The sequence below is a fragment of the Variovorax gracilis genome, from assembly GCF_030317115.1.
GTDB classification, from domain to species: domain Bacteria; phylum Pseudomonadota; class Gammaproteobacteria; order Burkholderiales; family Burkholderiaceae_C; genus Variovorax; species Variovorax gracilis.
Window position 1 is genome coordinate 1 of record NZ_JASZYF010000017.1, and the last position, 112392, is coordinate 112392.

At 65.3% G+C, this 112392-nt stretch carries 101 protein-coding genes and 1 other RNA gene; 48 read left to right on the top strand and 54 right to left on the bottom strand.

The features are described 5' to 3' along the window. Nucleotides 1–209: 209 nt before the first annotated feature. Nucleotides 210–926, bottom strand: a complete 717-nt coding sequence (locus QTH97_RS25030) for a Crp/Fnr family transcriptional regulator (protein WP_286571206.1) — start codon at nucleotides 924–926, stop codon at nucleotides 210–212. A gap of 306 nt (nucleotides 927–1232) precedes the next feature. On the opposite strand from QTH97_RS25030, the gene QTH97_RS25035 reads away from it, so the two are divergent. From QTH97_RS25035 to QTH97_RS25065, 7 genes are all read left to right on the top strand, one after another. Further along, nucleotides 1233–2153 carry a hydroxymethylglutaryl-CoA lyase gene (locus QTH97_RS25035; protein ID WP_286571207.1) on the top strand — a complete coding sequence of 307 codons (921 nt, stop codon included), beginning with the start codon at nucleotides 1233–1235 and terminating at the stop codon, nucleotides 2151–2153. A gap of 81 nt (nucleotides 2154–2234) precedes the next feature. Next, on the top strand, nucleotides 2235–2723 hold the full coding sequence (locus QTH97_RS25040; RefSeq protein ID WP_286571208.1) for a YbaK/EbsC family protein: 489 nt from the start codon (nucleotides 2235–2237) through the stop codon (nucleotides 2721–2723). Beyond that, nucleotides 2720–2974: a DUF1289 domain-containing protein gene (locus QTH97_RS25045; RefSeq protein ID WP_286571209.1), complete on the top strand. Its 255-nt coding sequence runs from the start codon at nucleotides 2720–2722 to the stop codon at nucleotides 2972–2974. The genes QTH97_RS25040 and QTH97_RS25045 overlap by 4 nt, the downstream gene beginning before the upstream one ends. Beyond that, nucleotides 2971–3603 (top strand): 2-hydroxychromene-2-carboxylate isomerase, encoded by a 633-nt coding sequence (locus QTH97_RS25050; RefSeq protein WP_286571210.1) that lies wholly within the window; start codon nucleotides 2971–2973, stop codon nucleotides 3601–3603. The genes QTH97_RS25045 and QTH97_RS25050 overlap by 4 nt, the downstream gene beginning before the upstream one ends. A 244-nt stretch (nucleotides 3604–3847) precedes the next feature. Continuing rightward, nucleotides 3848–5542, top strand: a complete 1695-nt coding sequence (locus QTH97_RS25055; protein WP_286571211.1) for an MFS transporter — start codon at nucleotides 3848–3850, stop codon at nucleotides 5540–5542. A 170-nt stretch (nucleotides 5543–5712) separates the two neighbouring features. After that, nucleotides 5713–5871 carry a hypothetical protein gene (locus QTH97_RS25060; protein ID WP_286571212.1) on the top strand — a complete coding sequence of 53 codons (159 nt, stop codon included), beginning with the start codon at nucleotides 5713–5715 and terminating at the stop codon, nucleotides 5869–5871. Nucleotides 5872–5992: 121 nt separating this feature from the next. After that, entirely contained in the window at nucleotides 5993–7063 is a 1071-nt protein-coding gene (locus tag QTH97_RS25065) for a DnaJ C-terminal domain-containing protein (protein WP_286571213.1), read from the top strand. Here the strand turns inward: QTH97_RS25065 and QTH97_RS25070 are convergent. Together QTH97_RS25070 and QTH97_RS25075 are read right to left on the bottom strand one after the other, a co-directional pair. Then, nucleotides 7050–8345 carry an acetyl-CoA hydrolase/transferase family protein gene (locus QTH97_RS25070; RefSeq protein WP_286571214.1) on the bottom strand — a complete coding sequence of 432 codons (1296 nt, stop codon included), beginning with the start codon at nucleotides 8343–8345 and terminating at the stop codon, nucleotides 7050–7052. The two genes, QTH97_RS25065 and QTH97_RS25070, sit on opposite strands and share 14 nt — an antisense overlap. 67 nt (nucleotides 8346–8412) lie before the next feature. Next, the gene (locus tag QTH97_RS25075) at nucleotides 8413–8970 is read right to left on the bottom strand and encodes a nucleotidyltransferase family protein (protein WP_286571215.1); all 558 of its coding nucleotides are present in this window, start codon (nucleotides 8968–8970) and stop codon (nucleotides 8413–8415) included. Between the two features lie 252 nt (nucleotides 8971–9222). Between QTH97_RS25075 and uvrA the strand changes: the two genes are divergently transcribed. The 3 genes from uvrA (at nucleotide 9223) to QTH97_RS25090 (ending at nucleotide 17174) form a co-directional block, all read left to right on the top strand. Then, entirely contained in the window at nucleotides 9223–15039 is a 5817-nt protein-coding gene (gene uvrA / locus QTH97_RS25080) for an excinuclease ABC subunit UvrA (protein ID WP_286571308.1), read from the top strand. Nucleotides 15040–15051: 12 nt separating this feature from the next. Further along, nucleotides 15052–16098, top strand: coding sequence for a histone deacetylase family protein (locus QTH97_RS25085; RefSeq protein ID WP_286571216.1), 1047 nt, complete (start codon nucleotides 15052–15054; stop codon nucleotides 16096–16098). A 119-nt stretch (nucleotides 16099–16217) separates the two neighbouring features. After that, nucleotides 16218–17174 carry a Bug family tripartite tricarboxylate transporter substrate binding protein gene (locus QTH97_RS25090; RefSeq protein ID WP_286571217.1) on the top strand — a complete coding sequence of 319 codons (957 nt, stop codon included), beginning with the start codon at nucleotides 16218–16220 and terminating at the stop codon, nucleotides 17172–17174. 73 nt (nucleotides 17175–17247) lie between these two features. Here the strand turns inward: QTH97_RS25090 and QTH97_RS25095 are convergent, their stop codons facing one another. From QTH97_RS25095 to QTH97_RS25160, 14 genes are all read right to left on the bottom strand, one after another. Continuing rightward, nucleotides 17248–18282, bottom strand: a complete 1035-nt coding sequence (locus QTH97_RS25095; RefSeq protein ID WP_286571218.1) for a DctP family TRAP transporter solute-binding subunit — start codon at nucleotides 18280–18282, stop codon at nucleotides 17248–17250. Between the two features lie 357 nt (nucleotides 18283–18639). Continuing rightward, nucleotides 18640–19938 (bottom strand): TRAP transporter large permease, encoded by a 1299-nt coding sequence (locus tag QTH97_RS25100; protein WP_286571219.1) that lies wholly within the window; start codon nucleotides 19936–19938, stop codon nucleotides 18640–18642. Continuing rightward, entirely contained in the window at nucleotides 19935–20495 is a 561-nt protein-coding gene (locus tag QTH97_RS25105; RefSeq protein ID WP_286571220.1) for a TRAP transporter small permease, read from the bottom strand. The genes QTH97_RS25100 and QTH97_RS25105 overlap by 4 nt, the downstream gene beginning before the upstream one ends. A gap of 153 nt (nucleotides 20496–20648) precedes the next feature. Continuing rightward, a complete protein-coding gene (locus QTH97_RS25110) occupies nucleotides 20649–21620 on the bottom strand; it encodes an NAD(P)H-dependent flavin oxidoreductase (RefSeq protein WP_286571221.1) in 972 nt (323 codons plus the stop codon). Between the two features lie 154 nt (nucleotides 21621–21774). Beyond that, nucleotides 21775–22713 (bottom strand): electron transfer flavoprotein subunit alpha/FixB family protein, encoded by a 939-nt coding sequence (locus QTH97_RS25115; RefSeq protein WP_286571222.1) that lies wholly within the window; start codon nucleotides 22711–22713, stop codon nucleotides 21775–21777. A 142-nt stretch (nucleotides 22714–22855) separates the two neighbouring features. Continuing rightward, nucleotides 22856–23605 (bottom strand): electron transfer flavoprotein subunit beta/FixA family protein, encoded by a 750-nt coding sequence (locus QTH97_RS25120; RefSeq protein ID WP_286571223.1) that lies wholly within the window; start codon nucleotides 23603–23605, stop codon nucleotides 22856–22858. Nucleotides 23606–23638: 33 nt separating this feature from the next. Further along, nucleotides 23639–24637, bottom strand: a complete 999-nt coding sequence (locus tag QTH97_RS25125) for a Bug family tripartite tricarboxylate transporter substrate binding protein (RefSeq protein WP_286571224.1) — start codon at nucleotides 24635–24637, stop codon at nucleotides 23639–23641. A 38-nt stretch (nucleotides 24638–24675) separates the two neighbouring features. Beyond that, nucleotides 24676–26616 (bottom strand): acyl-CoA synthetase, encoded by a 1941-nt coding sequence (locus tag QTH97_RS25130; RefSeq protein WP_286571225.1) that lies wholly within the window; start codon nucleotides 26614–26616, stop codon nucleotides 24676–24678. A gap of 70 nt (nucleotides 26617–26686) precedes the next feature. Beyond that, nucleotides 26687–27691, bottom strand: a complete 1005-nt coding sequence (locus QTH97_RS25135) for a Bug family tripartite tricarboxylate transporter substrate binding protein (RefSeq protein ID WP_286571226.1) — start codon at nucleotides 27689–27691, stop codon at nucleotides 26687–26689. Between the two features lie 20 nt (nucleotides 27692–27711). Next, complete coding sequence (locus QTH97_RS25140; protein WP_286571227.1) at nucleotides 27712–28911, bottom strand: CaiB/BaiF CoA transferase family protein; 1200 nt, start codon at nucleotides 28909–28911, stop codon at nucleotides 27712–27714. Beyond that, complete coding sequence (locus tag QTH97_RS25145) at nucleotides 28911–30047, bottom strand: acyl-CoA dehydrogenase family protein (RefSeq protein ID WP_286571228.1); 1137 nt, start codon at nucleotides 30045–30047, stop codon at nucleotides 28911–28913. Before QTH97_RS25145 ends, QTH97_RS25140 begins: the two co-directional genes overlap by 1 nt. A gap of 82 nt (nucleotides 30048–30129) precedes the next feature. Beyond that, a complete protein-coding gene (locus QTH97_RS25150; protein ID WP_286571229.1) occupies nucleotides 30130–31332 on the bottom strand; it encodes an acyl-CoA dehydrogenase family protein in 1203 nt (400 codons plus the stop codon). Between the two features lie 127 nt (nucleotides 31333–31459). Next, nucleotides 31460–32650, bottom strand: a complete 1191-nt coding sequence (locus QTH97_RS25155) for an acetyl-CoA C-acyltransferase (RefSeq protein WP_286571230.1) — start codon at nucleotides 32648–32650, stop codon at nucleotides 31460–31462. A 12-nt stretch (nucleotides 32651–32662) separates the two neighbouring features. Then, nucleotides 32663–34792, bottom strand: a complete 2130-nt coding sequence (locus QTH97_RS25160; RefSeq protein WP_286571231.1) for a 3-hydroxyacyl-CoA dehydrogenase NAD-binding domain-containing protein — start codon at nucleotides 34790–34792, stop codon at nucleotides 32663–32665. Between the two features lie 133 nt (nucleotides 34793–34925). On the opposite strand from QTH97_RS25160, the gene QTH97_RS25165 reads away from it, so the two are divergent. The 3 genes from QTH97_RS25165 to QTH97_RS25175 all read left to right on the top strand — a co-directional run bounded on the left by QTH97_RS25165 (nucleotide 34926) and on the right by QTH97_RS25175 (nucleotide 39846). Further along, nucleotides 34926–35840, top strand: coding sequence for a LysR family transcriptional regulator (locus tag QTH97_RS25165; protein ID WP_286571232.1), 915 nt, complete (start codon nucleotides 34926–34928; stop codon nucleotides 35838–35840). Nucleotides 35841–35906: 66 nt separating this feature from the next. Then, the gene (locus tag QTH97_RS25170; RefSeq protein WP_286571233.1) at nucleotides 35907–39170 is read left to right on the top strand and encodes an adenylate/guanylate cyclase domain-containing protein; all 3264 of its coding nucleotides are present in this window, start codon (nucleotides 35907–35909) and stop codon (nucleotides 39168–39170) included. 22 nt (nucleotides 39171–39192) lie between these two features. After that, a complete protein-coding gene (locus tag QTH97_RS25175) occupies nucleotides 39193–39846 on the top strand; it encodes a redoxin domain-containing protein (protein ID WP_286571234.1) in 654 nt (217 codons plus the stop codon). A 17-nt stretch (nucleotides 39847–39863) separates the two neighbouring features. On the opposite strand, the gene QTH97_RS25180 is transcribed toward QTH97_RS25175, so the two are convergent. Next, the gene (locus tag QTH97_RS25180; RefSeq protein WP_286571235.1) at nucleotides 39864–40346 is read right to left on the bottom strand and encodes a JAB domain-containing protein; all 483 of its coding nucleotides are present in this window, start codon (nucleotides 40344–40346) and stop codon (nucleotides 39864–39866) included. 53 nt (nucleotides 40347–40399) lie between these two features. Here QTH97_RS25180 and pyrC point away from each other — a divergent pair, with 53 nt between their 5' ends. Genes pyrC through QTH97_RS25195 form a run of 3 tightly spaced genes read left to right on the top strand, consistent with a single transcriptional unit; the run spans nucleotide 40400 to nucleotide 42953 of the window. Then, the gene (gene pyrC, locus QTH97_RS25185) at nucleotides 40400–41440 is read left to right on the top strand and encodes a dihydroorotase (RefSeq protein WP_286571236.1); all 1041 of its coding nucleotides are present in this window, start codon (nucleotides 40400–40402) and stop codon (nucleotides 41438–41440) included. After that, nucleotides 41437–42180 carry an NYN domain-containing protein gene (locus QTH97_RS25190; protein WP_286571237.1) on the top strand — a complete coding sequence of 248 codons (744 nt, stop codon included), beginning with the start codon at nucleotides 41437–41439 and terminating at the stop codon, nucleotides 42178–42180. The genes pyrC and QTH97_RS25190 overlap by 4 nt, the downstream gene beginning before the upstream one ends. Then, on the top strand, nucleotides 42177–42953 hold the full coding sequence (locus QTH97_RS25195; RefSeq protein ID WP_286571238.1) for a DUF3025 domain-containing protein: 777 nt from the start codon (nucleotides 42177–42179) through the stop codon (nucleotides 42951–42953). The genes QTH97_RS25190 and QTH97_RS25195 overlap by 4 nt, the downstream gene beginning before the upstream one ends. A gap of 15 nt (nucleotides 42954–42968) precedes the next feature. On the opposite strand, the gene QTH97_RS25200 is transcribed toward QTH97_RS25195, so the two are convergent. Beyond that, complete coding sequence (locus QTH97_RS25200) at nucleotides 42969–43544, bottom strand: OmpA family protein (RefSeq protein ID WP_286571239.1); 576 nt, start codon at nucleotides 43542–43544, stop codon at nucleotides 42969–42971. A 362-nt stretch (nucleotides 43545–43906) separates the two neighbouring features. Here QTH97_RS25200 and htpX point away from each other — a divergent pair, with 362 nt between their 5' ends. Next, on the top strand, nucleotides 43907–44782 hold the full coding sequence (gene htpX / locus QTH97_RS25205; protein WP_286571240.1) for a protease HtpX: 876 nt from the start codon (nucleotides 43907–43909) through the stop codon (nucleotides 44780–44782). Between the two features lie 62 nt (nucleotides 44783–44844). Here htpX and QTH97_RS25210 read toward each other — a convergent pair whose 3' ends face one another. Beyond that, nucleotides 44845–46503: an NAD(P)/FAD-dependent oxidoreductase gene (locus QTH97_RS25210; protein ID WP_286571241.1), complete on the bottom strand. Its 1659-nt coding sequence runs from the start codon at nucleotides 46501–46503 to the stop codon at nucleotides 44845–44847. Between the two features lie 71 nt (nucleotides 46504–46574). Then, nucleotides 46575–47495, bottom strand: coding sequence for a cysteine synthase A (cysK, locus tag QTH97_RS25215; RefSeq protein ID WP_286571242.1), 921 nt, complete (start codon nucleotides 47493–47495; stop codon nucleotides 46575–46577). 68 nt (nucleotides 47496–47563) lie between these two features. Here cysK and rnpB point away from each other — a divergent pair. Then, nucleotides 47564–47900: RNase P RNA component class A (rnpB, locus tag QTH97_RS25220), an RNA gene on the top strand. A gap of 132 nt (nucleotides 47901–48032) precedes the next feature. Here rnpB and QTH97_RS25225 read toward each other — a convergent pair. Next, nucleotides 48033–48740: an RNA pseudouridine synthase gene (locus tag QTH97_RS25225; RefSeq protein WP_286571243.1), complete on the bottom strand. Its 708-nt coding sequence runs from the start codon at nucleotides 48738–48740 to the stop codon at nucleotides 48033–48035. 10 nt (nucleotides 48741–48750) lie between these two features. Next, a complete protein-coding gene (locus QTH97_RS25230; RefSeq protein ID WP_286571244.1) occupies nucleotides 48751–50436 on the bottom strand; it encodes an MBL fold metallo-hydrolase in 1686 nt (561 codons plus the stop codon). Between the two features lie 126 nt (nucleotides 50437–50562). Here QTH97_RS25230 and QTH97_RS25235 point away from each other — a divergent pair, with 126 nt between their 5' ends. Then, on the top strand, nucleotides 50563–51567 hold the full coding sequence (locus QTH97_RS25235) for a Bug family tripartite tricarboxylate transporter substrate binding protein (RefSeq protein WP_286571245.1): 1005 nt from the start codon (nucleotides 50563–50565) through the stop codon (nucleotides 51565–51567). Nucleotides 51568–51651: 84 nt separating this feature from the next. Here the strand turns inward: QTH97_RS25235 and QTH97_RS25240 are convergent, their stop codons facing one another. Beyond that, nucleotides 51652–52149 (bottom strand): tetratricopeptide repeat protein, encoded by a 498-nt coding sequence (locus QTH97_RS25240; RefSeq protein WP_286571246.1) that lies wholly within the window; start codon nucleotides 52147–52149, stop codon nucleotides 51652–51654. 166 nt (nucleotides 52150–52315) lie between these two features. Here QTH97_RS25240 and QTH97_RS25245 point away from each other — a divergent pair, with 166 nt between their 5' ends. Beyond that, a complete protein-coding gene (locus tag QTH97_RS25245) occupies nucleotides 52316–53680 on the top strand; it encodes an NfeD family protein (protein ID WP_286571247.1) in 1365 nt (454 codons plus the stop codon). A 3-nt stretch (nucleotides 53681–53683) separates the two neighbouring features. After that, nucleotides 53684–54469 carry a slipin family protein gene (locus QTH97_RS25250; RefSeq protein ID WP_286571248.1) on the top strand — a complete coding sequence of 262 codons (786 nt, stop codon included), beginning with the start codon at nucleotides 53684–53686 and terminating at the stop codon, nucleotides 54467–54469. A 132-nt stretch (nucleotides 54470–54601) separates the two neighbouring features. Here the strand turns inward: QTH97_RS25250 and QTH97_RS25255 are convergent, their stop codons facing one another. Continuing rightward, complete coding sequence (locus QTH97_RS25255; protein WP_286571249.1) at nucleotides 54602–55522, bottom strand: LysR family transcriptional regulator; 921 nt, start codon at nucleotides 55520–55522, stop codon at nucleotides 54602–54604. A gap of 157 nt (nucleotides 55523–55679) precedes the next feature. On the opposite strand from QTH97_RS25255, the gene QTH97_RS25260 reads away from it, so the two are divergent. Continuing rightward, nucleotides 55680–56429, top strand: coding sequence for an SDR family oxidoreductase (locus QTH97_RS25260; RefSeq protein ID WP_286571251.1), 750 nt, complete (start codon nucleotides 55680–55682; stop codon nucleotides 56427–56429). 73 nt (nucleotides 56430–56502) lie between these two features. Then, on the top strand, nucleotides 56503–57477 hold the full coding sequence (locus tag QTH97_RS25265) for a magnesium and cobalt transport protein CorA (RefSeq protein ID WP_286571252.1): 975 nt from the start codon (nucleotides 56503–56505) through the stop codon (nucleotides 57475–57477). 18 nt (nucleotides 57478–57495) lie between these two features. Here the strand turns inward: QTH97_RS25265 and QTH97_RS25270 are convergent, their stop codons facing one another. The 5 genes from QTH97_RS25270 to QTH97_RS25290 form a co-directional block, all read right to left on the bottom strand. Next, nucleotides 57496–57750 carry a hypothetical protein gene (locus QTH97_RS25270; RefSeq protein WP_286571253.1) on the bottom strand — a complete coding sequence of 85 codons (255 nt, stop codon included), beginning with the start codon at nucleotides 57748–57750 and terminating at the stop codon, nucleotides 57496–57498. Between the two features lie 55 nt (nucleotides 57751–57805). Further along, on the bottom strand, nucleotides 57806–58486 hold the full coding sequence (locus tag QTH97_RS25275; RefSeq protein WP_286571254.1) for a response regulator: 681 nt from the start codon (nucleotides 58484–58486) through the stop codon (nucleotides 57806–57808). Then, on the bottom strand, nucleotides 58483–60012 hold the full coding sequence (locus QTH97_RS25280; RefSeq protein WP_286571255.1) for an ATP-binding protein: 1530 nt from the start codon (nucleotides 60010–60012) through the stop codon (nucleotides 58483–58485). The genes QTH97_RS25275 and QTH97_RS25280 overlap by 4 nt, the downstream gene beginning before the upstream one ends. 54 nt (nucleotides 60013–60066) lie before the next feature. Further along, the gene (locus tag QTH97_RS25285; protein WP_286571256.1) at nucleotides 60067–60930 is read right to left on the bottom strand and encodes a dioxygenase family protein; all 864 of its coding nucleotides are present in this window, start codon (nucleotides 60928–60930) and stop codon (nucleotides 60067–60069) included. A gap of 84 nt (nucleotides 60931–61014) precedes the next feature. After that, entirely contained in the window at nucleotides 61015–61638 is a 624-nt protein-coding gene (locus QTH97_RS25290; RefSeq protein ID WP_286571257.1) for a sensor histidine kinase, read from the bottom strand. A 169-nt stretch (nucleotides 61639–61807) separates the two neighbouring features. Between QTH97_RS25290 and QTH97_RS25295 the strand changes: the two genes are divergently transcribed. Continuing rightward, on the top strand, nucleotides 61808–62299 hold the full coding sequence (locus tag QTH97_RS25295; RefSeq protein ID WP_286571258.1) for a nucleoside deaminase: 492 nt from the start codon (nucleotides 61808–61810) through the stop codon (nucleotides 62297–62299). A 34-nt stretch (nucleotides 62300–62333) separates the two neighbouring features. Here the strand turns inward: QTH97_RS25295 and aqpZ are convergent, their stop codons facing one another. Continuing rightward, nucleotides 62334–63053, bottom strand: a complete 720-nt coding sequence (gene aqpZ, locus QTH97_RS25300) for an aquaporin Z (RefSeq protein WP_286571259.1) — start codon at nucleotides 63051–63053, stop codon at nucleotides 62334–62336. A 9-nt stretch (nucleotides 63054–63062) separates the two neighbouring features. Further along, nucleotides 63063–63857 (bottom strand): hypothetical protein, encoded by a 795-nt coding sequence (locus QTH97_RS25305; protein WP_286571260.1) that lies wholly within the window; start codon nucleotides 63855–63857, stop codon nucleotides 63063–63065. A gap of 440 nt (nucleotides 63858–64297) precedes the next feature. Between QTH97_RS25305 and QTH97_RS25310 the strand changes: the two genes are divergently transcribed. Beyond that, nucleotides 64298–65206 (top strand): ketopantoate reductase family protein, encoded by a 909-nt coding sequence (locus tag QTH97_RS25310; RefSeq protein ID WP_286571309.1) that lies wholly within the window; start codon nucleotides 64298–64300, stop codon nucleotides 65204–65206. Between the two features lie 19 nt (nucleotides 65207–65225). Here QTH97_RS25310 and QTH97_RS25315 read toward each other — a convergent pair whose 3' ends face one another. Beyond that, nucleotides 65226–66791, bottom strand: coding sequence for a SidA/IucD/PvdA family monooxygenase (locus tag QTH97_RS25315; RefSeq protein ID WP_286571261.1), 1566 nt, complete (start codon nucleotides 66789–66791; stop codon nucleotides 65226–65228). Nucleotides 66792–66812: 21 nt separating this feature from the next. Here QTH97_RS25315 and QTH97_RS25320 point away from each other — a divergent pair, with 21 nt between their 5' ends. Then, nucleotides 66813–67448, top strand: a complete 636-nt coding sequence (locus QTH97_RS25320) for a 2-hydroxychromene-2-carboxylate isomerase (RefSeq protein WP_286571262.1) — start codon at nucleotides 66813–66815, stop codon at nucleotides 67446–67448. Here QTH97_RS25320 and QTH97_RS25325 read toward each other — a convergent pair whose 3' ends face one another. Beyond that, nucleotides 67449–68576 (bottom strand): ABC transporter substrate-binding protein, encoded by a 1128-nt coding sequence (locus QTH97_RS25325; RefSeq protein ID WP_286571263.1) that lies wholly within the window; start codon nucleotides 68574–68576, stop codon nucleotides 67449–67451. A 73-nt stretch (nucleotides 68577–68649) separates the two neighbouring features. Between QTH97_RS25325 and QTH97_RS25330 the strand changes: the two genes are divergently transcribed. From QTH97_RS25330 to QTH97_RS25340, 3 genes are read left to right on the top strand one after another with little or no spacing between them, the layout of a single operon-like run. Continuing rightward, complete coding sequence (locus tag QTH97_RS25330) at nucleotides 68650–70695, top strand: molybdopterin-containing oxidoreductase family protein (RefSeq protein WP_286571264.1); 2046 nt, start codon at nucleotides 68650–68652, stop codon at nucleotides 70693–70695. Continuing rightward, entirely contained in the window at nucleotides 70692–71852 is a 1161-nt protein-coding gene (locus QTH97_RS25335; RefSeq protein ID WP_286571265.1) for an aminopeptidase, read from the top strand. The genes QTH97_RS25330 and QTH97_RS25335 overlap by 4 nt, the downstream gene beginning before the upstream one ends. Then, nucleotides 71845–72180, top strand: a complete 336-nt coding sequence (locus QTH97_RS25340) for a polyhydroxyalkanoic acid system family protein (RefSeq protein WP_286571266.1) — start codon at nucleotides 71845–71847, stop codon at nucleotides 72178–72180. The genes QTH97_RS25335 and QTH97_RS25340 overlap by 8 nt, the downstream gene beginning before the upstream one ends. A 34-nt stretch (nucleotides 72181–72214) precedes the next feature. On the opposite strand, the gene QTH97_RS25345 is transcribed toward QTH97_RS25340, so the two are convergent. The 4 genes from QTH97_RS25345 to QTH97_RS25360 all read right to left on the bottom strand — a co-directional run bounded on the left by QTH97_RS25345 (nucleotide 72215) and on the right by QTH97_RS25360 (nucleotide 74645). After that, a complete protein-coding gene (locus QTH97_RS25345; protein ID WP_286571267.1) occupies nucleotides 72215–72469 on the bottom strand; it encodes an acyl-CoA-binding protein in 255 nt (84 codons plus the stop codon). Nucleotides 72470–72525: 56 nt separating this feature from the next. Further along, the gene (locus tag QTH97_RS25350; RefSeq protein WP_286571268.1) at nucleotides 72526–73356 is read right to left on the bottom strand and encodes a tetratricopeptide repeat protein; all 831 of its coding nucleotides are present in this window, start codon (nucleotides 73354–73356) and stop codon (nucleotides 72526–72528) included. Between the two features lie 11 nt (nucleotides 73357–73367). After that, complete coding sequence (locus tag QTH97_RS25355; RefSeq protein WP_286571269.1) at nucleotides 73368–74042, bottom strand: TetR/AcrR family transcriptional regulator; 675 nt, start codon at nucleotides 74040–74042, stop codon at nucleotides 73368–73370. A 117-nt stretch (nucleotides 74043–74159) separates the two neighbouring features. Next, the gene (locus QTH97_RS25360; RefSeq protein WP_286571271.1) at nucleotides 74160–74645 is read right to left on the bottom strand and encodes a phasin family protein; all 486 of its coding nucleotides are present in this window, start codon (nucleotides 74643–74645) and stop codon (nucleotides 74160–74162) included. A 156-nt stretch (nucleotides 74646–74801) separates the two neighbouring features. Between QTH97_RS25360 and rfbB the strand changes: the two genes are divergently transcribed. The 10 genes from rfbB (at nucleotide 74802) to QTH97_RS25410 (ending at nucleotide 87061) form a co-directional block, all read left to right on the top strand. After that, on the top strand, nucleotides 74802–75881 hold the full coding sequence (gene rfbB / locus QTH97_RS25365; protein ID WP_286571272.1) for a dTDP-glucose 4,6-dehydratase: 1080 nt from the start codon (nucleotides 74802–74804) through the stop codon (nucleotides 75879–75881). Continuing rightward, the gene (gene rfbD, locus QTH97_RS25370; protein ID WP_286571273.1) at nucleotides 75878–76768 is read left to right on the top strand and encodes a dTDP-4-dehydrorhamnose reductase; all 891 of its coding nucleotides are present in this window, start codon (nucleotides 75878–75880) and stop codon (nucleotides 76766–76768) included. Before rfbB ends, rfbD begins: the two co-directional genes overlap by 4 nt. Before the next feature lie 17 nt (nucleotides 76769–76785). Continuing rightward, nucleotides 76786–77673, top strand: a complete 888-nt coding sequence (rfbA, locus tag QTH97_RS25375) for a glucose-1-phosphate thymidylyltransferase RfbA (protein WP_286571274.1) — start codon at nucleotides 76786–76788, stop codon at nucleotides 77671–77673. Further along, entirely contained in the window at nucleotides 77670–78215 is a 546-nt protein-coding gene (gene rfbC, locus QTH97_RS25380; protein ID WP_286571275.1) for a dTDP-4-dehydrorhamnose 3,5-epimerase, read from the top strand. Before rfbA ends, rfbC begins: the two co-directional genes overlap by 4 nt. 70 nt (nucleotides 78216–78285) lie before the next feature. Further along, nucleotides 78286–78915 carry a D-sedoheptulose-7-phosphate isomerase gene (locus QTH97_RS25385; RefSeq protein ID WP_286571276.1) on the top strand — a complete coding sequence of 210 codons (630 nt, stop codon included), beginning with the start codon at nucleotides 78286–78288 and terminating at the stop codon, nucleotides 78913–78915. Nucleotides 78916–78958: 43 nt separating this feature from the next. Beyond that, a complete protein-coding gene (locus QTH97_RS25390) occupies nucleotides 78959–79918 on the top strand; it encodes an SDR family NAD(P)-dependent oxidoreductase (RefSeq protein WP_286571277.1) in 960 nt (319 codons plus the stop codon). Further along, on the top strand, nucleotides 79915–81831 hold the full coding sequence (locus tag QTH97_RS25395; RefSeq protein ID WP_286571278.1) for an HAD-IIIA family hydrolase: 1917 nt from the start codon (nucleotides 79915–79917) through the stop codon (nucleotides 81829–81831). The genes QTH97_RS25390 and QTH97_RS25395 overlap by 4 nt, the downstream gene beginning before the upstream one ends. Then, on the top strand, nucleotides 81821–82810 hold the full coding sequence (locus tag QTH97_RS25400; protein ID WP_286571279.1) for a GHMP family kinase ATP-binding protein: 990 nt from the start codon (nucleotides 81821–81823) through the stop codon (nucleotides 82808–82810). The genes QTH97_RS25395 and QTH97_RS25400 overlap by 11 nt, the downstream gene beginning before the upstream one ends. 266 nt (nucleotides 82811–83076) lie before the next feature. Then, the gene (locus QTH97_RS25405) at nucleotides 83077–84975 is read left to right on the top strand and encodes a glycosyltransferase family 2 protein (protein WP_286571280.1); all 1899 of its coding nucleotides are present in this window, start codon (nucleotides 83077–83079) and stop codon (nucleotides 84973–84975) included. Between the two features lie 13 nt (nucleotides 84976–84988). Then, entirely contained in the window at nucleotides 84989–87061 is a 2073-nt protein-coding gene (locus tag QTH97_RS25410; protein ID WP_286571281.1) for a rhamnan synthesis F family protein, read from the top strand. Nucleotides 87062–87369: 308 nt separating this feature from the next. On the opposite strand, the gene gmd is transcribed toward QTH97_RS25410, so the two are convergent. From gmd to QTH97_RS25430, 4 genes are all read right to left on the bottom strand, one after another. Further along, the gene (gene gmd / locus QTH97_RS25415) at nucleotides 87370–88407 is read right to left on the bottom strand and encodes a GDP-mannose 4,6-dehydratase (RefSeq protein WP_286571282.1); all 1038 of its coding nucleotides are present in this window, start codon (nucleotides 88405–88407) and stop codon (nucleotides 87370–87372) included. A 75-nt stretch (nucleotides 88408–88482) separates the two neighbouring features. Further along, nucleotides 88483–89193, bottom strand: a complete 711-nt coding sequence (locus QTH97_RS25420; RefSeq protein ID WP_286571283.1) for an ABC transporter ATP-binding protein — start codon at nucleotides 89191–89193, stop codon at nucleotides 88483–88485. Between the two features lie 6 nt (nucleotides 89194–89199). Beyond that, nucleotides 89200–89982 carry an ABC transporter permease gene (locus QTH97_RS25425; RefSeq protein WP_286571284.1) on the bottom strand — a complete coding sequence of 261 codons (783 nt, stop codon included), beginning with the start codon at nucleotides 89980–89982 and terminating at the stop codon, nucleotides 89200–89202. A gap of 17 nt (nucleotides 89983–89999) precedes the next feature. Beyond that, nucleotides 90000–91421 (bottom strand): mannose-1-phosphate guanylyltransferase/mannose-6-phosphate isomerase, encoded by a 1422-nt coding sequence (locus QTH97_RS25430; protein ID WP_353655652.1) that lies wholly within the window; start codon nucleotides 91419–91421, stop codon nucleotides 90000–90002. Between the two features lie 201 nt (nucleotides 91422–91622). On the opposite strand from QTH97_RS25430, the gene QTH97_RS25435 reads away from it, so the two are divergent. Together QTH97_RS25435 and QTH97_RS25440 are read left to right on the top strand one after the other, a co-directional pair. Continuing rightward, the gene (locus tag QTH97_RS25435; RefSeq protein WP_286571285.1) at nucleotides 91623–93485 is read left to right on the top strand and encodes a glycosyltransferase family 2 protein; all 1863 of its coding nucleotides are present in this window, start codon (nucleotides 91623–91625) and stop codon (nucleotides 93483–93485) included. A gap of 2 nt (nucleotides 93486–93487) precedes the next feature. Further along, complete coding sequence (locus tag QTH97_RS25440) at nucleotides 93488–94489, top strand: glycosyltransferase family 2 protein (protein ID WP_286571286.1); 1002 nt, start codon at nucleotides 93488–93490, stop codon at nucleotides 94487–94489. Between the two features lie 5 nt (nucleotides 94490–94494). Here the strand turns inward: QTH97_RS25440 and QTH97_RS25445 are convergent, their stop codons facing one another. Then, nucleotides 94495–95241: a glycosyltransferase family 2 protein gene (locus QTH97_RS25445; protein WP_286571287.1), complete on the bottom strand. Its 747-nt coding sequence runs from the start codon at nucleotides 95239–95241 to the stop codon at nucleotides 94495–94497. A gap of 50 nt (nucleotides 95242–95291) precedes the next feature. Between QTH97_RS25445 and QTH97_RS25450 the strand changes: the two genes are divergently transcribed. Both QTH97_RS25450 and argB read left to right on the top strand, forming a co-directional pair. Then, complete coding sequence (locus QTH97_RS25450) at nucleotides 95292–96386, top strand: MraY family glycosyltransferase (RefSeq protein WP_286571289.1); 1095 nt, start codon at nucleotides 95292–95294, stop codon at nucleotides 96384–96386. Between the two features lie 140 nt (nucleotides 96387–96526). Next, the gene (gene argB, locus QTH97_RS25455; RefSeq protein WP_286571291.1) at nucleotides 96527–97420 is read left to right on the top strand and encodes an acetylglutamate kinase; all 894 of its coding nucleotides are present in this window, start codon (nucleotides 96527–96529) and stop codon (nucleotides 97418–97420) included. 109 nt (nucleotides 97421–97529) lie between these two features. Here the strand turns inward: argB and galE are convergent, their stop codons facing one another. Further along, on the bottom strand, nucleotides 97530–98546 hold the full coding sequence (gene galE, locus QTH97_RS25460) for a UDP-glucose 4-epimerase GalE (protein ID WP_286571292.1): 1017 nt from the start codon (nucleotides 98544–98546) through the stop codon (nucleotides 97530–97532). A gap of 124 nt (nucleotides 98547–98670) precedes the next feature. Between galE and slmA the strand changes: the two genes are divergently transcribed. Then, nucleotides 98671–99315 (top strand): nucleoid occlusion factor SlmA, encoded by a 645-nt coding sequence (gene slmA / locus QTH97_RS25465; protein WP_286571293.1) that lies wholly within the window; start codon nucleotides 98671–98673, stop codon nucleotides 99313–99315. Between the two features lie 81 nt (nucleotides 99316–99396). Here the strand turns inward: slmA and QTH97_RS25470 are convergent, their stop codons facing one another. Then, nucleotides 99397–99810, bottom strand: a complete 414-nt coding sequence (locus QTH97_RS25470; protein WP_286571294.1) for a YjjA family protein — start codon at nucleotides 99808–99810, stop codon at nucleotides 99397–99399. Nucleotides 99811–99911: 101 nt separating this feature from the next. After that, nucleotides 99912–100823 carry an SDR family oxidoreductase gene (locus QTH97_RS25475; protein WP_286571295.1) on the bottom strand — a complete coding sequence of 304 codons (912 nt, stop codon included), beginning with the start codon at nucleotides 100821–100823 and terminating at the stop codon, nucleotides 99912–99914. A gap of 79 nt (nucleotides 100824–100902) precedes the next feature. Here QTH97_RS25475 and QTH97_RS25480 point away from each other — a divergent pair, with 79 nt between their 5' ends. Next, nucleotides 100903–102285 (top strand): TAXI family TRAP transporter solute-binding subunit, encoded by a 1383-nt coding sequence (locus tag QTH97_RS25480; protein ID WP_286571296.1) that lies wholly within the window; start codon nucleotides 100903–100905, stop codon nucleotides 102283–102285. 55 nt (nucleotides 102286–102340) lie between these two features. Here the strand turns inward: QTH97_RS25480 and QTH97_RS25485 are convergent, their stop codons facing one another. From QTH97_RS25485 to QTH97_RS25515, 7 genes are all read right to left on the bottom strand, one after another. After that, nucleotides 102341–102691 (bottom strand): alpha/beta hydrolase, encoded by a 351-nt coding sequence (locus QTH97_RS25485; RefSeq protein WP_286571297.1) that lies wholly within the window; start codon nucleotides 102689–102691, stop codon nucleotides 102341–102343. Nucleotides 102692–102891: 200 nt separating this feature from the next. Continuing rightward, nucleotides 102892–103950, bottom strand: a complete 1059-nt coding sequence (locus QTH97_RS25490) for a malate/lactate/ureidoglycolate dehydrogenase (RefSeq protein ID WP_286571298.1) — start codon at nucleotides 103948–103950, stop codon at nucleotides 102892–102894. 16 nt (nucleotides 103951–103966) lie between these two features. Then, nucleotides 103967–105493 (bottom strand): UxaA family hydrolase, encoded by a 1527-nt coding sequence (locus tag QTH97_RS25495; protein WP_286571299.1) that lies wholly within the window; start codon nucleotides 105491–105493, stop codon nucleotides 103967–103969. A 34-nt stretch (nucleotides 105494–105527) separates the two neighbouring features. Further along, nucleotides 105528–106922: a TRAP transporter large permease gene (locus tag QTH97_RS25500; protein ID WP_286571300.1), complete on the bottom strand. Its 1395-nt coding sequence runs from the start codon at nucleotides 106920–106922 to the stop codon at nucleotides 105528–105530. 19 nt (nucleotides 106923–106941) lie between these two features. Then, nucleotides 106942–107499, bottom strand: coding sequence for a TRAP transporter small permease (locus QTH97_RS25505; RefSeq protein WP_286571301.1), 558 nt, complete (start codon nucleotides 107497–107499; stop codon nucleotides 106942–106944). 135 nt (nucleotides 107500–107634) lie between these two features. Next, complete coding sequence (locus QTH97_RS25510; RefSeq protein WP_286571302.1) at nucleotides 107635–108630, bottom strand: sialic acid TRAP transporter substrate-binding protein SiaP; 996 nt, start codon at nucleotides 108628–108630, stop codon at nucleotides 107635–107637. A 44-nt stretch (nucleotides 108631–108674) separates the two neighbouring features. Next, nucleotides 108675–109382 carry a FadR/GntR family transcriptional regulator gene (locus tag QTH97_RS25515; protein ID WP_286571303.1) on the bottom strand — a complete coding sequence of 236 codons (708 nt, stop codon included), beginning with the start codon at nucleotides 109380–109382 and terminating at the stop codon, nucleotides 108675–108677. A gap of 161 nt (nucleotides 109383–109543) precedes the next feature. Here QTH97_RS25515 and QTH97_RS25520 point away from each other — a divergent pair, with 161 nt between their 5' ends. Genes QTH97_RS25520 through QTH97_RS25530 form a run of 3 tightly spaced genes read left to right on the top strand, consistent with a single transcriptional unit; the run spans nucleotide 109544 to nucleotide 111889 of the window. Continuing rightward, on the top strand, nucleotides 109544–110278 hold the full coding sequence (locus QTH97_RS25520; RefSeq protein WP_286571304.1) for an SDR family oxidoreductase: 735 nt from the start codon (nucleotides 109544–109546) through the stop codon (nucleotides 110276–110278). Beyond that, entirely contained in the window at nucleotides 110275–111021 is a 747-nt protein-coding gene (locus tag QTH97_RS25525) for an SDR family NAD(P)-dependent oxidoreductase (protein WP_286571305.1), read from the top strand. The genes QTH97_RS25520 and QTH97_RS25525 overlap by 4 nt, the downstream gene beginning before the upstream one ends. 19 nt (nucleotides 111022–111040) lie before the next feature. Further along, nucleotides 111041–111889, top strand: coding sequence for a fumarylacetoacetate hydrolase family protein (locus tag QTH97_RS25530; RefSeq protein WP_286571306.1), 849 nt, complete (start codon nucleotides 111041–111043; stop codon nucleotides 111887–111889). 183 nt (nucleotides 111890–112072) lie between these two features. On the opposite strand, the gene QTH97_RS25535 is transcribed toward QTH97_RS25530, so the two are convergent. After that, nucleotides 112073–112392: hypothetical protein (locus QTH97_RS25535; RefSeq protein ID WP_286571307.1), on the bottom strand; the 320-nt coding region annotated here is incomplete at its 5' end.

Below are 112392 nucleotides of genomic sequence, written 5' to 3' on the forward strand. Positions count from 1 at the left end.
AGTCTTTCCTGGATCCAGGCGTGAATCAGTGCGTAGTAGACGAACTCCATGGTGCTCGGGCAGTATCACCATCGCCTCTTGGCGAATGGCCCGAGCAGGGCTTCAATTCGTGCGGAAACTTCGCCAAATAAGACGTGCTTTCCTATGCCCATTTCCGCGCACCCACGGGGGACGTCACGCTGTCGTCGTGGGCACGGCGGAACAATCGCTCAGGCGGCGGCGCTCGAAATCGGGTCCCGGTGGTTCACGGCGATCTGCTGCTCCAGCCGTTTCCGGTCGGCCAGCAGCCTGCCGGCAACCAGCGTCACCACCTCGAAGCCGAACGCCGGGTTCTGGTAGTACAGCTGCTTGAAGGTCATCTCGTCGATGCGCAGCACGTTGCAGTCCGTCACGCAGCGGGCGGTCAGCGAGCGGCGCTTGTCGGGCGCGAAGAAGGCGATTTCGCCGAACAGGCGGCCTTCCTCCATCACCTCGCCGATCTCCACGAACTCGATTCGGCCCGCTGCCAGGAAGTACAGGTGCGTCGCGGTTTCACCCTTGTGGAACAGCACATGCCCTGCCTTCAGGCGCCTGCTGCGCATGTAGGGCCGCAGCCAGACGCCCGATAGATCGCTCGCCTCCGCCGCCGCGCTCACGCGGCGCGTCAGCCGCACCATCTGGGCCGTGCGCACGATGTTGATCGGCAGCAGCGCCCCGTGCAGCAGCACCATCAGCAGCGAGGGGTGCAAGGCCCCGTAAACCAGGAAGCCGAGATTGCTGCCCACGGCCAGGCAGCGCAGGGGAATCATGGTCTTGACCAGGGAGCTGACGACCACCAGCCCCCCCGCGATGGCCGCCGAGCACAGCGCGATGATCCCCGAGGGCGTGGCGAGCGCCTGCGCAAGACCCGCGTTGGCGGCGTCGATCAGTGCTTGCGTTGACAGCATTTCTGCTCCTGTATTGGCCCGCATGAAGGCCTCGTGCAATGTGCCACAGCCGTGTGTATTGCATGTCGGGGGCCCGTGCGGGGATAAACCCTGAAACCGGCTCGCGACAGGGTTGCGACCCGGCCAGCCGGCTGCTCGCGACGGCGCAGGTGACGCGAGCCTCGCCCGGCGCGTCATGCCGGTCAGTCCGCAGATGATCCTCGACTTCATCCCGGGAAAGCGCTGGCCCTACCTAAGTCTTCCTGAAGGCGGCGAAAATGGCAGATGCGCCACGAGGCACGCTCCCATTCTTCGAACGAGACCCCCATGAAACTTCCCTCCAGAGTCAAGATCGTCGACGTCGGCCCGCGCGACGGCCTGCAGAATGAAAAGCAGCCGGTGTCTGCCGAGATCAAGATAGGCCTCGTGCATCGCTTGCAGGATGCGGGGCTCAAGGAGATCGAGGTCACCAGCTTCGTCTCACCCAAGTGGGTGCCGCAGATGGCGGACAACGCCGAGGTCATGCATGGCATCCAGCGCAAGCCCGGCGTTCGCTACTCGGTGCTGACGCCCAACATGAAAGGCTTCGAAGCCGCCATCGCCGCGCCGCGCGAGGAATGGCCCGACGAGATCGTGGTGTTCGGCGCCGCCAGCGAAGCCTTCAGCCAGCGCAACATCAACTGCTCCATCGTCGAGAGCATCGAGCGCTTCCGGCCGGTGGTCGAGGCGGCGCGCGAGAAGGGGATCTACGTGCGTGGTGCGATGTCGTGCACCGTCGGCTGCCCCTATGAAGGTGACATTGCACCGTCGCGAGTGGACATGCTGGCCGGGCTCATGAAAGAGATCGGCGTGCAGCATGTGGGCGTGGCCGACACCATCGGCGTCGGCACGCCGCTCAAGGTGCAACGCGCGCTGGAGGCCACGCTGAAGCACTACGGCGTCGACGATGTCTCGGGCCACTACCACGACACCTACGGACAGGCGCTGGGCAACACGCTCGCGAGCCTGGAGATGGGGGTGTGGCAGTACGACACCTCGTCGGCCGGGCTCGGCGGCTGTCCCTACGCCAAGGGCGCGACCGGCAACGTCGCGACCGAGGACGTGGTCTACATGCTGCATGGCATGGGCATCGAGACGGGCATCGACCTCGACAAGCTGATCGACGCGGGCGTCTACATCAGCGAGGCCCTGGGCCGCGAGCCGAATTCGCGCGCCTCGAAGGCCATCCGGAACAAGAGGGCTGCATGAGCGTCGCCGGGCAGCCCCAAGACGCGAAGGCCCCCTTGGAGGGCAGCGCAGCACACGAAGTGGCAAGCGTGGGGGCACCAGATGTGCGGCGCTGAACTGACTTCGTTGCCCGACGGCGTGCAGCGCGTCGCGCGCCTCCTTCAAGACAAGGGCCATCCGCACGCACCGCAGATGCTCGACGACGCCGCGCGCACCGCGCAACAGGCGGCCGATGCGCTGGGCATCGACGTGGGCCAGATCGCCAAGAGCATCGTCTTCCGTCGCAAGACGGACGACGCCGCGGTGCTGGTCGTGACCTCGGGCGACAAGCGCGTGGACGAGAAGAAGGTCGCGGACCTGGTCGGCAAGCTCGGCCGTGCCGACGCGGACTTCGTCAAGTCGCGCACCGGTTTCTCGATCGGAGGCGTCTCGCCCTTCGCGCATGCGACACCGCCAGTGATGCTGATCGACCGCGAGCTGTTCCGCTTCGAAGACATCTGGGCGGCTGCGGGCCATCCGCACGCGGTGGTGCGGTTGCGTCCGCAAGACCTCGAATCCCTGACCGGCGCGCCGGTCGCGGACGTGGTGTGACGGCCGACACTGCGCCATCGCTGGCCGAGCGCGCCGTGGCCGCGCGTGCCGCTCAGGGCGATGTTCCATCGCCCTGCATCTCCATCTGCCGCATGGACGCGGCCAGCGGCTTCTGCCTGGGCTGCCTGCGAACCATCCAGGAGATCGCCGCGTGGAGTCGCATGGGCGATGCGGACAAGCGCAGCGTGTGGCGCGCGATCGAGTTGCGCGTCCAGGCAGGGTTGCTCGTTCCCGAGGAGGACAAGCCATGAAGCACATCACCTTCCATCTCGACTTCATCTCGCCCTATGCATACCTCGCCTTCGAGCAATTGCCGCAGGCGCTCGAAGGACTGAGCTACAGCGTGGCCTATCGGCCGGTGCTGCTCGGCGCGCTGCTCAAGCACCATGGCCAGCTCGGGCCGGGCGAGATCCCCGCGAAGCGCACGTGGACCTATCGCCACGTGCTGTGGCTCGGCCACGAGCATGGCATCCCGATCCAGATGCCCGCCACGCATCCCTACAACCCTCTGCCGCACCTGCGCCTGTCACTCGCGACCACCTCGGACGGCGACATCAGCCGGCACGTGGCCGAGAGCATCTTTCGCGATGTGTGGCGTACCGGTGGCGAGGCCGGCGACGCCGCCCGGCTCGCTGCGCTGGCAGCGCAACTCAGGCTGGTGCGTGACAGCGGCAGCGACGAAGCCAAGGCCCAGCTCAAGGCCAACACCGACGACGCCATTGCCCAAGGCGCCTTCGGCGTGCCGGCCTTTGTCGTCGATGGCCGCCTTTTCTGGGGCTTCGACGGCCTCGCGATGCTGCGTTCGTACCTCGAAGGCGATGCATGGTTCAGCGGTCCGGACTGGGCCGGCGCCGACCAGCGGCCGGCGCTGAAGAGGTAGCCGCCCACCCCTACCGGAAACCACACCGACGGCCCGGCCGAGCCGGTTCCCGCATCGCCCTTCAATCGAGCCGCGCGATTTTTGTGCGGTGCACACTGGTTTTTTCTACAGGCTGAAACGCCAGGAGCGGGTTTCACCTTAAGTCGTCAGCAAGCGTTCAGTTTGGCGACAGGCTCGGGTCAGTCGGCACTCCAAGAATGCATCACGTCCCACGCCGTGGGCACGATATTTCTAAGGAGACGACATGGCAGCCACACTAGATTCACGGGGAGCGCCGCACAGCGCCCCCCGGCCCATGAGCGCGGAGGAGAAGAAAGTCATCTTCGCCTCTTCGCTGGGAACCGTGTTCGAGTGGTACGACTTCTACCTCTACGGTTCGCTCGCGGCCATCATCGCCAAGCAGTTCTTCAGCGGCCTCGATGCGGGCGCGGCCTTCATCTTCGCGCTGCTGGCCTTCGCAGCGGGCTTCCTGGTGCGGCCTTTCGGCGCCATCGTGTTCGGCCGCCTCGGCGACATGATCGGACGCAAGTACACCTTCCTGGTCACCATCCTGATCATGGGCCTGTCGACCTTCATCGTCGGCCTGCTGCCCAGCTACGCGACCATCGGCGTCGCGGCGCCGGTCATCCTCATCGCGTTGCGCATGCTGCAGGGCCTGGCCCTCGGCGGCGAGTACGGCGGTGCAGCCACCTACGTGGCCGAGCACTCGCCGCACGGCAAGCGCGGAGCCTACACCTCGTGGATCCAGACCACCGCGACGCTCGGCCTGTTCCTGAGCCTCGTGGTCATTCTCGGCGTGCGTGAGGGCATGGGCGAGGCCGCATTCGCCGAATGGGGCTGGCGCATTCCGTTCCTGGTGTCGATCCTGCTGCTCGGCATCTCGGTGTGGATCCGCCTGTCGCTGTCGGAATCGCCCGCTTTCCAGAAGATGAAGGCCGAGGGCAAGACCTCGAAGGCGCCGCTGTCCGAGTCCTTCGGCCAGTGGAAGAACCTGAAGATCGTGATCCTGGCGCTCATCGGCCTCACGGCCGGCCAGGCCGTGGTCTGGTACTCGGGCCAGTTCTATGCGCTCTTCTTCCTGACGCAGCAGCTCAAGGTCGATGCCACCACCGCCAACCTGATGATCGCGGCCGCGCTGCTGATCGGCACGCCCTTCTTCGTCGTGTTCGGCACGCTCTCCGACAAGATCGGCCGCAAGCCGATCATCATGGCCGGCTGCCTGCTGGCCGTGGTCACGTACTTCCCGGTCTTCAAGATGCTGACCGAAGCCGCGAACCCCGACCTCGCCCGCGCACAGGCCACGGCCGGCGTGACGGTGACGGCCGATCCGCGCTCGTGCTCCTTCCAGGGCAACCCGGTGGCACGCGAGATCGACTTCCGCAGTTCCTGCGACATCGCCAAGCGCTACCTGGTGCAGAACTCGGTGAGCTACGAGCGCGCCGACGGCCCGGCCGGCTCCCCGGCTGTCGTCAAGATCGGCGACGTGACCATCACCGCGCCGAGCGGCAACGTGGTCAACCACAAGTTCGACGAAGCCTCCGCCAAGGAGATCGCCGCGTTCAAGAAGAGCGTCGGCGAACAGCTGAAGACCGCCGGCTACCCGACCAAGGCCGACCCGGCCAAGATCAACAAGGTCTTGACGGTGGTGCTGCTGTTCTGGCTGGTGCTGCTGGTGACGATGGTCTATGGCCCGATCGCCGCGATGCTGGTCGAGCTCTTCCCGACCCGCATCCGCTACACCTCGATGAGCCTGCCGTATCACATCGGCAATGGCTGGTTCGGTGGCCTGCTGCCGACGACGGCCTTCGCGATCGTTGCCAGCACCGGCAACATGTACAACGGCCTCTGGTATCCGATCGTCATCGCCGCGATGACGCTGGTGGTAGGGACGATCTTCATTCGTGAGACGAAGGATGTGGACATCTACGCCAACGACTAGCTAAGCCTCAGGCTTTTTCACTTCGTGTGAACGCCTACCCCCTTGCAGGGGGCAATACCTGCGGCCCGGCGAAGCCGGTTCCGCGGTATTTCCCGGCTGGGGCGGGGGAGTCTTGATGGGCCTCGCGCCTTGCGGTGCGGGGCCTTCTTGTTTCAGTCAGGAGATTGGTCATGTGGAAGATCGGGATCGGGTTTGCCATCTTTGCGGTGGTTGTGTTGTTCGTGCTCATGAAGGCGGGGGACAAGGTGGACATGTCGGGGGAGAAGCATGGCGGGGACGCGATGCACGCGCCGGCGACTGCGCCGGCTGCGGGGGAAGCGTCGAAGTAGGGCCTCTGGGTACTGAAAGGCGTCGATGGCGGTCTCGACGCTCGATTAACATTCGCACCGGCAGGCCGTCGTTTTCATCGGGACATCGTTTCGAACGCCGTGCCTGGACGAGGACACTGATTTGGGCACCGAGAACGCTTTCGCCGAACTGGGCTTGGCACCTGACGCGACCGACAGCGAGGTGAAGGCGGCATGGCGCCGGCTCGTCTCGCAGTGGCATCCGGACCGCAACGACAGTTCCGATGCGGTGGCCAAGATGCAGCGCATCAATCAGGCGTTCGAAGAGATCCGCCGTGCCGGAAGCCGCGTGCGCACGGATGATCCGGCGACGGAGGGCGCAACGCCCGACGAGGCGGACGCAAACGCCCGTGGCAATGACGACGCCGCGCATCGGCACCGCCGGCCCATCTTCCGCAAGGTCAAGTTGAGGCTGGAGGAGGCCGCCGTCGGCTGCATCAAGGTGCTGCGCGGCAAGATCACCAATGTCTGCTCGACCTGCGCGGGCGCCGGGCACCAGGTGCTCGGCGGAAACTGTGCCCAGTGCGGCGGCTCTGGCGCGATGGCGAAGCGTTCCTTCTTCGGATGGCCCAGCGGCTATTTCGAGTGCGATGCCTGCCTGGGCGGCGGCATCGCGAGGCAGCCGTGCCCGACCTGCGACGGTTCCGGGAAGATGGATGCGCGCGCGTACAAGATCAAGGTTCGCATCCCGCATGGCGTGCGCCATGGCGACCTGCTGCATGTCGCTGGAGGGCGCTCGCGCGCGGACAGTCCGCCCGCCGATCTCGAGATCCGCGTCGAGGTGTCGGACCATGCGTTCTTCCAACTCGACGCGGACGGCACGATCCGATGCGAGATTCCGGTCGACGGCTTTGCGTGGATCGCCAACCGGTCGATCCAGGTGCCGACCGTCACCGGCCTGCACGCGCTGCAGTTGGACCGCGAGCAACTGTCCTATCGCCTGAAGGGCCAGGGCTTCCCGGTGACACGCCGTGGTTCGCGCGGCGACCAGGTGATCACGCTCCTGCCGATATTCCCGGATTCGCTCAGCACGGATCAGCAGATCCTGCTCGACCAGCTCCTGGCCACGACCTCGGGCGACGGACGAGGCTCGGACGCCCGCCTTCGCGCATGGAGTCGAGGCTTGCGTGCCTGGGAGCGAGGGATGTCGGGCCTGGGCTCTACAGAAGCTTGATGCGCGCGGCTTGCGCCGCAAGCTCTTCACGGAAGGCGGGATGCGCGATGCCGATGAGTTCCCGGGCCCGCTGCTTCGCCGACTTGCCGCGCAACTGCGCCACCCCGTATTCGGTCACGACATAGTTGACGTCGTTCTTGCTGGTAGTCACGTGCGTGCCCGGCGAGAGCACGGGCACGATGCGCGAGATGGTGTCGCCCTTGGCCGTCGAAGGCAGCACGATGAATGCCTTGCCGCCTTTCGACCGGTTGGCGGCACGCACGAAGTCGGACTGGCCCCCGGTGCCCGAGAACGGCGCCGAGCCGAGGCTCTCCGAGCCGCATTGCCCCAGCAGGTCGATCTGCAGGGTGGCGTTGATCGCGACCAGGTTGTCGTTCATGCCCGCGAGCGCCGGATCGTTGGTGTAGTTCACGGGATGCATCTCCAGCGCGGGGTTGCGGTCCATGTACCGGTAGAGCTTTCCCGAACCCAGCGCGAAGGTGGCGATCATCTTGCCCGGCAGGTAGTTCTTGCGGCGGTTCGTGACGGCGCCGCTTTCGACCAGCGACAGGATGCCGTCGCCGATCATCTCGGTGTGGATGCCGAGATCGCGCTTGTGCGCGAGTTGCATGACCACGGCATCGGGGATGCCGCCATAGCCGATCTGCAGCGTGGAGCCGTCGTCGATCATGTCGGCCACGTATTTGCCGATGGCTTCCTGCACGACGCCGATCTTCGGGAGGCCGACTTCGAGCACCGGCTCTTCGCTCTCGACCAGGGCGGCGACCTTCGACACATGCACACGGCAGTTGCCGTACGCAAAGGGCACGTGGGGATTCACCTCCAGCACCACGGCGCGCGCCTTGGCAACCGCGGCCATGGTGTAGTCGGCGCCGAGGCTGAGCGCGAAGAAGCCCTGGTCGTCCATGGGGGAGGCCATGCTGAACACCACATCCGCAGGCATCAACCCGCGTTCGATCTGGTCGGGAATCTCCGAGAAGTAGTTCGGAATGAAATCGACCCAGCCGGCCTGTCCACCCTCGCGCGTGGCGCCGCCGAAGAAATAGGCGACGTGGCGGACATGGTCCACCGTCGCCTGATCGATGTAGCCGTACTTGCGCAGCGCGAGGATCTGGCCGACCTTGACGTCGCGGAAATCCATGCGTTGCTCCGAGAGTGCCGTCAGGAGTGTCGGCGGTTCGCCGACACCCGTTGGCACGACGATGAAGTCGCCATCGCGCACGTGGCGCATGGCTTCGGCCGGCGTGGTCCGCCGTTGCTGGTACATCTCGCGTGGCGACATTCTTGAGTCTCCCGTGGGAGCGACGGCCCCCGCTGACCTCATTCTGACGCCGATCCCGTCGTGGCCTCTAAGTAGGGCAGTCCGCCTGGATCTGCAGCCAAGACCAGCGTGCGCGATAGGACGTGGACTTCTCGTGGAACAGATCGCGATGCGGAACGAGAGGGTTCATCGTCAGCAGGCCGTCATACAGCATGGCGAGGCCGTTCGGCGCATAGAGTTCGCCTGGCCGGACACCGACGCACGTCGCCGGAACAAGGAAGCGGTCGATTCCGTCACGGGCGCTGCGCAGTTCCTCGTAGGGATGGCCGAAATGCGATTCGTACCAGAGGTGAACGCGCGCCTGGTTCGATGCCTCGACCGTGATGCCGAGGTCGCCGAGCGCTTCATCGATTCGCGCTTGCACCCGGCGCTCGCCGGCTTCGCTCGTGTCGCTGGTGTCGAAGTAGAACAGGTCGTAGTCCTTGATGCCTGCCTCCGGCGCACGGCCGGACCGCAGGTTCCACACTGTCTGAAAGAGGCAGCCGGCGACCAGCCATCCGTCCGGGAGGTTCAAGGCAGGCCATCGCTCGAGGATGGCCCGGTTGTTGCGATTCCTGAGAATGTCGGCGATGAAGCGTTCTTGCATGGCGCTCAATGGATTCCTGGCCGGCGATTGTCACCATCTTTCTTGGGCGCCCTGGATCGCGGATGCCTGTTTTGCAGGCAACCCAGCGGAAAGCCGCGCCGCTTCTGGGTTTCGCGGGGGCCGTCCCGGCGCCACGCACAGCCTTATCCACAGAAATCCGGCGCAACTTTCGGCGCCTGTATCCGGTTGTCCTTTCACAAGCCAAGGTCGAGCCGAGTTCCTAGAATGTCTGCCCCATCCCGCAAGGTAGACATGACACAGGGCTCCATCCGGATACGCGGTGCACGTCAGCACAATCTCCAGAACCTCGACCTCGACATCCGCACCGGCGAGATGACGGTGGTCACCGGGCCGAGCGGTTCGGGCAAGTCGAGCCTGGTGTTCGACACCCTCTACGCCGAAGGCCAGCGCCGCTACGTGGAGACTTTTTCGGCCTACGCACGGCAGTTTCTCGATCGCATGGACAAGCCGGCCGTCGACAAGGTCGAAGGCGTGCCGCCCGCGATCGCCATCGATCAGACGAACCCGGTGCGTTCGTCGCGCTCGACCGTCGGCACGATGACGGAGCTCAACGACCACCTGAAGCTGCTCTTCGCGCGGGCGGCCCAGTTGTTCGACCGCGAGACGGCATTGCCCGTGCGGCACGACTCGCCGGATTCGATCTATGCCGAGCTGGTCTCGCGCGCTGCCGCTGCGGGCGATCCGCGGGTGGTGCTGACCTTCCCGGTCGAGCTGCCCGCCAGCACCAGCGCCGACGAAGTGACGCAATGGCTGTCCGCCAGCGGCTTCACGCGCGTGCAGGCCGAGCGCGAGGTCGCGACGCCGACCGGGCCGCGCAAGGTGCTCGACGTGGTGGCCGATCGCTTCCGCATCGCGGGCGCCGAGAGGGCGCGCGTGGTCGAGGCGATCGAGGTGGCACTCAAGCGCGGCAGCGGGCGCCTCACGGTCTACGCGTTGTCGGCGGAAGAGGGTACGGAGCCGGACATCTGGAAGTTCTCTACCGGCCTGCATTGCCCCGAGAGCGACATCCGCTACACCGACCCGATCCCGTCGATGTTCTCGTTCAACTCGGCGGTGGGCGCCTGCGAGACCTGTCGCGGCTTCGGCCGCGTGATCGGCGTCGATCTCGGCCTCGTGATCCCGAACGACAAGCTCACGCTGCGCGCCGGAGCCATCAAGACCATCCAGACGCCCGCATGGAAGGAAGCGCAGGACGATCTCATGCGGCACGCAGAAGCGGCGGGCATTCCGCGCGACACGCCGTGGAACAAGCTCACCGACGAGCAGAAGCACTGGGTGATCGAGGGCACGGCCAACTACAAGGAAGGCAACTGGAACAAGCAGTGGTACGGCGTGCGCCGCTTCTTCGCCTACCTGGAGAGCAAGGCGTACAAGATGCACATTCGCGTGCTCTTGTCGAAGTACCGCAGCTACACGCCGTGCCCGGTCTGCGCGGGCGCACGACTCAAGCTCGAAAGCCTGTTGTGGCGCATCGGCAGCAAGGAAGACGCCGATGCGGTGCTTCCTCCCGCGAAGCGCTTCATGCCGGTCGGCGCGAAGTGGTCGCGCGAACAGCTCGAAGCCTTGCCCGGCCTGTGCCTGCATGACCTGATGCTGCTGCCCATCGAGCGGCTTCGCCGTTTCTTCGACGGCATCGAGAGCCATGGCAACAGCAGCTCGGCCAGCGAAGGCGACGTGCAGGCGCTCAAGCTCCTGTTCGAGGAAATCACCACGCGCCTGCGCTACCTGCACGACGTCGGCATCGGCTACCTCACGCTCGACCGCCAGAGCCGCACGCTCAGCGGCGGCGAAGTGCAACGCATCAACCTCACGACGGCACTGGGCACCTCGCTGGTCAACACGCTCTTCGTGCTCGACGAGCCCAGCATCGGCCTGCATCCGCGCGACATGAACCGCATCACCGAGGCGATGCTGCGCCTGCGCGACGCGGGCAACACGCTGGTGGTGGTGGAGCACGACCCGGCCGTGATGCTGGCCGCCGACCGCGTGATCGACATGGGGCCTGGTCCAGGCGTGCGCGGCGGGCAGATCGTGTTCGACGGCAGCACCGACGCCTTGCGCGATGCCGAGACGCTGACCGGCCAGTACCTCGGCGGCCGCAAGCAGATCGGCATGGGCTTCCGCCGCATGGTGAGCGACAACACGCCGCGCCTCATCCTCGAAGGCGTGCGCGAGCACAACCTGCAGGACGTGACGGTCGAGTTGCCCCTCGCGCGACTGGTGTGCATCACCGGCGTCAGCGGCTCCGGCAAGTCCACGCTGGTTCAGGACGTGCTGGCGCCCGCGCTGATGCGGCACTTCGGCAAGGCGACCGAAACGCCTGGTGCCCACGACCGGATGCTGGGCGCCGACCACCTGAGCGACGTGGTCTTCGTCGACCAGTCGCCGATCGGAAAGACGGCGCGTTCCAACCCTGCGAGCTACGTGGGTGCGTGGGACGCGATCCGCGAGATCTTCGCCACGGCGGGGCTCGCGCGTCAGCGTGGCTACACGGCGTCGAAGTTCAGCTTCAACAGCGGTGACGGGCGATGCCCGACCTGCGGCGGCTCGGGCTTCGAGCATGTGGAGATGCAGTTCCTCTCCGACGTCTACCTGCGCTGTCCGGATTGCGACGGCAAGCGCTACCGGCCCGAGATTCTTGAAGTGACGATCGAGCGCGCGGGTCGCGTCGTCAACGTAGCCGATGTGCTCGACCTCACGGTGGCCGAGGCGGCCGCGGCCTTCGCCTCCGATCGCGAGGTGCTGCGCATGCTGCAGCCCATCGTCGACGTCGGGCTCGACTACGTGAAGCTCGGCCAGCCGGTGCCCACGCTCAGCGGCGGCGAGGCGCAGCGCCTGAAGCTGGCGGGCTTCCTTGCGGAGGCCGCGAAGAACGGCAGCGCCAGCAAGCAGCCGCTGGCGCGCAAGGGCACGCTGTTCCTCTTCGACGAACCCACCACCGGCCTGCACTTCGACGACATCGCGCGGCTGATGCGCGCGTTGCGCAAGCTGCTCGAAGCGGGGCATTCGCTGGTCGTCATCGAACACAACCTCGATGTGATCCGCGCCAGCGACTGGCTGATCGACCTGGGCCCGGAAGGCGGCGAGGGCGGCGGCCAGATCGTCGCGGTGGGTACGCCCGAGCAGGTGCGCGAGAACCGCGCGTCGCTCACCGGAGCGGCGCTGGCCGACTACGAACTGGCGATCGGCCCCGGCGCCTACAAGGTGGCTGAACGCGCCGCGCGTTCGTATGCGGCGCGCGCGCAGCCGGCGGCGGGACGCGATGCAATCCAGATCGTCAATGCGCGCGAGCACAACCTCAAGAACCTCTCGGTCGACATCCCGCGCGGCAAGTTCAGCGTGGTCACCGGCGTGAGCGGTTCGGGCAAGTCCACGCTGGCTTTCGACATCCTGTTCAACGAAGGGCAGCGCCGCTATCTCGAATCGCTGAACGCGTATGCGCGCAGCATCGTGCAGCCCGCGGGCAGGCCGGAAGTGGACGCGGTGTACGGCATTCCCCCTACCGTTGCGATCGAGCAGCGCCTGTCGCGCGGCGGCCGCAAGAGCACCGTGGGAACGACCACCGAGGTGTGGCACTTCCTGCGGCTGCTCTACGTCAAGCTCGGCATCCAGCACTGCATCCACGACGGCGCGGCCGTGCAGCCGCAGACGCCCGACAGCATCGCGGCGCAACTCCTGAAGAACTTCAAGGGCCAGCATATCGGCTTGCTTGCGCCGCTGGTGAGCAACCGCAAGGGCGTCTACACCGAACTGGCCGACTGGGCACGGCCGCGCGGCTACACGCACCTGAGGGTGGACGGCGAATTCCTGCCGACCACGAACTTCCCGCGCATCGATCGCTTCAAGGAGCACAGCATCGAGCTGCCCGTGGCCAGCCTCGACGTTCTTCCTTCGCAGGAAACCGAACTGCGCCAGGCGCTCACGCGCGCGCTGGAGCACGGCAAGGGCGTGTTGCATGTGCTGAGCAATCTCACGGGGCTGCGCGGCGCCATGATGGCCGGCGCGCCGACCGCCGGCATCGGCCGTGCGCATGTGTTCTCGACGCTGCGTGCCTGCCCGGTGTGCAGCACCAGCTATGCGGAACTTGATCCGCGCCTGTTCTCGTACAACAGCAAGCATGGGTGGTGCCCCGACTGCGTGGGCACCGGCGTCAAGCTCACGAAGGAGCAGCGCAAGGTCTACGACGATTCGGTGATGGCCGATGACCAGAAGGGGCGCGAGCAGACCTTTGCCGAGCCCGAGGCGGAAGACGTCGGCGACGTGGTGTGCCCGACCTGCGAGGGCACGCGGCTCAATGCGACGGCGCGGGCGGTGAGTTTCGGCATATCGGATGCTGACGGCAATGGCGGAATCGGTATCACCGAGCTGGCGCGGATGAGCGTGGGCGACATTCGCGTGTGGTTCGAGGGACTGCGGCTCAGCGGCCGTGAAGCGGAGATCGCGCGTGACCTGGTTCCGGAGATCAAGAGCCGGCTGGAGTTTCTGGAAGAGGTCGGCCTGGGCTACCTCACGCTCGACCGCGGCGCACCGACCCTGAGCGGTGGCGAGGCGCAACGCATTCGCCTCGCTGCGCAGCTCGGCAGCAACCTGCAGGGCGTTTGCTACGTACTCGACGAGCCGACCATCGGCCTGCATGCGCGCGACAACCAGATCCTGCTGGACGCTCTGCACAAGCTGGGCGACAAAGGCAACACGCTGGTGGTGGTGGAGCACGACGAGGACACGATCCGCCGCGCCGATCACATCATCGACATCGGACCGAGCGCCGGCAAGCGTGGTGGGCGGCTGGTGGCGGAAGGCACGGTGGCCGATATCCAGGGTGCGGGCGATTCGCAGACGGGGCGCTATCTGCGCGATGCGATCAAGCATCCGCTCCAGGCGCGTCGCCCCGTGCCGATGCCGGAGCCCGACGCGTCCGATTGGCTCACGGTGCGTGGCGCGGATCTGCACAACCTGCAGGACGTGACGGTGTCGCTGCCGCTGCATCGGCTGGTGGCGGTCACCGGCGTCAGCGGTTCCGGCAAATCGACGTTGGCGCGCGACGTGCTGCTCGCGAACGTCTACGCCGTCGTGGTGCAGCGCATGACCAAGGCCGGGCGCGACGCGGATGCGGCCGGCAAGCATCCTGCGTGGGCAGGATGCAGTTCGGTCGAAGGCTACGAGACCGTCGACCGTGTGCTGGAGGTCGACCAGACCCCGATCGGCAAGACGCCGCGCAGTTGCCCGGCGACCTACATCGGCTTCTGGGACACGATCCGCAAGCTGTTTGCCGACACGCTCGAGGCCAAGGCGCGCGGCTACGGTCCGGCGCGCTTCAGCTTCAATACCGGCGAGGGCCGTTGCCCGGGCTGCGATGGCGCGGGTGTACGCACCATCGAGATGAGCTTCCTGCCCGACGTGAAGGTGCCGTGCGAGGTGTGCCATGGCGCGCGCTTCAATCCGGAGACGCTGGCCGTGAGCTGGCGCGGCAAGAGCATCGGCGACGTGCTGAAGATGGAGGTCGACGAAGCGGTGGAATTCTTCGAGTCGATGCCGAACATCAGCCATCCGCTCCAGTTGCTCAAGGATGTGGGGCTGGGCTATCTCACGCTGGGCCAGCCTTCGCCGACGCTGTCAGGTGGCGAGGCGCAGCGCATCAAGCTCGTGACCGAGCTCAGCAAGGTGCGGGACGACGTCACGCGGCGCGGCAACAAGGCGCCGCACACGCTGTATGTGCTCGACGAGCCGACGGTGGGCTTGCACATGGCGGACGTCGAGAAGCTGATCCACGTGCTGCACCGGCTGGTGAACGGCGGACACAGCGTGGTGGTGATCGAGCATGACCTGGATGTGATCGCCGAAGCCGACTGGCTGATCGACCTCGGGCCCGAGGGCGGCAACGCCGGCGGGCGCGTCGTGGCAGCCGCGCCGCCTGAAGAGGTGGTGCAGCTCGGGACTCACACCGGTGTTGCGCTGGCGCCGGTGCTGGCCCGGTCGCGCGAGAAGCATGTCGTGTTGACCTTGCCTGTGCAGGAAGCGAAGCCGACTCCGATTCGGCGCGAGGCCTGATCGGGAGGGCACATGCTCACGATCTACAACGCTCGGCATTCGGTTCATCACGGCAAGGTCGAAATGTTCCGGGGCGAGCTGGTGCCATGCTTCGAAGTCCCGGCGCGCGCCGACTACGTTCTGCGTGAATTGCAGGAGCGCAATCTCGGTTCCATCGAGTTGCCGGACGCGTTCGACGATGCCGCCATGGCCCGTGTGCACGCGCCGCGCTATCTCGACTTTCTCGCCCATGCGTGGAGCGAATGGGTGGCGCTGGACCCGGGCAACGCAGAGCGTGATGCCTTGCCTTCGTACTGGCCCATACGCACCTTTCGCTCCGATGTGCTGCCGGCGAGCTTCCCCGCGCGCATGGGCCTGTTCTCGTACGACGCGGGCACGCCGCTGACATCGGGCACCTGGGATGCGGCACGCGCGGGCGCTTGTTGCGCATTGACTGCCGCGGCGCGCGTGCTGCAAGGCCAGCGCGCGGCGTTCGCGCTCACGCGGCCGCCGGGGCACCATGCGGGCGCGGATTTCTTCGGCGGCTATTGCTTCCTCAACAATGCGGCGATCGCCGCGCAATCGTTGCGCGATGCCGGTGTGAAGCGCGTCGCCGTGCTCGACATCGACTACCACCACGGCAATGGCACGCAGGCCATCTTCTACGAGCGCGCCGACGTGCAGTTCACGAGCATCCACGGTGATCCGCACACCGAATACCCCTATTACCTGGGCTACGCCGACGAGCGCGGCGCGGGCGCAGGACGGGGCTTCAATCGCAACCTGCCGCTGGCGCGCGGCACCGGTTTTTCGACCTGGCGAGAGGCGCTGAAGGATGCATTGAGCGGCATCGCCAACTACAAGCCCGGTGCGCTGGTCGTGTCTCTGGGCCTCGACACCTTCGAGGGCGATCCGATAGCGGGCTTCACGCTCGCCACCAACGACTATCTACGCATCGGAGAAGACCTCGCACGCGCCGGCTTGCCGACGGTGTTCGTTTTCGAAGGCGGCTATGCGGTGGCGGAGGTCGGTGTCAACGCGGTCAACGTGCTCGACGGATTCATGCAATACGCGGGCTGAGCGAGCGCCCCGCGCGGTGGGCGGGTGACTCGACCGGGACATTCCCCCATTGCCCGCGGAATGTCCCTGCGGCCAAATGGCGGACCGTCGATTTCGACCCGTTTCCCGGAGCCAGTTTCATGTTTCGTCGTACCCTCTTGTGCGCCGCCCTGCTCGGCATCGCCGCCACGGCCGTGCACGCCCAGAGTTTCCCCACCCGCCCCATCAAGCTCGTGATCGCCTTCCCCGCCGGCGGGCCCACCGACATCACGATGCGGCAGCTTGCCGACAATGCCTCGAAGATCCTCGGCCAGCCGATCGTGGTGGACAACAAGCCCGGTGCCGGCGGAACCTTGCCCGCGCAGGCGCTGCAGACCGCCGCACCCGACGGCTACACCATCGGCCAGATCCCGCTCGGCGTGTTCCGCCTGCCGTACACCACCAAGATCAACTGGGACCCGGTCAAGGACATCAGCTATGTGATCAACGTCACCGGCTATGCCTTCGGCATCGCGGTGCCGGCCGACAGCCCGATCAAGAACTGGAGCGAGTTCGTCGCCTACGCGAAGGCCAATCCGGGCAAGCTTACTTACGGCTCGACCGGCACGATGACCAGCCCGCACCTGACGACCGAACTGATTGCGCAGCAGCTGGGCATCCAGTTGCAGCACGTGCCCTACAAGGGCAGCGCCGAGCTGTCGCAGGCGGTGCTCGGCAACCACCTGATGGCAATCGCCGATTCGACCGGCTTCGCGCCGCTGGTGGAGTCGGGCAAGCTGCGCGTGCTCAACACCTGGGGCGAAAAGCGCCTCGCCAAGTTCCCCGACGCTCCGACGCTCAAGGAACTGGGCATCGACATCGTGCAGAACTCGCCCTTCGGCATCGGCGCACCCAAGGGCACGCCGCCGGAGGTGGTGAAGCGGCTGCACGACGCCTTCAAGCAGGCGATGGAAGAACCAAGCTATGTCGCAGCGCTGGGTCGCTATGACATGCTGCCGATCTACATGAGTTCGAGCGACTACGCGAAGTTCGCACAGACGACGTTCACGCGTGAGAAGGCATTGATCGAAAAGCTGGGACTGGCGAAGCCGCAATAAGCAGCGTCGTGCGGCCCTGAAGCAGGAAAGCCCCGCAGTGCGGGGCTTTCTCATGTTCGAGCGGACGGAGCTCTTAATTCTTCCTGGCAGCAATGGCTTGCTCGGCCTTCGCCACCAGGTCGTTGCCCACTGTCGGCTTCCATTTCGCATACACCGGACGCGTCGCCTTGATGAAGGCATCACGTTCCGCCGGCGTCAACGGTGTCACTGTCACGCCCATCGCCGCGATGTCCTTGAGCACCGGCTTGTCGGTTTCGACCAGACCCTTGCGGGCCAGCGCGATGTTCTGCTTGCCGGCGTCGATCGCGGCCTGGCGCACGATGGCCTGGTCGGCCGGCGTCCATGAGGCCCAGATTTCCTTGTTGACGACGAACACCAGCGGGTCGCACACGTAGCCCCAGGTGGTCACGAACTTCTGCCCGACGGTGTGCATCTTGAGCACGGTGAAGAGGAACAGCGGGTTCTCCTGACCGTCGACGGCGCCGCTGGCGAGGGCGGGTTGTGCATCGGCCCAGCTCATCTGGGTGGGGTTGGCGCCGAGGGCGCTGAAGGTGTCGGAGAAGATGGGCGAGCCGACGACGCGGATCTTCATGCCCTTGAGGTCCTCGGGGGACTTGATGGCCTTCTTCGAGTTGGTGATTTCGCGGAAGCCGTTCTCGCCCCAGGCGAGCGGCACGACGCCGGACTTGTCGAGCGTGGCGAAGATCTCCTTGCCGACCTCGCCTCGCGTGAGCGCGTCCACTGCCGCGTAGTCGGGCATCAGGAAGGGCATGGAGAAGAGGTTGAGCTGCTTGACCTGCGGCGACCAGTTGATGGTCGAGCCGACGGCCATGTCGATCACGCCTTGGCGCAGTGCGCTGAATTCGCGCGTCTGGTCGCCCTGGATCAGCGAAACGCCGGGGTAGAGCTTGATGTTGATGCGGCCCTGGGTGCGTTCTTTCACGAGGTCGGCCCAGATGCGGCCGGCTTCACCCCAGGGGGTGGGCGGGCCGAGCACGAGCGACATCTTGTATTCGGCCTTGTAGGTCTGCGCGGGTGCGGCGACCGAGAAGGTGCTCAGGGTGGCAGCCACGGCCAGCAGGCCGAGCAGGGAACGACGGAAATTCATGAGGTCAGTCTCCTTGGGGTAAATCGTTGAAAGGCGTTCTTCTTTGGGGCGTCCGCCCGGCATGCGGTGCGCGCTGGCCGACCCCGCTACGCAGGCCCTTCGGGCTGCCCTGCAGTGCTCGCTTCAGGCGGGGTCCGCGCAAACTCGCTTCGCTCAGACACGCGCGGCCCTTTTTCCGCCTGAAGCTGCGCGCTTCGGCGGCGTAGAGGGGTCGGCCAGCGCGCACCGCATACCGGGCTCCATGGGGGTGCAAAGGTGGCGTGCGCCTCCGACGTTGCAAGCCTGCGCGCCAATCACAATGATTGAGACGGACAGTTTTCCCGCAACGCCCCACGCACTCTTCGAGCAACCACATCCCTAGTAACCCAGCTTCCGCGGCAGCCACAACGCAAGTTCAGGCCACGCAATCACCGCCACCATCACAAGGAACATCGCGAACAGCATCCACCCCACCCAGCGCACCGTCTCTTCCATGCGCACGTTGGCGATGCGGCACGACACCATCAGGTTCACGGCCAGCGGCGGCGTGAATTGCCCGAGCGCGACCTTGAGCGTGAGGATCACCCCGAACCACACCGGGTCCCACTTGTAGTACTGCACGATCGGCCACAGCAGCGGCACGAAGATCAGGAAGATCGACACGCCGTCGAGGAACATGCCGACCGTGATCAACATCAGGATCAGCAGCGACAGCACGCCGTATTCGCCCAGCCCGGAATTCACGATCGCGCGGGTGACCGGATCGATCACGCCCAGCGTCGAGAGCGAGTACGCGAAGATGCCCGCGAGCGACACCACCAGCAGGATCACCGCCGAAAGTTCGCCCGATTCGCGCAGGATCACGAACAGATCCTTCACCTTGATCGTGCGGTGGATCGCCATGCCCACGAACAACCCGTAGAACACCGCCACCACGGCCGCTTCGGTCGGCGTGAACAGCCCCGCGCGCATCCCGCCGAGGATCAGCACCGGCGCCGCCAGACCCCAGGTCGCTTCACGAAAACTCTTCCAGAACGGCGGACGCGGCAGGCTCGATTCGAGCGCGCCCATCTTGTGCTTGCGCGCCAGCCACACCGCCGGAACGATCAGCGCGATGCCGGCCAGGATGCCGGGGACCATGCCGGCGGCGAACAGCGCCGGCACCGAGGCGCCGGGCACCAGCACCGAGTAGACGATGAACGCCACCGAAGGCGGGATCAGGATGTCGGTGGCGGCTGCGGCGCCCACCACGCTGGCCGAGTACGCGTCGGGGTAGCCCGCGCGCGACATCGCCGTGATCATCACGGCGCCGACAGCCGCCGCATTGGCCGGGCCCGAGCCCGAGATGCCGCCGAGGAACATCGCGACCACGATCGCGACCAGCGGCAGCATGCCGGGGCCGCGGCCGACGATCGCGATCGCGAAGTTGACCAGCCGCAGCGCCACGCCCGAGCGGTCGAAGATCGAGCCGACCAGCACGAACATCGGGATCGCGAGCAGCGGGTACTTGCCGAGGCCGGCATAGAAGTTCTGCGGCACGGCCAGCAGGCCGAACCACTGTGCGTCGCTGTTGGCGAGCGCGATGCAGGCTGCGCCCGCAAGGCCGAGCGCTGCGCCGATGGGCACGCCCACCAGCATCATCAGCAGGAAGGCGACGAAGAGAAGCGTGGGGATCACTGGTCCGAGCCCCCGTAGTTCGTCTTGCGGCCGCGGCGCACGAAGAGCCCGATGGCGCGCAGCGCGATCGCGAAGGAGACGATGGGCAGCCAGATCGAATACCACCACTGCGGGACGCCGATGCCGGGCGAGGTTTCCTCGAAACGGTAGTCGTCCCAGACCACGCGCACGCTGAGCGCGCCGATCAGCAGGAACAGGACCGCCACCATCAGCGCGCCGAACTGCGCTAGGCGCTTGCGCCTCGCCATGGTGCCGCTCTCGGCGAAGTACTCGATGCGGATGTGCCGGTCGCGCGCGACGGCGGCGGAGCCGGCGACCAGCGCCAGCAGGATCATCAGGAAAACCGAGAACTCCTCGGTCCACGCAAAGGAGGAGTCGGTGAAGTAGCGCACCAGCACGTTGGCGAAGGTGATGCAGGCCAGCATGCCCATGATGATCACCGTGGCCCAGTCCTCGATGGCGAGTGGAATGCGCGTCGGTTCGTCGGCGGCTTCGATTTCAGGAGGGATGGGACTGGCGGCGTCCAGCACGGGGCCGGACTCGGTGGGAGTGGTCATCGGGGGGAGCAGGAAGGTGGTGCCATCGTCGTCACCGGCCGGACGCCGGGACGCGATCCGTACACCTCGACAGGGAAGCAGCTATGAATCGTAACGATCAATGACCACTTCCTTCATCGGGGGTTTCCTTAGCTGCCGCCCCGTCGGACCCCGTCAATCGAAGTAGGCGCGCGATCGGTCCAGGTGCTCGCGGCACTCCCGGACCATGCGCTCGAGCAGTTCGGCGCAGGTGGGCACGTCGTCGATCAGGCCGATGCACTGGCCTGCCGAGACCACTCCGCCGTTGACCTCGCCGGACGCCAGCGCAGCGCGCCCGCGAACGCCGGCCACCAGGGGACGGATGTCGTCGAACTGGCAGCCGCCCGGCCGGTTCTCGGTCGCGACCACTTCCTCGGAGATCGCGTTCCTGAACACGCGCGCCGTGTTCTTCATGGTGCGGAACATCAGCTTGGTGTCGCGCTCCGAGGCCGCGACCAGGGCCTGCTTGATGTTGTAGTGGATCGGCGCCTCCTGCGTCACGCAGAAGCGCGTGCCCATGTTGACGCCTTCGGCGCCCAGCGCGAGCGCAGCGGCCATGCCGCGCCCGTCGGCGATGCCGCCCGACGCAATGATCGGGATCTTGAGCGCGCGTGCCGCGATCGGCAGCAGCACCAGGCCGGGCACATCGTCCTCGCCCGGATGCCCTGCGCACTCGAAGCCATCGACCGAGACCGCATCGACGCCATTGCGTTCCGCCGACAGCGCATGGCGCACGGAGGTGCACTTGTGCACGACCTTGATGCCGTGTGCCTTGAACTGGTCGATGAAATCGCGCGGGCTGTTGCCTGCCGTCTCGACGATCTTGACGCCGCTGTCGATGATGGCCTGCACGTATTCGGCATAGGGCGGCGGCTTCAACGCGGGCAGGATCGTGAGGTTCACGCCGAAGGGGCGATCGGTCATGCCGCGCGTGCGCTCGATCTCGTGCCGCAGCGCATCCGGTGTCTGCTGCGTGAGCGCGGTCAGGATGCCGAGGCCCCCGGCGTTGGAAACCGCCGAGGCCAGCTCCGCCAGCCCGACCCATTGCATGCCGCCCTGGATGATCGGATAGCGGATGCCGAGCAGTTCAGTGACGCGAGTCTTCATGATGTTCTTCCTCAGTGGTTCCCCGCGCCGAAAGGCACCGGCGCGGCCAAGTCCAGGAACCCCGCGGAACCGGCTCTGCCGGGCCGCTGGGGTTGCCCCCGGTCGGGGGGCGGCGAAGCGACACGAAGTGCGCGAAGCCTGGAGGGGGTGAGCTTCATCCCAGTGTCTTGACCAGTTCCGGCACGGCCGTGAACAGGTCAGCCACGAGGCCGTAGTCGGCCACGCTGAAGATCGGGGCCTCTTCGTCCTTGTTGATCGCCACGATCACCTTGGAGTCCTTCATGCCGGCCAGGTGCTGGATCGCGCCCGAGATGCCCGCTGCGATGTAGAGCTGCGGCGCGACGATCTTGCCCGTCTGCCCCACCTGCCAGTCGTTCGGGGCGTAGCCCGCGTCCACGGCGGCGCGGCTCGCGCCCAGGCCCGCGTTGAGCTTGTCCGCGAGAGGCGCCATCACCTCGGTGAACTTCTCCGCGCTGCCCAGCGCCCGGCCGCCCGAGACGATGATCTTGGCCGCCGTCAGCTCGGGGCGTTCGCTCTTGGTCACCTCGCGGCCCACGAAGCTCGACTTGCCGCTGTCGGCCACGCCGTCCACGGTCTCGATGGCTGCGCTGCCGCCAGTGGCGGCTGCCGCATCGAAGCCCGTCGTGCGCACGGTCGCGACCTTGATGGAGTCGGAACTTTGCACGATGGCAATGGCGTTGCCGGCATAGATCGGGCGCTCGAAGGTGTCCGGGCTGTCCACCTTGGTGATGTCGCTGATCTGGGCGACGTCCAGCTTGGCGGCAACCCGTGGCGCCACGTTCTTGCCGTTGGCCGTGGCCGGGAACAGGATGTGGCTGTAGTTCTTGGCAATGGCGAGAACTTGCGCTGCGACGTTCTCCGCGAGGTTCTCGGCCAGGCTCGGGCTGTCGGCCACGATCACCTTGGCAACGCCGGCCACCTGGGCAGCGGCCTTGCCGGCTTCGGCGGCGTTGGCACCGGCCACCAGCACGTGGACATCGCCGCTGGCACAGGCAATCCCTGCGGTCACGGTGTTCAGGGTCGCCGGCTTGAGCGTGGCGTGGTCGTGTTCGGCAATAACAAGTACGGTCATATCATTTCTCCTGGCCGCAAAACAGTGCGCAGCCTCCAAACGTTTGTTCCAGGGATACCGCGGAACCGGCTTTGCCGGGCCGCCGGTGTCGCCCCCTGAAAGGGGGTGGGCGAAGCGACACGAAGTGCGCGAAGCCTGGGGGTCAGATTACTTTTGCTTCGTTCTTCAGCTTGTCGACGAGGGTGGCCACGTCGGGCACCTTGATGCCGGCGCCGCGCTTCGGAGGTTCCGAGACCTTCAGGGTCTTCAGGCGCGGCTTGACGTCCACGCCGAGGTCCTCGGGCTTCACCGTGTCGAGCTGCTTCTTCTTGGCCTTCATGATGTTGGGCAAGGTCACGTAGCGCGGCTCGTTCAGGCGCAGGTCGGTGGTGATGACAGCGGGCAGCGAGAGGGAGATGGTTTCCAGGCCGCCGTCGACTTCACGCGTCACGCTGACCTTGTCGGCCGAGACTTCGACCTTGGAGGCAAAAGTCGCTTGCGGCAGATCGGCCAGCGCCGCCAGCATCTGGCCGGTCTGGTTGGCGTCGTCATCGATGGCCTGCTTGCCCAGGATGACCAACTGGGGCTGTTCCTTCTCGACCAGCGCCTTCAGCAGCTTGGCAACGGCCAGGGGTTGCAGCTCTTCGGTGGTCTCGACCAGGATGCCGCGGTCGGCACCGATGGCCATGGCGGTGCGCAGTGTTTCCTGGCACTTCGCATCGCCGCACGACACGGCGATGATTTCGGTGGCAACGCCCTTCTCCTTCAGGCGCACCGCCTCTTCGACGGCGATCTCGTCGAAGGGGTTCATGCTCATCTTGACGTTGGCGATGTCCACACCGGTGCCGTCGCTCTTGACGCGCACCTTCACGTTGTAGTCGACGACCCGCTTGACGGGGACCAGGATCTTCATGTGTCTAGCTCCTTCGGTTTTGAGATGTGAGATTCACTCGAGCTTGGCGCCCGATTGCTTGATCAGGCGCTCCCACACCGGGCGCTCCTGCTTGTAGGCGGCGCCAAAGGCGTCCGGCGAGCTGTCCTTCAGCTCGAAGCCCATTCCCGCGACCTTCGCCTGCACGTCCGGTTGCTGTGTCGCCTTGCGCACTTCGTCCGCGATGCGCTGCACGATGGGCTTCGGCGTATTGCCCGGCGCCGCGATGGCGAGCCAGCCGGTCACGCGATAAGCCTCGTCCTTCATGCCTTGCTCTGCCAGCGTGGGCACGTTGGGCAGCGTGCTCATGCGGCGGTCGCCGGTCACGCCGATGGCCTTGACCTTGCCCGCCTCGATCTGCGGCTTCGCGACCAGCGCGCTGGCAAAGGCCATCTGGATCTGGCCGCCGATGAGGTCCTGCAGCATCGGCGCCTCGCCCTTGTAGGCGACGTGGTTCATGTCGGCGTTCTGCGTCAGGCTCATGTGCGCGCCGGCCAGGTGCGGATACGCGCCTACGCCATAGGAGCCATAGGCCACCTTGCCCTTGTTCGCGCTGACGTACTTGAGCAGTTCCGGTCCGGTCTTGACCGGCACGCTCGGATGCACCACCAGCACCAGCGGCGCCATCGCGATCTGATAGACCAGCGTGAGATCGCGTTGCGTGTCGTAGGGCAGCTTCTCGTAGAGAAACTGGTTGGTCAGCAGCGAATTGCTCAGGGACAGCACGATGGTGTAGCCGTCCGGCGCCGCCTTGGCGACCGCATCGGTGCCGATGATGCCGGCCGCGCCGGGCTTGTTGTCGATGATGACGGGCTGGCCGAGGCCGGCCGCCATCTTCTCGGCCAGCACACGGGCCAGCACGTCGGTCGCGCCGCCGGCGGCGAAGGGCACCACCATCTTGATCGGCTTGTTCGGATAGGTTTGTGCCTGCGTGGGTGCGATGGCGCACAGCGCGGCGGCGGAGGTCGCGGCGCAGAGCCACGTACGGCGGCTCAAGGGGTTGAATGAGGTCAAGGTATGTCTCCGGTTTGTGTTCAGCAAAATGCGCGCAGCTACTTCAGGACTACTTGCGCCTTGACGGGCAGGCGTCCCAGCGCCTGTTGCAACTGGCCCTGCAGCGCCTGGGCCTGCGCTCCCACGGCGGTCGAATCGACGACGACCTTCAGCGCGTTCTCGCCGTCTGCCTGTACCTGCGGGCGCGCTGCCGCGTCGATGCCCAACGCGGCGCAGGCCTCGTCCACCAAGGTGGCGGCCACCTTGCGTGAGGCCATCGAGCGCAGTTCGGGCTTGTAGATCTTGCCGACGTTGGTCATCGGCATCGTCTCGATGACGATCACGGACTTGGGCTTGGCCGGCGCCTCGTCGACCCGCCCGGCGGTGAAGGCCAGCAGCTCTTCCTCGCTCGCCGATGCGCCCGGCACGAGCGTCGCGAAGATCACCGGCAGCTCGCCAGCATAGGCATCGGGCGCACCGACGGCAGCGCAGAGTTGCACCGCCGGGTGCGCGCCGAGCGCGTCCTCGATCACCTTGGGATCGATGTTGTGGCCGCTGCGGATGATCAGGTCCTTCGAGCGGCCGCTGAGGTTCAGCCGTCCCTCGTCGTCCATCCAGCCCAGGTCGCCCGTGGCGAGCCAGCCGTCGGCCGTGAAGGCCTTGGTGTTGTCGGCCGGGTCGACGAAGCCCGAGAACAGGTTCGGCGACTTGAACAGCACCATGCCCTGTTCGCCCGCAGGCAGGTCGCGGTCGCTGGCATTGCCGTTCTCGTCGAGCGCGACGATGCGCAATTGCGTGAAGGGAAGCGGAAAGCCGACGCAGCCCGCGGGCCCGATCACGCCCGGAGGCGTGATGGTGGAAATGCCAGCCATCTCCGTCATGCCCAGGCTCTCGTGCACGTGCAGGCCGAAGAGGCGCTCGAAGCGCGCCGCGAGTTCCGGTGCGAGCACGGCGGCGCCGGTGCGGCAGTAGCGGATCGACGAGATGTCCGCGCCGTCCAGCGGCACATTCGCCAGCGCCGCCAGCACGGTCGGCACGGCCGACAGCGAGGTCGGCCGGTACTTCTCGACCAGCCGCCAGTAGTTGGCGAGCACCTCCTTGTTGCGCAGCAGCGAAGTGGTCGGAATGATCACTTCCACGCCCGCCGAGAGCGAGGCCAGCGAGGCCGGCAGCACGCCCGCGACGTGGAACAGCGGATAGCCATTGATGGAGACGTCGCTCGAACCCTGGCCCGCGACATTCACGCTGGCCCAGGCGGTGAACACCTGCGCGCCGTGGCTGTGGCGCGCCAGCTTGGGCGCGCCCGTGGTGCCGCCGGTGTGGAAGTAGGCGGCGATGTCGCTGGCCTGGATGTCGCGTCCGCTCACCAGATGGTCGTCGGGCTCGCGTTCGCGCAGGGCCTTGAAGTCGGCCACGCCTTCGGGCAAGGCACCTGCGCTGCCTGGCGCTTCGTCGTGGGGTGCCACGCGCAGCACCGTGGTGAGCGTGGGCACCTGGCTGCGAAGCCGCATCGCCTTCGACCACATGCCGGACTCGGCGTCGGAGCCATAGGCGATCAGCACCTTGGCCCGGCCGGCCGTCATCAGCGAGACCAGCTTTTCGTCGGTCAGCAGCGGGTTGAGCGGCTGCACGATGCCGGCCGCCGCACCGCCCCACAGCGCGAGGTGGTACTCCAGGCAACCCGGCAGCAGCACGGCGACCGCGTCGTCGGACCCGACGCCGAGCGTGTGCAGTGCGTTGGCGGTCTGGTGGATGCCGGCCAGCAACTCGGCGTAGGACCAGCGGATCGGCTCGTCCGCCGGGTTGCCCGTGCGCAGGAAGGTCAGCGCGGTCTTGTCGCCGAAGGCGGCACCGGCGTTGCGGAAGATCTCGTAGGTGCTGCGAACGGTCAGCGCCTCTTCGAGCGGTGTCTCCTCGAGCCGGCGGATGTCCGCGAGGCTGCGGATGGGAAAGGACGCGCTGAAGGGCGCTGCGATCCGGGGTTCGCTGGTTCGGCTCATGGATGCTGTCTCCTGGTGCGGGTCTTGTCTCGAATGATGCGCCGGGCCGTCCCCCGGCCCGGAGCACGGCCTACTTGTTGGTGATGTTGTTGTCGCGGATCACCTTGCCCCAGCGCTCGTAGTCCTGGCGCATGCGCGTGGCCATCTGCTCGGGGGTCTGGAAGGCCGCGAAGGTGCCGACGCCTTCGAGCTTCTCCTGCACTTCCTTGTCGGCCAGTGCCTTCTTCAGCTCGGCGTTCAGGCGCGCGATCACTTCCTTCGGCGTACCGGCGGGCGCGAGCATTCCGCCCCACGAGGTGGCGTCGAAGCCGGGGAAGCCTTGCTCGGCCACCGTCTTCACGTCGGGCAGCAGGCTCACGCGCTTGGACGAACCGACGGCGATGGCGCGCAGCGTGCCGGACTTGATGTGCGGCAGCACGGCGATGAGGTCCGAGAACATCATCGGCACTTGCCCGCCGATCAGGTCCGTCACGGCCGGCGCGCTGCCGCGGTAGGGCACATGCTGCATGTCGAAGTGGCCGACCGTCTTGAGCGACTCGGTGGTCAGGTGGCCGAAGCTGCCCGTGCCTGCCGTCGTGTAGTTGAACTTGCCGCCTTGCTCCTTGGCCTTGGCGATCAGTTGCTGCAGGCCCGTCACTTCAGGCAGCGCCTTGGGGTTGACCACCATCACGATCGGCAGGTCGTAGGTCGTTCCGACCGGCGTGAAGTTCTTGAAGATGTCGTAGCTGGTGGGGCCGTACAGGTGTCCCGCAAGCAGGGTGGGCGTCGCCAGCATCACCAGCGTGTAGCCGTCCGGCGCGGCCTTGGCGGCTGCGGCGGCGCCGATGATGCCCGATGCGCCGCTGCGGTTGTCGATCAGCACCGGCTGCTTGAGGCCGAGCGACATCTTCTGGCCGATGATGCGCGTCGCCGTGTCGGTCGGGCCGCCGGCGGGGAAGGGCACGATGATCGTGATGGGCTTGGTGGGCCAGGCTTGAGCCTGTGCGAAAGCGGAACCTGCCAGCAGCGGCAGTGCGAGGGCGAGCAATGCGCGGCGTGCGGGGTTGCGGACGGAAGTCGGGAAACGGGAGGCCATGTGTTCTTCAGGATGCGGCGTCAGAGGACGCCATTCGATTTCAGTTGGGAGAGCTTCTCGTCGGAGAGGCCGAGCAGCGACTGCAGCACGTCGCGCGTGCCTTCGCCGAGCTGCGGCGGGGCGCTGCGCACCGGCAGGCGTTCGCCGTCGAAGCGGTAGGGCGGCGCGAGCACGTTGACGCTGCCGGCCACGGGGTGCGGCTGCGTGGTCACGAGCCCGGCATCGGTGGCGCGCTTGGACTGCAGCGCTTCGAGCAGGCCGAGCACTTCGCCGCAGGGGATGCCCGAGCGTGTGAGCTGTTCGAGCAGCGCCTTGCGCTTGCGCCTGCCGAGTTCGCGGTTGATCTCGGGCATCAGCGCCTCGCGGTTGGCGGAGCGCAGGATGTTGGTCTTGAAGCGTTCGTCGTCCGCGAGGTCGGGCCGCTCGATCACATCGGTGCAGAAGCGCGCGAACTGGCTGTTGTTGCCGACGGTGATGACCAGCGGGCCATCCTCGGCATCGAAGACGCCGTAGGGCACGATCGACGGATGGGCGTTGCCGTAGCGCGGCGGGTCCTCGCCCATGAGCAGGGCTTCGAGGCCGTAGTAGGCCGTGATCATGAGGCCGCAGTCGAACAGCGCCATCTCGATGTGGCGGCCCGTGCCGGTCTTCTCGCGCTCGTACAGCGCAGCGAGGACGGCCTGCGCCGAGTACATGCCGGTGAAGAGGTCGACCGCTGCGACGCCGAACTTCAGCGGCGGCTGGTCGGCTTCGCCGTTGAGCGCCATCAGGCCGGCTTCACCCTGCACGACCAGGTCGTAGCCGGGACGTGCTGCTTCGGGGCCGGTACGGTCATAGCCCGAGATCGAGCAGTAGATCAGGCCCGGATTGACCTCGCGCAAGGCCTCGTAGCCGAGACCGAGCTTGTCGATGCCACCGAACTTGAAGTTCTGGATCACGACGTCGCTCTTCTTCGCAAGCTCGCGGGCGATCTCCTGGCCTTCCGGCGTCTGCAGGTCGAGGCCGATCGAGCGCTTGTTGCGGTTGACGCTGTTGAAGTAGGCCGTCTCGGTGTTGCCGACACGCAGGCCCCAGTCGCGCGTGTCGTCGCCGCGCGCGGGATGCTCGACCTTGATCACCTCGGCGCCGAGGTCGGCCAGCACCATGCCGCACCACGGCCCGGCGAGGATGCGCGAGAGGTCGAGAACGCGGACGCCGGCCAGCGGCAGGGTGCCTTTCATCAGTGACGCTCCTTTCCGAGCGCGATGTAGCGCTGGAGGTGGTGGTCTTCGTCGCCGAGCTGGTGGTCGATCATCACCAGGCGCTTGGCGTAGTGGGCCAGCGGCAGTTCCCAGGTCATGCCGATGCCGCCATGCATCTGGATGCTTTCCTCGGCGACCAGCGTGCCGATGCGGCCGATGCTGACCTTGGCCGCCGACAGCGCGCGCTCGCGCGTCACGTGATCGGCGTCGATGGCTGCTGCCGCATTGATCACGGCCGAGCGCGCCTGCTCGATCTCCAGCAGCAGGTCCGCCATGCGGTGCTGCAATGCCTGGAAGCTGCCGATGAGCGTGCCGAACTGCTTGCGCGTGCGCAGGTACTCCAGCGTGGCGGTCTTGGCGGCTTCCATCGCGCCGAGCGCTTCGGCGCACAGCGCGAGCACGCCGCGGCCGACCGCGCGTTCCAGCGTGGCGTAGCCCTGGCCTTCGGTGCCCAGCAGGGCGTCGGCGCCGAGCTTCACGGTGTCGAAGCCGAGTTCGGCCACGCGACCTCCGTCGATGGCGGGGCAGCCGCGCACCGTCAGGCCGGCCGTCTTCGCGGGCACGAGGAAGAGCGAGATGCCGGCTTCGTCGTCCACCGCGCCCGAAGTGCGGGCGGAGACGACGAAGAGGTTCGCTTGTTCGCCTTGCTGCACGACCGCCTTGGTGCCCTTCAGCACCCAGCCGTCGCCGCTGCGCTCGGCGCGCGTCTGCACGCGGCTGAGTTCGTAGTGGGTCTCGGGTTCGTCATGCGCGAGCGTGGCGATCGTGGTGCCGCCGACGATTTCTGCAAGCAGGCCCTTCTGCGTCTCGTTGCCCGCCATCGAGATCGCCTCGCCGGCCATCACCGCGCCCAGCAGCGGCTCGACCACCAGGCCACGGCCCAGTGCCTCGAAGACCACGGCGACATCGAAGCCGCCGCCGCCGAAGCCGCCATCGGCTTCGCTGAACAGCGCGCCGATCACGCCCAGATCGGCGAACTGCTGCCAGATCTCCGTGCTGAATCCCTGGTCGGACTTGGCGATGCGGTCGCGCGTCTCGAAGGCGTATTGCTCCGCGATGAAGCGGTTCAGGCTGTCGGCGAGCATGCGCCGGTCTTCGGTGTGTTCGAAATTCATTTCATATCTCCTGCGCACTGGGCGCGATCAATTCCAGGAACACCGCGGAGCCGGCTTCGCCGGGCCGCAGGTATTGCCCCCTCTACAGTCCAAGAATCATCTTGGAGATGATGTTCTTCTGGATTTCGTTCGAGCCGCCGAAGATCGACAGCTTGCGGTTGTTGAAGTAGCGCGCGGCCGCTGCCGGTGCGGGGCTGAAAGTCTCGCCCGTATAGCCTTCCCCCAGCGCCTCGGCGACGAACGGGCGGGCTTGCGCGCCCATCGCGCGGCGGGTCAGCGACGAGATCTCCTGGCGAATCTCGGTGCCGCGGATCTTCAGCATCGAGCTTTCCGCGCCCGGCACCCCGCCGCCAGCCACTGCCGCGATCACGCGCAGGTTGGTGGTCTTCATGTTCTCCAGGTCGATCTCGACCTTCGCCATGCGCGCCGCAAAGGCGGGGTCTTCGGCGAGCGGGCGGCCGTTCTTCGTCTGCTTGCCAGCGATGACCTTCAACTGCTCCATTGCGGCCACCGAGAAGCCGACGCCGGCGATGTTGGTGCGCTCGTAGGTCAGCAGGTACTTGGCGCAGGTCCAGCCCTTGTCTTCCTCGCCGACGAGGTTCTCGGCCGGCACGCGCACGTCGCTGAAGAACACTTCGTTGACTTCATGCTCGCCGTCGAGCGTGATGATCGGGCGCACTTCGACGCCCGGCGATGTCATGTCGATCAGCAGGAAGCTGATGCCCTCCTGCTTCTTCGCCTCGCGGTTGGTGCGCACGAGGCAGAAGATCATGTTGGCGTGCTGGCCGAGCGTGGTCCAGGTCTTCTGGCCGTTGACGATGTAGTGGTCGCCCTTGGCATCCACGCCGCGCACGGCGGAGGTCTTGACCGAAGCCAGGTCGGAGCCCGCGCCGGGTTCCGAATAGCCCTGGCACCACCAGTCCGAGCCGTCGAGGATGCGCGGCAGCCAGTGGCGCTTCTGCGCCTCGTTGCCGTACTTGATGAGCACCGGGCCGAGCATGTTCACGCCGAAGGGCACGATGCGCGGCGCATGCGCCAGCGCGCATTCGTTCTCGAAGATGAACTTCTCGACGGCGGTCCAGCCGGGGCCGCCGTACTGTTCGGGCCAGTGGTTCGCCAGCCAGCCGCGCTCGTTGAGGATGGCGTGCCATTCCTGCATGTCGGCCTTGGCCAGGTGCTTGCCGGTCGCGACCTTGTCGGAGAGCCGCTTCGGCAGCTTCGCTGCCAGGAAGTCGCGCACTTCGCTGCGGAAGGCTTCTTCTTCGGGGGTGAAGTTCAGGTCCATGGGATGCCTCTCAATTCAATAGTTGGCTCTTGGCGTGGAACACCGCGGAACCGGCTTTGCCGGGCCGCTGGTGTTGTCCCCTGCAAGGGGTTGGGCGAAGCGACACGAAGTGCGCGCAGCCTGGGGGTCAGTAAATCTCGAACAGGCCGGCGGCGCCCATGCCGCCGGCAATGCACATCGTGACCACGGCGTACTTCGCGCCGCGGCGCTTGCCTTCGATCAGCACGTGGCCGGCGAGCCGCGCGCCCGTCATGCCGAACGGATGGCCGATGGAGATCGCGCCGCCGTTGACGTTGAGCCGTTCGGCCGGGATGCCGAGCTTTTCCTGGCAGTAGATGGACTGCGAAGCAAAGGCTTCGTTGAGTTCCCAGAGATCGATATCGTCGACCTTCAGGCCGTGGCGCGCCAGCAGTTTCGGCACCGCGAACACCGGGCCGATGCCCATTTCGTCGGGCTCGCAGCCGGCCACGGCGAGGCCGCGGAAGGCGCCCAGCGGCTTGAGGTTGGCGCGCTCCGCTTCCTTGGCTTCCATCAGCACGCAGGCCGAGGCGCCGTCGGAGAGCTGCGATGCGTTGCCGGCGGTGATGAACTTGTCCTCGCCCATCACCGGCTTGAGCTTGGCGAGCGCGTCGTAGGTCGTGCCGCGGCGGTTGCAGTTGTCTTCCGTCGCTGTGACTTCGCGGTAGGTGACTTCCTTCGTCTCCTTGTCGGTCACCGACATCGTCGTGGAGCAGGCGACGATCTCGTCCTTGTAGCGGCCGGCGATCTGCGCTTCCTCGGTCTTGCGCTGGCTTTCTGCCGAGAAGCGGTCCTGCGCCTCACGGCTGATGCCATAGCGCTGGGCCACGATGTCGGCCGTCTCGATCATCGCCATGTAGAGCGCCGGTTTGTGCTCGACGATCCAGGGGTCCATGCCGCTGTCGCCGCTGTCGGTGGCGCTGCGGGTGCGGATCTGCGAGATGCTTTCCACGCCGCCCGCGATCATGGCCGGGGCGCCGTCGACCACGATGCGGCCCGCCGCCATGGCGATGGCCTGCAGGCCCGATGCGCAGAAGCGGTTGACCGTGGTGCCGGCGATGCCGATCGGCAGGCCTGCGCGGATGATGCTCTGGCGCGCGATGTTGCGGCCGGTGGTGCCTTCGGGGTAGCCGCAGCCGAGGATCGCGTCCTCGATCAGCGCGGGGTCGATGCCCGAGCGCTCCACCGCGGCCTTCACCGCAAAGGCGGCCAGCGTTGCGCCGGACGTGATGTTGAATTCACCGCGGTGCGCCTTGGTGAGCGGCGTGCGGGCGGTTGAGACGATGACGGCTTCGCGCATGGGGAGTTCTCCTTATTCGGATTGATTGAGGCTGGCGAAATCGGCGCCGCGTTCGACCAGTTCGACCAGCAGCGGCGAGGGTTTCCAGAACAGCGGGTCCTGCTTCGCGAATTCGCGGATATCGGCCAGCACATTGGCAAGGCCCACGGTGTCGGCGTACTTCATCGGACCGCCGCGATGGCGCGGGAAGCCGTAGCCGTAGAGGAAGGTCACGTCAACGTCGAGCGGGCGCAGCGCGATGCGCTGGTGCACGACGTTGGCGCCTTCGTTGATCATCGCGGCCATGTAGCGGCGCATGATCTCGTCGTCGGTGAAGCTGCGCGGCGTGATGCCCGCGCGCTGGCGCTCGGCGTCGATGATCGCGAGCACCTCCGGGTCTTCCTTGCCGGCGCGCGCGCCTTCGGGATAGAGGTAGTAGCCGCGCTGCGTCTTCTGGCCGAACCAGCCGCGCTCGCAGATGCGGTCGGCCACTTGCACGTAGCGCGCCTTCGGGTCGCGCGTGGCGGCCTTGCGCTTGCGCGTGGCCCAGCCGATGTCGCCGCCCGCGAGGTCGGACACCTGGAACGGGCCCATCGGGTAGCCGAAGTCGCGCACGGCCTTGTCGATCTGATAGGGCGATGCACCGTCTTCCATCATGTGGTCGGCGGCCTGGCGGTACACCGCGAGGATGCGGTTGCCGATGAAGCCGTCGCACACGCCGGCGCGCACCGGCACCTTCCTGAGCTTCTTCGCGAGTTCGAAGCCGGTGGCGACCACGTCGGCGCTCACCTTGGCGGGCACCACGATCTCCAGCAGCTTCATGATGTTGGCCGGCGAGAAGAAGTGCAGGCCCACCACGTCGGCCGGGCGCGAGATGCTGGCCGCGATCTCGTCGATGTCCAGGTAGGAGGTGTTGGTGGCGAGCACCGCGCCGGGCTTGCAGACGCGGTCGAGCTCGGCGAAGACGGCCTTCTTGACGCCCATCTCCTCGAACACGGCCTCGACCACGATGTCGACCTTCGCCAGCGCATCGTAGGAGGTCGAGCCACTGAAGCGCGCCATCACGGCGGCCTTGGCCTCGGCCGTCATGCGGCCTTTCTGGATCAGGCCGTCGTAGACCTTCTCGACATGGGCACGGCCGCGCGCGAGGCTGGGCTCGTCGCGTTCGATCATGGTGACGGGCATGCCGGCGTCGAGCATCGCGACCGCGATGCCGGCGCCCATGGTGCCGCCGCCGACGATCCCGGCTGCATCCAGCGGGCGAGGCTTGCCGGCCTTGGTTTCGGGCGCCTTCAACACTTCGCGTTCCGCGAAGAAGGCGTGGATCAGGCCGGCGCGCTGCGGGCTGTCGATGCATTGCAGGAAGAGCTTGCGTTCGAGCGCCATGCCTTCGTCGAAGGGCTGCGTGAGCGCGGCTTCGACGGCTTCGATGATCTTCATCGGCGAGAACAGGCCGCGGCTCTTCTTGGCAGTGTCGGCACGGGCGGCTTCGAGCGCGGCGCGGCTCGCTTCGGCGTCGGCCAGCCCTTGCGCATCGCGCGTGCGGCGCACCGGCGCCTTGGCGGCGACGAGTTCCTTCGCGTAGGCGAGCCCTTGCGGCAGCGCTTCGGTTCCTTCGCCGAGGCGGTCGACCAGGCCCAGCGACAGCGCTTCCTTCGCGCCGGCGTGGCGGCCGCTCAGCATGAGTTCGAGCGCGGGCTTCACGCCGATCAGGCGCGGCGCACGCTGCGTGCCGCCGGAACCGGGGAGCAGGCCGAGCTGCACTTCAGGCAGGCCGAGCTTGGCCGAGGCCACTGCCAGGCGGTAGTGTGCCGACAGCGCGATCTCCAGGCCGCCACCGAGAGCGGCACCGTGGATCGCAGCCACCACGGGCTTGCTGCAGTTCTCGATCCGGGCGCAGACTTCCGGCAGCGACGGCGGTTGCGGTGTCTTGCCGAACTCGCGGATGTCCGCGCCGGCGATGAAGTTGCGTCCCGCACCCACGATCAGCACCGCGGCCACGCCGCCGTCGGCTTCGGCCGCGTCGATCGCAGCCGCCAGACCGCGGCGGACATCGACGCCCAACGCATTGACGGGGGGGTTGTCGATAGTCACGACCAGCACATCGGCATCTCGCTGGAACGTGACGGGTTCGGACGTAGAAGAGGTGGGAGTCGTGGCCATGCTGTGTGTCTCCGGATGGCGGAACCGGACGGTTCCTTGAGGGTGAATCCTCGATTCTTGATCCGGCACCCGGCTTTGACAATTGCATTACCCATTGACAGACTGTCAAAGGATTTTTGACACAATAGCTGCCATGGACCTGCAATCGCTGACTCTGCTGGTCGAAATCCTCGACGCCGGCAATCTGAGCGCAGCCGCGCGACGACTGAAGATGAGCCGCGCCAATGTGAGCTATCACCTGAACCAGCTCGAACGCTCGGTCGGGGCGCAACTGGTGCGGCGCACCACGCGGCGCGCCGAGCCGACGGAGATCGGCCTGCGGCTCTACCAGCACGGCCTCGCCATCCAGGGCGAGCTGATGGCGGCGAGAGAATCGGTGACCACGCTGGGCCAGAGCCTGCAAGGCCGCGTGCGGCTGAGCGTCCCCAGCGGCTACGGGCAACTCGTGATGTCCGAGTGGCTCATCGACTTCAAGCGCCAATACCCCGGCATCGTGCTCGACGTGCTGTTCGAGAACCGCATCGAGGATCTGCTGCGCGACGAAGTGGACATCGCGATCCGCGTGATCCCCGAGCCGCCGCAAAACCTCGTGGCGCGCGAACTGGGACCGGTGCGCTACGTGGCCTGTGCATCGACGGCCTATGCGCAGACGCACGCCCTGCCCACGCAGCTCGATCAATTGCAGAGCGCGCCGGTGGTCACCGCGGCGGTGATCGGGCGTCAACTGCGCGTGTCGGCCTATCAAGGCGAAGAGCGCCGCGAAGTGGTGCTGGAGCCCACGCTGATCTCGGAGAACTTTCTGTTCCTGCGGCAGGCCATCCTGGCCGGGCTGGGCATCGGGCTCGTGCCCGACTACGTGGTGAACGATGACGTGCGGCGCGGCGACGTCGTGACCACGCTCGACGACTGGCGGCTCAGCATCTTCGGCACGCAGATGTTCATGCTCTACATGCCGAACCGCCAGCACACGCTGGCGACGCGGACCTTCATCGATTTCATCCTGGAACGGGCGCGAGGCACGACAGCTGACGCCGCGCCGGACGCGTAGCACCCCGGGCCCCCGCCATGGCGCGGGCGGCGGAGTTGGAGCAGCATCGGGGCCACGGAACGCTCGATGACCACGACCTGTGCCGGCTGCGGCGCCGATGTGCTGCCCACGTCTTCCTTCTGCCAGCGCTGCGGGCGACGGCTCGCCTGTTCCTGTGCGTCGTGCGGCTATGAATGCGAGTCCGACTTTGCGTTCTGCCCGCGCTGCGGCACGGCGCGCGGTGCGGCCGGCCCCGCGACCTCTGCCGTGCCGCCGCCACTGGCCGCAAGCGAACCCAGCCATGAAGCCGATCGCCGGCAGGTCACGGTGGTGTTCGCCGACCTGACCGGCTTCACGTCACTCGCCGAAGGCCTCGACCCCGAAACGCTGCGCACTTTTCAGAACGCGCTGTTCGCCGTGATGGCGCAGGCCATTGCGCGCTACGACGGCTTTGTCGAGAAGTTCGTCGGCGATGCGGTGATGGCGGTGTTCGGCGCGCCGCGCGCGCACGAGGACGATCCCCTGCGCGCCGTGGAGGCTGCGCAGGACATGTTGCGGGGCGTCGAGCAGCTCAGCGCGCAATGGATGGCGCGCCTCGGGCGGGCGGTTACGCTGCACATCGGCGTGCACACCGGGGCGGTCGTCGCCGGTAGCCTGGGCAGCGGCACCGGCGGTACCTACGCGGTCACCGGCGACACCGTGAATACGGCATCGCGGTTGCTGACGGCGGCTGCGCCGGGCCGGGTGCTGCTGTCGGAAGCGACGCATGCGATGGTGCGGCACCGCTTCGACTTCGAGCCGCCCGCGGAACTGGCGCTGCGCGGCAAGGCCGAACCGATGCGGGTGCATGGCCTGATCGGCATTCGCAAAGAACTGGCGTCCGCGCGCGGGCTCGCCGACCTCGGGCTGTCGGCGCCGCTGGTCGGGCGCGGCGATGCGCTCGGGCACCTGCTGGCCGCATTCGACCGCATGCAGGGCGGGCAGGCCCAGGTCGTCAGCGTGGTCGGCGAGGCCGGCGCCGGCAAATCGCGCTTGCTGGCCGAGTTGTTCGCGCGCCTTGAAGACGATGGGCGCTTCAAGGCGACGGGCGTTCGTCGTGCCACCTGCTCGTCGCTCGGCGAGCCGACCTACGGCACCTTCGGTGCGCTGTTCCGCGATGCGTACCGTGTCGAGACGGGCGACTCGCTGGAAGCAGCCCGGCGCAAGCTGCAGGAGGGCCTGGCAGCGCTCGGTGCCGGAGCGGACGAGGCCGATGCGGTGGCGCAAGTGCTGAACTACCTTCTCGGCATCCAGGAGGCGCGGCCTCGCGATATCGAGCCCGAGCAACTGCAGCGCCAGATCACGCTGGCGGCGCGGGCGCTGATCGAGCGCCGCCTGTCGCAGCAGCCGGTGATGGTCGTGGTCGATGACCTGCACTGGGCGGATGCGGCTTCGGTGGACCTGCTGGGCGAGGTCGTCGACCAGCTCGCGGACCGGCCGTTCATGGTGCTTGCCTTCCAGCGTCCCGATGCGCGTTCTCTGCGCGCGGGTCGTGCCGAGCAGTCCGTGATCGACCTGAGCCCGTTGGGCGAGCAGGACGCACGATCGCTCGTGCTCCACCTGTTGGGCGCGCCGGCAGATGACGATCTGGCCCCCTTGCTCGATTTCGTCGCGGCGCGTGCGGGCGGCAATCCGCTGTTCGTCGAGGAGATCGTTCGCAGCCTCGCGGGGCGTGGCTTGCTGGTACGAAAGGACGGGCTCTGGTCCTGCGAGGACCCGTGCGAAGGCGTGGATGTGCCGCCGACACTCTACGGACTGCTGTTGTCGCGCATCGACCGGCTGGGCACCGACGATCGGCGCACGCTGCAGGAAGCAGCCGTGTTGGGCGCCGACTTCGACAGCATGCTGTTGCAGCGCATCGCGAGCGAGCCGCGATCGCTCGAAGCGTCGCTGCATCGGCTGGCGGCGGCCAATCTCGTCCGTACGTCCGGACGAGGCTGGTGTTTCACGCACGCGTTGCTGCACGAAGTCGCCTATCAGAACCTGCTGCTGTCGCGGCGCACCGATCTGCACCATCGCGCCGGTCGCGCCCTCGAAACCGTGCTGGGCGTCGACGCAAAGGCGCCCGTCGAGGACGAAGCCCGAAGCCCTCTGCGACTGGCTGATCTGGAGGCGCTGGCCCGGCACTGGAGCCTTTCGCCGGACAAGGCGCACGGCGCCCACTACCTCGTGGCGGCCGGCGATTGGGCGCGCGCCGTCTATGCCAATGACGACGCCGTCCGCCACTACGAACGCGCCCTGCGCACGCTGGCCGGGTCGACCGCCGACACGCCAGCCGCGAAGGCCGAGGTCGAAGCCGCGGAACTGGACGCGCGCGAGCGCATTGCCGATCTGTTCGGGCTGCAGGGGCGACGCAGCGATGCGCTCGCGCAGTACGAGATCGTGCAGCGCGCGGACGAGCGGCAAGTCGATCCCATCCGCACTGCGCGCGTTCTGCGCAAGACGGGTGGCCTGCACTGGGAAGCGGGCGAGCGCGAGCGCGCCGGCGCCTGCTTCACAGCCGGCCTCGAACGGCTGGGCGAAAACGGCGATCCGATCGAACGTGCACACCTTTTCCAGGAAATGGGGCGGCTGGCCTTTCGGGCCGGTGACAACGACAGGGCATTGGCGCTCGCGCAGCGCGCGCTGGCCGAGGTGCCCGCCGAACCGGCAGGGCGCGCAAGGGAAGCGAGCGTCGTGCGCGCCGAGGCCTGCAACACACTTGGCGTCGCGCTGGCCCGGCTGGGCCGGCCCGCCGAGGCCGTGGAACATGTCGAAAACAGCGTCGCCCAGGCCGAAGCCAACAACATGCTGCAGGCCGCCTGCCGCGGCTACACCAACCTGGGTGTGCTGTATGCCTCGCTCGACCCGCAGCGCAGCATCGAGACCTGCCTGCGCGGCCTCGAGACCGCGCGGAAGGTCGGCGACCTCGGATTCCAGTCGCGCCTGTACGCCAATCTCGCCGTCGCCTACTGCGCGCTGACCAACCGTTGCGAGGCCGAGGGCATCGAGGCGGCGAACGCAGCCGCCAGCCTCGATCGCCGGCTGGGATTGCTCGACCACCTCGCGGTGCCGCTGATCGTGCTGGGCCAGATCTACCAGTGCCACGGCGACCACGCGCGCGCCTTCGCGTCGTACACCGAAGCCTTGCAACTCGCAGAGCAGGTTGACGAGCCTCAGCTCCTCTTTCCCTGCTACGATGGTTTGGCTACGCTGTACCTCGATGCCGGGCGCCCCGCACAGGCGGAAACCTATCTCGCCAAGGCACAAGCAGTATGCGAGCGCGCCGGCCTCGAGCCCGACGCCCTGATGGTGCTTCCGTTCCTCTGCTGAACCTGCCTGAAGGAGCCTCGACATGGCAATCGCGATGAACCACCCCGTGGCGCCGGGCGAACCGGCTCCCGACTTTGCGCTTCCGGCCGTGGCCGGCCCCGAGACCGTTTCGCTTGCCGACTATCGCGGACGGAGCCCTTTGTTCCTCGCGCTGCTGGTGGGCTTGTGGTGCCCGTTCTGCCGGCGCCAGATCGTCCAGCTCGGGGCGCTCGAACAGAAACTGAAGGCCATGGGCGTCGAGACGCTGGCGGTCGTGGCGACGGAACCGGAAAACGCGCGGCTCTATTTCAAGTTCAGGCCCACGCGCCTGCGCCTCGCGTCCGACCCCGAGCTGTCGATCCACCGGGCCTTTCGGGTTCCGAAGCCCGAGTCGACGCCGGAGATGCTGCAGCAGTTGGAGCAGACCCGCGTGAATCCTTTCGGCGACCTGCCGGAGCCGCTGCCGGTACCGGAGGCGGCCAAGGTCATCGGAGCGCTCGACGGCTACGTCTGCACGCCGACCGACATGGGTGAGGTCGACAGGCAATGGCCGCAACTGAAGGCGCAGTTCATGATCGATCGCGACGGCATCGTGCGCTGGGCGGAAATCGAGTGCGAGAAGGAGGGCCTGCCGGGCATCGGCAAGCTGCCGTCCGATGAAGTGATCCTGGGTGCGGCGCGCGCTTGTGCGGCCTGACTCTGCTGTCCCGCAGGTCAGAACCGGCCGTGGTCGCGAAAACTGTAGAACTCACCGAAGCCGATGATGATGAAGTCTTGAAGAATCATGTCGTGCAGCTTGCCGAGTTCACTCAAGCGGAGTGCCACGGCGAGGTCGGCGTTTGAAGGCTTGCAGGTCCCGGAAGGATGGTTGTGGACCACGACCAGCGAGGACGCTCTCGCGAGCATCGCGTTCCTGTATATCTCCACCGGTTCGAGCACCGCGTGATGCGCTGTGCCCATGGACGCCACTTCATAGGACAGGATTTCCAGCTGGGGATTCAGGTGCAGGACAACGACCTTTTCCTTCGTTTCGTCCTGCATGTCCTTGAACAGTTCATAGACCTGCTGCGCGCTCTCGACAGGCTTGCTCAACAGGTCATCGTCCACTCGCTTTCGGGTGAACGTGACTTTCAATTCCTTCAAGTAAGCCATCGAGCCTCCTTCTTCATTCTGCTGCTGGATCGTATCAATTGGCATCGATGGGAAGTGGAATGACGCGACGCCGGCGCGCGATGGGACAATCCCGCCCCATGACAAGCCCCGCCGACACCCTCACCATCACCCGCCCCGACGACTGGCACCTGCACGTGCGCGACGGCGCCGCGCTCGAAGCCGTCGTGCCGCACTCGGCACGCCAGTTCGGCCGCGCACTGATCATGCCGAACCTGCGCCCGCCCGTGACCACTGCGCAGCAGGCCATCGACTACCGCGCACGCATCCTCGAAGCGGTGCCCGCCGGTGTCCGCTTCGAGCCCGTGATGTCGCTCTACCTCACCGACAAGCTCGCCCCGGACGAAATCGAACGGGCCGCCGCGGCCGGCGTGCGCGCGCTCAAGCTCTACCCGGCCGGCGCGACCACCAACAGCGATGCCGGCGTGACCGACATCCGTAAGACCTACGCCACGCTGGAGGCGATGCAGAAGCACGGCCTGCTGCTGCTGATCCACGGCGAAGTCACCGATCCGGCGATCGACCTGTTCGACCGCGAGGCGGTGTTCATCGACCGCGTGATGATCCCGCTGCGGCGCGACTTCCCCGAACTCAAGGTGGTGTTCGAGCACCTCACGACGAAGGAGGGCGCCCAGTACGTGCGCGATGCGAGCCGCTTCACCGCCGCCACCATCACCGCGCACCATCTGCTCTACAACCGCAACGCGATCTTCACCGGCGGCATCCGGCCTCACTACTACTGCCTGCCGGTGCTCAAGCGCGAGACGCACCGCGTCGCGCTGGTCGAGGCTGCCACCAGCGGCAGCGATCGCTTCTTCCTCGGCACCGACAGTGCGCCGCATGCCGCTCACCTCAAGGAGCATGCACTGGGCTGCGCCGGCTGCTACACCGCGCTCACCGCCATCGAGCTGTATGCCGAGGCCTTCGACAACGCCGGCGCTCTCGACAAGCTCGAAGGCTTCGCGAGCTTCCACGGCGCCGACTTCTACGGCCTGCCGCGCAACACCGACACCGTGACCCTGCGGCGCGAGAGCTGGACCGTGCCCGAGACCGTGCCCTACGGCGACGCCACGCTGAAGCCCCTGCGCGGCGGCGAAACGCTGGCCTGGAGGCTCGCGTGAATACGCCGCCGCGCGTCATGCTGCTGATCGACGCCGACAACGTCTCCGCCGACGTGATCGAGCAGGCCGTGCAGCGCACGATGACCGAGCACGGCGCCATCCACGTGCGGCGCGCCTACTGCAATGCCGAGACCGCGATGAAGCAGCAGGCGCTGTTCAAGCGGCTGTCGGTGCGGCCGATGGTCAACCTCTCGTCCGGCAAGAACAGCACCGACATCGCGCTCGCGGTCGACGCCATGGACCTCGCGGTCGCCGAGCGTCCGGACATCGCCGTGCTGGTGTCCTCCGATTCGGACTTCGCGCCGCTCGTGATCCGGCTGCGCGAAAAGGGCTGCCGCGTCTGCGGCATCGGCCAGCAGGGCAAGACCGGCGACGACACGGTGGCGATCTACGACAGCTTCGTCGACCTGCAGCACCATCAGGCGCCGAAGACGGCGGTGGCGCTGGCAAAGACCGCTGCCAAGCGTGCCCCGCGGCGCGCGAAGGCCGTGGCGCCGAAGGCCGCGCCGCCCGCGCCGGTGTTGCCCGACGAGGTGATCCGCATCCTCGACGCGGTCGCCGAACTGGGCATGGGCAACAAGGTGGAACTCAACGTGGCCGCGGAGCGGCTGCGCGCCGAGAAACTGCTGAGCAAGAGCGCGAGTTCGCCGAAGCTCTTCAAGAAATACCCCGAGCTGTTCCTGCTGACACCGGAGAAGACGCCCAACAAGGTGCAGTACGTCGGCCCCATGCCGTCGTGAACCCGGCCGGCGCCGCGCAGCCTTGGCTGGCCCCCTACGCGCCCCGAGCGGCGCGCGTCCTGGAGAGGGCCGGGCACGGCGCGCCCGTTGCCGAGACCCTGTCCGCCGAGCCGTTTTCCATCGACCTGCCTGCCGGCCCGCTTCGCTTCGTACCGGGAGACAGCGCACCGGCCGGCGAAGCGTACGAAGCCTTCATCTTCCGCACCGGCTGCGTACCCACGCGCAACAACCTTCACGACCTTTTCAACGGCCTGGCCTGGCTGCATTTTCCGCAGGCCAAGCGGCGCCTCAACGAATTGCAGGCGACCGAGATCGCGCGTGCCGGCATCGGCGCCACGCGCGGTCCGCTGCGCGATGCGCTCACCCTGTTCGATGAGAACGGCGCCGTGCTCTGTGCGCCACCCGCGTTGTGGGAAGCGCTCATCGCGCGGGACTGGCACCGACTCTTCGTCGCCCAACGGCAGTCGTGGCGCGGCGCACGCCTGCTCGTCTTCGGCCACGCGCTGCTCGAAAAGCTGTGCTCGCCGAGAAAAGCCGCCACGGCGCATGTCCTGATCGCGCCGGGCGCCACGCCGTCGATCGCGATGGACGACGCCGCCATCGCATCGGCGCTGGAGCCGGCGCATCTGGCGCGCAAGCCCTTCGCGCCGCTGCCGGTGTTGGGCGTGCCCGGCTGGTGGCCGCCCAACGAGACAGCCGATTTCTACGACGATCCGCAGGTGTTCAGGCAAAAAAGGGGAGCCGAAGCTCCCCTTGTCTCCCCCTGTGCCTGATCGTTGTCGCTGCGCTTACTTGTCCACGATCACCTTGACCTGCCGCGATGCGGTGTCCGTGGTGCCGATGTTGATGACGTGGGTCGGACGCTCCACCACGATGCGGTCTTCGGGTACTCCCGCCATGATCAGCGCATCGGCCACCGCCATGGCGCGCCGTTTCGACACTTCCTCGTGGGCCGCGGCGCTGCCGCGAGGGGCGCTGAAGCCCGACACGACCAGCGTGGCGTCCGCGTGGGTGCGCAGGTAGCCGATCACGGCTTCCGAGCGGGCGCCGAAGTCGGGCGGCAGATCGGCCTTGCCGGTGTCGAAGTAGACCTTGAGGCCCGGCGTGCCGTCGATCAGGCTGTCCAGGATTGCCGAGCCCAAGGGAACGATTTCGGCAGGAACCGCCGCGGCCTTGTCGTCGCGGTCGCGCGTGGTGCAGTAGCCGAGCAGCAGGATGAGCGCGAGCGCCAGCCAGGTCAGGGCGCGCAGCAGATCCGACCTGGGCTTGTCCAAACGGGCCGAGGCCGAATTGGCGAGCAGCCAGTTGCGCGCGGTGCTGGCGACCTGGCCGATGCGCGCCTTCCTGATGATTTCATCGAACACTGCTTCTGCTCCCTGCACTTGAAAAGAATGGCAGCCCGATTGCTGCCGGCCGCGGACCATAGTCGCGGGCCAAGCGCCGGACCGGTTCATGAGGAAGTCAGGGAAGCGGAATATGGGAACTTGTGCCCGGACGCGCGGGCGGTTTCCTCCTGAAACAGGTGGATTGACTGCTTTTGTCGCAGCTTTTGAGGGAATTCTGGACGCGCCTTTTGCTCCTACTATGATGGCGCTCGTCCATGAGCCGTCCGGGCCCGAGAAGCAACAACAACAGCCGGTCTGATGCGCCTGACCCTTGCAACACGGGCGGTAACCCTCAATATTCCGAGGCGGGCGACCGCCTGCTTCCCCACGGAGAATCCAACTTGAAACGCATCCTTCTGTTTGTCCTGACCAACGTCATGGTGGTGGCGGTGCTGGGCGTCGTTGCCAGCCTGCTCGGCGTCAACCGCTTCCTCACGGCGAATGGACTCAACCTCACGGCGCTGCTGGGCTTCGCGCTCATCATGGGCTTCGGCGGCGCGATCATCTCGCTCCTCATCAGCAAGCCGATGGCCAAGTGGACGGCGGGCGTGCGGATCATCAATGACCCGCAATCGCCCGACGAGGCCTGGATCGTGCAGACCGTCAAGAACTTCGCCGACAAGGCCGGCATCGGCATGCCCGAGGTCGGCATCTTCGAGGGCGAGCCCAATGCCTTCGCTACCGGTGCGTTCAAGAACTCGTCGCTGGTGGCCGTGTCGACCGGGCTACTGCAGAACATGACGCGCGAAGAGGTGGAGGCCGTGATCGGCCACGAGGTCGCGCACGTCGCCAACGGTGACATGGTCACGATGACGCTCATCCAGGGCGTGATGAACACCTTCGTCGTGTTCCTCTCGCGCGTGATCGGCTATGCGGTCGACAGCTTCCTGCGCCGCGGCGACGATCGCTCGTCAGGCCCCGGCATCGGCTACATGGTGACCACGCTGGTGCTCGACATCGTGCTGGGCTTTGCCGCCGCGATCGTGGTGGCGTGGTTCTCCCGCCAGCGCGAGTTCCGCGCGGATGCCGGTGCCGCCAAGCTCATGGGCCGCAAGCAGCCGATGATGAACGCGCTGGCCCGCCTGGGCGGCCTGCCGGCCGGCGAACTGCCGAAGTCGGTCGAGGCGATGGGCATCACCGGCAAGCTCGGCAGCCTGTTCGCGACGCATCCGCCGATCGAGGAACGCATCGCTGCGCTGCAAAATTCGCAGGGCTGATCGGCCCGCGCAGGCAAAAAAAGCCGCCTTCGGGCGGCTTTTTCGTGGGCAAGGCGGATGTATCAGGCGACTTGCGTGATGCCCAGCGCCACGGCCTCGGCAACCTTGATGCCGTCAACCCCTGCCGACAGGATGCCGCCGGCGTAGCTCGCCCCTTCGCCCGCCGGGTACAGCCCGCGCACGTTGAGGCTCTGGAAGTCGTCGCCGCGCGTGATCTTGATGGGCGACGAAGTGCGCGTCTCCACGCCGGTCAGCACCGCGTCATGCAGGTCGAAGCCTTTGATCTTGCGTCCGAAGGCCGGAAAAGCCTCCCGCATCGCCTCGATCGCATAGGCAGGCAGCGCGGCATGCAGGTCGCCCGGCGTCACGCCCGGCTTGTACGAAGGCTCGACGCTGCCGAGCGCCGTCGAAGGCTTGCCGGCGACGAAGTCCCCGACCAGTTGCCCCGGCGCGCGGTAGTCGCCGCCGCCGAGCACGAAAGCGTTGGATTCGAGTTGGCGTTGCAGCGCAATGCCCGCCAGCGCGGAGCCCGTGCGGCCGTCTTCCCAGCCCGGATAGTCGCGCGGCTCGATGCCCACGACGATGCCGGCATTCGCATTGCGCTCGTTGCGCGAGTACTGACTCATGCCGTTGGTCACGACGCGGCCCGGCTCGCTGGTGGCGGCCACCACGGTGCCGCCCGGACACATGCAGAAGCTGTAGACCGCGCGACCGTTGCTCGCGTGGTGCACCAGCTTGTAGTCGGCCGCGCCGAGCAGCGGATGGCCGGCATGCCGGCCCCAGCGGGCGCGGTCGATCAGCCCTTGCGGATGTTCCACGCGGAAGCCGATCGAGAAAGGCTTGGCCTCGATGTGCACGCCGCGCTCGTGCAGCATCTCGAAGGTGTCGCGCGAGCTGTGGCCGAGCGCCATGACCACGTGGTCGGCGCGCATCTCGCTGCGCTCCCCGGTGCGCTGGTCGAGCACGGTAAGACCGCGCAGGTGCTTGCCCTTCGGGCCGTCCTCGATCAGCACATCGACCACGCGCTGCTCGAAACGGATCTCGCCGCCGAGGGCGACGATCTGCTCGCGCATGTTCTCCACCACCTTCACCAGCTTGAAGGTGCCGATGTGCGGATGCGCGACGTAGAGGATCTCCGGCGGCGCACCGGCCTTGACGAATTCTTCCATCACCTTGCGGCCGAGGAAGCGCGGGTCCTTGATCTGGCTATAGAGCTTGCCGTCGGAGAAGGTGCCGGCGCCGCCTTCGCCGAACTGCACGTTCGACTCCGGGTTGAGCTCGCTCTTGCGCCACAGGCCCCAGGTGTCCCTGGTGCGCTGGCGCACGGTCTTGCCGCGCTCCAGCACGATGGGCTTGAAGCCCATCTGCGCGAGCACCAGCGCGGCGAAGATGCCGCAGGGGCCGAAGCCGATGACCACCGGCCGCAGCGGCAATTCCGCCGGTGCCTGTGCCGGCGCCCGCCATGTCATGTCGGGCGTGGGGCCGACGCGGGGGTTCTCCGCGAACCTGGCCAGGATCCGGGTTTCGAGGGCCGGGTCGGCCAGCATCACGTCGACGATGTAGACCTGCAGCAGATCGGCCTTGCGGGCGTCGAAGCTGCGCTTGAAGACCGTGTGGCCGGCCATCGCCTCGGCGGCGATGCCGAGTGTCGAGGCAATGGCCTGGGGTAGTGCCGCCTCGTCGTGGGCGAGGGGGAGTTTGATTTCGGAGATTCTCAGCATGTCGGAGGCTTGTGTTTATCAAGCAGGGATGCCGATTATCGGCAACGCCGCGCGGCGCTGCCGATGCGGGGTCAAGCCGGCAGGAAGCCCTCGACCGACAGGTAGCGTTCGCCGGTGTCGTAGTTGAAGCCCAGCACCACGGCGTTCGGCGGCAGCGAGGGCAGCTTCTGCGCAATCGCGACGAGCGTCGCGCCGGACGAGATGCCGACCAGCATGCCTTCCTCGCGAGCGCAGCGGCGTGCCATTTCACGCGCCGGTTCGGCATCCACCTGGAGCACGCCGTCGAGGAGTTCGGTGTCCAGGTTCTTCGGGATGAAGCCCGCGCCGATGCCCTGGATCGGGTGCGGCGAGGGCTGGCCGCCCGAGATCACGGGCGAGGCCACCGGTTCGACCGCAAAGACCTGCAGCTTCGGCCACTTCTTCTTGAGCACGCGCGCGCAGCCCGTGATGTGCCCGCCGGTGCCCACGCCGGTGATCAGCACGTCGACGCCGTCGGGGAAATCTGCGGCGATTTCCTCGGCCGTGGTGCGCACGTGCACGTCGATGTTGGCCGGATTGTTGAACTGCTGCGGCATCCAGGCGCCGGGGGTGCCGGCGACGATTTCCTCGGCACGGGCGATCGAGCCCTTCATGCCCTTTTCGCGCGGCGTGAGGTCGAAGGTCGCGCCATAGGCCAGCATCAGCCGGCGGCGCTCGACCGACATGCTGTCGGGCATCACGAGGACGAGCTTGTAGCCCTTGACCGCCGCGACCATCGCGAGTCCGATGCCGGTGTTGCCGGAGGTCGGCTCCACGATCGTGCCGCCCGGCTTCAGCGCGCCGGATCGCTCGGCATCCTCGACCATCGACAGCGCAATGCGGTCCTTGATCGAACCGCCGGGGTTGGCCCGTTCGGATTTGATCCAGACCTGTTGCGTCGCATGGCCGAACAGGCGCTGGATGCGGATGTGCGGCGTGTTGCCGATGGTGTTCAGGATGTTGTCGGCTTTCATGGGGTCTCCTCGGGCGTCGGCCCGGATGAACAAAAAGAGGACCGCCATTGTGGCGATAATCGCCGGGTGAAGCACGCCGGACCGCCGCTGGTGCATGTCTCGAAAGAGCGCACTGGAGGAACGTCCGGACTGCACAGGACAGCGCAGGAGCTAACCGCTCTCCACCGTGAGGTGAGGATCAGAGCAACAGAGACGAGTCGGCCAGGGGCAACCCGGGCCGGGTGAAACGGGCAATCTCTGCGCGCAGCAACACCAAGTAGGCCAGCGTCGATGTGGTTCCGCAGAGCTGGCGGGTAGGTGGCACCGAGCCGTTTGGCGACAAACGGCCCAGAGTAATGGCGGTCACGCTGAGGTCTCGCAAGTGGCTTCAGTGCACAGAATCCGGCTTATAGGCGGGCTTCACACTAATTCTTGCTCGCCCCCAGGCTTGCCCACTTCGTGTGGCCGCCGACCCCCTGCCGGGGGCGGGCCGGCCGCTTCGGGCGGCCGGGCGCGGCGGCCCTCCCGAACATGTCCGGCCGTTCCGGCGGACTCTAATCAGAAGCGCTCGTTGGGGGTCAGGTAGCGCCACTGGTTGGGGAGCAGGCCGGCCAGGGGGACTCGGCCTATGCGAATGCGCTTCATGGCGAGGATCTGGAGGCCGGCATCGTCGCAGATGTGGGCGATCTGGCCGGAGCGGGCTCCCTTGAGGGCGAAGCGCAGGCCGGTGTGGCCTTCGGCCTGCTGGCCGATGCTGACGCGGGCGGCCGAGCGTTCGAGGCGGGCCAGGGTTTCGGGGCCGACGGGGCCGGCGACATCGACCATGACTTCGTGTTCGAGGATGGCGGCGTCTTCCTGAAGCTTGCGCTCGACGCGCCATTCCTGGGTGAAGACGACGAGACCGCTTGCGCCGGTTTCCAGCGGCGTCATGCAGCGCTGCGCCGCGACATGGCGCGGCAGGAAGCGCAGGCCGGCGCGTTCGGGATCGTGATGGTTGCCGGGCACCAGGAGGCGGTGGGCGTTGTCGGTCGGCATGCCGGCAGGCTTGTGGAGCAGCAGGGTGACGGGCACCACGGGCTGCGGCCGCGCGCCGGCTTCGATCTCGACCGATTGCTCCGGCCGCACGCGAGATTGCGGCAGGAGCGCGGGTTCGCCGTCGACGCGCACGGCACCGTTCTCGATCAGCAGTTCAGCCTCGCGCCGGGAGCATCCGGCGAGCGCGGCGACGCGCTTGGCCAGGCGGATGCCATCATCGGCTTCGGTCACAGGGGCATCCTCATGGCTTGGTCGATTGCTGGATGCGCTCGACGTGCGCTGCCAGAGAGCGGGCGGCCACGGGCCACATCCGCTCGGGGACGTCGCTGTAGGCGATGGGCAGCCAGTCCTCGGGCGTGCCTTGGGGCAACTGGCGCATGGCGGCGGCGATCCTGGCTTCGCGCTTCAGGCGGTGCGCCTTCAAGTGGGCGATGGCGGCGCGCGCCTCGCCCAGCACGTAGCCGTGGGCGGGCAGGATGAACGCGACGCCGCCCTCGGCGCAGGTCGCGTCCAGCTTGTCGAGCGAATCGAGGTAGGCGTTCATGTTGCCGTCCGGCGGGTCGACCACGGTCGTGCTGCCGTTGAGCACATGGTCGCCTGAGAACAGAAGACCGTCTTCCTCAAGAACCAGGCACAGGTGGTTGGCCGCATGGCCTGGGGTGTGCACCACGCGGAGCGTGTGGGTGTGCGCCGCGGCTTCTCCCTTGTCCGTGGATGGCTGCGGGGCCAGGATCAGGCGCTCTCCGTCCTTCAGCTCGCGGTCGGGCGTGAACCGGGCCGTGGAGCGTGCCGTTGGCCTGGAGGCCAGGCCGAGGATCGGCGGCTGGGTCTTGCACAGCTTCTGCAGGGGCAGGGCACCGGGCGAATGGTCCGCATGCGAATGGGTGCAGACGATCAGGCGGATGTCGCCACGCGTCGCGCGCCACAGGCGGCCGATGTGGTCGAAGTCGTTCGGGCCTGGGTCGATGACGATGTAGCCGGTGGCTGCGTCGCCGACGATGTAGGTGTTGGTGCCGGGGCCGGTCATGGCGCTCGGGTTGGGGGCCGTCAGGCGTTGCACGTTCTTCAGCAGCGGCACGGCATGTTCGTTCTGCCAGTCGAGCGCGTGCACGATCTGGCCGTCGGGGCTGACCATTGCGAGTTCGCCGTAGGGCGAATCGGCTTCCATGTAGCGCGCTTCCTGTCCTGCGAGCATCCCGGCGCGCGGGCAGCTGGTCCACAGCGGACCTTCGCCGGCATGGCGGTTGGCGCAGGCGTCGAGCACGGCATCGACTGTCTTGTAGGCCGCCAGCCTTTCGAGCGTGCGCAGCGTCGGGAAGATCATGAAGAAGCTGCCGGCCGCGTGGCGCGCCAGCGCATCGGAGGGTCGCACCCAGCAGGGCTCGAATTGCTCCGTCTCGTCGGCCGTTGGCGTCTGGCCTTCGGGCATGCGGGCGACGAGAAAGGGCACGTCGAAGCGCTTGGGCAGGTCGCGGTCGGTGATCCAGTGCGCGAAGGTGTAGACCTTGTCGGTCGACAACAGCAGGCCGCGCTCGACGCACTGGTCGGCGAAGGCCACGGTGGTCGTGGCGGTGCTGCGGTCCATGGATGCGACTTCTTCGGCGCTCACCGGCCGGCCGTCGGGGTGGTGGGCCAGCAGCACGCCCAGCTCCTCGAAGCTCTCGCGGATGGCGGCGATGGCTTGCGTGAGCTGGACCCGGCTCTGCGTGCGGCGGCGCGTGGCGATGGAGCGGGCGGTCGTGTCGCCTTCATCGATGCGTCCGCCCGGAAACACGTACGCGCCTGGCGCGAAGCTTGCAGTCGACGAGCGCCGCGTCATCAATACCTCGACGCCTTCCGGCGTATCGCGCAGCAGCAATACGGTCGCGGCGGCACGCACGGGCGCCGGTTCGCGTTGGGGATGGAGCAATTGGGTGGGGCGTACCATGGGTCGCGATTATCGGGAGTGAGGTGAAAAGTCCGTGAGCGGCGACCGTGTGCATAAGCTTCTACACGATCCTTCATGAGCAAAACGCCACAATTCCGGCCTGCTCATTCGTCTCGAAAGACTGTCATGTCCGATTCTCTCTCCAGCCGCGCGCGGCGTCTTGTCGCGCTCTCGGCCATTGCGCTGTGCGGCGCGGCGCCCCTGGCCCTTGCGCAGCCCGACTGGCCCCAGCAGCCCGTCACCATGATCATGGGCTTCCCGGCCGGTTCCGGGGTCGACGTGGTGGCGCGCGCCATCCAGGAGCCGCTGCAGCACAAGCTCGGCCAGCCGGTCATCATCGATTACAAGTCGGGCGCCGCCGGCAACATCGCCAGCGAGTACGTGGCACGCGCCAGGCCCGATGGCTACACGCTCGCCTTCGGCACCGCGGCCACGCACGGCAGCAATGCGGCGCTCTACAAGAAGCTCCCGTTCGACGTCGAGACTGACTTCATCCCGGTGGCGCCCGTGCTCGACGTGTCGAACGTGCTCACCATCAACCCCGACGTGATGAACGTGAAGACGCTCAAGGAGTTCGTCGATCTGGTGAAGGCGAATCCCGGCAAGTACAACTACGCCTCCACGGGCAACGGCGCGGGCACGCACATGGCCTTTGCCGAATTCAATTCGCGCCTGGGCCTGGACATGGTGCATGTGCCCTACAAGGGCGGGCCCGAGGCCATCACCTCGGTCGTGCGCGGCGAGACCTGCTGCATCATGAACCAGGTGCAGACGGTGCTGCCGCAGTACAAGGCAGGCAAGGTGCGGCTGCTGGGGGTCACCACCGCGAAGCCGGTGGCGGCCATCAAGGAAGTGCCGACCATCGCATCGAGCGGCATTCCCGGGACCAATGGCTTCGACAGCTCGATCTGGTTCGGCATCTTCGCGCCCAAGGGTACTGACCCGCGTATCGTCGACAAGCTCAACGCGGCCATCAAGTCCGTGCTCGAGCAGCCGGAGCTTCGCGAAAAGTTCGAAGGCCAGGGCAACACGGTGCGCATCGAAACGCCCGCGCAGTTCAAGCAGACCGTTCACGACAACCGCGTGAAATGGGCCGAAGTGGCGAAGGCTGCAAATATAAGTATCGACTGACGCCGCACCCCGGCTGGCCGGCACGGCGGTGTGCCCCTGCAAAGGGGGTTGGCGAAGCGACACGAATTGCGCGAAGACCGGGGATCAGCTCTTGCGCATTCGCTTGTAGTTCTGGATCTTTTCCTTCAGCTCGGTGTACTGCTCGCAGGGTAGCCAGCAGAGCTTGTCGAGCGCCTTCAGATGCTTCTCCGCGTCCTCGACGCGGCCCACCTGCAGATAGGCCTCTCCCATGTATTCGTGGGCGTCCCGATGGCTCGGATTGAGCTGCAGCGCTCGCTCGTAGTGCTTGAAGGAGTTGTCCATGTCACCCGTGTGGCGGTAGGCAAAGCCCAGCAGGTTCCACGCGTCCGCGTTATTGGGATCGATCTGGATGACCAGCGTCAGCCGCCCGATGGCGTCGGTCCACTGTTCGGCCTTGATGGCGGCTTGCGCGGCGACGTAGTTGGGATCGAGGTTCTTCACCTCCGCCCTGCTGCCGCCTCCACCGCCGCCGCCCCCACCATCCCCACCGCCGCCTGCGGGCCATGCAGGAAGGCTCAGGAAAACGAGGCACGCCGCCGTCGCCAATGCTCTCTTGCGCATGATGAGTGCTCCAGGTCGTTCCTCCCCGCCCCGCCCCGCGAATCGCTGTCGGCTCCGGCTGCATTCGAATCCTGGGGCGGGCGCGTGTCAACAGCCGGGGGCGCCATGTGACAGCGCTGCGCGCGCTCCCTAGAATGAAGCGATGAGGTCCGCCAGAGCATGGTTGATGGGACTGGTCCTCCTCGCCCTCGCGGCGGGAGGGGTCCAAGCCCAAGCCGTGCCTTCCGCCGCCCCCACCGGACAACCCGGCCGCGTCGTGCTGATGGATCTGGACGGCGCCATCGGCCCGGCCTCCGTCGACTACGTGCGCCGCGGGCTCAAGCTGGCCGCCGCGGAGAACGCCCGACTCGCAGTGATCCAGATCGACACGCCCGGCGGGCTGGATGCCTCGATGCGCAGCATCATCAAGCACATCCTCGCCTCGCCGGTTCCGGTGGCCGCCTACGTCGCGCCGAACGGGGCGCGCGCTGCGAGCGCGGGCACGTACATCCTCTACGCGAGCCATATCGCCGCCATGGCACCGGCCTCCAATCTCGGCGCCGCGACACCGGTCGCCATCGGCATGCCGACGCCTGCGGCGCCGGCCGGCAAGCCGGACAACTCCGGCAAGGGGCCGGAACAGCAAGGCGACGCGATGACGGCCAAGCGCCTCGCCGATGCATCCGCCTACATCCGCAGCCTCGCGCAACTGCGCGGGCGCAACGCGGACTGGGGCGAGCAGGCGGTGCGCGAATCCGTGAGCCTCTCGGCCCAGGAGGCGCTGCAGAAAAACGTCATTACCCTGATCGCCAAGGATGTGCCCGACCTGCTGAAGCAGGTGAACGGGCGCGAGGTCCGCACGGCCGAAGGCAACGTGCGCCTGGCGACGCACAACGCCGAGCTGCTGGTGGTCGAGGCCGACTGGCGCAGCCGCCTGCTGTCGGTGATCACCGAGCCCAGCCTGGCGCTGATCCTGCTGATGGTCGGTGTCTATGGCCTGCTCTTCGAATTCTCGAATCCCGGTTTCGTGCTGCCCGGCGTGGTGGGCGCGATCAGCCTCATGCTCGCGCTCTTCGGGCTCCAGATGCTGCCGATCAACTATGCGGGACTGGGGCTGATCCTGCTGGGCGTCGCCTTCCTCATCGCCGAGTCTTTCCTGCCGACCTTCGGCGTCCTGGGCGTCGGCGGCGTGGCAGCCTTCTCGATCGGCGCGCTGCTCCTGATCGACAACGACGTGCCCGGCTTCGGCGTCCCGCTCTGGCTCATCGGAATGCTGGCGGTCGGCTCGGCCGTGTTCATCCTCGTGATCGGGAGCGTGGCCGCCAGGACGCGACGGCGTCCGGCAGCGGTCGGCGTCTCGACGCTGGTCGGAGCCACGGGTGAACTGGTCGAGTTCGCGAACGGCGAAGGCTGGGCGCAGATCCAGGGCGACTACTGGAAGGTGCGCGGCGCGGAGGGCCTGCGCCCCGGCCGGCGCATCCGCGTGACCCGGGTGCAGGGGCTCGCCTTGCAAGTGGCGGAGGAAATCCAGGAGAGCCCGGCCCGGGCGTGACGCATGTTCATCAACTTCAGCTTCGTGTTCATGGGCTTCGTCGTGCTCCTGGGCGCGATGCTCGCGGCGGCGTCGCTGCGTATCCTGCGCGAGTACGAGCGCGGCGTGGTGTTCCAGCTCGGGCGCTTCTGGAAAGTCAAGGGACCGGGGCTGGTGATCCTGATTCCCGGCATCCAGCAGATGGTGCGCGTAGGCCTGCGCGTGATGGTGCTCGACATTCCCAGCCAGGACCTGATCACCCGCGACAACGTCTCGGTGAAAGTGAACGCGGTGCTGTACTTCCGCGTCATCGATCCGGAGAAGGCCATCATCCAGGTCGAGAAGTACTTCGAGGCGACCAGCCAGCTCGCGCAGACCACGCTGCGCGCCGTGCTGGGCAAGCACGAGCTGGACGACCTGCTGGCCGAGCGGGAGCGTCTCAACCTCGACATCCAGAAGACGCTGGAGGCGCAGACCTTTGTCTGGGGCATCAAGGTGACCAACGTCGAGATCAAGCACGTGGACCTGAACGAAAACATGGTGCGCGCGATCGCGCGCCAGGCCGAAGCCGAGCGCGAGCGGCGCGCCAAGGTGATCCATGCCGAAGGCGAACTGCAGGCTTCGGTCAAGCTGGCGGAGGCGGCGGAGATCCTGGGCCGGCATCCGCAGGCGCTGCAGCTTCGCTATCTGGAAACGCTCACGGTGATCGCGGCCGACAAGAACTCGACCATCGTGTTCCCGCTGCCGGTGGACGTCATCGGGCCGCTGCTGCAGGGGATGAACCGCAAGCCCGGCACACCCGACGCCTGACGAAGGGCCATAGCGTCTTGGTCAGCGTGAGGATGAAGCGCGTCTTGTTGGTAGTCCCCGCAGCCCAGGCTCTTGATGTCGCTGGTGAAGAAGGTGTAGCCGATGGCGGTCTTGCGCGCCGGCCGCACCTCTTCAACGGACGAACGCGTCCAGGCCCTGCACGAGCCGCCCGGCGAGGCGTGGCTGCCTGAGCTGTTCCAGCCACCAGTCCAGCGCGCGGCCCTCATGCTCGCCGCGCCAGGCGACGTAGAGGATGTTGGGCTCGCGCGGGTCGGCGGTCTGCTTCTCGACCAGTTCGCCGCGCTGGAGCAGCGCAGCGACGCGCTGCCGTGGCAGCCAGCCGACGCCGAGGCCTTCGCGCTGCGCGAGGATCTTCGCGTGCATGGTCGGCACAGCCAGCGTCGCCTGGCCGCCGTGGGTACCGTAGGCACTGCCCTCGGTGCTTCGCGAGGTGTCTGCGACAACCACGGCGCGGTGGCCCGTGAGGAGGTCGCGGCCCAGCGGCTCCTTCGCCTGCGCGAGCGGATGCCGCGGCGAAACGGCGAACACCCAATCCATCACGCCGAGCTCGAACCAGCGCAGGTCCTGGATGGATGGAGGCTCGTTGGTCGCGCCGACGACGATGTCGGCACGGCCGTCCCGTAGCGCCTCCCAGGTGCCTCTGAGGACTTCGTGGGTCACGCGCAGAGGGACGCCGGACTCCAGCGCATCGAAGGCGGTGATGACCGGCAGCAGCGACTCGAACTCGATGACTTCATCCGTCACGATCCACAGGCGATCCTCCCAGCCGCTGGCAACCTGCCGAACGCGCTGCGAGAGCCGCGACACGTCCACCGCCAGCCTTGCCGCTTCCTGTGCAAGGAGCTGTCCCGCAGGGGTGAGCTGCAAGCGGTATCGGCGCCGGTCGAACAGCAGCGCGTCGAATTTCTCTTCCAGCTGCCGTGCGGCATGGGAGATCGTCGAAGGTGCCTTGCCCAGCCGCGCAGCGGCGCGCGAGAGGCTGCCACTCTCCCGAATGGCCTCCAGCAGCGCGAGTTCGTCTTCTGACAGCATCGTCGTTTCCTCGAACAAGTTCGCCGGAATCATGGCATGGCGAGCCCACATGTTCGATTTCTTCGCACATGTTCATCGCGGGGGCGGTACGTCAAGGGGCCCTCGAAAGCGGACCATTCACATCACGGTAATCCACCGCAACCCATTGGAGTCCACCATGAATCGCTTTCAAGACAAGACAGTCCTCGTCACCGGCGGCACGAGCGGTATCGGCCTGGCTGCCGCCAAGGCCTTCGCCGCCGAAGGCGCACGCGTCATCGTCACCGGCCGCGACGCCGCGGCGCTCGAAAGGGCGCAGGCCGAACTCGGCCCTCGCGCCCTGGCCATCCGCAACGATGCGGGCGCTCCGGCATCGGCGAAGGAGCTTGCCGCGACACTCTCCGGTCATGGCGTGACGCTCAACGCCGTCTTCCTCAACGCGGGCATCGCCCGGTTCGCCGGCCTGGCGGACGTGACCGAAGCCTTCTGGGACGAGGCCTTCGACATCAACGTCAAGGGCGTCTTCTTCCAGATCCAGGCGCTGACCCCGCTGCTGGACCCGGGCGCTTCGATCGTGATCAACGGCTCGATCAACGCGCACATCGGCATGCCGAATTCCTCGGTCTACGCCGCGAGCAAGGCGGCGGTCATCTCGCTGGCGAAGACGCTGTCGGCCGAACTGCTGCCTCTGGGTGCGCGGGTCAATGTGGTCAGCCCCGGGCCGGTTCAAACGCCGCTCTACGGCAAGCTGGGCCTCGATTCGGCGACGCTGGAAGCCACCGCCGCGCAGATCCAGGCGCAGGTGCCGCTGGGCCGCTTCGGCACGCCGGATGAAATTGCGTCCACCGTGCTGCACTTGTCGGCGCCGGAGTCCGCTTTCATCGTCGGCACCGAAATCATCGTCGATGGCGGCATGAGCCAGCTCTGATCGGCAGGCGCCGGTGCGAGCCCGTGCGTGGCAAGATGAACCCGTCATCGTTACTGCCCCCCGGGCTCTTCGCATGCTCATCAACTGCGTCGTCTACGAGGACGGCACCAAGCTCGCCGACATTCCCGTCTCTAAGATCAGCGAATATCTCTCGTTGCCGGGCTGCTTCGTCTGGGTCGCGCTGCACGACGCAACGGCCGAGGAACTGGCCGAACTGCAGGCCGAGTTCGGCCTGCACCCGCTGGCGGTCGAGGATGCCCAGCATGGCCATCAGCGGCCGAAGGTCGAGGAGTACGAGGATTCCCTGTTCGCCGTCATGCATCTGTTGGAGCCCGGAGGCTCGGAGACGTCAAGGCTGAACATCGGCGAGATCGATGTCTTCGTGGGGCACAACTATGTGGTGTCGGTTCGCAATCGCAGCGAGCACGGCTTCGTCGAGGTGCGCGAGCGCTGCGAGCGGGAGCCCGACTTGCTCCGGCATGGCCCGGGTTTCGTGCTCTACGCGCTGATGGACGCGGTGGTCGATCGCTACTTTCCGATCATCGATGCCTTCGAGGTCGAGATCGAAACCATCGAGCAGCGCATCCTCACCAAGGGCGCGGCGCGCGAGAGCATCAAGCGGCTGTACGACCTGAAGCAGCGCCTCACTGTGCTCAAGCACGCGGTCGCTCCGCTGCTCGAAGGCGCCAGCAAGCTCCACGGTGGGCGGGTGCCGCAGATCTGCCTGGGATCGCAGGCCTACTTTCGCGACGTCATCGATCATCTCGGCCGCATCAATGCCTCCATCGATGCCATCCGGGACTCGATCGGCACGGCGATCCAGGTCAACCTCTCGATGGTCACGATCGAGGACGGCGAGGTCACCAAGCGCCTGGCGGCCTGGGCCGCCATCTTCGCGGTGTGCACCGCGTTCGCAGGCATCTGGGGCATGAACTTCAAGAACATGCCGGAGCTGGACTGGCGCTACGGCTACGCTGCCGCGCTGGCGCTCATCATCGGCTGCTGCGGCTACCTCTACTACCGCTTCAGGCGCGCGGGTTGGGTCTGAGCAGCCCGCGCCCCGCATTCAGCGAGGCGGTGCGGGCGTGAAGACGAGCCGGCCATCCGGTGTGCGCTGGCACATGCCGTCGATGGGCTCGCCGCGCCGGCCCACGATCTGCACGGCGGCACCTTCCTGGCGGCCTTCGCAAGCCTTCATGAATTCAGGCGGCGGTGGTGGCCGTCCTTCGTGATGGTGGGGAGGCGGCGGTGGCGGCGGCATCACGCAGCCCTGAAGAAGGGCGACAAGGGCCGGCAGGCCCCATCCCTGGGTTCGGTTCATCTGGAATCTCCTTGTGGCCGATGGTCGCTGGCAACTTCGGAGGAATATGGGAGCTTCAGGCGCCGGGTTCTTCGAAGGCGAAGCCGACGCCGTAGACAGAGCGGATCCAGTCGTGTGCCGTTCCGGCGGCGGCCAGCTTGCGGCGCAGGTTCTTGATGTGGCTGTCCACCGCGCGCTCGGTCACGTCGGCGGTGTCCTCGTAGGCGAGGTCCAGCAGTTGCGAACGCGAGAAGATCCGGCCCGGCTGCCGCGACAGCACCTGGAGCAGCCTGAATTCGAGGCGGGTCAGGCTCAGCGGTGAACCGTCGAGGGTTGCGCGCCACTGCGCGTCGTCCAGCAGCAGCCGCTTCTGGATCGATGGCGATGCATCGCCAGCGAGGCTGCGACGGAGCACGGCACGCACGCGCGCCACCACCTCGCGCGGCGAAAAGGGCTTGCACACGTAGTCGTCGGCGCCGAGTTCGAGTCCGAGCAGGCGATCGACTTCCTCGATGCGGGCGGTGAGCATGATGACCGGATGGGCCGTATGCTGCCGCGCCCGCTCGAGCACCGACATCCCGTCCAGTCGCGGCAGCATGATGTCGAGCAGCGTGAGATCTGGCGGATCCGCGACCATGCGTTCGAGGGCGCTCTCGCCGTCGGCCACGCGCTCCGTGTCGTAGCCCGCGTGCCGCAGGTAGTCCACGAGCACCGAAGCAATGTCGTCCTCGTCCTCGACGACCAGGATGCGGGTCATGCCGTGCCCTCCAGCGGCAGCGTCAATGTGATGCGCAACCCGCCGAGTGCCGACGGCGCTGCGTCGATCGAACCTCCGTGCGCCTCGATGGTGGCGCGGCAGATCGCCAGCCCGAGTCCGGAGCCGCCCAGTGCGCGGTTGCGCGATGCGTCGCCGCGAAACAGGCGTTCGAACAGGCGCGGGAGTTCGGCGGGCGCGACGCCGGGCGCGCTGTCGTCGAACTGAAGCACCAGCCGCTGCGCGCCGGGGCTGCCGTCGATGTGTGCGTCGATTCGCAGGCGGCCGCCACTGTCCGTGTACGACAGCGTGTTCTCGATCAGGTTCATGAAAGCCTGGTGCAGCCGGCGCGCTTCGCCGTGCACCAGCGGCTGATGATCGGCCGCCAGTACGTCGAGGGCGCCTGCGTCGAGCAGGATTGCGCGTTGCGCGAAGCGTTCGCGCGTGAGCGCCAGCGCCTCTTTCAGCAGCGCCAGCGGAAACACCGTCGCGAAGGGCGGCGCCGCATCGTCCTGTTCGCGCATGCTGCTGCGCAGGTCGTCGACGAGTTGCCCGAGCCGCATCACCTGCCTGTGCAATCGGAGCGCGGTCTTGTCGTCGAAGCTGCGCACGCCGTCCTGCAGCGCCTCGATCTCGGCACGCATCGCGGCCAGCGGCGTGCGCAGCTCGTGAGCGACGTCGGCCAGCCACGCGCGGCGCGAAGCCTCGATGTGGTCGAGGCGCTCTGCCATGTCGTTGAAGGTGCGGCCCAGCAGGGCGAGTTCGTCGTGTCCATGCACGGGCACGCGTGCGTCCAGACGTCCTTGCGCGACGCTTTGCGCGCCCTGCGTGAGTGCGTCGATGCGCGCAAACCACCGGCGCGCCAGCAGCCATGACAACAGCAGCGCGATGGCGAGGCCGGCCACGCCTGTCCAGATGACGAAGCTCGACTGCCGTGCGACGAAAGCGCGGTCGGCGTCGCTCTCCAGCCCCTGGAGCGGCGCGAGAAGGAGGGTGCCGATGAGCCGATCGACGTCTCGCAGCGGGAGCCGGGCGGCGATCGACGGGTCGACCCTGGCGCCGGCCACCCAGCCACCTTTGGCGTCGACGAGGCCCAGGCGCTGGTAGACGGAATCCGGATTGCCGCGGGGGCCGCCGGACGCGTCCGGCGGCGGGGGCGGAGGCGGCATGCGGCGCGAAGGAAGCAGGTCGGGCGGCGGACCGGGCGGAGGCCCTCCCGCATCACGGGGCGGCGGGCCGCCTTGCCACGAAGGCGGCCGCATGTCTCGCATCGGGCCGAACCCGCCCATCTGCACGTCATGCCACGCGGCCGGGTCGTGCCGCAGGGTGTCCCAGTTGCCCTTCTCCGCGTGATGCTTCTTGAGCAGCTCGGCGAGCCAGTCCATGCGTCGGATCTCGATCTCCGCGACGTACGGTCCGAGCCCTCGTTGCAGGCCGAGGCGCGAGAAGCCCGCGAAGATCAGCAGCAGTGCCAGCAGCAGCACCGCCAGCGCGAGGAAGATCTTTCGAAACAGCGTCAGGCGGGGCATGGTGGCGGCGGGCGGGCGAGCCGCATTGTGCGGCATGCCTGCGGGCACGGCCGGTCAGGCGGCGATCGCGATGGCGATGTTCGCGCTGTAGCCGCTGGTGGCGTCGCCGCTGAAGTTCACCATCTCGAGCGAGGTGCCGTCGCTGAACACGTTGTCCGTTGCGAAACTGATCGCGTTCAGGTTGGCCACGCTCTGCGAATAGCCGGCGGCACTGTTGTAGATGGCGCGCAGCGTCTCCGTCGGAAAGGCGAGCTGCGTGGTCTTCACCTTGCTGCCCGCCGACTTGGCATTCGACAGGCTCGGGTAGATCTCCAGGTGCATGTGCGGCATGCGCCCTGCGTAGCAGCCGGGCACGACGGTGATGAAACTGACCGTGCCGTTCGCGTCCGTCTCCTGTACGCCGCGCAAGTGGTTGTCGGCGAGGCTTTGAGTGGTGTAGACCGAGTAGGTGCCTTCGCGCGTGCAGTGCCACAGATAGATGGCGTAGCCGGCCAGCGGCGCGCAACTGGTCCTGGTGTTGGTGAGCGTGATGGTGAGTGTCAGCGGCGCGCCGCCGACCTGGGCCGTGCCGCCGATGTTCGTGCGGATGTCTGAGCGCACGATGCCGGAGAGGGCGAGCACGTTGTAGCTGTTGTTGCCGGCGTTCGAGCCGTCGGCGGGGTAGGGGCCCTCTGTCTCCTCGGGCACCACCTGGCAGGTACTGGAAGTCGTGGCCGCGTCGGTGGTGGTGCCGGTGGTCGCCGCCGTGGTGGCCGCGGTGGAGGCGGAGGTGGTCATGATCGGCGCCAGCGTCGAAGTCGAGGAGGTGCCGCTGCTGCCCCCGCCGCCGCATCCGCCCAACGCATACAAGCCCAGCGAACCGAGCGCGCCCAGCACGTGACGTCTGGTGCCGTCGGTCGGTGGTGAATCCTTTTCCATCTGAGTTTCTCCTGCGCGGAACGCGCGAAATTCGCGATGGGCCGACTGTGCGTGGCGATCTGGGAGAAAACTTGTGCAAAGGCCCTAGGGCCGGGTTGGAGCATCGTTGACGCCGAGGCCCTGCAGCGGCAGTCGCAAGGTGATGCCCAGGCGCCCCAGCGGCGACGGCGCCGCATAGATGCGGCCCCGGTGCTCTCCGACGATCTGCGTGCAGAGCGCAACGCTCGCGAGCGATTCGCAGTCGCCGTGGGGCTGTGCGCATTGCGCGGATGCCGCATCGAAGCATTGCGCGAGACGAGGCTCATCGGTGCCCGGTGCGCGGTCGATGAAGTTGACGACGGCCTGAGTGCCGTCGATGCGGCCCAGCACGTGCAGGGTGCTGCCGGCCTTCATCGCGCGGCAGGCGAACTCGACGATGTGCGCAAAGACTTCCTGCATCCCCGAACGATCGAGGAGCACCGGCAGCGGGTCGCCGGGAAGCTTCAGCTCCAATGCCATGCCGGCATCCTGGAGCCGGGCTTGCAGGGCGCCGGACATCTGCTGCAGCAGTTGCCGGATATCGGCCTGCTTGCACGAGAGAGGATTGGATGCGGCGGGTCGGGGGTGCGTCGCCGCGGCGGAGCCGCCGCTGCGCCGATCCAACAGGCGCCAGAATACGGAAAGCAGGATGAAGACGAAGAGGGCAATGGCGATCTGGGCTGTGTTCATGCAGGAGCGAGGTGGTGACGATGCGTCGCATTAGTCCCTGTCTCCGCTGTCGGTGCAACAGCTCCCGCACGCCTCATCGGGCCTTCAATATCTCTCCGCAATCCCGGCGCACGCCATCGCTCCGGCTTTCGGCGAGTGCCATCGAATGACCGAGAAACCAGGAGCGACCATGTACCAGGAAGAATTCATGAAGCGCGCCATCGCGCTGTCGGCGCAGGCGCTCGACACGCCGGGCACCGAGCCATTCGGCGCCGTGGTCGTGAGGGACGGCGCGGTGGTGGGCGAGGGCTTCAATCACTCCGTGGCGCATTTCGATCCCACCTCGCACGGTGAGGTCGAGGCCATTCGTGATGCCTGCCGCAATCTGAAGAGCGTCGATCTGAGCGGTTGCGATCTCTACACGTCGTGCGAGCCCTGCGCGCTGTGCGTGGCCGCCATGAGGATCGCGGGCATCGGCAAGCTCTACTACGCGGCTTCGCTTGCGCAGTCGGGTGAGGCTTTTGCGGGTGTGCCGGTGGAGGCCCGGCACCCTGTCGATGTGGAGGAACTGCGTGCCGAGGCAGGTGCACCGCTTGCTGCGCGTGCCATGCCTTCGGAGCAGAAACTCGACCGCGCGGCGGTCGAGGTGCTGGAGGCGTGGGCGGCGGGCCGGCGCGGCTAGCGCAGCGGGCCGCCGGCCTCTCAGGCTTTCAGGCTCAAGCGGCAGCATGGGCCGAGCGCGGCTCGGACATCGCCACGCGATAGATGATCGCGCCCAGCGCGGCACCGACCAGCGGAGCCACCCAGAACATCCATAACTGGTCCATCGCCCACTGCGGTGCGAACAGTGCCGGGCCGGTGCTGCGCGCCGGGTTGACGGAGGTCTTGGTCACGGGGATCGACACGAGGTGAATCAGCGCGAGGCACAGGCCGATCGCCATGCCTGCAAAGGCGTTCGAGGCGCGCTGCGCGGTGGAGCCCAGGATCACGAGCAGGAAGAACGCAGTCATCACGATCTCGCACACCAGTGCTGCGGCCATGCTGTACTGGCCGGGCGAGTTCGCCCCGAAGCCGTTGGCCGCAAAGCCACCGAGGTCGGCGTCGGGCTTGCCGGAGGCGATGAAGTACAGGACCCCGGCGGCGGCGCATGCGCCCGCCACCTGGGCCACCACGTAGCCCGGCAGCTTGCCGGCCGGCATGCGGCCTGCAACCACCAGGCCGAGCGAGACAGCCGGATTGAAGTGGCCGCCGGAGATGGGGCCGAACGCATAGGCGCCGGTGACGACCGTCAGGCCGAAGGCGAGCGAGACACCGAGCAGCCCGATGCCGAGTTCGGGAAACGCTGCGGCGAGCACGGCGCTGCCGCAGCCGCCGAAGGTGAGCCAGAAGGTGCCGAGAAACTCGGCGGACCAGATCTTGAAATTGCCATGTTGCATGAGGAGCTTTCAGTTCAGTTGTAGTGAGGGGGTGGGTTGCTGGAAATGGGAAAGAGGTGCTGGAGCAAGGGGCGATGGCGGGGGAGAGGGCGCCATCCGCGTCAGCCGGTAGCCGGCGTGGGGAAAGGTTTCCAGGCTCCAGCCGCGTGAACCGCGCAGATGAAGCGCAGAGCGCACGTCCTTGATGACGGAACCGATGTTGTCGATGCGGTATCCGGTCTGGCCCTGCTCACCAGTGGGCAGCATCAGGCGCAAGGCCTTCCGCGTCAGCGTTCGGTGGACGTTGAAGAAGAGTTCGAGGGCGACATCGAAGGCGACCGGGTCCAGGCGCGCCTGGCGCCTTGCGAAGTTGACGCTCCTGCGGAGCGGATCGAAGGCATAGTCGCCCCATGAGAGGAGAGGGGACGAGCTTTCGAAGCCGTGGGCGTCCAGGAACGACAGGATCACCCGGTAGAGATCGCTGAAGAACCGCGGCGCCACGGTGAAGTCATCGTCGGTGCTTGCGCGCTGAAGGATGAACCTTGGGTCGTTCTGCAACTTCAGGCCCAGCACGGGCACGTCGGACCCGACGATGCCGCGAATGGCAGCGAGCATGGGTTGCCCCTGGCTGTCCGATTCCGGCATATCGCCCAGCAGCAGCATGTCGAGCGTCCTCGCGCCCGTGCCCATGGCGGTGAGTTCTTCCAGGCTCGTGAACACGAGGGGCGCGTAGCGCTGCGCGCGTAGCGTGCGACGCATGTATTCGCGGGCACGCAGGGTGTAGGCGAGCACACCTGCGCGCCGCTTGGCAGCAAAACGAGACATGACGAGCTTCCCTTGATGCACTGCGCAGTGCGCGCGCATCGTTTTCTTGTGTGGGTGCCAACACGGTGGTCGGCGGTGGATCGGTTGGTAGACCGCTGCTCAAGAATGTAATTCTTTGGCGCTCACTGCCTAAGGGATAAGTTCACGATTCCAGAAGAAAGGTGGAATTGATTGCTTTTGAACTCAAATAGGACAACGAAGAGATCAGTTGTCGATTCTTAAACGAAACGCAGCGGGGCAAAATTTTATGGCCGATGTGACTTGTCAAGGGCCCAGTTCCCGCCCTGAATGTTCTTGAAATGCATGGGGCAAATCTTGGGGACGAGAAGGCAGACCGGCGGTCAAGGTCATCGCACCCATGAAATCATGTGCGCCCGCCACAAGCCGACGAAAGCGCATTCATGACAGCCAAGCCAATGAAAGTTCCGGGACCGAGCCCCATGAAGATCGCCGTGATGGGGGCCGGTGCGGTGGGCTGCTACTACGGCGGCATGCTGGCCCGGGCCGGCCATTCGGTGACGCTGATCGGACGGCCTCAGCACGTAGGGGCCGTCCGTCGCGACGGTCTCCTGCTCGACACGCAGAGCTTCAAAGCGCATGTGCCGATGCAGGCGAATACCGACGCCAGCGCGGTGGAGGGCGCAAGGCTTGTGCTCTTTTGCGTCAAGTCGACCGACACCGAGAGCGCCGCGATGGAGATCCGGCCGCATCTCATGCCCGATGCCCTCGTGATCACGCTCCAGAACGGTGTGGACAATGCCGAGCGCCTGCAGGCGCTCGTGTCGCAACAAGTCGCGGCCGCAGTGGTCTATGTGGCCACCGAGATGGCGGGGCCGGGCCACGTCAGGCACCACGGCCGGGGCGAACTGGTCATCGCCCCGTCGAAGGCCAGCGAGCAGGTCGCGGCGCTTCTGGCGGAAGCGGGCGTGCCGACCCAGATTTCCGACAACGTCGTCGGCTCGCTGTGGGCCAAGCTGATCCTGAACTGCGCCTACAACGCGCTGTCCGCAATCTCGCAGCTTCCCTATGGCCGTGTCGTGCAGGGCCCGGGTGTCGACGCCGTGATGCGCGACGTGGTGCGGGAATGCCTAGCCGTTGCCCATGCCAGTGGCGTGACCGTGCCTGGGGACACGTGGCAAGCGGTGGAGCGCATCGCGCAGACGATGCCGTCGCAGTTTTCATCCACCGCGCAGGACCTGGCGCGCGGCAAGCGCAGCGAGATCGACCATCTCAACGGCTACGTGGTGCGCAAGGGTGAGGCGGTGGACGTGCCGGCACCTGTCAATCGCACGCTGTGGACGCTGGTCAAGCTGATCGAGGATCGCCAGGGCCAGGCACCGGCGCACTGACCTGTGCCGGCCCGAGGGCTCAGTCGGACGGCTTGTCCGCCACGTACCACCGGGTCGCGATCAGCTCCGGCTCCTCGTGGGCCTGCAGGCGTTCCCAGTGCCGGTCGGCATCTTCGACGAACAAGTCGCGCGCGATCGCCTGGGCGAGCCGCGTCGCGCCGATGGCGAGGCCCGGGATGTCCCCGGCCAGAGCGCCGTGGCTCATGGTCGCGCCCCAGTTGAAGAGGCGCATGCGCGAAAGCGCGTCCGCCTGCGGGCTGGCCGGGTCCGCACTGCGCAACTCGAAGCCAGCGCCAAGATAGGGGAAGCGCGCCGGCTCCGGGTGATGCTCGGCCTCTGTCGCCGAGACGTGTTTTGCCCAGGTGTCGATATGCGCCGTGTAGGGTGCGATCTCCGGCCGGTCGAGCAGATCGACGTCGAAGCCGGTGCCGAAGATCACTGCATCGAAGCGCTCGCTGCCACCGTCGGGCAGGGTGACGGTCACGCCATCCTCGTCGGGCGCCACGTCATCCCATGGCGTGCCCAGGCGCAACTCGAAGGCATCGTGCGCGTCACAGCGGCGCACGGTTTCCCAGGGCGGCGGCACCTGCTCGTCGAAGATGTAGGTGTAGACGCGCCACTTGCGCGCATCGTCGAGCCCCTCGAAACCGCGCAGGAACCCATGGCTCGAAGCGGCCTTGCTCTTGTTGACCTGCGGCAATTGCGCGCGGCGCGCGAAGAGCGTCACCTTCGCGGCGCCGGCTTCCAATGCGCAGGCAGCGTTGTCGAAGGCCGAAGCACCGGCGCCGAGAACGCCGATGCGTCGGCCTTCCCAGGCGGCGAAGTCGATGGAGTCGGCGGAATGGAAGACGCGGCCGGCCGCATGCGAGTCGGCACGACGCAGCGACGGAAAGGCGGGCCAGCGCGGAGCGCCGCTGCCGTCGCGGCCGAGCGCCAGCACGAGCTGACGTGTGCGCACGGTTTCGCGGCGGCCGTGGGCATCCTCCAACTCGATCAGGAGGACGCGGCCACCGTCGGCGTGCGACACGGAGCGCAGCGACACGCCGTTGTCGACCTGCAGGCCGACGGTGTCGCGCACCCACAGCAGGTAGTCGCGCCAGTCGACGCGGCCGATCTTGTGCAGCGCCAGCCAGCCCGGTGTGCCTTCGGCGGAGCTTTCGCCGCCTTCGCCGTGCTGGGCTTCGTACCAGGCGCGAAAGCTCAGCGACGGAATGCCCAGCTCCGGCCCGCCGATGTGCTTGGGGCTGCGCAGGGTCAGCATGCGCGCATAGGTACCCCACGGGCCTTCTTCGCCGCGCGCGGCGCGGTCGATCACCCGCATGTTCGTGACGCCTTCGCGGCGCAGCGCATAGGCGGCGGTCTGTCCGCACATGCCGGCGCCGGCAACCAGCACGTCGAGCACGGGTACCTCGGCGGTCGATGATTCGGCCGGCAGCACCCAGGCGGGAGGCGGCACGTTGATGCGTTCGAGATCGGCGCGTGCCTGCGTCGCCAGGCGCGCCAGCGCCGCCGTATCGCGCGGGCTCGCGATGAATTGCAGTGGCACCGGGGGCAGTGCGTCGGAGGTTGAGTCGTCGGAGGCCATCGCCTGAAGATAATCCAGAACATGATCGCTCTCGACTGCTACTACAGCCTCTCTTCCCCATGGGCCTACCTGGGCGGCCCGCAACTGCAGGACATCGTGCGCCGCCACCATGTGCAGCTCACGCTGAAGCCCTACGACTTCCAGGCCGTGGTTCCGCAGACCGGGGGCATTCCGCTCAAGACCCGGCCCGAGCCGCGCCGCACCTACCACGCGCTGGAACTCGCCCGTTGGCGCGACCATCTCGGCATGGCGCTCAACCTCGAACCGGCACACTACCCCAAGGGTGCGGCGAGCGATCCGGACTGGAACAAGTATCCGGGCTGGATGGTCATTGCGACGCAACTGCAAGGGCTCGATGCGCAGCCGCTCTCGCATGCATTGCTGCGCGCGCTGTGGGCGGAGGAGCGCGACACCTCGGACGCGGCCGTGCGCATTGCCGTCGCCGACGAGAACGGCTACGACGGCGCCGCGCTCCAGGCGCTGGAGCAGACGCCGGAAACGCTGGCCACCTATCGCGCGAACAGCGCCGAAGCCGTGGAAAAGGGCGTGTTCGGAGCGCCGACCTACATCCTCGACGGCGAACGATTCTGGGGCCAGGACCGCCTGGCTTTCCTCGATCGCGCGCTGGATCGTCTCAGGACCGCGCGCGGCGCCTGACTAGGTGCGGATTCGGCCGTCGCCCGTGATCATCGACAGCTCGACGAACTTCGATGCCACGTGGTTGCGCGGCGAGAACGACACCTCGAAACCGCCGAACTGCTGCCTGTCGATGCTTTCGAGCCCGGTGATCAGGCCGTCCCGCGTGGCCTTGCCTGGCGCGCGGCGCAGTCCTTCGACCAGCACCTTCGCCGCCAGATAGCCCTCCAGGCTGGAAAAGTTGGCCTTGGTGTTGCCGCCGCCCTTGCGCAGCGCTTCGTTGAATTCGCGCGTGATGCCGTTCGCCGCGTTGTAGGGCGAGGGCACGACCTGCGTGACGACCACGCCGGCGCCGTCCTTGCCGAGTTCGTCGGCCAGGGCCTGCGTGCCGACGAAAGAGACGTTGAAGAACGTGCCGCCGTAGCCCGCCTTGCGCGCTTCGCGGATGAAGGCGGCGCACGACTTGTACGCGCTGACCTGGACCACCGCGTCCGGGCGCGCCGCCACGATGCTCCTGACCGCCGTGGCGACGTCGGACGAGTTCCGCTCGACCGTGGCCAGCGCCGCCGGCTTGAGGTCCATCTGCGCCAGCGCCAGCGTCACGCCGTCGAGGCCGGCCTTGCCGTAGGCATCGTTCTGATAGAAGACCGCGATCTTCTTCAGGCCGAGATGGGTGAGCTGCTTCACGATCAGCGCGGTCTCGTCGTTGTACGAGGCGCGCAGGTGGAACACGTTCTTGTGGAAAGGCTCGCGCAAGGCCATCGCGCCGGTGAAGGGCGCGATGAAGGGAATCTTCGCGTTCACCGCGAGCGGCATCGCCGCCAGGCTGGTGGGCGTGCCGATGTAGCCGAACAGGGCAAAGGCCTCGTCGTCGATCAGCCGCTTGGTGTTGGCCGCACAGCGGTCGGGCTCGTAGCCGTCGTCCAGGAACTTGATCGCGACGTCGCGGTGGCCGGGCTGCGCGTTGTACTGGTCCAGGAAAAGCTTGGCGCCTTCATAGAACTGGATGCCGAGCTGCGCGGCGGGGCCGGTGAACGGTGCCGACTGGCCCAGCACGATCGGCGTTTCGCTCTGCGCGCGCGCCCATTGAAAGCCCGCGAGCGCCGCTGCGCCCGTAGCGATCGAAAAATGCCTGCGATTCATCTTCATGAAAACCCCTCCGCGCGCATTCGCGACGCACAACTTAGACTCGCCCGATTGGCTATTGCCCCTCTGTTGACTCATGACTCTCGAAACCCAAGTGCTCGGCGCCTGCCCGCATGACTGCCCCGATACCTGCGCGCTCGTGACGACCGTTCGCGACGGCGTCGCCGTCAAGCTGCAGGGCAATCCGGCCCATCCGCACACGGCGGGCGTGCTGTGCACCAAGGTTTCTCGCTACATCGAACGCAACGACCATCCCGAACGTCTCGTGCAGCCCCTGAAGCGCTCCGGCCCCAAGGGGAGTGGCCTCTTCGAGCCGGTGACCTGGGATGCGGCGCTGGACGACATCGCGGCGCGGCTTCATGTCATCAAAGGTAACAATTCGGAAAAGATTGTGCCCTACAGTTACGCGGGAACGATGGGTCTCGTGCAGGGCGAATCGATGGATCGTCGTTTTTTCAACAAGCTCGGCGCATCGTTGCTGGACCGCACGATTTGCTCCACGGCTGGAGGTGAGGCCTTAGGTCTTACTTTGGGCGGCAAGGTCGGAATGCGGGTCGAGTTTTTCGCCAATGCGAAGCTGATCCTGATCTGGGGCAGCAACTCGATTGCGAGCAACCTGCACTTCTGGCGCCATGCGCAAGCCGCCAAACGCGCCGGCGCGCGGCTGGTGTGCATCGATCCGCGCAAGACCGAGACGGCGGACAAGTGTGATGAGCACATTGCCTTGCTTCCGGGCACCGACGCGGCGCTGGCATTCGCGCTGATGCACGAGCTGATCGTGAACGACTGGCTCGACCATGACTACATCGAGCGCTACACGGTGGGCTGGGCGGGTCTTCGCGAGCGGGCCTTGCAGTGGCCGCCCTCGCGTGCGGCAGCCGTCTGCGGCGTGCCGGAGACGCAGATCGTCGAACTGGCGCGCGCCTACGGAAACACGAAGCCGGCGGCCATCCGGCTCAACTACGGCATGCAGCGCGTGCGCGGCGGTGGCAACGCGGCGCGTGCCGTGGCCTGCCTCCCGGCGTTGGTCGGCGCATGGCGGGATCGGGCCGGCGGCTTGCTGCTGAGCAGCTCGGGCCTGTTCCCGGTGGATCGAGCCGCCTTGCAGCGGCCCGACCTGCTGGCGGGCCGGCACCCGCGCACGATCAACATGAGCGCGATTGGTGACGCGCTGCTCGACACTGTGAATCCGATCGAGGCCCTGGTCGTCTACAACAGCAATCCGGTTGCGATCGCGCCGGAGTCGGGCAAGGTGGTCGCCGGGTTCGCGCGCGAGGATCTCTTCACCGTGGTGCTGGAGCAGTTCCAGACCGACACCGCCGACTATGCCGACTACGTCCTGCCGGCCACCACGCAACTGGAGCACTGGGACATCCACTTCAGCTACGGCCATACGGACGTGATGCTGAACCGGCCCGCAGTCGCTCCGCGTGGCCAGGCACGCAGCAACACCTGGGTGTTTCGCGAGCTGGCGAAACGCATGGGCTTCGACGACCCTTGCTTCGCGGACGACGACGAGACCTTGTGCCGTGCTGCGTTCAGCGCAGAAGCGGTCGATTTCGAGGCCTTGCAGACGCAAGGCTTTGCCACCCTGAAGCTGCCCGACGCGCCCTACGCCGAAGGCAACTTCCCGACCCCCTCGGGCCGCTGCGAGTTCTTCAGCGCCCGGCTCGCCGCGCAGGGCCAGGACGGCTTGCCCGACCATGTGCCCAACTACGAGCCGGCCGGCAGCTCGAAGGAATTTCCGCTCGCAATGATCTCGCCGCCGGCGCGCAACTTCCTCAACTCCAGCTTCGTCAACGTGCGCAGCCTGCGCGCGATCGAGGGCGAGCCGCTGCTCGAAATCAACGAAGCCGACGCCCTGGCGCGCGGTATCGTGGACGGCGCCACGGTGCGCGTTTTCAACCAGCGCGGCGAGCACCGCTGCCGCGCCGAAGTCTCTCGCCGCGCCCGGCCGGGCGTGGTGCATGGCCTCGGCATCTGGTGGCGCAAGCTGGGGCTGGACGGCACCAACGTCAACCAGCTCACGAGCCAGCGGCTGACGGACATCGGGCGCGGTCCGACCTTCTATGACTGCCTGGTCGAGGTGGAGTCCGCCGCGGAAGCCGCGGTCGCATCATGAGGTCGGCCCGAAGGCGTCTCGCGGGATGCGCGGCGGTCGCAGGGCTGGCGACGCTCGCGGGTTGCGCCGATGTCAGCTATTACTGGCAGTCGGCCAGCGGGCACCTGGGGCTGATGCGCGCCGCGCGGCCGGTGGACCAGTGGCTGGAAGACCCTGCCACCTCCGACGCGCTCAAGGCCAAACTCGAACTCACCACGCGGCTGCGTCGCTTTGCAGTGACCGATCTCGGCCTGCCGGACAACGACAGCTACAAGGCCTATGCCGACCTGCATCGCAACGCCGCGGTCTGGAATGTGGTCGCCGCTTCGCCGCACTCGCTGACGCTCAAGACCTGGTGCTTCCCGGTCGCAGGGTGCGTTGGCTACCGGGGCTACTACGACGAGGCCGCCGCCAAGGCGGAAGCCGCCGACCTGCAGGCGCAGGGCTTGGAGACTTCGGTCTACCCGGTGCCTGCGTACTCGACGCTCGGCTGGATGAACTGGGCCGGCGGCGATCCGCTGCTCTCCACCTTCATCGGCTACCCGGAGGGCGAACTGGCGCGCATCGTCTTCCATGAACTTGCGCACCAGATGCTCTACGTGCCTGGCGACACGATGTTCAACGAATCCTTTGCGACCGCGGTGGAGCGCATCGGCGGGGCGCGCTGGCTGAAGACGCATGCCAGCGAGGCGGCGCGGCTCGAATATGCGCAATTCGATGCGCGCCGCCAGCAGTTCCGCGCCCTCACGGCCGAAACGCGGCGAGCACTGCAGGACATCTACACGTCGAAGGAAGCGCAGGCGAAGGACTGGGAGACGGTCGATGCCAGGAAGAAGGCGGCCATGGAGGAGTTTCGCCAGCGCTATGCCGCTCTGCGCGCTGGCTGGACCGGCCCGCGGCAGGGCGCGTACGACGGCTGGGTGGCGCGGGCCAACAATGCGACCTTCGGCGCCCAGGCTGCCTACGACGAACTGGTGCCCGGATTCGAGGCGCTCTTCGAGCGCGAGGGCGAGGACTGGCCGCGCTTCTACGCCGCCGTGAAGCAATTGAGCAAGCTACCCAAGGATGGGCGCGACCAGGCGCTCAGGGCCACCACGCCATCGCCGGTGGACCTCATGCAAACGCAGGCCCCGTGCTGCAAACCCAACAACACCAAGAACGGAGCCCCCGGTGTCTGACATTCACATCGAACGCAAGCACAGCCTGGGACTGGAAGCCGCGCGCGAGGTCGCGCGCCAATGGATGCGGCGGGCGGAGCAGGACTACGGCATCGAATGCACCTACGCCGAAGGCGAGAGCTGCGACGTGGCCCGGTTCAATAGGGCGGGCATCGACGGCAGTGTCGAGGTCAGCGCGGATTCCGTCGCGCTGAATGCGACGCTGGGCCTGCTGTATGGAAACTTCAGCGAGCAGATCGAGCAGCGCCTGCTGCAGAGCCTGGACGACTTGCTCGGCGCCAAGGCGCCGGCGGACGACGACGTCTACAACGACAAAGACTGGTTGTGACGCTCGCCGCGCGGGCACGGCGAAACTTGCCGGGTCAGCGCAGCGATTCGATCAGGTCGATGTACTGCTGCTTGGCTTCGTCGGCGCTCAAGCCCTTGCGCGAGGTCCATGCATCCCACTTCGCGCGGGCAACGATGTCGCTGAAACTCGGCTTCTTCTCCGCGTTGTCGCCGGCGGTGGCCTGCTTGAAGAGGCCATAGATCTTGAGCAGGGTCGGGTTGTCCGGGCGTTCGGCGAGAAGTTTGGAGTTGGCTTGGGCGGCTTCGAATTGGGCGTTCAGGTCGGACATGGCGGCATGGTCTCGTCAAAAGACGCGATCTTAAGTGACGGCGCCGTCTATAAACCTCAGTCGGAAAGACCGGCGCGCGCCAACTCCACGTCCAGGCGCTCGCGCGCGTCGGCCGGTTCGAGCGCTGCCGCCTTTTCGTAGAGCCGGGTCGCCTCGGCCATGCGCGAATCGCCTTGCAGCATCAGCAATCCACGGGCGTACTCCATCAGCACGCTGGCCGAGTGAGGGTTCAACTGCAGGCTGCGCTCGAAGAGCTCGATGGCGGTGTCGGCGCGGACGCCGTAGGTCATCCGGCCCACCAGCGAGCCGACCTTGTCGATGACTTCGGCGTGGAACGCGCCGAGCGCTGCGTGCGCATCCGCGTGGTCCGGCTCCAACTCGATCACGCGCTCGAGGGCGCCCTTGACCTTGCCACCCAAGCCCTGCGCCAGCGCGCGCGCCACGCTGATCCCCTGGCTGTAGCGTCCCAACGCGTAGGCCTGCCAATACAGCGCCTGGCAGTTTTCGGGCTCTGCAGCAACCTGGGCGGTGGTTCGCTCCGCCACCTGCTTGAACAGCGCCAGCCTGACCGATTCGCGCGGCTCGAGGTAGTTGGCATAGACGGCAGTGGCCTGGTTGAGGAGCGCCAGGCCCTCGTGCCCCTGCTTCAGCGCGATCGCCGCGGCCCGCTCGAACTCACCGCTGTGATACAGCGCCCAACCCTCCGCCAGCGGGCCGGTCACCGGCGGTTGCAATCCTTGGCCGGCATGCAGGCGAGGCCAGTGCGCCAGCAGGGTGGAGGTGTCGAATTTGGGGACATCGCGGTAGGGCAGTCGGGTCCATGGCCCCGTTGCGGGAGGGGCGCCGGCGGACAGCAGCGAGAGAGGTTGGAGGTCCGGTGGGGTCATTCGATAGGGGGTCAGACCGTTGCAGGTTGATCTTCGCCGGTATAGGCGCTGCTGAGTGTGAGTAAATGCCGCCGCTGCTCCGTCGCCAGATAGGGTGCCAAGAGGTGCAGCGTGTGATGGGCGCCTCGCAACAGGGCGCCCTGGGCATGCCCGGGTTCGAGCGCCTCGCGCGGATTGCGTACGTATTCGTAGCTGAGCCAGTAGGTGAGCACCACCACCATGCTCTGTGCCAGCGTATCGACCTCTCGCGCGTCGATGTCGAGGTGCCCGGCGCGGCTCAGGCCGGCGAGCAGGCTGCGGATGGCGCGAGCCTTGTTCTTGAGCACGAGCTGGAATTGCGTCTCGAGATGCCGGTTCTTGCTCAGCAGGTCATTGAGGTCGCGGTAGAGGAAGCGATAGCGCCAGATCAGTTCGAACAGGCTGTGCATGAAGAACCATGCGTCTTCGACATCGTGCACACCCTCGCTTGCGTGCAGCAGGGTGTTGAGCTCGGTCTCGTAGCCTTCGTAGAGCCGGTTGATCAGCTCGTCCTTGGCCGGGTAGTGGTAGTAGAGGTTGCCGGGGCTGATGTTGAGTTCACCGGCGACCAAGGTGGTCGAGACGTTCGGCTCCCCGAACCGGTTGAACAGGTCAAGTGCGGCTTCGAGGATGCGTTGTGCAGTGCGGCGTGGCGCTTTCTTGGCCATGTCGGAGCCCCGTTTTGTCTCTTGGGGAACACTCTAGCGCAACTCCGTCGCGCCCGGTGCAGCGATCGCCGCTTGCCCCGCGGCCGGCGGCGGGGCTCAGTTGCTGGTCAGGCCGTTTCAGCTACCGCCGCCGGCCTTGTGACGTTGCGAGGGCTTGGCGCTATCGGGTGACTTGCGAGCGGCCGTCTTGCGTGCCGCCGGACGAGCCGTGGCGCCGGCCGCACCCTTGCTGCGCAACTGGGCCTCGAGGGCCTCGACCCGCGCCTGCAGCGCCGCCACTTCCTGCGCCGAGGGCATGCCCAGCTTTTCGAGGGCACGTGCGACGCGCTCCTCGAAGATGTTTTCCAGCTTGCCCCAGCCGCCCGCGGCCTTGGTTCCGAATTCGCTGGCGAATCCGGCCATCCGGGCCTGCGCCTGGGCCAGGGTCTCCTCGGCGGCCTGCTGCGTCTTCTTCTGGACGCCGACGCCGTCTTTCACCAGCGCCTCGAAGGCCTTGCTGCCTTCCTGCTGCATCTTGGCAAAGGCACCGAGACCGGCGAGCCAGATCTGCTGGGCGGAGTCCTTGATGCGGTCCGCGGGTTTGTCGTCTTCGGGAGTGGGCATGGTGTGTTCCTTGAAGGTCCTGGGAGACTCTAGCCGGGGGCGGACGGGCCGGTGTAGAGGCGGGGGTCTAGCAGCGAATTGAAACATTCTCGGATGGGATAATCCGTCCCTTGAGCGCCGGCAGGCGATTATTCCGACAACAACGAGGGACCCCCCATGATCCTGGTTACCGGTGGCGCCGGCTTCATTGGCGCCAATTTCGTTCTCGACTGGATGGCCCAAGGTGGCGAAGGCGTCGTGAATCTCGACAAGCTGACCTATGCCGGCAACCTTGAAACGCTCGCTTCGCTCAAGGACAACGCCGGGCATGTGTTCGTGCAGGGCGACATCGGCGACAGTGCGCTCGTCGACAAGCTGCTGGCGGAACACAAGCCGCGCGCCGTAGTGAACTTCGCGGCCGAATCCCATGTGGACCGCTCCATCCATGGTCCGGAGGACTTCGTTCAAACAAACGTGCTCGGCACTTTTCGCTTGCTCGAGTCGGTGCGTGGCTATTGGAACGCGCTGCCCGCGGAGCAGAAGGAAGCCTTCCGCTTCCTGCATGTCTCGACCGACGAGGTCTATGGCTCGCTCTCGGCATCCGATCCGGCTTTCACGGAAGAGAACAAGTACGAGCCCAACAGTCCCTATTCGGCCAGCAAGGCGGCGAGCGACCACCTGGTCCGGGCGTGGCACCACACGTATGGCCTGCCGGTGGTCACGACCAACTGCTCGAACAACTACGGCCCGTTCCACTTCCCCGAAAAGCTCATCCCTCTGATGATCGTCAACGCGCTCGCCGGCAAGTCGCTGCCGGTGTACGGCGACGGCATGCAGGTGCGCGACTGGCTCTACGTCAAGGACCACTGCAGCGCAATCCGCCGCGTGCTCGAAGCGGGACGCCTCGGCGAGACCTACAACGTCGGCGGCTGGAACGAGAAACCCAACATCGAGATCGTCAACACGGTTTGCGCACTGCTCGACGAACTCCGCCCTCGCGCCGATGGCAAGAGCTACCGCGAGCAGATCGCCTATGTCACCGACCGTCCGGGCCATGACCGGCGCTACGCGATCGATGCGCGCAAGCTCGAGCGTGAGTTGGGCTGGAAACCGGCGGAGACTTTCGACACCGGCATTCGCAAGACGGTCGAGTGGTATCTGGCCAACGGTGAATGGGTACGCAACGTCCAGAGCGGTGCCTACCGCGAATGGGTCCAGAAGCAATACGCCGGCGCTCCCGAGAAGGCGCACGCATGAAGTTGCTGCTGCTTGGCAAGGGCGGGCAGGTCGGCTGGGAACTGCAGCGCAGCCTGGCCCCGCTCGGCGAACTGGTCGCGCTGGATTTCGACAGCACTGACTTTCATGCTGACTTCAGCCACCCCGAGCAACTGGCCGAGACGGTGCTGAAGCTGCGGCCGGATGTCATCGTCAATGCAGCGGCGCATACGGCGGTCGACAAGGCCGAAAGCGAACCCGAGTTCGCGCGCAAGCTGAACGCGACGTCACCCGGCGTGGTGGCGCAAGCTGCGCAGCAGATCGGTGCCCTGATGGTCCACTACTCGACCGACTACGTGTTCGACGGAAGCGGCGACAAGCCCTGGCGGGAAGGCGACGCCACCGGTCCCTTGAGCGTCTACGGCCAGACCAAGTTGGAGGGCGAGCAACAGGTGGCCGAGCACTGTGCGAAGCACCTGATCTTTCGCACGAGCTGGGTCTATGCGGCGCGGGGCGGCAATTTCGCGAAGACCATGCTGCGGCTCGCGAAGGAGAGGGACCGGTTGACAGTCATCGATGACCAATTCGGTGCGCCGACCGGGGCCGAATTGCTGGCGGACGTCACGGCTCATGCGATTCGCGACACATTGCGAGATCCGGCCAAAGCCGGGCTCTATCACCTCGTGGCCGGCGGCGAGACCACTTGGCACGGGTACGCCCGATTCGTGCTCGAGCAGGCATTGGCTGCAGGCGTCGCGCTGAAGGCATCGCCTGGCGCCGTCGATCCGGTTCCAACCAGCGCTTTCCCGACTCCCGCCAGGCGCCCACACAATTCCCGCCTGAATACTCACAAGTTGCAGACCACGTTTGGACTCACTCTGCCTCATTGGCAGCTTGGTGTAGCGCGTATGCTGGCAGAGACCCTCTAATTACTCCACGACAAAGAATGACCCAACGCAAAGGCATCATCCTGGCCGGCGGTTCCGGTACGCGGTTGCACCCGGCAACCCTGGCAATGAGCAAGCAACTGCTCCCGGTCTATGACAAGCCGATGATCTACTACCCGCTGAGCACGCTGATGCTGGGTGGAATGCGAGACATCCTCATCATCAGCACTCCCCAGGACACGCCGAGATTCCAGCAACTGCTGGGCGATGGTCGACAGTGGGGGATCAACCTGCAGTACGCAGTGCAGCCGAGCCCGGATGGTCTGGCGCAGGCCTTCATCATCGGCGACAAGTTCATCGGCAATGCGCCCAGTGCACTGGTGTTGGGCGACAACATCTTCTATGGCCATGACCTGGCCCATTTGCTCGCGGATGCCGATGCGAAGCAGGCCGGTGCAACCGTGTTCGCCTATCACGTGCAAGACCCGGAACGCTATGGTGTCGTGGCCTTCGACGGCGAGGGCAAGGCCAGTAGCATCGAGGAGAAGCCGGTTCGGCCAAAGAGCAGCTATGCGGTGACCGGGCTCTATTTCTACGACAACGAAGTCATCGACATTGCCAAGGCGGTGAAACCGAGCGCGCGCGGCGAACTCGAAATCACGGCAGTGAATCAGGCCTATCTGGACCGCGACTGCCTCAGCGTGCAGATCATGCAGCGCGGCTACGCGTGGCTCGACACCGGGACGCACGAGAGTCTGTTGGAAGCCGGCCAGTTCATTGCGACGCTCGAGCATCGACAGGGACTGAAGATCGCCTGTCCCGAGGAAGTGGCCTGGCGCCACGGCTTCATCTCGACGGAACAGCTTACGAAACTTGCAGCACCGCTGGAGAAAAGCGGCTACGGCAAGTACCTGATGCATCTGCTCAACGATGAGGTGCGGTCGTGAGGGCGACGCCTACTGCCATCCCCGATGTGCTCGTCATCGAACCGAAGGTGTTTGGTGATGCGCGCGGCTTCTTCTTCGAGAGCTTCAATCAGAGCGCGTTCGACGACGCGATCGGCAAGCATGTCGACTTCGTCCAGGACAACCATTCACGATCTGCAAAGGGAGTACTGCGTGGTCTGCACTACCAGATTCAGCAACCGCAAGGGAAGCTGGTTCGTGCAGTGCGCGGCGCGGTCTTCGATGTGGCGGTCGACATCCGCAGATCGTCACCGACGTTCGGGAAATGGGTGGGTGTCGAACTGAGCGAAGAAAATCACAAGCAGCTCTGGGTGCCACCGGGCTTCGCGCACGGCTTCCTGGTACTCAGTGAGTCCGCCGAATTTCTCTACAAGACGACGGACTACTATGCGCCCGCCCACGAGCGCAGCATTGCATGGAACGATCCTGATGTCGCCATTGCGTGGCCAGTCACCGATACCCCCACGCTGTCCCAAAAGGACCAGCAGGCCGCGATGTTGAAGCAGGCCGAACTGTTCGAATGACAGATCCGAGGCAACCTCTCCACGACGCCCGACCCCTTCGATTTGAATAATCTTTCTTCCGAGTATTTCTATGTCTACTTTCTTTCCAGAGCGCCAGATCGCAAACGCCGGGCTGTATGCAGATGCCTACTTCGAAAGGATTGCAGCCGCTACCAAGACTGTGAGTCGCGATGCGATTGCAGCCGCAGGAGAATTGCTGGCTGAACGTGCCGGGCAGGGAAGGATGATTTTTTCATGCGGCAATGGTGGCTCTGCGGCGATTTCGAATCACCTGGTCTGCGACTGCATGAAGGGTGTTCGCAGCAATGGATGGCTGAAACCCAAGGTCAACAGCTTGTCGTCCGCCGTTGAGCTCATCACGGCCATCGTCAACGACATCGGATCGGACGAAATGTTCTCGTTCCAACTGACGTCGATGGCTACCCAAGGCGACGTTCTGATCGCGATCAGCTCTTCCGGCGCATCGCCCAATATCGTCAAGGCCCTGGAGACCGCGCGCGAGATGAAGATGGCCACGATTGCCATGACGGGTTTTTCCGGAGGAGATGCGGCCCGGCTCGCCGATGTCAGCCTTCACGTCGACGCGCAGAACTACGGTGTGATCGAGGATGTGCACCAGTCTCTGATGCATATCCTGGCCCAGTATCTCCGTCATAGTCACCTGACGGATCCCTCTCTTCTAGGAACGCTCAAGTTCTAAATGTGTGCCGCTCGCGGCCGTGGTTCTTTTTAGTAGGGTATTGATGGACTTGCACCTTATCACCGGCGGCGCCGGATTCGTCGCTGTCAACTTAGCGCGTCGTCTGCTCGCAAGAGGGGACGCAGTTCTGGCCTTGGACGATTTGTCCAGAGGGCGGCGCGAACTGGTGGCTGAATTCGAACGCCACGAGCATTTCACTTTCCGGCAAGTGGATTGTTCGAACCTTGACGAGCTGTCGACTGCGATTGACGAGGCGGGCTCTCAAGTGGCCCATGTCTGGCATATGGCTGCCAACTCGGATATTCCCGCTGGCGTTGCCGATCCCCGGATCGATCGAGACCGCACGTTCCAGACAACCTTCGCTGTGCTCGAAGCGATGCGCCGCCACCAGATTCCAGAGCTGCATTTCGCATCCAGCTCGGCCATCTATGGTGATATGGGCGATTGTGAAATACATGAAGATATCGGTCCGCTGCAACCAATTTCCAACTACGGAGCCATGAAGCTGGCATCGGAAGCGCAGATCCGTGCGGCCGTCGAAGCCTTCCTGCCGCGGGCGGACATCTTCAGGTTCCCCAATGTCATCGGCGTCCCGGCGACCCATGGCGTGATCTTCGATTTCGTCCACAAGCTGAGGGCGACGCCCGACAGACTGGTTGTGCTTGGGGACGGCACGCAGCAAAAGGCCTACTTGCATGTCGATGACCTCATCGACGCGATGCTCCACGTGAGCGGGCTCGACGGGCGGTACAAGGTATTCAACATCGGACCGAAAGATGAGGGTGTCACGGTGCGAATGATTGCTGAAACCGTCCGCAACAGGGTGTCTCCCGGAGCCGAGATCGTCTTTGGCCAGGGCAACCGTGGCTGGGTGGGCGATGTGCCGCGCTTTCGCTACTCGACCCGTCGCCTGGCCGACAGTGGTTGGGCTCCGCGGCTCGACTCCAGCCAGGCCGTGATGCGTGCGGTCGACGAGATCGCACGCGCGGAGTTGAAGGATTGACGCAGGCTGTCATTCTCGCCGGAGGAAAAGGCACCCGGCTCGCGGAGCGCCTCAAGGGGCGGCCCAAACCGCTCGTGGATGTCGAGGGCAAGCCGCTGCTGGAGCATCAGATCCATGCTCTTGCTCACCACGGCATTGACGATGTGGTCGTGTTGGTCAACCATGCCGCGGATCAGATTCAGGCCTTTTTCGAACAACACCCATTTCCGTGCCGTGTGCGCTTGATAGACGATGGCGAGCCGCGCGGCACCGCCGGTGCATTGCTGGCGTGCCTGGACGAACTGGAGGATCGGTTTCTCGTCGTCTATGGGGATACCCTGTTCGACATCGATGTCGGGCACATGATCGCGGCGCACGAGGCTGCCTCCGCCGATGCCACATTGCTGTTGCATCCCAACGACCATCCGGCGGATTCCGACCTCGTCGAAGTGGATGAGTCTGGCCGGATCCTCGCGTTTCACGGCTATCCGCATGCCGACGGGGCCGAGCTGCGCAATCTGGTCAATGCAGCCTTCTACATCATCGAGAAAAAGGCGTTGCTGGCTTGGCGTCACTTTCCGACGCCCAGTGATTTTGCCAAGGACCTCTTCCCCGCCATGGTGCGCGCCGGCGCGCATATTGCGGGGTACATGAGCTTCGAATACATCAAGGATCTGGGCACGCCGAAGCGGTTGGACAAGGTTGAAAAGCACCTTCGCTCCGGCGTCGTGGAGCGGGCCAGTCGCAAGCAGCCTCAAAAGGCGGTGTTCGTTGATCGGGACGGGACTCTCAACGCGTTGCGCGACTATGTGCGCCGACCCGACGATCTTGAATTGCTTCCGCAAGCAGCCGAGGCCGTGCGCTGTCTCAACAACGCCGAATACCGCGTCGTGGTGGTGACCAATCAACCGGTCCTGGCCCGGGGGGAGTGCAGCGTCGACGACTTGCGACGCATCCACAATCGGCTCGAAAGCAAGCTGGGCGCGGCGGGTGCCTACCTGGATGCCATCTACTTCTGTCCTCACCATCCCGATGCCGGGTTTGCTGGCGAGGTGCCGTCCTTGAAAATCGCTTGCGGTTGCCGAAAGCCGGAGCCGGGGATGATCCGCGAAGCCATGGACGCGATGAACATCAGGTCATCCGAGTCTTGGATGATCGGTGATAGCACCGCCGACATGCTGGTGGCGGAGCGGACCGGGCTGCGATCGGTGCTTGTAGAAACAGGCGAGGCCGGCGCGGATGGCAAATTCGTTGCGACGCCGGATTTTCGTTTTGCGGATGTCGGCGCGGCAGCGAGCTTCATCGTCGACGTCTATCCGCGTCTCGCGGTGATCGTCGAAGGATTCGCTCGAAAGATCCTGCCGGGCGACTTGGTGCTGATCGGCGGTCTGGCGCGCAGCGGCAAGTCGACTATTGCCGGCGTGCTGAAATCCGAACTCCTCAAGCGTGGTGTTGGCGCGAAGACGGTCTCTCTCGACCGCTGGCTGCGACCAGAATCAGAACGTCAACCGGGCCTCCTGGGTCGCTTTGCGCTGGAAGAAGCCCGGCACGATCTGGAAGGTTGGCTGGCTGGCGGCGCTACCGACAAGGAGATTCCCAGCTACGAACGGCTTCGCCGAAGTCGTGGCCGCCCTGGCCGCATGGTGCTGGAGAGCGATACCGTGCTGATCCTCGAGGGTGTTCCTGCGTTGCTGGCGGATTGGCAGGGGCCACGCCGGATCTGGCGACTCTATGTCGAAGCATCCGAAACGCCCCGGCGCGCTCGCGTCGAGGCCGACCTGATCGCACGTGGCTTGGCTGACGGCCCCGAGGCTGCCCAGTGCTACGAGCAACGGCAAGAAGACGAAACACCTTTGGTAAGCGCCTCTCGGGCCGCCGCCGATCACGTGCTTGACCTTGATCCCTCCTTTTCATTGACACCTCATGATCATTAGTCGAACCCCTCTGCGGATGAGCTTCGTTGGGGGCGGAAGCGATTTGCCAAGCTTCTACCGCCAACATGGCGGAGCAGTGCTGTCCACCGCCATCGATAAATACATATACATAAGCGTCAATAAGAAGTTTGATGGCGGAATCCGCGTTGCATACTCAAAAACAGAGGAAGTCGATCACATCGACCGCATTGAGCACCGGCTGGTCCGGACAACCATGGAGATGCTCGGAATTCCAGGGGGAGTAGAGATTACGAGTACTGCGGATATTCCCTCGCACGGGACCGGCTTGGGTTCGTCCAGTGCTTTTACGGTGGGTCTTATCAATGCGCTGCATGCGTACTTGGGGCGACATGTTTCCGCGGACCAACTCGGAAGCCTCAGTTGCGAAATCGAAATAGATCGTTGCGGCGAACCCATCGGGAAGCAAGACCAGTACGCGTCCGCATTCGGCGGATTGAGTATTATCGAATTTCATCCGGACGATAGCGTGCTGGTCACTCCGCTAGTCCTGCAGCGCCAGATCCGCGAAGCCCTTGAAAAAAACATCGTTGTCTTTTACACCGGCATTGCCCGCAGCGCCTCCGGAATTCTGAAGGAGCAGTCGTCCAATGTGACGGAAAGTGCTGCAAAGCAGGAGCTGCTCAAGCGCATGGTCGCGCTGGTTTACCAGTTGCGAAGCGAGTTGCAAGACGGCAAGCTGGATTCAATGGGTGAAATCCTCGACGAAAACTGGCAACTGAAGAAGCAGCTCGCGTCAGGGGTCACCAACACCGCTATAGATGATTGGTATGCAAAGGCCAAATCAAACGGGGCGCTTGGCGGCAAACTCCTGGGTGCCGGCGCCGGCGGATTCTTGATGTTCTACGCGCCAGCCGAGCGTCACGACGCAATTGAGAGGGCACTCGGCCTCCGGCGAATTCATTTCGGATTCGAATCGCTTGGAAGTAGAATTATTTTTTATAATCCGACTGATCTCTGAGGCGAAATCGGGCTTGCACCTGTACTCACTTATTTCTGCTGGAGATCATGCAATCTTCCAGGTTCCTCGAATGATTGCAATCGATGGATTTTTGCTTGCATCGAAGCCTGATAGCCCGAGCCATTCGAAATGCATCTCGTGAGCATGACAATTCTCTGTTTTGTCTGACGATGCCAGAGCGCGCGGCATCCGACGATCGGGGTGTGTGTCCTGTCGCGTGAACGCGGAATTCGCGCCATCAAACCTGCTACAGAACGTTCTTCAAAATGGCCAAGTTACTGCTTAATAGCTCTCCTCGCGTATCCGTTGTCATTCCAACGCGGAATTCTGAGAAATATTTGAGGGAAGCCCTTGACAGTATTCTGGGGCAAACCTTCGCAGACTTCGAGGTATTGATCGTAGACGACAGCTCGTCCGACGGTACCTTGGACATTATTCGCGCGTATGCGGACTCTCGAGTCAAGATTTTGACTGGGCCTGGCAAAGGCCTTGCCGCAGCCTTGAATCTCGCTATCCGCGAGGCCCGGGGTGAATTCATAGCGCGCATGGACGCGGACGACATCGCCGATACCACGCGTGTGGGAAAGCAGGTGGCCTTTCTCGACGAGCATCCTGAAGTCGGTGTCTGCGGCACATTATTCCAGCAGTTCATGCATGGCGATGCCATTCATTACCACATGGAAAATGTTCGCTATATTGACATGATGATGGGGTGCTATATCGGGCATCCTACTGCCATGTTCCGTCGGGAATTGTTTGCCAAGCACGAACTTTTCTACGATGAATCGATGCGCTTCAGCGAGGATTACGATTTGTGGTCCCGCGCCATCCGCATCACTCGGCTCGCAAACATACCGGAAGTGCTTCTGCGCTACCGCCGGCACAACGACAGCGCGTCAATCGTTCATGTTGAAAAAATGCATGCGTTGGACGTGGGCGTCAAATTCCGGATGATCGACTATTTGATGGACGGGCTTTCTCAGGCTGATGCCGAGCTTGTCACCGAGATGCTGCAGGGCAAACCAATGGATGAAGCCGCCAGGATTGGGCTGCTCGCGAGGTTGATCGGTGCAATCAAACATGAGGATCTGTGTTCGCCGATCGAGTTGGTATCGCTTTTCCATCAGCTTAAACCGCTTGCTAAAGAAGATCTCATCCGTTTCTCCCGGGATTTGGTCACCGCACTTCCGATTTTTGTAATTTCTTTCAATCATCTGACGTACCTGCAAACCATCATCGAGTTTTTTGAAAAAGTCGGATTCAAGAATTTGCACGTCATCGACAATGCGTCGACATATCCGCCACTGGTGGAATATTTGCGCGTTTCCCCGCACAAGATCCACTATATGGGGTCGAATTACAAGCACATGGTCTTGTTTGACTCTCTGAAGTTCAAGGATCTTGTCGACAACAACTATTTCGTGCTCACCGATCCCGATGTTCTTCCTGTCGATGAATGTCCGCACAATTTCCTCTATGTTTTCCTTGATATTCTGCTTGGACACCCGACCAAGAACAAAGTCGGTTTTTCTCTGAAGATCGACGATATCCCCGATCATTACGAACTCAAAGAAAACGTCCTCAAATGGGAAGGACGCTTCTACGAAAAGTCGGCGGAATGTAACGGTGTGACCATACACGATGCGCCTGTAGATACTACGTTTGCACTGTATCGGCCTCGTAAGGAATGGCGCACCAACAATTTCTTTTCCGCATTCAGAACGGGTGCGCCGTTTACTGCGAGACATCTGCCGTGGTATCGGGATATTTCGCAACTGACAGATGAAGAAGCGTTCTATCGCAGTGTAGACAAAGGTAGCAGCAATTGGAATGGAACCATGAGCTCCGAACAGTTGCATAAAAAATACGGCACTGGAAAAACCACTGAAGCACAGGCCAAGGAAGCGCAGGCCATGGCGCAGAAAGCCGCCCCTCGGGGGGATATCAAGGAAACTTTTCGCCGACGCCGAATTGGCGAGTTGCGTGGCTATTTCCTGTACGGCTACTGGCCGCTGCTCAATCTGCGTACAGTCCCTTATGAGAGTATTCGCACTACACTTTACGTTTTTGGAAAAATTCCACTGATCAGCAAGACAACTGCTGAGCAACACCACGTATATCGGATATTTGGGCTACTTCCGATCTGGAGCAAAGCCTTCTCTTGACCGGGAGTTTTTAATGAAGCGTTTGTGTCTTTTTGCCGGATTTAGTGGCACCAATCAAATTGATGACCATGTAGTGCATTACGTGCGGGAGTTGTCGAGGTTTTCGGATGTCTATTATCAGGCCGCGAATGAAGTGCGCGAGGGCGAGTTCGACAAATTGGATGGCATCGCGCGCGGTTGCTGGGCGCAAGCACACGACAAATATGATTTCGGCTCCTGGCAGAAACTGTTTTTTCGTCTCGGATGGCAGGAAGTCGAGAAATACGATGCAATCATCCTGGCCAACGACAGCAATTTCGGCCCAGTGCGAGACCTTGGTGGCTTGTTTGGGCGAATGGATGGGGCGGAGTTGGATGCATGGGGCATCACTGAGAACTATGGCGTCACGCGGCATTTGCAAAGCTACTTTCTGGTTCTCAATCGACCAGTTATCGATAGCGCGGCTTTTCGTGATTTTTTTGAATCCATCGCTATCGAGAAATCGAAGGACGATGTTTGCCTGAAGTATGAAATCGGCCTTAGCAGGCTGCTGTCAAGCAATGGCTTCTCGTTTGCTGCATTTGTGGATCGGTCCGTTCTCGATGTTCCTTTTGGGGCGGATGTATCGAGCTACCAGAATACGCTTTTGCGGTGCGGTTCACCGTTCTTGAAGCGGAAGATCGTTTCGCTGCGTGGCTTTGCAAAGGAAGACGTTGCACACACGCGAACCTTGCTGCAAGAGTTGAGATATCCATTGGAGATTCCGGCGCCTATGCCCCCGGAGGAAATGGTGTCGACGGCAGTCGAAGCACCGGTAGAGAGCGGGTCGTCAGCGGAAATGGAAATGCCGGCGTCACAAGCGGCAGTGCTGCCGGTGGCATCGCCGAGCGGATTATCGGTGCGTGCGGGTATCAAGCGGCTTCTGCGTCCCTTCTATCAACCTATCAAGATCCGCGTCGTAGACAAGCTGCACCGCATCGATCATCACGTCGTTCATCTGATCGACAAAACAAACCAGGTCGATAGCGATGTCGGAGTGCTGCGCAATCAGCTGGAGATTTCCTCTGGTCAATTGCGATCGTTGGAGTCATCGATTCAAAATCTGATGAATGTGACAGCTGGCGTCCGTGGTCAATTGTCTGGCGTTTTGCAAAACTCCAAGAGTGCGATTTCGCAGATCACGGATATCCAGGGGAACGTTTCGAATCTTGCGCCGCATATGAGGGATGCTGTCTCGGGCATCGCGGCTATTCAGGGAAGCGTTTCCGAACTCTCGCCGCATGTCAAGGACGGTGGCGTGCGGCTGGGCGATTTGCAGACTTCGGTCACGGAACTGCATGGGCATCTGGATTGGGTCCAGCGTGACATCCTCATTGCCTTGATGTCGGACATCAATCTGAGGAATTCGAAGGGCTTCAAGTGCGTCACGGACTATCCTGTCGCCTACGATAGTCCGGATCATATTCACCCCGTTGGCACTGTCCTCGATCACACGCGGCATCCGCGTTTCATTCGCGCATGCGAGGACTACTTCGGCTCAGGCAAACAGTTGTCGTTCTTGGATATCGGATGCTCTGCCGGCGGCATTGTGTTGGATGCAGTGCTGCGTGGGCATATCGGCGTTGGACTCGAGGGAAGTGATATTTCCCGGCTGCAGCAACGTGCTGAATGGCGACTCCTGGGGGATTGCCTTTTCACCTGCGATGTGACCCGTCCCTTTGAGTTGAGCAGTGGCGAGGACAGTCCGTTCAAATTTGATGTGATCTCGGCTTGGGAGGTGCTCGAGCATCTCTCGCCAGATGGAGTGGAAGGGATGTTCGCCAACTTGGCGCGTCATACGCATTCTGGCAGTGTGTTCGCGTGCTCGATATCGCAGGTGGATGGAGGGTTCACGGAGGACGGGGTACCGTTGCACCAAACTCTGGAACCATTGCCTTGGTGGAGAGAACGGGCGGCGAAGTATGGTTTCGACGTTCTTGACTCCGATGCCTTTTCGCGGCTCGACTTCGCCCGCGGGAACGGCAATTCCAGCGTTTACTATCGGCCTGCGCACAGCTATCGTGAAAGTGAAGGCGATTGCTTCCTGGTCGTTTTCCAAAGACGGTGATGAAACGACCAGGCATCGCGCAGGAGCTCGCCGACTAATCGGACTTTCCTGTCGCGATGGTCTCGAACCTCATGAACCAGGAGCGACTGGCCGTTGCCGCAACGGCGATTCCGACAAGAGGCGACGCGGGCTTCAACAGCAACGGCAAGACGACCCTGGCTACTTTCCGCGACGCACCGTTGCATCCGCCGGCCATGCCCTCGTGGAGCCGGCATTGGCCGACGTGCTATCGCGGTTCCTGAAGGCCCAACCTTGCCAAGGGCCGGCCCTTCGTGGAACTGCGCGGCAGGCGCGAAGCTAGTACCGAATCAAAACGAATACCCGTGGGCATTTCGCCGCAGGTCGGCCTCGACCATCATCTGGCAGAGCCCTTCCAGCGTGGTGACCGGTTCCCACCCGAGCTTCGCCTTGGCTTTTGCCGGATCTCCGATCAGCAAATCGACTTCCGCAGGGCGGTGATGCCTCGTGTTGATGCGAAGTACGGTCTTGCCCGTCGTGGTATCCACGGCTGTCTCCCCGTCGCCGCTCCCCCTGAAGTCCACCGTGATATCTGCCGCCTTGAAGGCCATGCGCACGAACTCGCGGACGGTTTCGGTCCGATTCGTGGCCAGCACGTAAGTGTCGGGCTCGTCGGCTTGAAGCATTCGCCACATGCCATCGACATACTCCTTGGCGTAACCCCAATCGCGCTTGGCGTCGAGATTTCCGAGTTCCATCGTGTCGAGTTTTCCCAGCTTGATCTTGGCAACGCTATCGGTGATCTTCCGGGTCACGAACTCGCGGCCGCGAAGCGGGCTTTCATGATTGAACAGGATGCCGCTGCTGCCGAAGATGTCGTAGCTCTCGCGGTAGTTCACCGTGATCCAGTGTGCATAGAGCTTCGCGACGCCGTAGGGGCTGCGCGGATAGAACGGGGTACTTTCGTCTTGAGGCACCGCCTGCACCTTGCCGAACATCTCGGACGTGCTGGCCTGGTAGAACCTGATCTTGGGGTTCTGAAGACGGATCGCCTCCAGCAGGTTGAGAGCTCCCATGGCCGTGATCTGTGCAGTCGTCGTAGGCTGATCAAAACTCACGCCGACAAAGCTCTGTGCCGCAAGGTTGTAAACCTCGTGGGGCTCCGCGTGCGCAATCAGAGACAGCGAACTGCCGAGGTCGGTCATGTCGTGCGCCGACAGCTTCAGCTCAGGATGATTCTGGATTCCAAGTTCCTCGATGCGCCAGAAGTTGACTGAACTTGTCCGGCGAAATGCCCCGTAGACCGTATAGCCCTTGCTGAGGAGGAGTTCGGCCAAGTAAGCGCCATCCTGACCGGTAATGCCTGTGACCAAGGCGCGTTTCTTCATGGAACTCCTTTGATGCAAATATCGCGCCATGCTGGCGCTTTCCGAACGGCGTGGCGCGACCTGCTCTCTGTCTAGCTAGCCAACCGCTTTCTCCACGATACGGCCATGCTCCATGTGGATGACACGGTTGCATTCCTTGGCGATCAGATCCATCGAGTGAGAGGCCAGCACCAGTATCCCCGACTTGGCAACCACATCTTTCATCCGCTTCTCGGCTTTCTCGGTGAATTCTGCATCGCCGACGGACAGCCATTCGTCCATCAGAAGGATGTCGGCCTCGACGCTGGTGGAAATGGAGAAGGCCAGCCGCATCAGCATGCCGGTCGAATAGGTTCTGACAGGCATGTTGACGTACTCGCCGAGCCCGCTGAACTCGCAGATTTCAGGCGTCAGCGAGTCGATCTGCTTCTTGCTCATGCCCATCACCAGTCCGCGCAGCATGATGTTTTCGATGCCCGTCGCGTCCATCTCGATGCCCAGGGACGGGTCGATCAGGCTGGAGACCGATCCCTGCCGGACGAACTCGCCCGAGGAGGGCTCATAAACGCCGGCGAGGGTGCGAAGCAGCGTCGATTTGCCGGCGCCGTTGTGGCCGATCAGGCCCAGCCTGTCGCCGCTCTTCAGCTCCAGGTCGATGTTGCTCAGTGCCTGGACGACATTGACGCCCGTTTCCTTGCCGAAGCGTCCTCCCGTCACGGACGCCGCGAGCGTCTTCTTGAAGGAGGCCGCGCCGGCGCCGTAGATCGGGAAATTCACCGAGACATTCTTGAGAGAGATGGAAGCCATGATTCCTTACAGCCAATAGACGACTCGGCGACGGTACTTCGCGAACAGGAGGCTCGACACGATCAGGCTCAAAGCGGTCCAAACCAGGATGCCCCACCAGTTGTGAGCCTCCGAGACACCGCCCATCAGGGGCGTGCGCAGCAGGTCGAGCATCTGCGCGAACGGGTTCCAGAGGATGTACTGGGCGCGTCCGGGCAAGGTCTCCGGCAGCCAGAAGACGGGCGTCAGGAACATGAGCATCTGCATCACGCTGGTGACGATCTGCGTGACGTCCCGAAACCGGGTGCAGACGAGCCCCAGCGCGAGGCCCAGGGCCTGTGCGTTCACCAGAACGAGAAGAAATGCCGGGACAAAGAGCAATGCCGACCAAGACAGGGAGATGCCAGCCCAGATCGCCACGGGGACGTACAGCACGATCTGGTGCGCAAACTGGATGAGATTGCGCGCCATGCTCCGCCAAACGAAGAGGCTGATCGGGAAATAGCCTTGCTTGAGGTAGTTCGATGACCCGATGAAGGCATTGCAGGAGTCCGTCACCATGCTGGAGAAGAATCCCCAGAAGATGATGCCCAGTGCCAGGTGGGGGAAGAACTTGGAGAGTTCGGTGCCGAAGAGCGAACTGTAGAGCGGGCCCATGCCGCCGATCATGGCGCCCATGCTGAGCGTGAGCCACAACGGGCCCAGCATGGAGCGTCGATAGCGAAGCACGATGTCGAACCACGCCAATGTCCACCAGATGTCGGTGCGGCGAGTGCCTTCCCACCAGTCTGCCCAAGCGCTGCGATGCAAGTTGGAATGTGCCTGGCTCATACGCGCCCGTACGTGTCGGCGAGCCGCACGATGTCGTCTTCGCCGAGATAGGCGCCGCACTGTACTTCGACGAGCACCAGCTCGTCCGTGCCAATATTTGTCAAACGATGTCTTTCTTTGAGAGGGATGTATCGATACTCGCCAGGCAGGGTCTTGTGTTCAACGTCGCCGACCTGAACCATTGCCGTGCCTCGCACCACCACCCAATGTTCCGCGCGCTGGTGGTGGTACTGCAGCGAAAGCGCTTCACCGGGCTTGACGGTGATGCGCTTGACCTTGTAGCCGTCTTCTTCCTTGAGAGAAGCATAAGTGCCCCACGGCCGGTGAACGACCGCGGGCAAGTGGATCGTCTCGTGCGTACGAGCCTTCAAGACGTCGACGATCTCCCTGACGCCCTGCGCACTGTCCTTGTGCGCAACCAGAAGCGCATCCGGCGTGTCGACGATCACGAGGTCATGGACGCCCAGCGTGGCCACGATCTTCGGGCCGTGGCTGTCGACCTGAACATGCGTTCCGGTGGTGTCGATCGCCACGACATCCGATGGCATGGTGTTGCCGTTGGCATCGGGCGAGTTCACTTGGGCAACCGAGGGCCACGATCCTGCATCGCTCCAGCCAAAGGTCGCTGGGACGACATGAACGTTGCCGGCGCGGGCCGCCACGGCGTCGTCGAAACTGACGTCGGCCTGAAGGCTGAACGCCTTGGGGTCGAACTGGACGGCGTTGCCGTTCGCCTGGGATGTATCCAGCGCCGCGCGCGCAGCGGACAGCACCTCGGGCGCATGCTGCTCGAAGGCCGCCAAGATCGCATCGGCGGTGAAGCAGTACATGCCGCTGTTCCAGTAGGAGCGTCCGGTGGCGAGGGATTCCTGGGCGGCTTCGGCGTCGAGCCTGGCGACGACGCGCTTGGCCGGCTGGCTCTCGCGTGCGAGGTGTTCGACCTCGATGTAGCCAAAACTGGTATCGGGCCCCGTCGGATGGATTCCCCACACGACCAGCGAGCCCTGCGCAGCGAGCCCGATGGCCACGCTGGCGCTGGCCGCGAACGCTGCTGTGTCCGGCACCAGATGATCGGCTGGAAGCACGAGCATCACGGTGTCTCCGCTGAACTGCCGAACGCACTGAAGCGCCGCCAATGCGATGGCGGGCCCGGTGTTGCGGCCTTCCGGTTCGAGCAGGAGGGTGGTTTCCGGCGGCTGCGAAACCTGCTTCAGCACGTCCTTGGTGAGAAACAGATAGTCCTTGTTGGTGACGATCATCAGTTCGCCGGCGCCGCAAGCCTGTCCGCGTTCGATCGCCTGCTGAAGCAACGTGGAGCCCCCGAGCTTCATGAAGGGCTTCGGAAAGGCTTGTCTGGAAACAGGCCACAGTCTGGACCCGACCCCGCCCGAGAGCACCACTGAAAGCACACGCATCATGAGTCCTTCTCTTTGAGAGCCGGCGATTTTACCGGGCGAACCATGGACTCCCGGGGCGCCCCGCCGTGTCGGCGGAGGACGCGCCCTTTGCGAAGATAATCACTCGCTGCGCGGCGTCGCCTCGACCTTGGAGCGACGCTTCCGATTCGTGGCGTGCCAGCACGCCGCGACGAGCGGATCGATCCATTGCGCCGTTCACTCATGAAACCCGTATCTCCGCTCCCCAGCCTCGATCGTCCTGCGCTCTCGCAGGGCTCGAATCCAGAGGGCCGCATCCAGCGGGCCTGGCGCCTGGTCCGCTCTTCAGGCTGGCGCGGCCTGCAATGGACCTTGCGCCAGCGCCTCGGGGGCGGCCTCGACTATGCCAAGTGGATCGAACTGAACGACACGTTGACCGCGACGGTTCGAGAGCAGATGGAGCAGCGTATCGCTGCGATGTCGAATCCGCCGCTGATCTCGGTGCTCATGCCCACCTACAACCCGAACCCCGCATGGTTGCGCGAGGCCGTCGAGTCGGTGCGCAGCCAGATTTATCCGCATTGGGAGCTTTGCATCGCTGACGATGCATCGACTTCCGTGGCCGTGCGGGACATCCTGAAGTCATACGCCGAGACTGATGCGCGGATCAAGGTGGTCTTCCGGCCGGAGAACGGCCACATCTCGGCGTCGTCGAACAGCGCACTGGCGCTCGCGAGCGGGCCTTGGCTGGCGCTCATGGACCACGACGACCTGCTGCCCGCTCACGCACTGTTCTGCGTGGCGGACTGCATCGCAACGCATCCGGACGTGCGCCTGATCTATTCGGACGAAGACAAGATCGACGAGTCCGGGCGACGTTTCGACCCCTATTTCAAGTCGGACTGGAACGCCGACCTGTTCCGTTCGCAGAACATGTTCAGTCACCTGGGCGTGCTGGCGACCGACCTCGTGCGCGAAGTGGGCGGCTTCCGGATCGGGCTCGAAGGCTCGCAGGACTGGGATCTGGTGCTGCGCTGCGTGGAGCGCGTGGAGGCGCGGCAAGTGCGGCATGTGCCCCGGGTGCTCTATCACTGGCGGGTGCACAGCGAGAGCACGGCCGGTTCGATGGACGCCAAGCCCTACGCCGCGGTGGCGGGCGAGCGCGCCCTCAATGAGCACTTGGCGCGCACGGGTGTTCGCGCCGCGGCGGAGCACATCGGTTTCGGCTATCGCATCCGCTATGCCCTTCCGGAAGCGCTGCCGCTGGTTTCACTGATCATCCCGACGCGCGACGCCGCCACGGCGATCCGCCGGTGCCTGGACTCCATCCTTCAGAAGACGGCCTATCCAAACTACGAGATCGTTGTCGTCGACCGTGGTTCGACCGATTCCAACGCGCTGGCCTGCTTGCAGTCCGTCGCGCAGGCGTCGAAGGTCCGCATCATGCGGACCGAGCAATCTCTCGATGACGCCGGGGCCTGCAACGAGGCTGTCGAGTTCGCAGGAGGCAGCATCGTGGCCCTCCTCAGCGATCAGCTCGAAATCAAGGCGGGCGACTGGCTTGACGAGATGGTGAGTCTCGCCGTGCAGCCGGGCGTAGGTGCCGTGGGGGCGCGTCTTTGGTATCCGGCGGGGGCACTGCAGCATGCAGGCGTGATCCTTGGCGCCCGTGGCGTGGCCGGGTACTCCCACCGTGGGATGCCTCCCGGACGAAACGGGTACTACGGGCGCGCGGCGCTCGTACAGTCCCTGTCAGCCGTGTCCGGTGCGTGCCTGCTTCTGCGCAAGTCGCTCTACCAGCGGGTCGGCGGGCTCGACAGCGTCCACTTGAAGGCTACCTTTGCCGATGTCGATCTATGCCTGCGCTTGGGCGAGGCAGGTCTGCGCAACGTGTGGACGCCCTATGCAGAGCTGGTTCACCATGGAGCGACGTGGAGCCCCAGGACCAGGCACTTTCGGCAAGACGCCGCGTACATGCGGCAGCGCTGGGGCAATTCCTTGCGCGGCGACCCGGCCTACAGCCCGAACCTGACCCTCGAGTTCGAGGACTTCAGCTACGCCTGGCCGTCCCGAGCAGCGTGGTACTCCGAGTCCGCAAATCATTGATCATGGCAACCGGCCAACTCTCCATCTCCGTCGCCCTGTGCACCTACAACGGCGCAAGCTTCATCCGTGAGCAGGTGCGCAGCATCTGCCTGCAGACACGGCCGCCCAAGGAGATCGTGCTGTCGGACGATGCGTCGAGCGACGGGTGCGTCGACATCGCACGCGCCGCTGTCGCCGAGTGTGCGGCCGAGCGCCCCGGGCATCCCGTGGCCTTGCGCGTCCTGGAGAACGCCTTCGCACTTCGCGTCACCAAGAACTTCGAGCAGGCGGTGCGCGCCTGTGAAGGTGATCTCATCGCTCTCAGCGACCAGGACGACGTGTGGGTGCCCGACCGTCTGGCGCGGATGGCCGCAGAGTTCGAACGACGTCCCGACCTGCTCCTGCTGCACACCGACGCACGCCTGGTCGACGATGGCCGCAAGGACCTGGGGCACTCTCTTTTCCATGCATTGGCGGTGAAGCCCTTCGAGCTGAGCTGGATCCACGGCGGCAACGCGTTCGACGTCTTTCTGCGCCGCAATCTCGTGACCGGCGCGACAGCGATCTTCCGGCAAACCTTGCTGGACGATGCCGTACCGTTCCCGGTCGAATGGCTGCACGACGAGTGGCTCGCGATCGTTGCGTCGGCCGTTGGTAGCGTCGACGTCATGGAAGACCCCTTGATCGAGTACCGCCAGCACGCTTCCAACCAGATCGGCGCACGGCGCGACTCCTTTGTCGAGAAGGTTCGCAAGGCGCTTGCCTCGCGTGGCGACACGCACATCAAGCGCGCCATCAAGGCGGAGCTTCTGCTCGCGCGCCTTCGGAAACTGGGCGACAGGGTGTCGCCCGCCACGATCGAGAAGTTGCACTCGAAGATCGAGCATCAGCACTTTCGCGCGTCATTGCCGGAAAGTCGGATCGCGCGCTGCGTGCCGGTGTTCCGGGAGGCCATGACGGGCCGCTACGAAAAATTCGGCCGTGGGGTGCGGGGCGTCGTCCGCGACCTGTTCGAATCGGTCTGACTCGGTCAGCCTGCCCGGTCCATGCGCCAGTAGCGCCAGAACGCAGCCGACGACCACACCTTCAACAGGCTGGTCACGTGCCAGTAGAGATGCCGCTTGCTGCGATGGCTTGCCCGTCGCGCGTCATGCCGGGCCTGGAGTTGTTCGGCGATCTGCAGCTTCCACCCCGCGAGGCGCAGGCGGGCGCAGATGTCGAAGTCCTCACCGTACATGAAGAAGCGTTCGTCGAAGCCTCCGATCCGGCGATAGGCCTCGCTGCGAAACAGCATGAACAGGCCTGGAATCCAGGCTGGGATCGCCGGTCGCACATAGTCGGAACGCTTGCGCGAAATGATTTCCAGCGGCGTGATGATCGCGCGGTGCTGCTCGGATGTCGGCTTCCCGGGTTCGAGGATTCGAGGCGCCAGCAGGCCGCTTTCCGGCGCGGCCCCGGCGATCAGGGGGGCCAGTACGTCGCTATCGAAGCGGATGTCCGGATTGAGCACGAGGAACCAGGGCGTCGCGCAACGCGCAAAGGCGTGATTGTGGTTCGCGCCGAAGCCCTTGGGCGCGGTGTTCTCTATGCGCTCGATCTCGAAGCCCCAGGTACGTCCTGCCAGCAGGTCGGGTTCGGGGATGTTGAGTGTGAGCACGAGCTTGGCCACGAGGCCGCGGTTGAATCGGTCCAGCTCCTCGATCAGCGGGAGAACCAGTTCGAGCTGACCATGGCTCACGATCGACACCGTGATGGGAGGAGAGTGGGGCGGGGACATCGGCATGGTCTAATTTCGCTGGGGAATTCTAGAGTTCCCGCCCAAACCCCATGATTGCTCTGATCGTCATCAGTTTTCTTCTCTCTGCATTCGCCGTGCAGATATTCATGCGCCGGGCGCGCCGGCATGCACGGCGTTACGGCCATGACATGCCGCAGCGCTTTCACAAGGGCCACGTGCCGCGGCTGGGAGGTGCCGGCATTCTGACGGGCATGGGTGTCGCGTGGCTGGTCGCGGGGATGCCTTCAGACCCCTTCAATGTGTCGTGGCCGCTGAAGGCCTCTGCGATCACGCTGCTGTGCATCGCCCCGGCCGTGCTCGGCGGCATCATCGAGGATGTGACCCAGCGGGTGTCGGTGCGATACCGGCTCGGGCTCACCATCGGTTCCGCGCTGCTGTTGTGCTGGGTCCTCCACCTGAGCGTGTCCAGGACCGGCATCGCCACCGTCGACGGCTGGATACAGGTTGCGCCCTACGCGGGGCTTTTGTTCGCTGCGTTTGCCATCGGCGGCTTGCCGCATGCGTTCAACATCATCGATGGCTACAATGGGCTGGCCGGGACCGTGGCCGTGCTGGTCTGCCTGGCCATCTCGCACGTGGCGCTGCAGGTGGGCGACCGGCAGTTGGCTGCCATGGTGATCTGCCTCGTCGGCGCCACGGTCGGCTTCCTGATCTGGAACTATCCGCGCGGAAAGATCTTCGCGGGCGATGGTGGCGCCTACGTCTGGGGCATGGTGATCGCGGTGGCCGCGGTGACGCTGGTACAGCGTCACCGGGTCGTTTCGCCCTGGTTCCCGATGCTGCTTCTGATCTATCCGGTGTGGGAGACGGTGTTTTCCATCTACCGCAAGATCGCGCGGGGGCAATCCCCGGGCACGGCGGATGCTCTGCATTTTCATCAACTGATCTTCCGGCGCATCGTTCGCGTGGCGTTCGCGGACGACGAAGCGCGCCAACTGCTCGCGCGCAACAACCGGACTTCGCCGTACCTGTGGATCTTCGCGGCGCTGACGGTGGTGCCGGCTGTGCTGTTCTGGAACAACACGCCCGTGCTGATGGCGTTTTGCGCCCTGTTCGTGGCGACGTACGTCGCTGCCTATTTGATGATCGTGCGATTCAAGGTGCCTCGCTGGTTGCGCCCCTAGGCCGGGGCTCCGCCCTCCCCTCGGGGCAATACCGGCGGCCCTGGGAAGCAGGTTTCGCCGCATTTTTTGGGAATGATCCGGACATGTGGGGCGCGGGAAGTTCCGCCACAATTCAAAGTCTCTTCTTTCCGTTGCTCACCATGACCGATCCCGTGCTCAACATTCCCCCGCGCGACAAGGCCGAAATCCTGGCCCAGGCGCTTCCGTACATCCGCAAGTTCCACGGCAAGACGATCGTCATCAAGTACGGCGGCAATGCCATGACCGACCCTGAACTGCAGGCCGACTTCGCCGAGGACGTGGTCCTGCTCAAGCTGGTCGGCATGAATCCGGTGGTGGTGCACGGCGGCGGCCCGCAGATCGAGGCGGCGCTCAATCGGCTCGGCAAGAAGGGCCATTTCATCCAGGGCATGCGCGTGACCGACTCCGAGACCATGGAGGTGGTCGAGTGGGTGCTGGCCGGAGAGGTGCAGCAGGACATCGTCGGCCTGATCAACCAGGCCGGCGGCAAGGCGGTGGGCTTGACGGGGCGCGACGGCGGACTGATCCGCGCGCAGAAGCTCAAGATGGCCGACCGCAACGATCCCAACCTGCACCATGACGTCGGGCAGGTCGGCGACATCGTCTCGATCGACCCGAGCGTGGTCAAGGCGCTCCAGGACGACGCCTTCATACCCGTCGTCAGCCCGATCGGCTTCGGCGAGGAGAACGAGAGCTACAACATCAACGCCGACGTCGTCGCGGGCAAGCTCGCCACGGTGCTCAAGGCAGAAAAGCTGATGATGCTCACCAACACGCCGGGCGTGCTCGACAAGGACGGCAAGCTGCTGACCGACCTGAGCGCCCGTGAGATCGACGAGCTCTTTGCCGACGGCACGATCTCCGGCGGCATGCTGCCCAAGATCGAGGGCGCGCTCGACGCGGCGAAGAGCGGCGTGAATGCGGTACACATCATCGATGGGCGAGTGCCGCACGCCATGCTGCTTGAAATTCTCACCGACCAGGCCTACGGGACGATGATCCGAGCCCGGTAAGGCTCGCCCCCAGGGTGCGCGCACTTCGTGTCGCTTCGCCAACCCCCTGACCGGCGCAGCCGGATCCGCGGTGCCTTGCCAGCGGGCTTCGCTTTGCTTGCCTTGACGCTCATGCGTAGCCGTTGGGGTTGGCTTGTTGCCAGCGCCAACTGTCGGCGCACATCTGATCCACGCTCCGGGACGCGCGCCAGCCCAACGTAGCTTGCGCCAGCGTTGGATCTCCCCAGTAGGCAGGCACGTCGCCTGGCCTGCGGGGGCCGATCTCATACGCAATGCGCTGGCCGCTGGCGCGTTCGAAGGCCTTCACCACGTCCAGCACCGAAGCGCCTTGGCCGGTGCCCAGGTTGAGCGTGACCAGTCCGGGTTGCTTTTCGGCGTGACGCAGGGCTGCCACGTGGCCCTCGGCGAGGTCCATCACGTGAACGTAGTCGCGCACGCCGGTTCCGTCCGGCGTCGGGTAGTCGCCGCCGTGCACGGCCAGCTTGTCGCGCAGGCCCACCGCCACCTGGGAAACGAAGGGCATCAGGTTGTTCGGCTTGCCTTGCGGGTGTTCGCCGATCAGGCCGCTTTCATGGGCGCCGACGGGATTGAAGTAGCGCAGCAGCGCGATGCGCCAGGCAGGGTTCGCGCGATGCAGATCCGCCAGCGCCTGCTCGACCATGAGCTTGGAGCGCCCGTAGGGATTGGCCGGCCGCAGCGGCGCGTCTTCGGGGATGGGTGAGCGGTCGGGGTCGCCGTAGACGGTGGCCGACGACGAGAAGATCAGCGTTCGCACAGCGGCCGCCTGCATCGCCGCCGCCAGCACGAAGGTGCCGTTCACGTTGTTGTCGTAATAAGTGATCGGATCGGCCACCGAATCGCCGACCGCCTTGAGGCCCGCGAAATGGATCACGCCACCGATCGGCTGCTCGCGAAAGAGCTTGTCGAGCAAGGCCCGGTCGCGCACGTCGCCCTCGATGAAGCGGGGCCTGGCGCCGGTGATGCGTTCCAGCCGCTCCAGCACGCGGACGTCGCTGTTGCCGAGGTTGTCCAGGATCACCGGCGCATAGCCGGCTGCTGCCAGTGCCACGCAGGTGTGACTGCCTATGAAACCGGCACCGCCGGTGACGAGAATGTTCTGACTCATACTTATTTGGCTTACCGCCCCCGTGGAACTACCTGTCGATTCTGCGCGACAAGCAGGGCATGCCCGGTTGGCACGCGCTAACTGGCGTGTGCGAGAATCATTTTTTTACATTTTGCACGCGCCCATGCAGAACGACGAGCAAAGCGCCTCCGACGCGCCAATCAGTTCAGAACCGGTGGCCGTACCGACCCGCAAACGCCCCAAGCCGGGCGAGCGGCGCGTGCAGATCCTCCAGGCCCTGGCCGCCATGCTCGAGCAGCCCGGCGCCGAGCGCGTGACCACGGCCGCCCTGGCGGCCAGGCTCGATGTCAGCGAGGCTGCGCTCTATCGGCATTTCGCCAGCAAGGCGCAGATGTTCGAAGGGCTGATCGACTTCATCGAGCAGAGCGTGTTCACACTTGTCAATCAGATTGTCGAACGCGAACCGGCGGGCAGCGAGCAAGCTACGCGCATCGTCGCGATGCTGGTGCAGTTCGCCGAGAAGAACCCCGGCATGACGCGCGTGATGGTCGGCGACGCGCTGGTCTTCGAGAACGAGCGGCTGCAGAACCGCATGAACCAGTTCTTCGACAAGATCGAGGCGACCCTTCGGCAAGCCTTGCGCGATGCGGCGGCTGGCGACGGTTCAGCGACACCGAGCGTCGATGCCCAGGTGAGGGCGTCCGCGCTGACGGCCTTCGTCGTGGGGCGCTTGCAGCGCTTTGCCCGTTCGGGCTTCCGGCGCGCGCCCTCCGAGCATCTGGATGCTGCGGTCGCGCTGATGCTTTGAGGTTTGATTGCCGTCAGCGGGGCCCGCGACCTTGCCGGGTGGAACCGGCTGGCAAGGACCGCTCGCATGGCCCCCTGAGGGTCAGATCATGCTCTTGCCTTGCTTGAGGACGAAGTCGCAGGCCCTCTTCGTGATTTCCTGCTTCAAGCCTCCGCCGGTCAGGTCCATCTTCTTGCCATCGCTGCCGGTCAAGATGCCCTGAGAGCCGTCGACGTAGCCGCTGTCCGATGCGGGCTTGCCCCCGGGGATCTTGCTCATGAGCTGGTCCTTGACCGAGGATGCAGCGTCCCCGCTCAGGTAGTTGTTCTTGAGGCAGTACTCGAGAACGCCCGCCGCATTCCCGAGGCTGCCCGAGGACATCGAGCCCAGGGCGGACGAGCCGCCTCCGCCGCCCAACCCCTTCAGCATGTCCAAGCCTTGCGCGTGGACAGATCCAGCGGCAAGACAGATGAGAGCGGCGCCGACGCTGGCGAAACGGAAGTGAGATTGGGTCATGTGCGACTCCTTCGAGAACTGGTGAGTTGCGAAGACCATAGCTCAAGCCGACGACGCCATTGCTACGACATTGAAACAGTTAGTGCTGACTGCGTTGGACTTCAGCGATACCCGGTCGTGTCCGCCGGGTTGCCAGCGTCCTGCACTTCCGGCACGTACCTCCAGGCATCGGGCTGGCTGCCGTCGATATCGGTGAAGCCATAGACCTTTGCAAGTTGGCCGCTCGACAATGAACTCCCGTTCCAGCGCGCCACATCCGGATCGCCAGCCAGTGCAGCGACTGCCCGCCCCACGAACGCCGGACTTTCGGAAATGGCGAAGTGGGGCGAGTACGCTGTTGCATCACGCCAGTTCGATTCGGTGACGCGATACGCCTCCAGCATGGCTTCGGAGCGCAACCATCCGGGCGTGAGCGACACGGCGGTCGCCCCGTGCGGCCGCAACTCGCGGGCCAGCGCAAATGCCATGCGGTTGACTGACGCCTTGGCCAGGTCGTAGAAGAACGACACGCGGTAGTTGCTCGCGTTGTATTCGTCGGTGCCGTCGGTGACCTCCACGACGAGCCCGCCGGGCGTCTCGATGAGCAGCGGAATGGCGAAATGGCTGGTGATCGCATGCGTCTCCACACCGAGGCGCAAGGTGCGCAGTCCGATATCGAGCGAAGATTCCCAGACCGACTTGTTCCACTCCATCGTGGTGGCGCCCCAGATGTCGTTCACCAGGATGTGCAGCTTGCCCTGCTCGGCCCTGATGCGGTCCACGAGGGCGCGTACTTCGTCCGGGACCAGATGGTCGACCTGCACAGCGATGCCTCGGCCTCCGGCGGCGTCCACCAGGGCCGCAGTTTCCTCGATCGTTTCAGGCCGGTTCATCTCGGATCGACTGGTCCGGGTGCTGCGCCCGGTGACATAGACCGTTGCCCCGGCTGCACCCAGTTGCACGGCGATGCCGCGTCCCGCGCCCCGGGTCGCTCCAGCGACCAGCGCCACCTTGCTTTCGAGAGTCGGTTGCATCAAGACGATGCTAGTCGCCACCCCATGCGCGCGCAACGTCGAAGGCAGAATGCATCATTCCAATGCTTCAGGTTCAAGCATGAAGACTCCGGCCATGCCGACGCTGCCCACTGGTCGTCGCCTGTTGTTCTGGCTGGCGCTGATCGCCGCTCTCACAGCGGCCATCTGGTTCGTCGTGCGCTTTGTCAGCCCGACGCCGCCGCGCACGATGGCGATGAGTACCGGCGTCGCCGATGGCGCCTATCACCGCTTCGGGCAGCGGTACCAGGACATCCTGCGGGCCAACGGCATTGCGCTCGAGTTGCGTCCTTCGAGCGGCGGTGTCGAGAACCTGCAGCGGTTGAATGAAGCTTCGGTCTCGGTGGCCTTCGTCCAGGGCGGCACGGGCGTCCTCGCACTCGATCCCGATGCGTCGCCTGATTCGACGCCTTTGCGCTCGCTGGCCACCGTGGCCTTCGAGCCGGTGTGGATCTTCACGCACACGCTCGACCTGGCAAAGGGCCTGGGGGCGCTCAGGGGAAAGCGGATCGCGGTCGGCGTTCCGGGCAGCGGCAACTACATGGTCGCCGTCCAGCTGCTGTCGATCTACGGCGTCGCGGTCGCGGACGGCCAGCAGAGTGCGCCCGACGGCACGACCTTTGTGAGCGAGGGCGGGATGGCGGCCGCGGACATGCTCGGCAAGCACCAGGTCGATGCTGCCATCATCATCGCAGCGCCTCAGGCGCCGGCAGTGCAAAGACTTCTTGCCGATGGTGCGATGCATCTGGCCTCGTTGGACCACGTCGAAGGGATTGCACGGCGCTTTCCTTTCTTTCAGCCGGTGACACTGAAGCGGGGCTCGGTCGATCCGAAGCGCGACCTGCCGCCCCACGACATCGAACTGCTCGCGACGACAGCCAACCTGGTCGTGCGCGACGAACTTCACCCGGCATTGGCCTATCTCCTGCTCGAAGCGGCGAGGCAGGTGCACAGGCAACCCAGCCTGATCAATCGGCCCGACGAATTCCCGAGTCCGAGGGCGACGGATTTCCCGCTGTCGACCGAGGCGGAGCGCTACTTCAAGCACGGACGTCCATTCCTGCAAAGCTATCTGCCTTTCTGGGCGGCGAACTACGCCCAGCGGCTCCTGCTGCTGCTGGTTCCCTTGGCCGCCATCCTCGTGCCGCTGGCGCGGTTGCTGCCCGGCCTGGTCAACTGGCGGCGCCAGAGCCGCCTCTACCGCCGCTATGGGGAATTGAAATTTCTCGAGCAGGATCTGGCGTCACGCAAGCTTGCAGCCGAAGAGCGGCGAGAAGCGCTCGCGCAACTCGATCGGATCGAGGACGACATCGTCCACACCAAGTTTCCGCTCGATTTCACGGACAGGGTCTACACCTTGCGACAGCACGTCGACTATGTGCGCGCGCAGTTGAACCGGCAAACCGAAGGTGGTGGCGCGCAAGGGGAGAAGGCCGGGCATTGAAAAAAGGCCGGGCCCGCGAACTCGCGGACCCGGCCTTCACCGTGCCGTCGATGGATTACAGGCCGGCTTGGCGCGTCACCGAAACCTTCGGCTTGTAGTAGGCGGCCGGAACCTGGTCACGGTAGAAGGCGCGGCGGTCGAGGCTTTGCAGCGGATTGTGCGCTGCCGCCACGGCTTGCGCACGGACCGCGGCGCGGTCGGTGTTGGACGCCACGGTCTGTACGCCGGCATCCGAGCCTTCACCGTACGGGTTGCCGCTGCGCGCCGCCACCCGGGCTTCCGCGCTCACGTCGGCACGGCTGTTGGCGGTGGTCAAGGGATGCACACCTTCGTAGGTTTCTGCGTGTGCACCCGCGGCGGCCAAGAGGGAGAGAGCGGCCGCAGCGATGAGTTTCGAGGTCTTCATTTCAATTTCCTTCAAATGCGTTGGGACGAATCGAACCGGTCTTGGGGTGAGTCGCCAAGCCCGTTGGGGGGGTGGCCACATCGCTCTGTGCCCTGTTCACCCAGATCAGCTTCCTGCTGGTCCGTGGGATGAAGTTTGAGACCAATCGGTCGGTAAAAACCCTCGCATTTGGAAGAACCGCGTCACCCATTTGGAAACAATCAAACGATCGACACCCCCACCTTGCGACCGGATTCGACAATCTCGCTCCAGGTTGCATCGTCCAGCCAGATGCCGTCGCGCTCGCGCGTCGCGCGCGCCTTGCGCTCAGGCTCGCCGGCGATCTGCACAGCGTCGAAGCCCGCACCTGCCGGGCTTTGGCGAAGCCAATCGATGAAAGCCCTCGCTTCCTTTTCGAAGCTCTCCTCGGTGCCCAGCTTCGCGGGATCGATCAGCACCGCCAGCATGCCGTTGAGTACGGTGCGCGCCGTGTCGGCCGGCCGATGCCAGGTGCCGCCGCCGGTCAGCGCGCCGCCGAGGAGTTCGCACGCGACCGCCATGCCGTAGCCCTTGTGTTCGCCGAAGGTCATGAGCGCGCCGAAAAGGCCGTTGCTCTGCGGCACGACGACGACGCCCGGGTCATCGGTCGGGGCGCCGTGCTCGTCGATCAGGTGGCCAGGAGGCACGCGCTCGCCCTTGTTGTACGCCACGCGCATCTTGCCCTGCGCGACACGGCTGGTCGCGAAGTCGAGGACGAAGGGCTCGGCGCCCGCGAGCGGCACGCCGATGCAGCAGGGATTGGTGCCGAAGCGGCCGTCGCCACCGCCCCAGGGCGCGACCACGGGGCGCGACAGCACATTGACGAAGTGCATCGCCACCAGCCCTTGCGCCGTCGCCATTTCCGCGAAGTGCCCGATGCGGCCCAGGTGATGCGAATTCGCGAGCGAGAGGATGCAACTGCCTTGCTGCTTCGCGCGCGCAATGCCGAGTTCCATCGCCTGCACACCGACGACCTGCCCATAGCCGCGTTGACCGTCGAGCGCCAACATCGCACCCGCGTCGAGATTGACCTTGACCGATGCGTTCGGCTTGAGTCCGCCTTCGACCACTGCGTCTACATACCGCGGAACCATGCCGACGCCATGCGAATCGTGACCGCTGAGATTGGCAAGCACGAGGTTGGCTGCGACCTGCCCGGCTTCGGCAGGTGTGCTGCCGGCGGCTTGAATGATCGATGCGACCTGCGTTCGCAAGGTCGATGCTTGAAGTGTCTGGGACATAGCGCTTCCTGTTTGCCTACATGACCGCGCCGACTTGCCACGGCACGAACTCGTTCTGGCCGTAGCCGTGTTGTTCACTCTTGGAATGCTCGCCCGATGCGGTGGCGAGTACCAGTTCGAAAATGCGCTGCCCCATCTCCTGGATGGACACCGTCCCTTCGACGATCTCGCCGCAGTTGATGTCCATGTCCTCCTCCTGCCGCTGCCATAGCGCGGAGTTGGTGGCGAGCTTGAGCGAAGGGGAGGGGGCGCAACCGTAGGCAGAGCCGCGTCCGGTGGTGAAGCAGATCATGTTCGCGCCACCGGCCACCTGCCCCGTGGCGCTCACGGGGTCGTAGCCCGGCGTGTCCATGTAGACGAAGCCATGTGCCGTCACGGGCTCGGCGTATTCGTACACCGCTTCGAGATTGCTCGTGCCGCCCTTGGCGACCGCGCCAAGCGACTTTTCGAGGATGGTCGTGAGCCCTCCCGCCTTGTTGCCCGGCGAAGGGTTGTTGTTCATCTCGCCCTCGTTGATGGCGGTGTAGTGCTCCCACCAACGGATTCGCTCGACCAACTTCTCGCCGACCTCGCGCTTGACAGCGCGCCGCGTGAGCAAGTGCTCGGCGCCGTACACCTCTGGCGTCTCCGACAGGATCGCCGTGCCGCCATGCGCGACCAGCAGGTCGACCGCCGCACCCAATGCCGGATTGGCGCTGATGCCGGAGTAGCCATCCGAGCCTCCGCATTGCAGTCCGATCGTGATGTGCGCCGCGCTGCACGGCTCGCGCTTCACCGCATTGGCACGCGGCAGCATCTCGTTGATGAGCGCCACGCCCTTCTCGACCGTCTTGCGCGTGCCGCCGGTGTCCTGGATGTTGAAGACCCGGAAGTTCTCGCCTTCGCTCAGATTGCCGGTCGCGAGCCATGCATTGATCTGGTTGGCCTCGCAACCCAGGCCGACCACCAGCACCGCCGCGAAGTTCGGATGCGTTGCATAGCCCGTGAGCGTGCGTTCGAGGATCTGCATGCCCATGCCGCTCGTGTCCATGCCGCAGCCCGTGCCGTGCGTGAGCGCGACCACGCCATCGACGTTGGGATAGTCCGCGAGCGCCGCCGGGTTGGTCTTGCGAGAGAAGTGGTCCGCAATGGCCCGCGCTGCAGTGGCCGAGCAGTTCACGCTGGTCAGCACGCCGATGTAGTTGCGCGTAGCCACCCGGCCGTCCGCACGGCGGATGCCCATGAACGCAGCCTCGCGCCGCGCTGGCGGCGGCTTCACGTCGGCTCCGAAGGCGTAGTCGCGATCGAAGTGACCCTTGTCGGGCCCCATGTCGAGATTGTGCGTGTGCACGTGCTCGCCGGGTGCGATCGGCTTGCTCGCGAAGCCGATGATCTGGTTGTAGCGACGCACCGGCTCGCCTTGCGCGATGGCGCGCACGGCGATCTTGTGGCCGGGTGGAATCAGCCCGCGTGCGGTGACGCCTTCGACCGGCGTTCCGCCGACCAGCTGGCCACGTGCGATCACGACATCGTCGGCAGGGTGAAGTCGGATAAAGGGATTCATCGTGTGTTCCTTGTTGTGCCGAGCGACGATGCGCTCAGAAGAACATTTTGGGCAACCACAGTACCAGTGATGGCATGTAGGTGATGATCGCGAGACTCACCAGCAGCGGAACCAGCCATGGCAGGATTGCCATCGTCGTGCGCTCGAAGCTGAGGCCCGCTACGCGCGCGAGCACGAAGAGCACCATGCCCATCGGCGGATGCAGCAGGCCGATCATGAGATTCAGCACCATCACCAGCCCGAAGTGGATGGGATCGATGCCGAGATGCGTCGCGATGGGCAGCAGGATCGGCACCAGGATCGTGATGGCCGCCGTCGGCTCCAGGAAGCAGCCGACGAACAGCATCAGCAGGTTGGCGAGCAGCAGGAACACCCAGGCCTGGTCCGTGAAGCCGAGCACCCAGGCGGCGATGTCCGCCGTGACGCCTGTGGCCGTCAGCATCCAGCCGAAGATGGAAGCGGCGGCGACGATGAAAAGCACCGTGGCGGTGGTTTCGATCGTGTCCAGGCAGACCTTGACGAACATCTTCCAGGACAGCGTGCCGTACCACGCGAAGCCGAGGATCATGGCCCACACGCAGGCCGCGATCGCACCTTCGGTCGGCGTGAACAGGCCGGTGGTCATGCCGCCGATCAGCAGCACCGGCGTCATGATGGGCAGCAGCGCCTCGAACTTGAAGATCTTGTCCAGCACGAAGAGCGCCGCGAGACCAGCGAACACCGTCATCTGTGCAGGTGCCCCGAGCTTGTCGATGGCCGCCCACAGCAGCAGCGGCCAGCCGACCACTACCGCGAGTTCGCTCAGCGCCTTGAACAGCCGCGTGCTGGAGAACTTGACGTCGCCGCCCCACTTGTTCTTGTGCGCGTAGTAGGCGACCGTCAGCATCATCAGGATGGCCATCATCGCGCCCGGCAGGATGCCTGCCAGGAAGAGGGCGCCAACCGACACGTTCGCCATCATCCCGTAGATCACGAAAGGCAGGCTCGGCGGAATGATGGGCCCGAGCGTGGCCGACGCGGCCGTCACGCCGACGGCGAACTCGGTTTCGTAGCCGTGCTCCTTCATCGCCTTGATCTCGATGGTGCCGAGACCCGCCGCATCGGCGATCGCGGTGCCGCTCATGCCGGCGAAGATCACGGATCCCAGCACGTTGACGTGGCCGAGCCCGCCTTTCATCCAGCCGACCAGGGCCAGCGCAAAGTTGTAGATGCGCGTCGTGATGCCGGCGTTGTTCATCAGGTTGCCGGCGAGGATGAAGAAGGGCACGGCCAGCAGCGGGAAGCTGTCGATCCCGCTCACCATGCGGTGGATGACGACGAAAGGCGGCAGGCTGCTCGACAGCAGGATGTACGCCAGCGAGGCACCCGCCATGGCGATGGCGACCGGAATGCCGCCGGCCATGAAGACCAGGAAGAAGATTTTCAGCATGGGCTTGGGCTTCCGTTCGTCAGTGGTCGGCCAGGGTGGATTCGGGGCGTTCGAGCACGCTGTAGCCGCGCCGCCAGTGGATGCGCGCGGTCTGCACCGAGCGCCATGCCATCGCCGCAAAGCCGAACAGGCACAAGCCGTAGACGATGTTCATCGGCAGGTCGACGATGGTCATGCGCGTCTGGTTGCCGATCTTGATCATCATCTGCACCGTCATGACCGCGGCGGCGACGAAGAAGAGAACGCGAATCACATCCACCGCCTTCGACATCCAGCGCCCCATCGCCGCCGGAATGTGGCGATAGAAGAAGTCGACCTGGATCTGGTTGTTCTTTGCCACGCCGATCGCCGCGCCGATGAACACCACGCCGATGAGCATGTAGCGCGCGACTTCCTCGGTCCAGGCCGCGGAATCGTTCATCACATAGCGCGTGACGAACTGATAGAACACCGTGAGCCCCAGCAGCCAGAAGAGCGCGAGCGCGATCCACCCTTCGGCAATGGTGTCCGACAGGTCGACCACCTCGTCCTCGGCATGGAAGTGGCCTTCATCGTCAATGATTTTCTGTTCAGTCAATCGCATCTCCTTGCAGGTGGATTGCGGTGCGGCCTTCGCGGGACACACCGCGGAACCGGCTCCGCCGGGCCGCAGGTGTTGCCCCCTGGAGGGGGGATTCGGCTACACGAAGTGAGCAAGAAACGGGGGTGGGGCCTACTTGATCGCCAAGATGCGGTCGTAGTCCTGTTGACGGTACCCCTGCTCCGTGGGCTTCGTGTTCTTGAGCACCGCCTCGCGGAATGCGTTCTTGTCGACCGTGATCACGTTGTTGCCCTTCTTCTTGAACTCCTCGGTGAGGCGGGCCTCGGAGGCGATGATCTCGCGGCCGGTCTTCTCGGCGGCCTCCTGCATTACCTCGGTGAAGACCTTCTTCTCGTCCGGTGTGAGCTTCTGCCACAGCGGCCCCGAGACCACCGTGAGCAGCGAGTCGACGATGTGTCCGGTGAGCGAGATGTTCTTCTGCACTTCGTAGAACTTCTTCGCCTCGATGGTGGGCAAGGGGTTCTCCTGGGCGTCGACCGTGCCGTTCTGCAAAGCGAGATACACCTCGGCGAAGGCGATCGGCGTCGGGTTCGCGCCGAGCGACTTCGGGAAGGCCAGGTAGGCCGGTGCATCGGGCACGCGGATCTTCAGGCCCTTCATGTCTTCCGGCTTCGCGACCGGCTTCGCAGCCGAGGAGGTCACGTTGCGCGCGCCGTAGTAGTTGAGCGCGACGATGTGGTTGCCGCTCTTCTCGTCATAGCCTTTGGCCAGCTCCGCGAACACGTCGCTCTTGGCGTACTTCAGCAGGTGCTCGGAGTCACGGAAGATGAAGGGAAAGTAGGTGACGGCCAGCGGCTTGTAGGTATTGCCGGCGAAGCTCGCGCCGGTGAGGATGATGTCCACCGTGCCCAGCGTCAGGCCCTGGTTGATGTCCGATTCCTTGCCCAGGCTCGACGCCGGGAACACCTGGATCTCGTACTTGCCGTTGGTGCGCTTCTTGATTTCCTCGCCGGCCCACACCGAGTACTTGTGGAAGGGCTCCGAGGTTTCATAGACGTGCGCCCACTTCAGCTTGGTCTGCGCCTGCGCGATGCCGAAGGCGCCCAGCGTGCTGGCCGCGATGGCGCACGCTGCGATGGTCTTGATGGCGAAACGTTTGCTGGTCATCGGTTGTCTCCGTTGTGGTTGGAAAAGAGAACACTGCTGGCGAATCAGGAAACCCTCGCGCGGCGCCAGCTCGCGCTGAATCTCTGGTGCGACTTGTCCATGTGTTCGTGCATCGCCTTGCGCGCGCCGTCCGCGTCGCGTGCGGCGATGGCATCGCGGATGGCCTCGTGCTCGGCAATGGCCGAGCGCCATGACTTCACCGTCTCGAAGTACCCGCCGAGGCGCGTGAAGATCGGGCCCTTGCGCGAATCCCAGAAGCCCTGCACGGTCTCGGACAGCACGACGTTGCCGCAGGCGTCGACGACCGCCAGGTGGAAGGCCCTGTCGCCTTCGAGCGGCATCACGTTGCGGTCGGCCATCTCGCGCATGGCCTCGATGGCGCGGGTCATGGCGTCCACGTCCTTGCGCTTGCCCATCGTGGCGGCGAGCGCAGCGGTCTCTCCTTCGACCACGCGGCGTGCGCGGATCAGTTCCAGCGGACCCCACTCGGCCGCCTCCACCGGCGCGGACGCCCGGTGCGAGCGATCGAGCACGTAGACCCCGGAGCCGGTCCGCACTTCGACCCAGCCCTCGACCTCCAGCGCGATCAGCGCTTCGCGCACCGATGGACGGCTCACGCCAAGCTGCTTGGACAGATCGCGTTCCGCCGGCAGCCGCGCACCGACCGGAAACTCTCCGCCGGCGATCAGCGCGCGCAGCTGATCGGCGATCTGGCGGTAGAGACGACGGGGTTCGACGGTCTGTAGCGGCACGAGGTGCAAGGCTTGGGGCTTAAGGGTTGTCCTGAATTGGACAAGTGGTCAGGCCAATTCAGAATACGATTCGCACCGCCCGGCAGCCATCCGGCGAAACCCTGAACGCGGCGGACCCCCGGTGGCGTGACCATCCGACAAAGCTTCAACGAGGACATCCCATGAGACTCCAGGGCAAGACCGCACTCGTCACCGCGGCCGGACAGGGCATAGGACAGGCGAGCGCGCTCGCCCTTGCCGCCGAGGGTGCCCAGGTATGGGCGACCGACGTCAACGAGAAACTGCTCGATCGCTACGCGGGCGTCGCCAACATCAAGACCGCCCGGCTCGACGTGCTCGACAAGGCGGCGATCGAGGCCTTCGTAGCGACGCTGCCGGCGCTCGACGTGCTGTTCAACTGCGCGGGCGTGGTGCACAACGGCACGGCGCTGGACGCCACCGATGCCGACCTCGAGTTCGCCTTCCATCTCAATGTGCGCGCGCAGTTCTGGACCATCCAGGCGGTCCTGCCGGGCATGCTTGCCGCCGGACGCGGCAGCATCATCAACATGGCGAGCGTCTGCTCCAGCATGAAGGGCCTGCCAAATCGCTTCGTGTACGGAACCACCAAGGCGGCAGTGCTCGGCCTGACGAAGAGCGTGGCCGCCGACTTCGTCACCAAGGGCATCCGCTGCAATGCAGTATGTCCAGGCACGGTCGATACGCCGTCCCTCGGCGACCGCATCAACGCCAATGCCGACCCTGAAGAAGCGCGCAAGGCCTTCATCGCGCGCCAGCCGATGGGTCGGCTCGCGAAGGCCGAGGAGATCGCGCCGGTCGTGGTCTTCCTGGCGAGTGACGAATCGATCTTCGCCACGGGGCAGGCCTTCACGGTCGACGGGGGCATCACCATATGAACCAGCTCGACTTCGCGGGCCGGCACGCCGTGGTCACGGGTGGCGCGACCGGGCTCGGTTACGGCATCGTGCAGCGCCTGCTGGCCTCGGGCGGCAGTGTGACGATCTGGGACCGCGATGGAGAAGCCGCCACCAAGGCCGCATGGTCGCTCGGCGCCAAGGCCTTTGCGCTCACTGTCGACGTGACGCAGCAGCCTTCCGTGGCCAAGGCCGTTGCCGCCACGCTCGCGCAGGCCGGGCGCATCGACGCGCTCATCAACAGCGCGGGCATCACGGGTCCGAACACCAAGCTCTGGGAGTATCCGGTCGACGCGTGGCGGCAGGTGATGGACGTGAACCTCACCGGCCCGTTCATCTGCTGCCGCGAGGTCGTCGCGCAAATGCGCATGCAGGGCTACGGCCGCATCGTCAATATCGCCTCCGTTGCGGGCAAGGACGGCAATCCCAACGCCAGCGCCTACAGCGCCAGTAAGGCGGGCCTCATTGCGCTCACCAAGTCGCTCGGCAAGGAACTGGCCGACACGGGCGTCCGGGTCAACTGCGTAACGCCCGCGGCAGTGAAGACCGCGATCTTCGACCAGATGACGCCGGACCACATCGCGTTCATGCTCTCGAAGATCCCGATGGGTCGTTTCGGCAAGGTGGAGGAGATCGCCGCGATGGTTGCCTGGCTTTGCACCGAAGATTGCTCGTTCTCCACCGGCGCAGTATTCGATCTTTCCGGCGGTCGTTCCACTTATTGAACTCAGAAGAAAGGACAACATGAAACTCGTTCGCTATGGCAACCCGGGCAAGGAAAAGCCGGGACTCGTCGACGACAGCGGCCAGTTGCGCGACTTGAGCGCGGTGGTCAAGGACATCGGCCCCGACCAACTCGGCGACGCCGCGCTCGCCAAGCTGCGCAAGCTCAAGGTCGACAAGCTGCCGCTCGTTCGCGGGAAGCCGCGCTACGGATGCCCGGTGGCGGGCGTTGGCAAGTTCATCGCCATCGGCCTCAACTATGCGGACCATGCGGCGGAATCCGGCATGCCCATTCCGAAGGAGCCGGTGGTCTTCACCAAGGCAATCAGCTGCATCCAGGGCCCGAACGATCCCGTGATGCTGCCCAAAGGCTCCGTCAAGGGCGATTGGGAAGTCGAGCTCGGCGTGGTGATCGGCACCCGCGCGCGCTACGTGTCGCAGAAGGATGCGCTCAACTATGTGGCGGGCTACTGCACCATCAACGACGTGAGTGAGCGCGAGTGGCAGCTCGAGCGCGGCCTCACCTGGGACAAGGGCAAGGGCTTCGACACCTTCGGTCCGATCGGTCCCTGGCTGGTCACGCGGGACGAGGTGCCGAATCCCCAGAAGCTCGCAATGTGGCTCGACCTCAACGGCAAGCGTGTGCAGACCGGCAGCACCAAGACGATGATCTTCAACGTGGCCAGGCTGGTCAGCTACGTCAGCCAGCTCAATACGCTGGAGCCCGGCGACATCATCACGACCGGCACGCCGCCTGGTGTGGGTATGGGCATGAAGCCGCCGGTCTTCCTCAAGAAGGGCGATGTGATGACGCTGGGCATCGAAGGCTTGGGCGAGCAACGCCAGGAAGTCGTGCCTTTCAAGCTCTGATGGCAGGAAAAGGCATTCGGCGCATGGCCGTTTGCCTGCATAAAACTGAGACAAGTCCCGTCTCGTTTTCAGAACCGGTGACCTTTGCTTTGGAAGAGACTTGAAAAGATTCCGCGCAGCCCTTGCTGCGTGAGAGGGCCAATTCAATCTCATCATTCCAAAGGTCACCCCATGCCTTGTTTCCTACGGCTCGCTTCCGCAGCCGAACACTCGCATTGGTCTTGCGCCGGCAAGGCGGCCGGCAAGCTGCTCAACAAGAGTCACGCCATCCAAGTGGATGTGGGCGACAGTGCATCCGATGCCGTGGGCTTCAAGGGTGCCGACTTCAAGCTGGCACAGTTCCAATTCCGTGCACCCAGCAAACACCATCTCGATGGCAAGCCCTTCCCTAACAGGCTGCTGAAATATCTCACTCGAAGGTCTCCCGAAAGTGGACCTGAGGCGTTGTCTTTGCAGACTCACGAAACCTGCTCCGATGCGCGGCCCTGACACATTCACCGAAG

What these genes read in the sequence shown, in the direction of transcription:
- QTH97_RS25500 (WP_286571300.1), bottom strand. Translation starts at nt 106,922, where the DNA reads ATGCTGAAAATCTTCTTCCTGGTCTTCATGGCCGGCGGCATTCCGGTC.
- QTH97_RS25410 (WP_286571281.1), top strand. Translation starts at nt 84,989, where the DNA reads ATGAAGCGTTTGTGTCTTTTTGCCGGATTTAGTGGCACCAATCAAATT.
- uvrA (WP_286571308.1), top strand. Translation starts at nt 9,223, where the DNA reads ATGACACAGGGCTCCATCCGGATACGCGGTGCACGTCAGCACAATCTC.
- QTH97_RS25510 (WP_286571302.1), bottom strand. Translation starts at nt 108,630, where the DNA reads ATGACCAGCAAACGTTTCGCCATCAAGACCATCGCAGCGTGCGCCATC.
- QTH97_RS25105 (WP_286571220.1), bottom strand. Translation starts at nt 20,495, where the DNA reads ATGACCACTCCCACCGAGTCCGGCCCCGTGCTGGACGCCGCCAGTCCC.
- galE (WP_286571292.1), bottom strand. Translation starts at nt 98,546, where the DNA reads ATGAGTCAGAACATTCTCGTCACCGGCGGTGCCGGTTTCATAGGCAGT.
- QTH97_RS25230 (WP_286571244.1), bottom strand. Translation starts at nt 50,436, where the DNA reads ATGGTACGCCCCACCCAATTGCTCCATCCCCAACGCGAACCGGCGCCC.
- QTH97_RS25155 (WP_286571230.1), bottom strand. Translation starts at nt 32,650, where the DNA reads ATGCGCGAAGCCGTCATCGTCTCAACCGCCCGCACGCCGCTCACCAAG.
- QTH97_RS25270 (WP_286571253.1), bottom strand. Translation starts at nt 57,750, where the DNA reads ATGAACCGAACCCAGGGATGGGGCCTGCCGGCCCTTGTCGCCCTTCTT.
- QTH97_RS25255 (WP_286571249.1), bottom strand. Translation starts at nt 55,522, where the DNA reads ATGCTGTCAGAAGACGAACTCGCGCTGCTGGAGGCCATTCGGGAGAGT.
- QTH97_RS25035 (WP_286571207.1), top strand. Translation starts at nt 1,233, where the DNA reads ATGAAACTTCCCTCCAGAGTCAAGATCGTCGACGTCGGCCCGCGCGAC.
- QTH97_RS25420 (WP_286571283.1), bottom strand. Translation starts at nt 89,193, where the DNA reads ATGGCTTCCATCTCTCTCAAGAATGTCTCGGTGAATTTCCCGATCTAC.
- QTH97_RS25445 (WP_286571287.1), bottom strand. Translation starts at nt 95,241, where the DNA reads ATGTCCCCGCCCCACTCTCCTCCCATCACGGTGTCGATCGTGAGCCAT.
- QTH97_RS25030 (WP_286571206.1), bottom strand. Translation starts at nt 926, where the DNA reads ATGCTGTCAACGCAAGCACTGATCGACGCCGCCAACGCGGGTCTTGCG.
- QTH97_RS25440 (WP_286571286.1), top strand. Translation starts at nt 93,488, where the DNA reads ATGGCAACCGGCCAACTCTCCATCTCCGTCGCCCTGTGCACCTACAAC.
- QTH97_RS25485 (WP_286571297.1), bottom strand. Translation starts at nt 102,691, where the DNA reads ATGAAGACCTCGAAACTCATCGCTGCGGCCGCTCTCTCCCTCTTGGCC.
- QTH97_RS25280 (WP_286571255.1), bottom strand. Translation starts at nt 60,012, where the DNA reads ATGCCCCGCCTGACGCTGTTTCGAAAGATCTTCCTCGCGCTGGCGGTG.
- QTH97_RS25235 (WP_286571245.1), top strand. Translation starts at nt 50,563, where the DNA reads ATGTCCGATTCTCTCTCCAGCCGCGCGCGGCGTCTTGTCGCGCTCTCG.
- QTH97_RS25095 (WP_286571218.1), bottom strand. Translation starts at nt 18,282, where the DNA reads ATGAATTTCCGTCGTTCCCTGCTCGGCCTGCTGGCCGTGGCTGCCACC.
- QTH97_RS25135 (WP_286571226.1), bottom strand. Translation starts at nt 27,691, where the DNA reads ATGGCCTCCCGTTTCCCGACTTCCGTCCGCAACCCCGCACGCCGCGCA.
- QTH97_RS25530 (WP_286571306.1), top strand. Translation starts at nt 111,041, where the DNA reads ATGAAACTCGTTCGCTATGGCAACCCGGGCAAGGAAAAGCCGGGACTC.
- QTH97_RS25210 (WP_286571241.1), bottom strand. Translation starts at nt 46,503, where the DNA reads ATGCTGAGAATCTCCGAAATCAAACTCCCCCTCGCCCACGACGAGGCG.
- QTH97_RS25480 (WP_286571296.1), top strand. Translation starts at nt 100,903, where the DNA reads ATGAAGACTCCGGCCATGCCGACGCTGCCCACTGGTCGTCGCCTGTTG.
- QTH97_RS25355 (WP_286571269.1), bottom strand. Translation starts at nt 74,042, where the DNA reads ATGGCCAAGAAAGCGCCACGCCGCACTGCACAACGCATCCTCGAAGCC.
- QTH97_RS25285 (WP_286571256.1), bottom strand. Translation starts at nt 60,930, where the DNA reads ATGGAAAAGGATTCACCACCGACCGACGGCACCAGACGTCACGTGCTG.
- QTH97_RS25085 (WP_286571216.1), top strand. Translation starts at nt 15,052, where the DNA reads ATGCTCACGATCTACAACGCTCGGCATTCGGTTCATCACGGCAAGGTC.
- QTH97_RS25070 (WP_286571214.1), bottom strand. Translation starts at nt 8,345, where the DNA reads ATGTCGCCACGCGAGATGTACCAGCAACGGCGGACCACGCCGGCCGAA.
- QTH97_RS25495 (WP_286571299.1), bottom strand. Translation starts at nt 105,493, where the DNA reads ATGAATCCCTTTATCCGACTTCACCCTGCCGACGATGTCGTGATCGCA.
- cysK (WP_286571242.1), bottom strand. Translation starts at nt 47,495, where the DNA reads ATGAAAGCCGACAACATCCTGAACACCATCGGCAACACGCCGCACATC.
- QTH97_RS25145 (WP_286571228.1), bottom strand. Translation starts at nt 30,047, where the DNA reads ATGAATTTCGAACACACCGAAGACCGGCGCATGCTCGCCGACAGCCTG.
- QTH97_RS25385 (WP_286571276.1), top strand. Translation starts at nt 78,286, where the DNA reads ATGTCTACTTTCTTTCCAGAGCGCCAGATCGCAAACGCCGGGCTGTAT.
- QTH97_RS25450 (WP_286571289.1), top strand. Translation starts at nt 95,292, where the DNA reads ATGATTGCTCTGATCGTCATCAGTTTTCTTCTCTCTGCATTCGCCGTG.
- QTH97_RS25525 (WP_286571305.1), top strand. Translation starts at nt 110,275, where the DNA reads ATGAACCAGCTCGACTTCGCGGGCCGGCACGCCGTGGTCACGGGTGGC.
- QTH97_RS25265 (WP_286571252.1), top strand. Translation starts at nt 56,503, where the DNA reads ATGCTCATCAACTGCGTCGTCTACGAGGACGGCACCAAGCTCGCCGAC.
- QTH97_RS25305 (WP_286571260.1), bottom strand. Translation starts at nt 63,857, where the DNA reads ATGTCTCGTTTTGCTGCCAAGCGGCGCGCAGGTGTGCTCGCCTACACC.
- QTH97_RS25325 (WP_286571263.1), bottom strand. Translation starts at nt 68,576, where the DNA reads ATGAAGATGAATCGCAGGCATTTTTCGATCGCTACGGGCGCAGCGGCG.
- QTH97_RS25315 (WP_286571261.1), bottom strand. Translation starts at nt 66,791, where the DNA reads ATGGCCTCCGACGACTCAACCTCCGACGCACTGCCCCCGGTGCCACTG.
- QTH97_RS25180 (WP_286571235.1), bottom strand. Translation starts at nt 40,346, where the DNA reads ATGCCAATTGATACGATCCAGCAGCAGAATGAAGAAGGAGGCTCGATG.
- QTH97_RS25060 (WP_286571212.1), top strand. Translation starts at nt 5,713, where the DNA reads ATGTGGAAGATCGGGATCGGGTTTGCCATCTTTGCGGTGGTTGTGTTG.
- QTH97_RS25055 (WP_286571211.1), top strand. Translation starts at nt 3,848, where the DNA reads ATGGCAGCCACACTAGATTCACGGGGAGCGCCGCACAGCGCCCCCCGG.
- QTH97_RS25240 (WP_286571246.1), bottom strand. Translation starts at nt 52,149, where the DNA reads ATGCGCAAGAGAGCATTGGCGACGGCGGCGTGCCTCGTTTTCCTGAGC.
- argB (WP_286571291.1), top strand. Translation starts at nt 96,527, where the DNA reads ATGACCGATCCCGTGCTCAACATTCCCCCGCGCGACAAGGCCGAAATC.
- QTH97_RS25400 (WP_286571279.1), top strand. Translation starts at nt 81,821, where the DNA reads ATGATCATTAGTCGAACCCCTCTGCGGATGAGCTTCGTTGGGGGCGGA.
- QTH97_RS25115 (WP_286571222.1), bottom strand. Translation starts at nt 22,713, where the DNA reads ATGACCGTACTTGTTATTGCCGAACACGACCACGCCACGCTCAAGCCG.
- QTH97_RS25160 (WP_286571231.1), bottom strand. Translation starts at nt 34,792, where the DNA reads ATGGCCACGACTCCCACCTCTTCTACGTCCGAACCCGTCACGTTCCAG.
- QTH97_RS25170 (WP_286571233.1), top strand. Translation starts at nt 35,907, where the DNA reads ATGACCACGACCTGTGCCGGCTGCGGCGCCGATGTGCTGCCCACGTCT.
- QTH97_RS25260 (WP_286571251.1), top strand. Translation starts at nt 55,680, where the DNA reads ATGAATCGCTTTCAAGACAAGACAGTCCTCGTCACCGGCGGCACGAGC.
- QTH97_RS25310 (WP_286571309.1), top strand. Translation starts at nt 64,298, where the DNA reads ATGAAGATCGCCGTGATGGGGGCCGGTGCGGTGGGCTGCTACTACGGC.
- gmd (WP_286571282.1), bottom strand. Translation starts at nt 88,407, where the DNA reads ATGAAGAAACGCGCCTTGGTCACAGGCATTACCGGTCAGGATGGCGCT.
- QTH97_RS25430 (WP_353655652.1), bottom strand. Translation starts at nt 91,421, where the DNA reads ATGATGCGTGTGCTTTCAGTGGTGCTCTCGGGCGGGGTCGGGTCCAGA.
- QTH97_RS25110 (WP_286571221.1), bottom strand. Translation starts at nt 21,620, where the DNA reads ATGAAGACTCGCGTCACTGAACTGCTCGGCATCCGCTATCCGATCATC.
- rfbD (WP_286571273.1), top strand. Translation starts at nt 75,878, where the DNA reads ATGAAGTTGCTGCTGCTTGGCAAGGGCGGGCAGGTCGGCTGGGAACTG.
- QTH97_RS25520 (WP_286571304.1), top strand. Translation starts at nt 109,544, where the DNA reads ATGAGACTCCAGGGCAAGACCGCACTCGTCACCGCGGCCGGACAGGGC.
- QTH97_RS25335 (WP_286571265.1), top strand. Translation starts at nt 70,692, where the DNA reads ATGAGGTCGGCCCGAAGGCGTCTCGCGGGATGCGCGGCGGTCGCAGGG.
- QTH97_RS25150 (WP_286571229.1), bottom strand. Translation starts at nt 31,332, where the DNA reads ATGGACCTGAACTTCACCCCCGAAGAAGAAGCCTTCCGCAGCGAAGTG.
- QTH97_RS25040 (WP_286571208.1), top strand. Translation starts at nt 2,235, where the DNA reads ATGTGCGGCGCTGAACTGACTTCGTTGCCCGACGGCGTGCAGCGCGTC.
- QTH97_RS25295 (WP_286571258.1), top strand. Translation starts at nt 61,808, where the DNA reads ATGTACCAGGAAGAATTCATGAAGCGCGCCATCGCGCTGTCGGCGCAG.
- QTH97_RS25350 (WP_286571268.1), bottom strand. Translation starts at nt 73,356, where the DNA reads ATGACCCCACCGGACCTCCAACCTCTCTCGCTGCTGTCCGCCGGCGCC.
- QTH97_RS25050 (WP_286571210.1), top strand. Translation starts at nt 2,971, where the DNA reads ATGAAGCACATCACCTTCCATCTCGACTTCATCTCGCCCTATGCATAC.
- QTH97_RS25435 (WP_286571285.1), top strand. Translation starts at nt 91,623, where the DNA reads ATGAAACCCGTATCTCCGCTCCCCAGCCTCGATCGTCCTGCGCTCTCG.
- aqpZ (WP_286571259.1), bottom strand. Translation starts at nt 63,053, where the DNA reads ATGCAACATGGCAATTTCAAGATCTGGTCCGCCGAGTTTCTCGGCACC.
- QTH97_RS25390 (WP_286571277.1), top strand. Translation starts at nt 78,959, where the DNA reads ATGGACTTGCACCTTATCACCGGCGGCGCCGGATTCGTCGCTGTCAAC.
- QTH97_RS25275 (WP_286571254.1), bottom strand. Translation starts at nt 58,486, where the DNA reads ATGACCCGCATCCTGGTCGTCGAGGACGAGGACGACATTGCTTCGGTG.
- QTH97_RS25360 (WP_286571271.1), bottom strand. Translation starts at nt 74,645, where the DNA reads ATGCCCACTCCCGAAGACGACAAACCCGCGGACCGCATCAAGGACTCC.
- QTH97_RS25090 (WP_286571217.1), top strand. Translation starts at nt 16,218, where the DNA reads ATGTTTCGTCGTACCCTCTTGTGCGCCGCCCTGCTCGGCATCGCCGCC.
- QTH97_RS25120 (WP_286571223.1), bottom strand. Translation starts at nt 23,605, where the DNA reads ATGAAGATCCTGGTCCCCGTCAAGCGGGTCGTCGACTACAACGTGAAG.
- QTH97_RS25140 (WP_286571227.1), bottom strand. Translation starts at nt 28,911, where the DNA reads ATGAAAGGCACCCTGCCGCTGGCCGGCGTCCGCGTTCTCGACCTCTCG.
- QTH97_RS25130 (WP_286571225.1), bottom strand. Translation starts at nt 26,616, where the DNA reads ATGAGCCGAACCAGCGAACCCCGGATCGCAGCGCCCTTCAGCGCGTCC.
- QTH97_RS25405 (WP_286571280.1), top strand. Translation starts at nt 83,077, where the DNA reads ATGGCCAAGTTACTGCTTAATAGCTCTCCTCGCGTATCCGTTGTCATT.
- QTH97_RS25490 (WP_286571298.1), bottom strand. Translation starts at nt 103,950, where the DNA reads ATGTCCCAGACACTTCAAGCATCGACCTTGCGAACGCAGGTCGCATCG.
- QTH97_RS25290 (WP_286571257.1), bottom strand. Translation starts at nt 61,638, where the DNA reads ATGAACACAGCCCAGATCGCCATTGCCCTCTTCGTCTTCATCCTGCTT.
- QTH97_RS25175 (WP_286571234.1), top strand. Translation starts at nt 39,193, where the DNA reads ATGGCAATCGCGATGAACCACCCCGTGGCGCCGGGCGAACCGGCTCCC.
- QTH97_RS25320 (WP_286571262.1), top strand. Translation starts at nt 66,813, where the DNA reads ATGATCGCTCTCGACTGCTACTACAGCCTCTCTTCCCCATGGGCCTAC.
- rfbB (WP_286571272.1), top strand. Translation starts at nt 74,802, where the DNA reads ATGATCCTGGTTACCGGTGGCGCCGGCTTCATTGGCGCCAATTTCGTT.
- pyrC (WP_286571236.1), top strand. Translation starts at nt 40,400, where the DNA reads ATGACAAGCCCCGCCGACACCCTCACCATCACCCGCCCCGACGACTGG.
- QTH97_RS25345 (WP_286571267.1), bottom strand. Translation starts at nt 72,469, where the DNA reads ATGTCCGACCTGAACGCCCAATTCGAAGCCGCCCAAGCCAACTCCAAA.
- QTH97_RS25470 (WP_286571294.1), bottom strand. Translation starts at nt 99,810, where the DNA reads ATGACCCAATCTCACTTCCGTTTCGCCAGCGTCGGCGCCGCTCTCATC.
- rfbA (WP_286571274.1), top strand. Translation starts at nt 76,786, where the DNA reads ATGACCCAACGCAAAGGCATCATCCTGGCCGGCGGTTCCGGTACGCGG.
- QTH97_RS25330 (WP_286571264.1), top strand. Translation starts at nt 68,650, where the DNA reads ATGACTCTCGAAACCCAAGTGCTCGGCGCCTGCCCGCATGACTGCCCC.
- QTH97_RS25250 (WP_286571248.1), top strand. Translation starts at nt 53,684, where the DNA reads ATGTTCATCAACTTCAGCTTCGTGTTCATGGGCTTCGTCGTGCTCCTG.
- QTH97_RS25165 (WP_286571232.1), top strand. Translation starts at nt 34,926, where the DNA reads ATGGACCTGCAATCGCTGACTCTGCTGGTCGAAATCCTCGACGCCGGC.
- QTH97_RS25075 (WP_286571215.1), bottom strand. Translation starts at nt 8,970, where the DNA reads ATGCAAGAACGCTTCATCGCCGACATTCTCAGGAATCGCAACAACCGG.
- QTH97_RS25245 (WP_286571247.1), top strand. Translation starts at nt 52,316, where the DNA reads ATGGGACTGGTCCTCCTCGCCCTCGCGGCGGGAGGGGTCCAAGCCCAA.
- slmA (WP_286571293.1), top strand. Translation starts at nt 98,671, where the DNA reads ATGCAGAACGACGAGCAAAGCGCCTCCGACGCGCCAATCAGTTCAGAA.
- QTH97_RS25475 (WP_286571295.1), bottom strand. Translation starts at nt 100,823, where the DNA reads ATGCAACCGACTCTCGAAAGCAAGGTGGCGCTGGTCGCTGGAGCGACC.